General features: G+C 70.4%; 74 protein-coding genes and 3 pseudogenes (2 of these 77 cut by a window edge). 22 read left to right on the top strand and 55 right to left on the bottom strand.

Features of this window, described 5'->3' with window-relative positions:
* The 3 genes from OHB21_RS12045 to OHB21_RS12035 all read right to left on the bottom strand — a co-directional run.
* Window positions 1–142 carry the 5' end (the start) of an MlaE family ABC transporter permease gene (locus OHB21_RS12045; RefSeq protein WP_067513183.1) on the bottom strand. Its footprint begins 728 nt before the window's first position, so only the first 142 of its 870 coding nucleotides appear in the window; it begins with the start codon at window positions 140–142; the stop codon falls past the left edge of the window.
* A gap of 291 nt (window positions 143–433) precedes the next feature.
* Window positions 434–631 carry a hypothetical protein gene (locus OHB21_RS12040; protein ID WP_067513181.1) on the bottom strand — a complete coding sequence of 66 codons (198 nt, stop codon included), beginning with the start codon at window positions 629–631 and terminating at the stop codon, window positions 434–436.
* Window positions 619–843, bottom strand: coding sequence for a hypothetical protein (locus tag OHB21_RS12035; RefSeq protein ID WP_067513179.1), 225 nt, complete (start codon window positions 841–843; stop codon window positions 619–621). Before OHB21_RS12035 ends, OHB21_RS12040 begins: the two co-directional genes overlap by 13 nt.
* A gap of 367 nt (window positions 844–1,210) precedes the next feature.
* Between OHB21_RS12035 and OHB21_RS12030 the strand changes: the two genes are divergently transcribed.
* On the top strand, window positions 1,211–2,116 hold the full coding sequence (locus tag OHB21_RS12030) for an oxygenase MpaB family protein (protein ID WP_067513177.1): 906 nt from the start codon (window positions 1,211–1,213) through the stop codon (window positions 2,114–2,116).
* 40 nt (window positions 2,117–2,156) lie between these two features.
* Here OHB21_RS12030 and OHB21_RS12025 read toward each other — a convergent pair whose 3' ends face one another.
* Window positions 2,157–2,318, bottom strand: a complete 162-nt coding sequence (locus OHB21_RS12025; protein WP_113975146.1) for a serine hydrolase — start codon at window positions 2,316–2,318, stop codon at window positions 2,157–2,159.
* 130 nt (window positions 2,319–2,448) lie between these two features.
* On the bottom strand, window positions 2,449–2,637 hold the full coding sequence (locus OHB21_RS12020) for a hypothetical protein (RefSeq protein WP_067513175.1): 189 nt from the start codon (window positions 2,635–2,637) through the stop codon (window positions 2,449–2,451).
* A gap of 255 nt (window positions 2,638–2,892) precedes the next feature.
* On the opposite strand from OHB21_RS12020, the gene OHB21_RS12015 reads away from it, so the two are divergent.
* A complete protein-coding gene (locus tag OHB21_RS12015) occupies window positions 2,893–4,251 on the top strand; it encodes a helix-turn-helix domain-containing protein (protein ID WP_067513173.1) in 1,359 nt (452 codons plus the stop codon).
* A gap of 47 nt (window positions 4,252–4,298) precedes the next feature.
* Here the strand turns inward: OHB21_RS12015 and OHB21_RS12010 are convergent, their stop codons facing one another.
* The 9 genes and pseudogenes from OHB21_RS12010 to mftA form a co-directional block, all read right to left on the bottom strand.
* Window positions 4,299–4,517, bottom strand: coding sequence for an MbtH family protein (locus OHB21_RS12010; protein WP_067513171.1), 219 nt, complete (start codon window positions 4,515–4,517; stop codon window positions 4,299–4,301).
* Between the two features lie 39 nt (window positions 4,518–4,556).
* Window positions 4,557–29,867, bottom strand: a complete 25,311-nt coding sequence (locus OHB21_RS12005) for a non-ribosomal peptide synthase/polyketide synthase (RefSeq protein WP_328438695.1) — start codon at window positions 29,865–29,867, stop codon at window positions 4,557–4,559.
* Window positions 29,867–47,681 (bottom strand): annotated as a pseudogene (locus OHB21_RS37735) (non-ribosomal peptide synthase/polyketide synthase). The gene OHB21_RS12005 and the pseudogene OHB21_RS37735 overlap by 1 nt, the downstream one beginning before the upstream one ends.
* Window positions 47,682–48,168: 487 nt before the next feature.
* Entirely contained in the window at window positions 48,169–49,539 is a 1,371-nt protein-coding gene (locus tag OHB21_RS11990; RefSeq protein ID WP_067514413.1) for a GAF domain-containing protein, read from the bottom strand.
* 126 nt (window positions 49,540–49,665) lie between these two features.
* Window positions 49,666–51,108 (bottom strand): mycofactocin dehydrogenase MftG, encoded by a 1,443-nt coding sequence (gene mftG / locus OHB21_RS11985; protein ID WP_067514411.1) that lies wholly within the window; start codon window positions 51,106–51,108, stop codon window positions 49,666–49,668.
* Between the two features lie 61 nt (window positions 51,109–51,169).
* Complete coding sequence (gene mftF / locus OHB21_RS11980) at window positions 51,170–52,573, bottom strand: mycofactocin biosynthesis glycosyltransferase MftF (protein ID WP_328438692.1); 1,404 nt, start codon at window positions 52,571–52,573, stop codon at window positions 51,170–51,172.
* 231 nt (window positions 52,574–52,804) lie between these two features.
* Window positions 52,805–54,028: a mycofactocin radical SAM maturase gene (gene mftC, locus OHB21_RS11975; RefSeq protein ID WP_067514417.1), complete on the bottom strand. Its 1,224-nt coding sequence runs from the start codon at window positions 54,026–54,028 to the stop codon at window positions 52,805–52,807.
* Between the two features lie 90 nt (window positions 54,029–54,118).
* A pseudogene (mftB, locus tag OHB21_RS11970) lies at window positions 54,119–54,358 on the bottom strand (mycofactocin biosynthesis chaperone MftB); the annotation flags it as partial.
* Window positions 54,359–54,375: 17 nt separating this feature from the next.
* Window positions 54,376–54,477 (bottom strand): mycofactocin precursor MftA, encoded by a 102-nt coding sequence (gene mftA / locus OHB21_RS11965; protein WP_067506365.1) that lies wholly within the window; start codon window positions 54,475–54,477, stop codon window positions 54,376–54,378.
* A gap of 215 nt (window positions 54,478–54,692) precedes the next feature.
* Here mftA and mftR2 point away from each other — a divergent pair, with 215 nt between their 5' ends.
* From mftR2 to OHB21_RS11945, 4 genes are all read left to right on the top strand, one after another.
* Window positions 54,693–55,316, top strand: a complete 624-nt coding sequence (mftR2, locus tag OHB21_RS11960; RefSeq protein ID WP_084537440.1) for a mycofactocin system transcriptional regulator MftR2 — start codon at window positions 54,693–54,695, stop codon at window positions 55,314–55,316.
* 73 nt (window positions 55,317–55,389) lie between these two features.
* Window positions 55,390–56,475 carry a ferredoxin--NADP reductase gene (locus tag OHB21_RS11955; protein WP_067506362.1) on the top strand — a complete coding sequence of 362 codons (1,086 nt, stop codon included), beginning with the start codon at window positions 55,390–55,392 and terminating at the stop codon, window positions 56,473–56,475.
* A 216-nt stretch (window positions 56,476–56,691) separates the two neighbouring features.
* Window positions 56,692–58,782: an elongation factor G gene (fusA, locus tag OHB21_RS11950; RefSeq protein WP_328438688.1), complete on the top strand. Its 2,091-nt coding sequence runs from the start codon at window positions 56,692–56,694 to the stop codon at window positions 58,780–58,782.
* A 124-nt stretch (window positions 58,783–58,906) separates the two neighbouring features.
* On the top strand, window positions 58,907–59,722 hold the full coding sequence (locus OHB21_RS11945; protein WP_195124664.1) for an alpha/beta fold hydrolase: 816 nt from the start codon (window positions 58,907–58,909) through the stop codon (window positions 59,720–59,722).
* Window position 59,723: 1 nt separating this feature from the next.
* Here the strand turns inward: OHB21_RS11945 and OHB21_RS11940 are convergent, their stop codons facing one another.
* A complete protein-coding gene (locus OHB21_RS11940) occupies window positions 59,724–60,383 on the bottom strand; it encodes a TetR/AcrR family transcriptional regulator (protein WP_067506356.1) in 660 nt (219 codons plus the stop codon).
* A 61-nt stretch (window positions 60,384–60,444) separates the two neighbouring features.
* Window positions 60,445–60,801 carry an SPW repeat domain-containing protein gene (locus OHB21_RS11935; RefSeq protein WP_067506353.1) on the bottom strand — a complete coding sequence of 119 codons (357 nt, stop codon included), beginning with the start codon at window positions 60,799–60,801 and terminating at the stop codon, window positions 60,445–60,447.
* 179 nt (window positions 60,802–60,980) lie between these two features.
* On the opposite strand from OHB21_RS11935, the gene OHB21_RS11930 reads away from it, so the two are divergent.
* Genes OHB21_RS11930 through OHB21_RS11920 form a run of 3 tightly spaced genes read left to right on the top strand, consistent with a single transcriptional unit; the run spans window position 60,981 to window position 63,799 of the window.
* Entirely contained in the window at window positions 60,981–62,177 is a 1,197-nt protein-coding gene (locus OHB21_RS11930) for an NAD(P)/FAD-dependent oxidoreductase (RefSeq protein WP_195124663.1), read from the top strand.
* A gap of 42 nt (window positions 62,178–62,219) precedes the next feature.
* Window positions 62,220–62,981, top strand: a complete 762-nt coding sequence (locus tag OHB21_RS11925) for a glutamate racemase (RefSeq protein WP_067506347.1) — start codon at window positions 62,220–62,222, stop codon at window positions 62,979–62,981.
* A 47-nt stretch (window positions 62,982–63,028) separates the two neighbouring features.
* A complete protein-coding gene (locus OHB21_RS11920; RefSeq protein WP_328438685.1) occupies window positions 63,029–63,799 on the top strand; it encodes a DNA alkylation repair protein in 771 nt (256 codons plus the stop codon).
* 2 nt (window positions 63,800–63,801) lie between these two features.
* Here the strand turns inward: OHB21_RS11920 and OHB21_RS11915 are convergent, their stop codons facing one another.
* From OHB21_RS11915 to OHB21_RS11875, 9 genes are all read right to left on the bottom strand, one after another.
* On the bottom strand, window positions 63,802–64,137 hold the full coding sequence (locus OHB21_RS11915) for a DUF5615 family PIN-like protein (protein WP_067506341.1): 336 nt from the start codon (window positions 64,135–64,137) through the stop codon (window positions 63,802–63,804).
* Window positions 64,134–64,352, bottom strand: a complete 219-nt coding sequence (locus OHB21_RS11910; RefSeq protein WP_067506338.1) for a DUF433 domain-containing protein — start codon at window positions 64,350–64,352, stop codon at window positions 64,134–64,136. Before OHB21_RS11910 ends, OHB21_RS11915 begins: the two co-directional genes overlap by 4 nt.
* 77 nt (window positions 64,353–64,429) lie before the next feature.
* Window positions 64,430–64,687 (bottom strand): hypothetical protein, encoded by a 258-nt coding sequence (locus OHB21_RS11905; RefSeq protein ID WP_067506335.1) that lies wholly within the window; start codon window positions 64,685–64,687, stop codon window positions 64,430–64,432.
* A 127-nt stretch (window positions 64,688–64,814) separates the two neighbouring features.
* The gene (gene tuf / locus OHB21_RS11900; protein ID WP_067506332.1) at window positions 64,815–66,005 is read right to left on the bottom strand and encodes an elongation factor Tu; all 1,191 of its coding nucleotides are present in this window, start codon (window positions 66,003–66,005) and stop codon (window positions 64,815–64,817) included.
* Window positions 66,006–66,138: 133 nt separating this feature from the next.
* Window positions 66,139–68,241: an elongation factor G gene (gene fusA, locus OHB21_RS11895; RefSeq protein WP_067506329.1), complete on the bottom strand. Its 2,103-nt coding sequence runs from the start codon at window positions 68,239–68,241 to the stop codon at window positions 66,139–66,141.
* Between the two features lie 219 nt (window positions 68,242–68,460).
* On the bottom strand, window positions 68,461–68,931 hold the full coding sequence (gene rpsG, locus OHB21_RS11890) for a 30S ribosomal protein S7 (RefSeq protein ID WP_014353063.1): 471 nt from the start codon (window positions 68,929–68,931) through the stop codon (window positions 68,461–68,463).
* Window position 68,932: 1 nt separating this feature from the next.
* A complete protein-coding gene (rpsL, locus tag OHB21_RS11885) occupies window positions 68,933–69,307 on the bottom strand; it encodes a 30S ribosomal protein S12 (protein WP_014353064.1) in 375 nt (124 codons plus the stop codon).
* A 371-nt stretch (window positions 69,308–69,678) separates the two neighbouring features.
* The gene (locus OHB21_RS11880; RefSeq protein WP_195142107.1) at window positions 69,679–70,230 is read right to left on the bottom strand and encodes a DUF3558 domain-containing protein; all 552 of its coding nucleotides are present in this window, start codon (window positions 70,228–70,230) and stop codon (window positions 69,679–69,681) included.
* On the bottom strand, window positions 70,227–70,754 hold the full coding sequence (locus OHB21_RS11875) for a DUF3558 domain-containing protein (RefSeq protein ID WP_067506326.1): 528 nt from the start codon (window positions 70,752–70,754) through the stop codon (window positions 70,227–70,229). The genes OHB21_RS11880 and OHB21_RS11875 overlap by 4 nt, the downstream gene beginning before the upstream one ends.
* A 179-nt stretch (window positions 70,755–70,933) precedes the next feature.
* Between OHB21_RS11875 and OHB21_RS11870 the strand changes: the two genes are divergently transcribed.
* Complete coding sequence (locus OHB21_RS11870; RefSeq protein ID WP_195124660.1) at window positions 70,934–72,508, top strand: cation:proton antiporter family protein; 1,575 nt, start codon at window positions 70,934–70,936, stop codon at window positions 72,506–72,508.
* Between the two features lie 7 nt (window positions 72,509–72,515).
* Here OHB21_RS11870 and hppD read toward each other — a convergent pair whose 3' ends face one another.
* Entirely contained in the window at window positions 72,516–73,685 is a 1,170-nt protein-coding gene (gene hppD / locus OHB21_RS11865; RefSeq protein ID WP_067506320.1) for a 4-hydroxyphenylpyruvate dioxygenase, read from the bottom strand.
* 156 nt (window positions 73,686–73,841) lie between these two features.
* Between hppD and OHB21_RS11860 the strand changes: the two genes are divergently transcribed.
* Entirely contained in the window at window positions 73,842–74,366 is a 525-nt protein-coding gene (locus tag OHB21_RS11860; protein ID WP_067506318.1) for an Lrp/AsnC family transcriptional regulator, read from the top strand.
* A 28-nt stretch (window positions 74,367–74,394) separates the two neighbouring features.
* Here the strand turns inward: OHB21_RS11860 and OHB21_RS11855 are convergent, their stop codons facing one another.
* Window positions 74,395–75,507: a winged helix DNA-binding domain-containing protein gene (locus OHB21_RS11855; RefSeq protein WP_195124659.1), complete on the bottom strand. Its 1,113-nt coding sequence runs from the start codon at window positions 75,505–75,507 to the stop codon at window positions 74,395–74,397.
* Window positions 75,508–75,752: 245 nt separating this feature from the next.
* Complete coding sequence (locus OHB21_RS11850; RefSeq protein ID WP_195142106.1) at window positions 75,753–76,727, bottom strand: NADPH:quinone oxidoreductase family protein; 975 nt, start codon at window positions 76,725–76,727, stop codon at window positions 75,753–75,755.
* A gap of 189 nt (window positions 76,728–76,916) precedes the next feature.
* Here OHB21_RS11850 and OHB21_RS11845 point away from each other — a divergent pair, with 189 nt between their 5' ends.
* Together OHB21_RS11845 and OHB21_RS11840 are read left to right on the top strand one after the other, a co-directional pair.
* Complete coding sequence (locus OHB21_RS11845) at window positions 76,917–77,240, top strand: type VII secretion target (protein WP_067506308.1); 324 nt, start codon at window positions 76,917–76,919, stop codon at window positions 77,238–77,240.
* Complete coding sequence (locus OHB21_RS11840; protein ID WP_195142105.1) at window positions 77,237–78,409, top strand: lytic transglycosylase domain-containing protein; 1,173 nt, start codon at window positions 77,237–77,239, stop codon at window positions 78,407–78,409. The genes OHB21_RS11845 and OHB21_RS11840 overlap by 4 nt, the downstream gene beginning before the upstream one ends.
* 48 nt (window positions 78,410–78,457) lie before the next feature.
* On the opposite strand, the gene OHB21_RS11835 is transcribed toward OHB21_RS11840, so the two are convergent.
* Together OHB21_RS11835 and OHB21_RS11830 are read right to left on the bottom strand one after the other, a co-directional pair.
* Window positions 78,458–79,471, bottom strand: a complete 1,014-nt coding sequence (locus OHB21_RS11835) for an aldo/keto reductase (protein WP_067506303.1) — start codon at window positions 79,469–79,471, stop codon at window positions 78,458–78,460.
* Between the two features lie 122 nt (window positions 79,472–79,593).
* Window positions 79,594–79,998, bottom strand: coding sequence for a MerR family transcriptional regulator (locus OHB21_RS11830; protein ID WP_232331684.1), 405 nt, complete (start codon window positions 79,996–79,998; stop codon window positions 79,594–79,596).
* Between the two features lie 160 nt (window positions 79,999–80,158).
* Here OHB21_RS11830 and OHB21_RS11825 point away from each other — a divergent pair, with 160 nt between their 5' ends.
* Window positions 80,159–80,737: a Uma2 family endonuclease gene (locus OHB21_RS11825; protein WP_067506297.1), complete on the top strand. Its 579-nt coding sequence runs from the start codon at window positions 80,159–80,161 to the stop codon at window positions 80,735–80,737.
* Window positions 80,738–80,778: 41 nt separating this feature from the next.
* Window positions 80,779–80,982 (top strand): hypothetical protein, encoded by a 204-nt coding sequence (locus OHB21_RS11820; protein ID WP_067506294.1) that lies wholly within the window; start codon window positions 80,779–80,781, stop codon window positions 80,980–80,982.
* 188 nt (window positions 80,983–81,170) lie between these two features.
* Here OHB21_RS11820 and OHB21_RS11815 read toward each other — a convergent pair whose 3' ends face one another.
* Window positions 81,171–81,662 carry a SixA phosphatase family protein gene (locus OHB21_RS11815; protein WP_067506291.1) on the bottom strand — a complete coding sequence of 164 codons (492 nt, stop codon included), beginning with the start codon at window positions 81,660–81,662 and terminating at the stop codon, window positions 81,171–81,173.
* Window positions 81,663–81,851: 189 nt separating this feature from the next.
* Here OHB21_RS11815 and OHB21_RS11810 point away from each other — a divergent pair, with 189 nt between their 5' ends.
* Complete coding sequence (locus OHB21_RS11810) at window positions 81,852–83,522, top strand: FAD-dependent oxidoreductase (RefSeq protein WP_067506288.1); 1,671 nt, start codon at window positions 81,852–81,854, stop codon at window positions 83,520–83,522.
* 121 nt (window positions 83,523–83,643) lie between these two features.
* On the opposite strand, the gene OHB21_RS11805 is transcribed toward OHB21_RS11810, so the two are convergent.
* Window positions 83,644–84,417, bottom strand: coding sequence for an acyl-[acyl-carrier-protein] thioesterase (locus OHB21_RS11805; RefSeq protein WP_067506285.1), 774 nt, complete (start codon window positions 84,415–84,417; stop codon window positions 83,644–83,646).
* A 204-nt stretch (window positions 84,418–84,621) separates the two neighbouring features.
* Between OHB21_RS11805 and OHB21_RS11800 the strand changes: the two genes are divergently transcribed.
* Both OHB21_RS11800 and OHB21_RS11795 read left to right on the top strand, forming a co-directional pair.
* Window positions 84,622–85,395, top strand: coding sequence for an N-acetyltransferase (locus OHB21_RS11800; protein ID WP_067506282.1), 774 nt, complete (start codon window positions 84,622–84,624; stop codon window positions 85,393–85,395).
* A gap of 64 nt (window positions 85,396–85,459) precedes the next feature.
* Entirely contained in the window at window positions 85,460–86,449 is a 990-nt protein-coding gene (locus OHB21_RS11795; RefSeq protein WP_067506279.1) for a pirin family protein, read from the top strand.
* An 89-nt stretch (window positions 86,450–86,538) separates the two neighbouring features.
* Here OHB21_RS11795 and OHB21_RS11790 read toward each other — a convergent pair whose 3' ends face one another.
* Window positions 86,539–87,018: an SRPBCC family protein gene (locus OHB21_RS11790; protein WP_328438665.1), complete on the bottom strand. Its 480-nt coding sequence runs from the start codon at window positions 87,016–87,018 to the stop codon at window positions 86,539–86,541.
* Window positions 87,015–87,347 (bottom strand): ArsR/SmtB family transcription factor, encoded by a 333-nt coding sequence (locus OHB21_RS11785; RefSeq protein WP_067506273.1) that lies wholly within the window; start codon window positions 87,345–87,347, stop codon window positions 87,015–87,017. The genes OHB21_RS11790 and OHB21_RS11785 overlap by 4 nt, the downstream gene beginning before the upstream one ends.
* Before the next feature lie 122 nt (window positions 87,348–87,469).
* Here OHB21_RS11785 and OHB21_RS37445 point away from each other — a divergent pair.
* From OHB21_RS37445 to OHB21_RS11775, 3 genes and pseudogenes are all read left to right on the top strand, one after another.
* A pseudogene (locus tag OHB21_RS37445) lies at window positions 87,470–87,631 on the top strand (FAD-dependent monooxygenase); the annotation flags it as partial.
* A 61-nt stretch (window positions 87,632–87,692) separates the two neighbouring features.
* Complete coding sequence (locus OHB21_RS11780) at window positions 87,693–88,484, top strand: hypothetical protein (protein ID WP_369689990.1); 792 nt, start codon at window positions 87,693–87,695, stop codon at window positions 88,482–88,484.
* 119 nt (window positions 88,485–88,603) lie between these two features.
* Window positions 88,604–89,227, top strand: a complete 624-nt coding sequence (locus tag OHB21_RS11775; protein WP_067506270.1) for a hypothetical protein — start codon at window positions 88,604–88,606, stop codon at window positions 89,225–89,227.
* A 48-nt stretch (window positions 89,228–89,275) separates the two neighbouring features.
* Here the strand turns inward: OHB21_RS11775 and OHB21_RS11770 are convergent, their stop codons facing one another.
* The 17 genes from OHB21_RS11770 to rplJ form a co-directional block, all read right to left on the bottom strand.
* Complete coding sequence (locus OHB21_RS11770; protein WP_067506267.1) at window positions 89,276–89,746, bottom strand: PaaI family thioesterase; 471 nt, start codon at window positions 89,744–89,746, stop codon at window positions 89,276–89,278.
* Between the two features lie 76 nt (window positions 89,747–89,822).
* Window positions 89,823–90,500: a hypothetical protein gene (locus OHB21_RS11765; protein WP_067506264.1), complete on the bottom strand. Its 678-nt coding sequence runs from the start codon at window positions 90,498–90,500 to the stop codon at window positions 89,823–89,825.
* Between the two features lie 189 nt (window positions 90,501–90,689).
* Window positions 90,690–94,643, bottom strand: coding sequence for a DNA-directed RNA polymerase subunit beta' (locus OHB21_RS11760; RefSeq protein WP_067506261.1), 3,954 nt, complete (start codon window positions 94,641–94,643; stop codon window positions 90,690–90,692).
* A gap of 106 nt (window positions 94,644–94,749) precedes the next feature.
* On the bottom strand, window positions 94,750–98,241 hold the full coding sequence (rpoB, locus tag OHB21_RS11755) for a DNA-directed RNA polymerase subunit beta (RefSeq protein WP_067506258.1): 3,492 nt from the start codon (window positions 98,239–98,241) through the stop codon (window positions 94,750–94,752).
* 467 nt (window positions 98,242–98,708) lie between these two features.
* Entirely contained in the window at window positions 98,709–99,389 is a 681-nt protein-coding gene (locus OHB21_RS11750; RefSeq protein WP_067506256.1) for a hypothetical protein, read from the bottom strand.
* The gene (locus OHB21_RS11745; RefSeq protein WP_328438659.1) at window positions 99,386–100,273 is read right to left on the bottom strand and encodes a hypothetical protein; all 888 of its coding nucleotides are present in this window, start codon (window positions 100,271–100,273) and stop codon (window positions 99,386–99,388) included. Before OHB21_RS11745 ends, OHB21_RS11750 begins: the two co-directional genes overlap by 4 nt.
* 222 nt (window positions 100,274–100,495) lie before the next feature.
* Window positions 100,496–101,737 carry an MlaD family protein gene (locus OHB21_RS11740; protein WP_328438657.1) on the bottom strand — a complete coding sequence of 414 codons (1,242 nt, stop codon included), beginning with the start codon at window positions 101,735–101,737 and terminating at the stop codon, window positions 100,496–100,498.
* The gene (locus tag OHB21_RS11735; RefSeq protein WP_195124653.1) at window positions 101,734–102,969 is read right to left on the bottom strand and encodes an MCE family protein; all 1,236 of its coding nucleotides are present in this window, start codon (window positions 102,967–102,969) and stop codon (window positions 101,734–101,736) included. The genes OHB21_RS11740 and OHB21_RS11735 overlap by 4 nt, the downstream gene beginning before the upstream one ends.
* Window positions 102,966–104,201, bottom strand: a complete 1,236-nt coding sequence (locus tag OHB21_RS11730) for an MCE family protein (RefSeq protein ID WP_324192010.1) — start codon at window positions 104,199–104,201, stop codon at window positions 102,966–102,968. Before OHB21_RS11730 ends, OHB21_RS11735 begins: the two co-directional genes overlap by 4 nt.
* Before the next feature lie 7 nt (window positions 104,202–104,208).
* A complete protein-coding gene (locus tag OHB21_RS11725) occupies window positions 104,209–105,219 on the bottom strand; it encodes an MCE family protein (RefSeq protein ID WP_067506244.1) in 1,011 nt (336 codons plus the stop codon).
* Window positions 105,219–106,295 (bottom strand): MCE family protein, encoded by a 1,077-nt coding sequence (locus tag OHB21_RS11720; RefSeq protein WP_328438652.1) that lies wholly within the window; start codon window positions 106,293–106,295, stop codon window positions 105,219–105,221. Before OHB21_RS11720 ends, OHB21_RS11725 begins: the two co-directional genes overlap by 1 nt.
* Entirely contained in the window at window positions 106,292–107,638 is a 1,347-nt protein-coding gene (locus tag OHB21_RS11715; protein WP_067506241.1) for an MCE family protein, read from the bottom strand. The genes OHB21_RS11720 and OHB21_RS11715 overlap by 4 nt, the downstream gene beginning before the upstream one ends.
* Complete coding sequence (locus tag OHB21_RS11710) at window positions 107,635–108,399, bottom strand: MlaE family ABC transporter permease (protein WP_228789240.1); 765 nt, start codon at window positions 108,397–108,399, stop codon at window positions 107,635–107,637. The genes OHB21_RS11715 and OHB21_RS11710 overlap by 4 nt, the downstream gene beginning before the upstream one ends.
* 103 nt (window positions 108,400–108,502) lie before the next feature.
* The gene (locus OHB21_RS11705) at window positions 108,503–109,201 is read right to left on the bottom strand and encodes an MlaE family ABC transporter permease (RefSeq protein ID WP_228789237.1); all 699 of its coding nucleotides are present in this window, start codon (window positions 109,199–109,201) and stop codon (window positions 108,503–108,505) included.
* A 106-nt stretch (window positions 109,202–109,307) separates the two neighbouring features.
* Window positions 109,308–110,381, bottom strand: a complete 1,074-nt coding sequence (locus OHB21_RS11700; protein WP_067506232.1) for an ABC transporter ATP-binding protein — start codon at window positions 110,379–110,381, stop codon at window positions 109,308–109,310.
* 243 nt (window positions 110,382–110,624) lie between these two features.
* The gene (gene rplL / locus OHB21_RS11695; protein WP_067506229.1) at window positions 110,625–111,005 is read right to left on the bottom strand and encodes a 50S ribosomal protein L7/L12; all 381 of its coding nucleotides are present in this window, start codon (window positions 111,003–111,005) and stop codon (window positions 110,625–110,627) included.
* Window positions 111,006–111,050: 45 nt separating this feature from the next.
* Window positions 111,051–111,581: a 50S ribosomal protein L10 gene (gene rplJ, locus OHB21_RS11690; RefSeq protein ID WP_067506226.1), complete on the bottom strand. Its 531-nt coding sequence runs from the start codon at window positions 111,579–111,581 to the stop codon at window positions 111,051–111,053.
* A gap of 444 nt (window positions 111,582–112,025) precedes the next feature.
* Here rplJ and OHB21_RS11685 point away from each other — a divergent pair, with 444 nt between their 5' ends.
* Window positions 112,026–113,633: an MFS transporter gene (locus tag OHB21_RS11685; protein ID WP_067506223.1), complete on the top strand. Its 1,608-nt coding sequence runs from the start codon at window positions 112,026–112,028 to the stop codon at window positions 113,631–113,633.
* 39 nt (window positions 113,634–113,672) lie between these two features.
* Here the strand turns inward: OHB21_RS11685 and OHB21_RS11680 are convergent, their stop codons facing one another.
* From OHB21_RS11680 to rplK, 4 genes are all read right to left on the bottom strand, one after another.
* On the bottom strand, window positions 113,673–114,089 hold the full coding sequence (locus OHB21_RS11680) for a PIN domain-containing protein (protein ID WP_067506220.1): 417 nt from the start codon (window positions 114,087–114,089) through the stop codon (window positions 113,673–113,675).
* The gene (locus OHB21_RS11675) at window positions 114,086–114,337 is read right to left on the bottom strand and encodes an AbrB/MazE/SpoVT family DNA-binding domain-containing protein (protein WP_067506217.1); all 252 of its coding nucleotides are present in this window, start codon (window positions 114,335–114,337) and stop codon (window positions 114,086–114,088) included. The genes OHB21_RS11680 and OHB21_RS11675 overlap by 4 nt, the downstream gene beginning before the upstream one ends.
* Before the next feature lie 130 nt (window positions 114,338–114,467).
* A complete protein-coding gene (gene rplA, locus OHB21_RS11670; RefSeq protein WP_067506213.1) occupies window positions 114,468–115,181 on the bottom strand; it encodes a 50S ribosomal protein L1 in 714 nt (237 codons plus the stop codon).
* A gap of 149 nt (window positions 115,182–115,330) precedes the next feature.
* Window positions 115,331–115,343, bottom strand: partial view of a 50S ribosomal protein L11 gene (gene rplK, locus OHB21_RS11665; RefSeq protein ID WP_067506210.1) — the 3' portion only. Its footprint extends 422 nt past the window's final position; 13 of the gene's 435 nt are visible here — the last part of the coding sequence; the start codon falls outside the window, past its right edge; the stop codon is at window positions 115,331–115,333.

The raw sequence follows: 115,343 nt of genomic DNA, 5'->3' as shown, positions 1-115,343 counted from the left end.
GGCCGAGGGTCACCTGGCGGCCGAGCGTCTCCAGGGACCGCTGCGGATGCCGCCGCCACAGTCCCAGCAGATCGTCGACGGCCCGGTCCAGATCGCCGCGCCGTGGCGCCTCGCGATCGGCAGGTCGTTCGGTGGATGTCACGCTGCCCGAGTCCTTTCCCCGGTGTCCGTCCCCGCCGGCCGGTGTGCGGCCCTCTCCCTGGCGCGGAGCGTGTGAAGTGTCGCACAGCCGAGGGCCGCGACACAAGACACATGTTAACTGGAATTCTTACAAATTCGAGGACGGATCGCTCGGCGTCCATCCAGTCGCACCGAAGCGACTACAGCAGCTCTGAACTGGCCATATCGTCGACGAAGAGATCGAGATGCCATGACCGGACCGGCCGTCCTACGCCGAGCGATGTTGTCTGGTGTTAGCCGCTGAATTCGCCACTCATCCCAGCGCCGACAGCACCCGCTCCAGCCCGACGAGCCCGTACCCGAGCACCGCGACGCCGGCGGCGAGCGCGCACAGCACCGACACCCACAGCCCGAAACGCAGCACCGGATTGACCTTCATCCGCCCACCGAGAATCTTGACGACGATCACCAGAACGTCGATGAGCCACACCAGCGCCATCACGTCATGCACACATTCGAGAAGGTGAGCACCGGCCAGCACACGATCGATCCGAGGAACGAGATCACCACGTCGATGCCGTGCATCTCGCGCAGGTGGTCGGTGTGCGTGAGCGTCCAGACGACGCCGATCAGTCCGTAGGGGATGCCGAGGATGACGAGGGTGCCGAGGAATTCCGACACCTTCATCTCGTAACTCAGCACTCGGTCCAGCCGTCGCAGCATGCGGTCGTGTCCTTTCTGACCCGGCGTGCACCCGGCGGGTCGGGCCGAGTCCACGGTGTCGCGCCGCGACTGCGCGACCCGCCCCGCCCGTGCGCCGACACACCGGTTCGGATCCGTATGTTACGCACGCTTCACACTGTTTCGGAAGCTTTTCAGCAAGATCGAAACCGCAGTCGGAACACGAGATCGCGCTAGTAAGGGCGAATCGCCGCCCAGGTCGGGGGGACGGAATAAGTTACCGACTGTTCTCACTCTGAGGATCCGCCGCAATCTGGCGGGAAGACGAGACATCAGCCCGGAGTTCGTGCAGAATCATCAGTAACTTAACCCCGGACGGCCACCGGCCAGAGCCAGCAGGAGATGTTCGATGACGAGCAACGCCGTCGCCCACCGGTCCCACGACGAACCCCTCACCACCGAACGCACGCGCATCCACATCGACGCGGCGCACCGCCCGTTCACCAAACGGCCGCTGCGCCTCTCCGACGCGCTGGACTTCTGGTCCTTCGCCGGCGCGGCCGCGAACGTGGCCATGCAGATGGCGCGGCCCGGCGTCGGGCACGGCGTCGCCGAGAGCAAGGTCGAATCCGGCGCGCTCATGAGCCACCCGTGGAAGCGCGCCCGCACCACCACCCAGTACCTCGCGGTGGCGATCCTCGGTACCGAGGAGGAGCGGCTGGCCTATCGCGAGGCGGTCAACGCCGTGCACCGGCACGTCCGCTCCGAACCGGGTGCGCCCGTGCGATACAACGCCTTCGACCGCAACCTGCAACTGTGGGTCGCCGCCTGCCTCTACATCGGCTTCGAGGACACCTACCAGCTGCTGCACGGCAAGATGAATCCCGAGCAGGCCGAGGCGTTCTACGCGACCTCCTCGACGCTGGGCACCACCTTGCAGGTCACCGAGGACATGTGGCCCGCCACCCGCGCGGAGTTCGACGTCTACTGGAACGCGGCGTGCGCGCAGGCCGTCCTCGACGACAAGGTGCGCGCCTACCTCGACGACCTGCTGAACCTGCGGATGATCCACTGGTACCTGCGCCTGCCGTTCCGGAACCTGTTGAAGTTCCTCACCACCGGGTTCCTCGCGCCGCATTTCCGCGAGCAGATGGGCCTGGCGTGGTCGGACGCCGATCAGCGCCGCTTCCAGCACCTGTTCGTCTTCGTCGGCTTCGTCAACCGGTTCATCCCCCGCTTCCTGCGCCACGGCGGCAGCCACGCCCTGATGACCGACCTGCGCAGGCGGCTGCGCAAGACCAAGCCGCTGGTCTGAGCTTGCCGCCCAGCGAGTTTCGGTCTACCCGCGTGCTGATTCACTCGCCGCGCAGCAGTCCGGGCAGGTAGGTGTCGGTCGGCTCGTCCAGCGCCACCTTGCCCTCAGAAACCAGTTGCAGTACAAGGGCACTCGTGAACGATGTGGTGATGCCGCCGACCCGGCTGGGCGAGACGCCGGACGCGGTTCTCCACCGCGTCACTCGAGCAACCGGCCGGCAAGGCGACCGGGGACGAGGTCACGACGATCGGTGCCGGACGCGTGCCTGAACGGTAGGAACCGCAGGGCCGCAACGGCATCGGGACGGCTCATCCTGATCGCCCGGAGCGCCGTCAGCGTTCGGTGGTGCGGCGGAAACAGAAAGCCGAGGCGGCCAGGTACTGGCGACAGCCGGCGCCGTGGCCCGCGTGCACCGACAGGATGAACCGGGCGCGATCGTCGTCGAGGACCTGCGGTTCCTGCGCGCAATCGCGGCTCTGGATGCGCCACAGCTCCCTGGTATCGGAATCCGGCACGTTCATGGTGGTACCTCCGCAAGGTCGGTGCACCCGGCGCCGGAGGCACCGTCGGAATCGCGCTCGAGGCGGCTGGATCGAGGCCGCGTCGGGACCGTGCGCCGAGTTCCGGAGAGCGGGTGCCCCCATAGGGCCTGGGCACAACCCCGGCGCCGGGTGCCGTTCCAGACTGCGCGTTGCGATTGGGCGCATAACAGTCCCGAATGCGGTAAATGCGAGTAATTTTCGAGTGAATCGACCTGGTACGAGAAAGCGGAACCTATGGTTGAGGTCGACTGGACCGGCGAAGACGTGCGCGCGCTTCGCTCGGCGATGAAACGGAGTCGATACGAGTTCGCGCGCACGGTGGGGGTCACCCCGCGCACCGTCGTCTTGTGGGAGAACGGCCGGACCACCCGGATGCACGCCGCGAGCCGACGGTTGCTCGACGCCGCGCTGTCCGGCGCGGCACCGGACGTCCGCGCCCGCTTCGAACGGGCGCTCACGCACCGCGAGGCGCCGGGCGAACCGGGCGGCGCGCCCGGTTCCGAACGGCTCGGTAGTGGAAAGGCGCCGGGCGGCAGCGGGATTCGTCCCGCGCCGACCGGGCTCGACGAGGAAGTCGAGGACGACGAGGTGAGACGGCGAGAACTGCTGGCCTTCGCAGGCGCGGGCCTGCTGGGCCAGGCCGCCGAGCTGGTGGCGCGCGAACCGGCCAAGATGCTGGCCACCCTGGACGCCGGGTCGATCAGCGAACGCAGGCTCGGCCTGTTCGAGGAATCGACGGCGGCGCTGGGCAGGCAGGTGGTGCGGGTGCCGCCGCACGAACTGTTGCAGACCACGCTCGAGCAGTTCCGCGCGGTGCGGGGCTGTCTGGCCGAGCGCCAGTCCACCAACCAGCAGATCCGGTTGGTGCACACGGCGGGGCGGCTCGCCAACGTGGTGGGCGAGATCCTGTTCAACGAGGGGCATTTCGGCCAGGCGCGGCTGTGGTACGGCACCGCCATCCACGCCGCGCAGGACATCGGCGACCGGTACTCCGAGGACATCGCGCTGGCCGGCCTGGCGTACCTGCCGACCTACAGCGACCGGCCCGACGAGGTGCTGCGGTTGCTCGACGGCAGGCTCGCCCAGGACCCGCGCACCGGCGCGGCGGCGGCGTGGTTGTGGGGCATGGCCGCCCGCGCGCACGCCGCGCTCGGCGACGAGCGCCGCTTCACGCAGTGCATCGACAGCTCCCAGCGGGCGCTGGACAGCGTCGCGAACACCGAACTGCCCGTGGGCATCTTCTCGTTCCGCCCGGAGAAGCTGGCGTTCTACCGCGCCGTCGGTTACGCCCGCCTCGGCAAACCGGCGGAGACGGCGGCCGCGGCGGCCCAGGCGATTTCGCTCTACGACCCGAGCGAGACCACCGAACCCGCCCTGGCCCGTTTCGAACACGCCACCGCGCTGCTCGCCACCGGCGAAACCGACGAGGCCTGCGCGGTCGCCACCCGCGCCCTCACCGACGGCCACACCTACGTCGGCCTCACGGTCACCAAGCGCGCCAAACAATTCGACGCCGGCCTCCCCTACGCCCGCCCGGTCACCGAATGGCGCCAACACGCCCGCGCCGTCATCGAATCCCGCGCGCAGGTGTGAGGGACGGGGCGCGCCGGTTGGCAGGGGGACCGGCGCGCCCCGGCTATTCAGGTGGTTTCGGGGGTCATGGCGGCGACGAGGGAGTTGGGACGCATGTCGAGCCAGTGGGTTTCGACGTATTCGAGGCAGGCGGAGCGGGGGGCCGCGCCGTAGGCGATGGTCCAGCCGGTGGGGACGGCGGCGAAGATCGGCCAGAGGGAGTGCTCGCCTTCGGCGTTGGTGAGGACGTAGAACTGGGCGTCGTCATCGTCGAAGGGGTTCGTCATCGGAGTGCCTTCCAGTGGGGGGACTGAGGATGTGCGCGGTCAGGGGCGGTCGGTGTCGGACCAGACCGCGGTGAGGACGTGGCCGATGCGGGCCAGCGCCGCCTCGGAGGTCATGCGCCAGTGGGTGGCGGCGACGGCGTGGTTGTGCACGGTGCCGTCGACAGCCTCGGCCCAGCTCGCGGCGCCCGTCGCGCCGGTCGGATCGTCCAGGGCGGCGGTGAAATACACCAGGTTGCCCTTGTAGCGGCGGGGCCGGTAGCGCGTGATCACCGACAGCGAGTGGGCGCCCGAGTCGAGGACCCGGCCCAGCCGTTCCGCGCCGAACGAGGCGAACGGTTCGGGCAGGTCCGCGAGGCGGCGGGCCAGCGCGGGCAGGTCGAGTTCGGCGTCGGCGTCGGCCGCCCGCGCCCCCAGCAGGCCGCCCAGCAGATCGGCCAGCGGCACGGTCGTGCCGGTCGCCGTCACGCCGCGCGGGCTGTCCATCATGGCCAGCGTCGCGACGTGCTGCCCCTCGTCCTGCAACTGCACCGCCACCGCGTGCGCGAGCACGCCGCCGAGCGACCAGCCGAGCAGGTGGTACGGCCCCTCCGGCTGCACGGCGCGGATCTCGCGCACGTAGCGGCGGGCCCACTCGTCGATCGAATCCGGCAGCGGCTCCGCCGAATTCAGCACCGGCGACTGGAGGCCATAGATCGGGCGCTCCGCATCGACGTGCGCGGCCAGACCCGCGAACGACCACGCCACACCGCCGATCGGGTGCAGGCAGAACAGCGGTGCCTTCGCACCACCGGTCCGCAGCGGCAGCAGCACGTCGAACGCGGCGGCGGTGTCGACCCGCCCGCGCCCCGACCTGGCGAGTTCCAGCTGCGTCACCAGCTCGGCCGGCGTCGGGGCCGAGAACAACCAGACCACCGGAACCCGTTCGGCCAGCGCCTCACTCAGCCGGGAAGCCAGCCGGGTCGCCAGCAGCGAGTTGCCGCCGCGGTCGAAGAAGTTGTCATCCAGCCCGATCCGCTCGGCGTCGAGGACCTCGGCGAAGACCGCGCACACGGCGGTCTCGAGGTCGGTCTCCGGCGCGCGGAACGCCCGCGCGGTGAGTTCGGGGCGCGGCAGCGCGGCGCGGTCCACCTTGCCGTTGGCGTTGAGCGGCAACGCGTCCAGCCGCATCAGCACGGTGGGCACCATGTAGCTGGGCAGCGCCTCGCTCAGCGCCGCCCGCACCTCGGCGGGCTCCGGTGCGGTGGCGGGCGTGTAATAGCCGACCAGCGCGATATTCTCGCCCGTGCCGTGCGCGAGCACGACCGCGTCGGTGACACCGGTCCGCGCGCGCAGCGCGTACTCGATGTCGGCGAGCTCGATCCGGTAGCCGCGCACCTTCACCTGGAAGTCGCGCCGCTCCACGTAGATCAGCTCACCGCCGGCGGACCAGCGCACCATGTCGCCGGTGCGGTAGAGGCGGTCGCCGGGCGCGCCGAACGGATCGGCGACGAACCGCTCGGCGGTCAGATCGGCGCGGCCGTAGTAGCCGCGCGCCAGCTGCGCACCGCCCAGGTACAGCTCGCCGGTGACGCCTACCGGCACCGGGTGCAAGCGGTCGTCGAGCACGTAGACGCGGTTGCCCGGTTCGGGTGTGCCGATCGGAGTCACCGCCCCGCCCTCGGCGGGCGAGGTGCGGTAGCGGGTCACCGAGACAGCCGCCTCGGTCGGCCCGTACAGGTTGTCCACGCGGGCGTCGGTGAGCGCGCCGACCTTGGCGACGGTGGCGGCGGGCAACGCCTCGCCGATCACCAGCAGCCTGCGCAGCGAACGCGGCAGCCGCCGCGCCCCGCATACCTCGGCGAGCATGGCCAGCAGCGAGGGCACCAGCGTCACCGTGGTGACCGAGGCGTTCCGGATCAGCTCCAGCACGCCGTCCGGATCCCGTTGCGCCCCTTGCGGAGCAAGGACGATCCTGGCCCCGGTGCGCGGGGCCCACCAGAATTCCCATACCGAGAGGTCGAACGCGGCGGAGGTCATCAGCAGCGTGGCGTCGTCGGCGCCGAGCGCGTACTCCGACTGCACCCAGTCCAGCTGGTGGGCGATCGCGGCGTGCGGGACCGCCACGCCCTTGGGCGTGCCGGTGGAACCGGAGGTGAACAGAACGTAGGCGGTGTCGGCGGGCCGCAGCGGACGCCGTCGCTCGCCGTCGGTGACGGGCGCGTCGTCGACGCCCTCCGGCACGGCCGAGATGTCCAGCAGCACTTCGCGATCCGCCACGTCGCCGGGCAGCATCGACCACCGCGACGAGGTGAGCACCAGTTCGGGCGCGGCCGCCGCCAGCACGGCGGCGGTGCGGTCCAATGGGTGCGCCGGCTCCAGCGGCACGTACGCGCCGCCTGCCGTCACCACCGCGTACATCGCGACCACCAAGTCCACACTGCGCGGAATGGCCAGGGCCACCAGCGATTCCGGCCCGACGCCGCGCCCGATGAGCACGCGGGCCAGGCGGCGCACCCGGGCGGCGAACTCGCCGTAGGTGACGGTGTCGGCGTCGGCGACCAGCGCGATCGCGTCCGGCGTGCGGGCCACTTGCGCGTCGAACGCGGTGATCAGGGTGGCGGCCGGGAACGCCCGGTCCGAGCCGTGCCAGGCGGTGAGAATCCGCTCGGCCTCCGCGCCGTCGAGCAGCGGCAGGTCACCGACCGGCGCATCGGGGCTCTCGCACACCCGGGCCAGCAAACGCTGCAACCGGCTCGCGAAGCCCGCGACGGTGGACTCGTCGAACAGCGCCGTGGCGTAGGTGAGCGTGGCCGCCACGCCGGCGGGCTCGCCGTCGGCGTCGTAGCGGTCGGTGACCACCAAGTGCAGATCGAACTGGGACACCTCGGAGTCGAAATCGACCGCCGTGGCGGTGATCCCGTCCAGGGTGAAGTCGGCCTCGGCCTGGTTGTGGAAGGAGAAGCCCACCTGGAACAGCGGGTGGCGGGCGGTGGAGCGCTCCGGGTTGAGCACTTCCACCAGCCGCTCGAAGGGCACGTCGGCGTGGGCGAAGGCCGCCAGATCCGCCGCGCGCACCCGCTCGAGCAGGGTGGTGAAATCGTCGCCGCCGCGCACCGGCGTGCGCAGTACGAGGGTGTTCACGAACATGCCCACCATGTCGTCGAGGGCGGCCTCGCCGCGGCCCGCCACCGGCGTGCCGACGGCGATATCGTCGGTGCCGGAGAGCCGGGCCAGCAGCACCGCGAACGCGGCGTGCATGACCATGAACGGGGTCGCGCCGCTCGCGCGCCCCAATGCCACGAGCGCGGCGTGCCTTTCGGCGTCGACGGCGAAGTCGACGTGCCTGCCCCTGGTGGAGGCGACCGCCGGGCGCGGCCGGTCGTTGGGCAGCGGCAGCTGGGCGGGCAGGCCGGCCAGCGCATCGGTCCAGAAGGCGAGCTGCCTGCTGACGAGTGCGTCCGGGTCGTCCTCCGAGCCGAGCAGTTCCCGCTGCCACAGCGCGTAGTCGGCGTACTGCACCGGCAGCGGCGGCCACGCCGGCGCCGCGCCCCTGGTGCGCGCCGCGTAGGCGAGCATGACGTCCCTGGCCAGCGGCACCAGCGAGGACCCGTCGGCCGCGATATGGTGCACGACCACGACCAGGACGTGTTCGGGGGCATCCGGTTCCACGCCGTCCTCGGCGACGGGGCGGAAGAGCCTGGCGCGCAACGGCACCGCCTCGGTCACGTCGAAGCCCGCGCCCACGAAATCGGCGACGGCGACCGGCAGGTCGTCGGCGACGACGGCGATCGGCGCGAGCACCGGCGGCCGCGCCGCCTCGACCGGGAGCACGACCTGCACCGGCCCGTCCTCGCGCTGCGGGTAAACGGTGCGCAGCACCTCGTGGCGGGCGACCACGTCGGCGACGGCGGCGGTGAGCGCGGCCGCGTCCAGCGCGCCGGTCAGCCGCACGGCGAGGGGGATGTTGTAGGCGGTGGACTGCCGGTCGAGCCGGTTGAGGAACCACATGCGCTGCTGCGCCAGCGAGAGCGGGACGGGCCCGTCGCCCGTGCGCGGCGCGAGCACCGGACGCGCGGATTCCCGCTCGCCCGTGTCGAGTTCGGCCGCGAGACCGGCGACGGTGGCGTGTTCGAAGACCCGCCGCACGCCCACGGTCACCCCGAGTGCCGCGCCGAGGCGCGCCGCCAGCTGGGTGGCGGTGAGCGAGTTGCCGCCGAGGGCGAAGAAGTCGTCGTCCAGGCCGACGGGCGTGGTCAGGCCCAGCACGTCCGCGACGGTGGCGGCGACGGCGCGCGCCACCTCGGTGCGCGGGGCGCGGAACTCCGCCGTGCGGAACCGCGGTTCCGGCAACGCCTTTCGATCCAGTTTGCCGACCGGGGTCAGCGGCAGCGCGTCCAGCGAGACGATGGCGGCGGGCACCATGTAGGCGGCCAGCGAGCGGCCGGCGAATTCCGTGAGCCCGTCGGGATCGACGGTGTGACCGGGCGCGGGCACCACGTACGACACCAGCGAGACCGCGCCGCTCACGCGATCGGTGTGGCCGACGGTCACCGCGTACTCCACGGACTCGTGCGCGGTGAGCACCGCGTCGATCTCGCCGAGTTCGATGCGCAGACCGCGCACCTTCACCTGGAAGTCGGTGCGGCCCAGGTGTTGCAGCGCACCCGCCGGCGTCCAGCGCACCAGGTCTCCGGTGCGGTACAGCCGCCCGCCCGGCTCACCGTAGGGATCGGCGACGAACCGTTCGGCTGAAAGTCCCGGCCGCGCATGGTATCCGCGCGCCAGCCCCGGCCCCCGCAGGTACAGCTCGCCCGCGACGCCCACCGGCACCGGGCGCAGCCGCGCGTCCAGCACGACCGCGGACATGCCGTGGATCGGCGTGCCCATATCGAACGGGTCGCCGGGGCGCATCCGCTCGCTGATCGTCGTGATGACGGTGGTCTCGGTCGGGCCGTAGGTGTTGTACAGGCTGCGCCCGATCCCCCAGCGCCGCACCACCTCCGGGCCGAACGCCTCACCTCCGACGGTCAAGTGCGCGAGTTCGGGCACCTGGTCGGGGTCCAAGGTCTGGAGCACGGCGGGGGTGAGGAACGCGTGCGTCACCCGGCGGTCGCGGATCAGCGCGGTCAGCTCGGCCCCGCCGAACACGCCCGCCGGTGCGACGACCAGCGTCGCCCCGGCCGCCAGCGCGAGCAGCAGTTCCAGCATCGAGGCGTCGAAGCTGGGCGAGGAGACATGCAGGACGCGGGCGGTCTCGGTCACGCGGTACCGATCCCGTTGCGCGCGGGCCACTCCCGCGACGCCGCCGTGCGTCACCAGCACGCCCTTCGGCACACCGGTGGAGCCGGACGTGTAGATCATCCAGGCCGGGTTCTCCACCCGCACCGGGCGCACCAGTTCGTCGGCCACCAGCGGCGCGGCGCTCATGTGCCGCATGCGGGCCGCCATGGCCGGGGTGTCGAGCACCAGCCATTCGGTGGCGTCGGGCAGCGCGGCGTGCGCCTCGGTGACCGTGAGGCCCAGCGCCGCACCGGAATCGGTGAGCATGTGCGCGATGCGCTCCGGCGGGTACGTCGGATCGACGGGCACGAAGGCAGCGCCCGTCCGCGCCACGGCCCACACCGCGACCAGCGATTCCAGTGAACGCGGAATAGCCAGGGCGACAATGTCTTCCGCACCGATCCCCAGCCCGATCAAGGTCCGGGCCAGCCGCGCGGACCGTTTCTCGATCTCGCGGTAGGTCAGTTCCCGGTCGCCGTCCACGACGGCGACGCCGTCCGGCGCGAGGGCGACGGCCGCCGCCATCATGTCGGCCAGGGTGCACGGCGGCACCGTGGGCGCGCCGCGCCTGTCCAGCAGACCCGCGCGTTCGCCGGGGGTGAGCAGGTCGACGTCGCCCACCGGGTGGTCCGGGTCGGCGGTGAGCGCGCCGAGGGCGCGGCCGAAGCGGCGCAGCAGCGCCTCGGCGGTCGCGCGGTCGAACAGATCGGTGGCGTAGTTCAGTTCGACGGACAGGTGCCCGGCGGCGTCGGGTTCGGCGGCGACGGTGAACTGGAGATCGAAACGCGCCACCGGCTCGTCGAACTCGACCGGCGCGAGCTCCAGACCCGGCACCGAGAAACTGTCCGCCCCCGCGTTCAGGTAGCTGAGCATGACGGTGAACAGCGGGTGCGCGGCCTGCGAGGCGGGGACGCCGAGGGCGTCCACCACCCGCTCGAACGGCACCGTGGCGTGCGCGAAGGCGGCCAGGTCGGCGGCCTTCGTCTCGGCGATCAGCTCGGCGAAGGTGTGCTCCGGGCGCGGGGAGGTGCGCAGTACCAGGGTGTTGATGAACATGCCCACCAGGTCGTCCAGCGCGGCCACGCCACGCCCGGCGACCGGGGTGCCGACGGCGATGTCCTCAGAGCCGGACAGTCGCGCCAGCAACACCGACAGCGCCGCGTGCACCACCATGAACGGCGTCGCGTCGTGGCGGCGGGCCAGCTCGACCACCCGCCGCGCGACGTCGCCGCCGACCCGGGCGCGCACGCTCGCACCGCGTTTCGACGCCACCGCCGGGCGCGGACGGTCGGTGGGCAGGGCGAGTTCGTCGGGCAGATCGCGCAACGCGTCCCGCCAGTACGAGAGTTCCTCCGCCGCAACGGCCTCCACCTCCGCGGCCTGCCACAGCGCGTAGTCGGCATACTGCGCGGGCAGTTCCGGCCACAGCGGCGCGGCGCCCAGCACGCGGGACAGATAGGCCGCCAGCAGGTCTCGCAGCAGCGGGCGCATCGAATAGCCGTCGGCGGCGATGTGATGCAGCACCGCGACCAGCACCCGGTCGCCCACGCTCTCGCGCAGGAGCACCGCGCGCACCGGCACCTCGGTGGCGATATCGAAACCGGCCGAGAGGAATTCGGCGATCCGCGCGTCGCGCCCACCGGCGGGCACGGCTTCGACCGCGAGCCGGACCGGGGCCGGTTCGGCGGGCAGCACCACCTGGTGGGCGGTGCCGTCGGCGGCCGCCGGATACACCGTGCGCAGCACCTCGTGCCGGGCGACCACGTCGGTGAACGCCGCGGCCAGCGCGACTTCGTCCACCTCACCCGAGATGCGCAGCGCCACCGGGATGTTGTGCGCGGGCGAGGACGGATCGAGACGGTTCAGGAACCACATGCCGCGCTGCACCGGAGCCAGCGGCACGACCTCCGGGCGCGGGCCCGCGATCAGCGGCACCGGCAGCGCGCCCGCCACCGCCTCGGTGGTCACACGCTGCGCCAGCGCGCGCACCGTGGGCGCCTCGAACAGCAGCCGCACCGGCACCCGCCGGCCCAGGCGCTCCCCCAGCCTGGCCAGCACCCGGGTGGCGCTGAGCGAGTTGCCGCCCAGGTCGAAGAAGCCGTCGGTCACGCTCACCGCGTCCAGGCCGAGGACGGTCGCGAACGCGTCGGCGACGAGACGTTCGGCCGGGCTGACCGGCGCGACGTACGCGCCACGGTCGAACACCGGTTCCGGCAACGCCTTCCGGTCCAGCTTGCCGGAGGAGTTCAGCGGGAACTCGTCGAGCACCACGTAGGCCGACGGAATCATGTACGACGGCAACGTCTCTCGCGCCGCCGCACGCAGCGCGTCCTCGAACCGCTCGCTCCGCTCGCCGGGCAACGGCGTCACGTAGCCGACCAGGTGGTCGCCGCCACCCGTCGTCACCACCGCAGCGGCGGCCTGCGCGACGCCCGGCACGGCCGCGAGCGCGGCCTCGATCTCGCCGAGTTCGATGCGCTGGCCCCGGAACTTCACCTGGAAGTCGGTGCGCCCCAGGTAGACCAGCTCGGCGGACTCGCCGGAGGTCTCCCAGCGCACCAGGTCGCCGGTGCGATACATCCGCTCACCGGGCGCGCCGAACGGGTTGGCCACGAAGCGATCCGCGGTGAGGTCGGGCCTGCCGTGGTAGCCGCGCGCCAACTGCACGCCGGCCAGGTACAGCTCGCCCGCCACGCCGGGCAGCGTGGGCCGCAGGCGCGAATCCAGCACGTACAGGCGGCTGTTCCACTCCGGGTTGCCGATCGGCAGGGCGGCGCGCTCGGTCTCGCCGGTGACATCGCGGTGCGTGATGGACACCGCGGCCTCGGTCGGGCCGTACAGGTTGTGCAGGCGCGCCGCACTCACCTCGGCGAACGCGCGCACGGTCTCGGCGGGCAGCGCCTCGCCGATCACGAACACGGTGCGCAGCGAGGCGAGCGCGTCCCGCAGGCCGGCGGCCGCCACGTGCCCGGCGAACACGCTGAGCATCGACGGCACGAAATCGGTGACGGTGACGCCGTACGCGCCGACGACCTCGGCCAGGTAGCCGGGATCGCGATGCCCGTCGGGGGTGGCCAGCACCAGGGTCGCGCCGACCCGCAGCGGCAGGAAGTAGCCCCACAGCGACACGTCGAAGGTGGTCGCGGTCTTCTGGAGATACACGTCCTCGGGTTCGAGCCGGTACTCGGCCTGCATCCAGTTCACCTGGTTGACGATCGCCGCGTGGGACACGCTGACGCCCTTGGGTCTTCCGGTGGAGCCGGAGGTGAAGATCACGTACGCCGGATTGCCGGGATGGATGGGCGCGCCGCGCTCCTCCGCGGCGACCGGATCGTCGGCGTAGCCGTGCAGCGCGACGGTGTCCACGGCCACGACCGGGCCCGCGTAGCCGTGGTCGACGCGGTCGCGCTCGGTGGTGAGCAGCGCCGCCGGGCGCGCGGTGTCGAGGATGTGGGCGATGCGCTGGGCCGGGTGGTCCGGGTCGATCGGCACGTACGCACCGCCCGCCTTGAGCACCGCGTACATGGCCAGCACCAGATCGGTGGAACGCCGAATAGCCAGTGCCACCCGCGATTCCGGGCCGACTCCGGCCGCTGTCAGGTGTCGGGCCAGCTGGTTGGAGCGCCGGTCGAGCTCGCCGTAGGTGACCACGGTGGCCGCCGCGCCGCCGTCGGGGACGTACACCAGCGCCGGATCGTCCGGCGTGGCGGCGGCCTGCGCCTCGAACTCGTCGAGCAGCATCTCCGCGACGAACGCGGTGTGCGCCGAATCGTTCCACTCGGTGACCACGCGGTGCAGCTCACCGGGCGCGAACAGGTCGATATCGCCGACCGGGCGGTCCGGGTCGGCGGTGACCGCGCTCAGCAGGCGCAGCAACCGCGCGCCGACCGTGCGCACGGTGGTCTCGTCGAACAGGTCGGTGGCGTAGGTGAGGCGCACCGCGTCGTCGGAGACCGTGAACTGGAGGTCGAATCGGGTGGTCTCGTAATCGACTTCGTGTTCGGCGACGGTGGCGCCGGGCAGCTCCACGGTGACGGTGGACAGGTTCTGGAAGAACAGCGCCACCTGGAACAGTGGGTGCCTGGCCTCCGAACGCGGTGGGTCGAGCACCTCCACCAGCCGCTCGAACGGCACGTCGGCGTGGGCGAAGGCGTTCAGATCGGTCTCGCGCACCCGGCGCAGGACTTCGGTGAAGGAGTCCGCGCCGGACACCTCGACGCGCAGCACCAGCGTGTTCACGAACATGCCGACCAGATCATCCAGCGCCCGTTCGCCGCGACCCGCGACGGGGGCGCCGATGGCGATATCGCCGGTACCCGAGAGCCGAGCAAGCAGCACCGACAGCGCCGCGTGCACCACCATGAACAGCGTCGCGTCGCACCGCGCCGCCAGCGCCGCGATCTTCGCGCGCAGCGCCGCGTCCAGCGTGACGGTGGTGCTCGCCGCCGCGTGCGAGGCGACGGCGGGCCGGGCGCGGTCGGTGGGCAGGTCGAGCTGCGCGGGCAGGCCGCGCAGCGCGTCGCGCCAGTAGGCGAGCTGGCGGGCCAGCGGCGAGGCCGGATCGTCCTCGGTGCCCAGCACCTCGCGCTGCCACAGCGCGTAGTCGGCGTACTGGACCGGCAGCGGCCGCCACACCGGTTCGGCGCCGGCGACGCGGGCCGCGTAGGCGGTGGCCAGATCGCGGGCGAGCGGACCCAGGGAGAACCCGTCGGCCGCGATGTGGTGCACCACCAGCGCGAGCAGGTGTTCGCGCGGCGCGAGCCGGACCAGGCCGATGCGCAGCGGGATCTCGGTGGTCACGTCGAACGGCGTCGCGGCGAAATCGACCAGCGCGCCGGCGGATTCGAGGTCGGCGAGCTCCGGCTCCCGCGGCGGGAGAATCCGCTGGTAGCCGATGCCCTCGTGGTCGGGGTAGACGGTGCGCAGGGTCTCGTGCCTGCTGATCAGGTCGGTGATCGCGGCGCGCAGCGCGCCGAGGTCGAGGTCACCGGTGAACCGCAGCGCGACCGGGATGTTATTGACGGTCTCGGCGGGATCGAAGCGGTTGAGGAACCACATGCGCCGCTGGGCCGGGGACAGCGGCACCGGCTCCGGGCGCGGGCCGGCGGTGAGGCGCGGGCGGTGCGCCGAACCGATGCGGTCGGCGGCACGGGCCGCCAGCGCCGCGACGGTCGGCGCGTCGAAGAGCAGGCGCACGGGGATGTCGGCATCGAGTGCTTCGCCGAGGCGGGCCGCGAGCCGGGTGGCCAGCAGCGAGTTGCCGCCGAGGGCGAAGAAGTCGTCGTCCAGGCCCGCCCGGTCGACGCCGAGCAGTTCGGCGAACAATCGCGCGACCGTCCGCTCGGCCTCGGTCTCGGGGGCGCGGTACTCGGCCGCCTCGAACACGGGCGCGGGCAACGCTTTCCGGTCCAGCTTGCCGGAGGAGTTCAGCGGGAACTCCGCGAGCACCACGAACGCGGCCGGGACCATGTAGGCGGGCAGGTCGGCGGCCAGCCGCTCCCGAACCGCCCGCACATCGACGGCTCCGGTCACGTACGCCACCAGCTGGTCACCGGTGCGCTCGTCGGCGCGCACGACGACCACGGCCTGCTCGATCCCGTCCAGGGCGGACAGGGCGGCCTCGACCTCCCCGAGTTCGATGCGCAGGCCACGCAGCTTCACCTGGAAGTCGGTGCGGCCCAGGTACTCCAGCTCACCGTGCGGCGTCCACGTGACGAGATCGCCCGTGCGGTACATGCGTTCGCCCGGCGCGCCGAACGGGTTGGCCAGGAAGCGATCCGCCGTCAGATCGGGACGCCCGACGTAGCCGCGCGCCAACTGCTCACCGGCCAGGTACAGCTCACCCGGGACTCCCGCCGGGACCGGCCGCAATCGCGAATCCAGCACGAGCAGGCGGGTGTTGAAGACGGGTCGCCCGATCGGGACCGTGGCGGTGTCGGCGTCGGTGACCTCGTGGAAGGTCACGTCCACGGCCGCCTCGGTGGGCCCGTACAGGTTGTGCACGCGGGCGGGGAGCAGCGCCCGCGCGCGCTGCGCCGTGGACGCGGGCAGCGCCTCGCCGGACGCGAAAATCCGCCGCAGCGAACGGCATTCGACAGCCGCGGGTTCGGCCAGGAACACCGTGAGCAGCGAGGGCACGAAATGCACGGTGGTGACGCCCTCGGCGGTGATCAGCCGCGCCAGGTAGGCCGGATCGCGGTGCCCGTCGGGCGCGGCGACCACCAGGCGCGCGCCGATCTGCAAGGGCCAGAAGAACTCCCACACCGACACGTCGAATGTGGCGGGGGTCTTCTGCAACACCACGTCGTCGGCGCGCAGGCCGTAGCGGTCCTGCATCCACACCAGCCGGTTGACGATCGCGCCGTGGGTGACGGCCACGCCCTTGGGGCGGCCGGTCGACCCGGAGGTGAAGATCACGTAGGCCGGGTGGGCGGGCGAGACCGCGCCGAGCCGGTCGGCGTCGGTGAGCGGCGCCGAGTCGTAGCCCGACAGGTCGAGCCGGTCGACGCGAACTTCGCGCGCCACACCGGTTTCCAAATCCAGCCCGGACGTGAGCACGCAGACGGGCCGCGCGGTGGACAGCACGTACTCGACGCGGTCGGCCGGGTGATCGGGATCGACCGGCACGTACGCGCCGCCCGCCACCGTCACCGCGTACATGGCGGTGACCAGGTCCAGCGAACGCCGCATGCCCAGGGCCACCAGGGAATCGGGGCCCACGCCCTGATCCACCAGCCAGCGGGCGAGGCGGTGCACCCGGTCGGCGAAGGTGCCGTACTCGAGCGTGGTGCCGTCGACGGTGACGGCGGGCGCGTGCGGGGTGCGCGCGACCTGCCGCTCGAACAGCGAGACGAGCGTGTCCGTGGTGGCGGCGACCGGGTGGGCGGTGTCGTTCCAGCCCTCCAGCACCAGGCGGCGTTCGGCGTCGTCGAGGAGTTCGATATCGCCCACCCGCACGCCCGGATCGGCGATCACGGCGGTGAGCACCCGGGTGAACCGCTCGGCGAAGGAGCGCGCGGTGGCGCGGTCGAACAGGTCGGTCGCGTAGCGCAGCAGGGCGCGCAGCGCGGTGCCCTCGCCCTCGGCGTGCTCGGCCAGCTCCAGCGCGAGGTCGAACTGGGCGACCCGGTTGTCCAGCGGATACGCCGACACCTCGAGTCCGGGCAGGCGCAACACGGTGTCGTCGCGGTGCTCGAAGGTGAGCAACGCCTGCACGATCGGCGAATGCGCCTGGGAACGGACCGGATTCAGTTCCTCGACCAGCCGCTCGAACGGCAGGTCGGCGTTGGCGAAGGCGCGCACATCGGTGTCGCGGACCTGGCGCAGCAGTTCGGTGAACGGGGCGCCCGCCGGGACGGCGGTACGCAGCACCAGGGTGTTGACGAACATGCCGACCAGATCGTCGAGCGCTTCCTCGGCGCGGCCCGCGACCGGGGTGCCCAGGGCGACGTCGTCGGTGCGGGCCAACCGGGCCAGCAGCGCGGCGAACGCGGCGTGCACGACCATGAACGTCGAAACACCCTGTTGGCGAGCCAGTTCGGCGATCCCGGCGGTGAGTTCGGCCGGGACGGCGAACTCGACCGCCGCGCCGCGCCCGCTCGCCACGGGTGGGCGGGGACGGTCGGTGGGCAGTTCCAGCACGGGGGCGAGCCCGTCGAGTTCGGTGCGCCACCGCGCGATCTGTTGCGCCAGCACGGATTCGGGGTCCTCCGCCGCACCGAGCACCCGGTGCTGCCAGAGCGTGAAGTCGGCGTACTGCACCGGCAGCGCCACCCAGCGTGGGGCGGTTCCCGCGCAGCGGGCGGTGTAGGCGGTCATCAGATCGCGGGCCAGCGGCGCGGTGGACACGCCGTCGGCCGCGATGTGGTGCACGACGACGACCAGCACGTGCTCGTCGGCGCGCACCTGGAACAGTTTGGCGCGCACAGGGATACGCGTACGCAGCTCGAATCCGAGACCCGCGTACCCGGCGACGGCTTCGGCCAGATCGCCTTCCGCTACGAGCACGGGACCGAGTTCGAGCGCCGCCGCGTCGGCACCGGACAGTTCGGCCGCACGCACGGACTGGAACGGCCCGTCGGCGTCGGCGGGGAAGACGGTCCGCAGCGATTCGTGCCGCGCGATCACGTCGCCGAGCGCGGCGCGCAGCGCGGCCACGTCGAGCGCGCCGGCCAGCCGGATGGTGATCGGGATGTTGTAGACCGGCGAATCCGGGTCGAGCCGGTGCAGCAGCCACATGCGGGTCTGCGCCAGCGACAACGGGATTCGCTCGGGCCGCTCCCCCGCCACCAGCGCGGGCCGCGGTGCGGCACCGCTGGTCACCCGCGCGGCCAGCGCCGCGACCGTCGGGGCCTCGAACACTTCCCGCACGGTGAGCGCCGCCCCGAGCGCGGCATTGGCGCGCGCGACCAGGCGCATCGCCAGCAGCGAATTGCCGCCGCGCGCGAAGAAATCGTCGTCGGCGCCCAGCCGCTCGCCGCCGAGCAGATCACCCGCCAGCGCGGCGAGCACCGCCTCGGCGCCCTCGCGCGGCGCGCGGTAGGCGGTGCCGCCCGCGAACTCGACGGCGGGCAGCGCCTTGCGGTCCAGTTTGCCGACAGCGGTGAGCGGCATCTCGTCCAGCACCACCAGGTGCGCGGGCACCATGTAGCCGGGCAGGCGGTCGCGCACCCGGTCCCGCACGGTGTCGGCGGACAGGTCCGCACCGCTCACGTAGCCGACCAGACTGTCCGCACCCGAGGTGTCCTCGGCGACCACCACGGCGGCGTTGGTGACGCCGTCCACGGCGGCCAGCGCCGACTCGATCTCGCCCAGCTCGATCCGCTGGCCGCGCAACTTCACCTGGAAGTCGTTGCGGCCCAGGTAGATCAGATCCCCCTCGCGGTTCCATCGCACCAGGTCGCCGGTGCGGTACATGACCGCGCCCGGCGCACCGAACGGATCGGCGACGAACCGGTCGGCGGTGATGCCCGGCCGCCGGTGGTAGCCGCGCGCCAGCTGATCGCCCGCCAGGTACAGCTCGCCGGTCACCCCGACCGGCACCGGCCGCAGGCGCGCGTCCAGCACGTATACGTGGGTGTTCCAGCACGGCCGCCCGATCGCGACGTCCCGGCCCGACGCCACGTCGGCGTCGGTGAACTCGTGGAAGACCGCCGAGATGGCGGCCTCGGTGGGCCCGTAGGAGTTGTGGATCGCGCCGTCGAAGCTCGCGCGGATCGCGGCGAGCAGATCGGGGGTCAGCGCCTCGCCGCCGCAGTGCAGGTGGCGGAACGAGCGCAGCGCGTCGCCCATCCCCTCGCCGAGGAGGGCGGCCAGCACCGACGGCACGTACTCGGCGATGGTGATGCCGTGCTCGCGCAGCAGACCCGCGAAGTATTCGAGGTCCAGGTGCCCGCCCGGTCGCGCGATCACCAGCGGCGCGCCGACCGCGATCGGCAGGAAGCACTCCCACACCGACACGTCGAAGGTCAGCGGGGCACGCTGGAGGATGCGGTCGGCGGCGGTCACCTCGTAGCGATGCTCGAGCCAGCGCAGCTGGTTCATGATGGCGCGGTGGCTCACCGCGACGCCCTTGGGCCGGCCGGTGGAGCCGGAGGTGAACAGCACGTACGCGGTGTTGCCGGGCCGCAGCGCGACGATGCGCTCGGCGTCGGTGACCGGTGTATCCGCGAAGCCGGTGAGGTCGAGGTCGTCCAGGCGCAGGGTCGCGGTCCCGGCGGGCAGTTCCGGTTCGGCGCCGCCCACCACCAGCACCAGGGCCGGGTCGGCGCTGTCGAGCAGCTGGGCCAGGCGATCGGCCGGGTGCGCCGGGTCCAGCGGCAGGTACGCGCCGCCCGCGCGGACGATCGCGTACATCGCGACGAGCATGTCGAGCGAGCGCAGCGCCGCCAGCGCGACGATCGACTCGGGGCCCACACCCGCCGCGATCAGCAAGCGCGCCAGGCGATTCGCGCGCGACGCCAGCTCACCGTAGGTGAGGGATGCGCCCTCGAAGGTGACCGCGTGACCGTTCGGCTCGGCGGCGGCGCGGACGGTGAGCAGATCGTCGAGGGTCTCCTCGGCCAGCGGGTGCGCGGTGGCGTTGCGCTCCGACAGCAGCAGGCCGCGTTCGGCCTGCGACAGCAATTCCACGTCGCCGACGGCCGTGCCGAGATCGCGGGCCATGGCGCGCAGCACGCGCTCGAATCCGGCGAGGAAGCCCGCGGCCGTGCTCTCGTCGAACAGGTCGGTCGCGTAGTGCAGGTGCACATCGATGCCCTCGGGCGCGCCCTCGGCGCCGTGGCGTTCCGAGCAGGTCCAGTCCAGGTCGAACTGGATGGGCGCCGGGCCGACCTCGAGCGCGCCGATGGCCAGGCGCTGGAGCCGGAAGTCGGGCGCGGCCTGGTTCTGGAGCGTCAGCGCGACCTGGTAGATCGGGGCGTGGGCCTGGGAGCGGACCGGGTTGAGCGCGTCGACCAGATCCTCGAACGGCACTTCGGCGTGATCGAAGGCGGCCAGGTCGGCCGCGCGGGCCGTGCCGAGCAGGGCGGCTAGGGTGGCGTCGCCGCGCACGGGGGTGCGCAGCACCACGGTGTTGACGAACATGCCGACCAGCTCGTCCAGCGCCTCGTCCCCGCGCCCGGCGACCGGCGCGCCGACCACGATGTCGCCGGTGCCCGACAACCTGCTCAGCAGCGCCGCGAGCGCGGTGTGCAGGACCATGAACGGGGTCGCGCGGTGCTCGGCGGCGATCCGCAGGATGTCGCGGTGCAGCGCGGCGTCGAGGCGCCCGGTGACCGCGCCGCCCCGGTTCGACGCGACGGCGGGACGCGGGCGATCCGAGGGCAGCTCCAGCACGTCGGGAATACCGGCGAGCCGCTCGGTCCAGAAGCGCAATTGCCTTGCCAGCAGGGAGTTCTCGTCGTCGGCGGCCCCCAGGGCGGTTCGCTGCCAGAGCGCGAAATCGGCGTACTGCACGGGCAGCGGCGGCCACGCGGGGGCGGTGTTCGCGCAGCGCGACACGTAGGCGGCGGCCAGGTCGCGGGTGAGCGGCGCGAAGGACCAACCGTCGGCGGCGATGTGGTGCACGACGAACAGCAGCACGTGGGTCGGCTCGCCCGCGTCCGCGACATGCAGCAGCCGGATCCGCAGCGGCACTTCGGAAGTCACGTCGAACGGGGCGTCGGCGGCCTCGGCGACGAGGGCGGGGAGTTCGGCGGTGCGCACCGGCACCGGTTGCGCGTCGACCAGGTGGGTGCCCGGCGGCAGCACGACCTGCGTGGCGACGCCGTCGTGTTCGGGATACAGGGTGCGCAGCGTCTCGTGCCGGTCGATCACGTCGGCGATGGCGAGGCCGAGCGCCTCGGTGTTCAACGCGCCGGTGAGCCGCAGCGCGAACGGGATGTTGTATCCCCCACCGGCACTGTCGAATCGGTTGAGGAACCACATGCGCCGCTGCGCGACCGAGAGCGGGATCGGCGTCTCGCGCGGACCGGCGACCAGCGGCGGCAAGGCCACGGGTGTCTCGGAGACACGGCCGTCCAGGGCCGGGTGCGCCGCCAGGTCGCGCACGGTGGACGCGTCGAACACCGCGCGCACCGGCACCGTCGCGCCCGCCGCCTTGGACAGGCGCGCCGCGAGCTGGGTCGCGATGAGCGAGTTGCCGCCGAGGGCGAAGAAGTCGTCGTCGGCGCCGACCCGCTCGGCGCCCAGCAGTGCGCGGAAGGTCTCGGCGACAAGTGTTTCCGCCGGGCCCGACGGCGCACGGAACTCGACCGACGGAGCCTCCGGCGCGGGCAGCGCCTTGCGGTCCAGCTTGCCCGACGCGGTGACGGGGAAGGCGTCGAGCACCACGAAGGCGGTCGGCACCATGTAGCCCGGCAACCGCCCGGCCACCGACTCCCGCACAACCGCCACGTCCAGCGGGCCGTCCGCCACCAGGTAGGCCACCAGCTGGTCACCGGTGCCGTGATCGTCACGCACCAGCACGGCAGCCTGCGCGACGCCGGGCACGGCCAGCAGCGCCACCTCGACCTCGCCCAGCTCGATGCGCAGGCCGCGCACCTTCACCTGGAAGTCGGTGCGCCCCAGGAACTCCAGCTCTCCCGCGCGCGTCCAGCGCACCAGATCGCCGGTGCGGTACATGCGTTCGCCGGGCACGCCGAACGGGTCGGCGACGAAGCGATCCGAGGTCAGATCCGGGCGGCCCAGGTAGCCGCGCGCCACTTGCGCACCGGCGATGAACAATTCGCCGGGCACGCCGACGGGCACCGGGCGCAACCGCGCGTCCAGCACGTACATCCGGGTGTTCCAGTTGGGGCCGCCCATCGGCAGCACTTCCGGATCGGCGTCGGTCACCCGGTGCGCCGACACCTCCACGGCGGTCTCGGTGGGGCCATACATGTTGTGCACCTGGGCCGACGTCAGGGCGCGGGCGCGCCGCGCGGTGGCGGCGGGCAGCGTCTCACCCGAGCAGAAGATGTGGCGCAGGCTGGGGACGTACGGTTCCTCGGCCACGAAGGCGGCCAGCATGGACGGCACGAAGTGCGCGGCCGTGACGCCTTCGCGGCGGATCAGGTCGGCCAGGTACGCGGGGTCGCGGTGCCCGTCGGGCGCGGCGAGCACCAGGCGCGCGCCGATCTGCAAGGGCCAGAAGAACTCCGGAATCGACACGTCGAACGTCACCGGCGTCTTCTGCACCACGACGTCGGCCGCGCCGAGCGTGACGTGCGCGGACTGCATCCACAGCAGCCGGTTCACGATGCCGCCGTGGGTCATCGCGACGCCCTTGGGCCGGCCGGTGGAGCCGGAGGTGAACAGCACGTAGGCGGTGTTGCCGGGCCGCAGCGCGGCGGTGCGCTCGGCGTCGGTGATCGGCGCGGCCGAGTAGCCCGACAGGTCGAGCCGGTCGATGCGGACCTGCGCGACATCCAGAGCCAGGTCCTCGCCCGAGGTGAGCACCGCGACGGGCGCGGCGGTGTCGAGGACGTGCGCGGTGCGCTCGGCGGGGTGGTCGGGGTCGATCGGCACGTAGCCGCCGCCCGCGGCGACGATCGCGTACATACCGGTGACCAGGTCGATGCCGCGCCGCATCCCCAGGGCGACAAGCGATTCCGGACCGACGCCTTGGCCGATGAGCCACCGGGCCAGCCGGTTCACGCGGGCCGCGAGGTCGCCGTAGGTGACGGTCTCACCCTCGAAGGTGAGCGCGGGACGCGCCGGGGTGCGCGACGCCTGCGCGTCGAACAGCGAAGCGAGCGTGGCGAATTCGTCGATCGGGTGCGCGGTCGCGTTGAAACCCTCGAGGGCGAGCGCGCGTTCGGCGGCGTCGAACAGGTCGATCTCGCCCAGCGGGAGCTCCGGGTCGGCGGCCACGGCCGCGAGCAGCCGGCGCAACCGGGCCGCCACGGCGGTGACGGTCTCGGCGTCGAAGAGGTCGGTGGCGTAGCGCAGCGCGCCGGTGAGGCCGGACGCGGATTCGTTCAGCACCAGGTGCAGATCGAACTTCGCGCCCTCGTCGGGGATCTCGACGGGTTCGACCGTCAAGCCCGGCAGCTCGATCGCGGCAGGGCCCGCCAGGCGCGCGTTCCCCACGCTGAGCAGCACCTGGAACAGCGGGTGCGCGCCGGTGTCGCGGTCGACGTCCATGGCGTCGACCAACTGCTCGAACGGCAGGTCGGCGTGGGCGAAGGCGGCCAGATCGGCGTCGCGCACCTCGGCCACGAAGTCGGCGAACGACCGCTGCGGCACGGGCCGGGTGCGCAGCGCGAGGGTGTTGACGAACATGCCGATCAGCGGGTCGAGCGCCCGCTCGCCGCGGCCGCCGACCGGCGTGCCGACGACGATGTCGTCGCCCCCGCCCAGACGGGCCAGGGTCGCGGCGAAGGCGGCGTGCAGCACCATGAACAGCGTCGCCCCTGAGCGGGCCGCCAGCGCGCGCAACGCGGCGGTGACCTCGGGGCCGACCGCCAGGTCCACGGCCGCGCCGCGCTGGGTGGGGCGCGCGGGGCGCGGGCGGTCGGTGGGCAGCGGCAGCTCGGCGGGCAGGCCCGCGAGGGTGTCGCGCCAGAACCTCAGCTGCCGGTGCGCGAGGTCGCCGGGCCGCTCGGCCGAACCCAGCAGTTCCCGCTGCCACAGGCTGTAGTCGGCGTACTGCACGGCCAGGTCGTCCCAGCCGGGCGCCGCGCCCGCGAGCCGGGAACGGTACGCGCGCACCAGATCCGCGACCAGCGGCGCCAGCGACAGCGCGTCCGCCGCGATGTGGTGCACCACGAAAACCAGCACGTGCTCGTCGGCGGGAGCCCCGCGATCATCGGCGACCGACAGCAGCGCCACCCGCGCGGGCGGTTCCGAGGCGACGTCGAAGCCGCCGCCCGCGATGGCCGCGACCACCCGGGGCAGTTCGGCGGGTGCCACCGCGACCGGGTTCAGGGTCAGGCCGATCTCCCCGGCGTCCAGGATCGACTGGTAGGGGCCGTCCTCGCCTTCCGGATAGAGGGTGCGCAGAGATTCGTGGCGGGTCAGCACGTCCAGCACGGCGCGTTCCAGCGCCCGCGCGTCCAACCGGCCGGTCAGGCGCAGCACCACCGGCAGGTTGTAGACGGCCGCACCGCCCTCCTGGCTCTCGATCCGGTTGAGGAACCAGAGTCGACTCTGCGCCGGGGACAACGGAATCCGCGCGGGCCGCTCGCGGCGCGCCAGCGGCGGGCGGGTTTCCCCCTCGATGGTCAGCGCGGTCACGGCGGCCGCGAAGCCCTCGACCGTCGACGCCTCGAACAGCGCGCGCACCGGCACCCGCACGCCCAGCGCCTCGCCGACGCGGGCCGTGACCTGCGTGGCGTCCAGTGAACTGCCGCCGAGCGCGAAGAAGTCATCGTCCAGACCGGCCCGCTCGGCACGCAGCACCCCGGCGAACACGGCCGCCACCAAGCGCTGCGCCGCGTCGACCGGCGCGCGGAAAGCCTTGGCGCGCAACTCGGGTACCGGCAGGGCCTTGCGGTCCAGCTTGCCGCTGGTGTTGAGCGGGAACTCGGTCAGTTCCACGAGCGCCGTCGGCACCATGTACGCGGGCAGCAGGCGTGACAGACCCGCCTTCACCGCGTCCAGGTCCAATTCCGCTCCTGGCGTGCGGATCACGTAGCCGGTCAGGTAGTCGCCGGTCTCGCCGGTCACCAAGCGCACCGCCGCCTGACCCACCTCGGGCGCGGTCAGCAGGGCCGTCTCGATCTCGGCCAGTTCGATGCGCTGGCCGCGGAACTTGATCTGGAAGTCGGCGCGGCCCAGGTAGATCAGTTCACCGTCGGGGCTCCAGCGCACCAGATCGCCGGTGCGGTACATGCGCTCGCCGGGCAGCCCGAAAGGGTTGGCCACGAACCTGTCCGAGGTCAGGTCGACCCGGCGGTGATACCCACGGGCGAGCTGGGCACCCGCCAGGTACAGTTCGCCGGGCACGCCGATCGGCACCGGGTGCAGACGCGAATCCAGCACGTACACCTGCGAATTCCACTCCGGCTCTCCGATGGGCACCAGCGGCCCGTCGGCGGCGGTGACCTCGCGATAAGTGATGGAGACGGCCGCCTCGGTGGGTCCGTAGAGGTTGTGCAGGCCGGCGTCGCACACATCGTGGAAGGCGGCGATCGTCTCGGGCGGCAGCGCCTCACCGATGACGAAGACGTCACGCAACGAGGACAATTCGCCCGCCTCGGTGTGCGCCGCGAACACCGCCAGCATCGACGGCACGAAGTCGGTGAGCGTGACCCCGTACCGCGCAACGGTTTCGGCGATGTAGCGCGGGTCGCGGTGCCCGTCGGGCGTCGCCAGCACCAGTTGGGCTCCGGCGCGCAACGGCAGGAAGTAGCCCCACAGCGCGACGTCGAAGGTGGTCGCGGTCTTCTGGAGGTACACGTCCCCCGTGCGCGGCCGGTACTCGTCGTGCATCCACGCGAGCTGGTTGGCGATGGCGCGGTGGCTGGTCGCCACGCCCTTCGGACGGCCGGTGGAGCCGGACGTGAAGATCACGTAGGCCGGATGCTCGGGATGCAGCGGCGCGACGCGCTCGCGGTCCCCGATCTTGCCGGTGCCGAACCCGGTGAGGTCCAGCTCGTCCAGATGGTGCACCGGCACACGCACGGGCACCGTGAAGCCCGCCGCACGGGTGGTGAGAATGCTGTGCGGGGCCGCGGTGTCGAGAATGTGGCCGATGCGTTCGGCCGGATGCGACGGGTCCACCGGCACGTACGCCCCACCCGCGCGCAGCACCGCGTACATGGCGACCACCAGCTCGACAGACCTCGGCATCGCCAGCACCACAAGGGATTCCGGGCCGACTCCGGTGTCGATGAGCAGCCGGGCCAGCTGATTGGCGCGCTCGGACAGCTCGGTGTAGGTCAGTCCGGGCCGCGCGTCACCATCGGCGACCAGGGCGAGCGCGCCGGGTGTGCGGCGCACCTGGTTGTCGAAGCCCTCGTGCAGGAAGCGGTCGGCCACCTTGTGCCCGCTGGCATTCCAGCTGGCGGTGACGTAGTCGAGTTCGCCCGCGTCGAGCAGGGCGATATCGCCCACGGGCATCGCCGGATCGGTGACGGCGGCGCGCAGCAGCCGCACGAACTTGGTGGCGAACTCCGCCACCGTCGCGTCCTCGAAAAGGTCGGTGGCGTAGGTGAATTCCGCGCGGTAGCCGCCGCGCGGCGAGTCGGAGAGGGTGAGTTGCAGATCGAACTTCGCGAAGCCGGAGTCGAAATCGACCAGCTCCGTGGCCAGTCCGGGCATGGTCAGCGCGACCGGGCCCATGTTCTGCATGAACAGCGCCACCTGGAACAGCGGGTGCCTGGCCTGCGAACGCGCCGGGTTGAGCACCTCCACCAGCTGCTCGAACGGCACGTCGCTGTGCGCGAAGGCGCGCAGGTCCCGCTCGCGGGCGTGGGCCACCAACTCGTCGAAGCTCACCCCCGGCCGCACCTGGGTGCGCAGCACCAGCGTGTTGACGAACATCCCCACCAGATCGTCCAGCGCGGGTTCGCCCCGGCCCGCGACCGGCGTGCCGATCGCGATGTCGGCGGTGCCGGACAGCCGCGCGAGCAGCGCGGCGAGCGCGGCGTGCACCACCATGAACGGCGTCGCGCCGCAGCGGGCCGCCACCCGGTCGACGGCGGCGCGCAGCTCGGCGTCGACCGCGAACTCGTGCACCGCGCCGCGCGCGGACGCGACGGCGGGGCGGGCGTGATCGGCGGGCAGGTCCACTTGCGCCGGGAGCTCGGCCAATTCGGTGCGCCAGAAAGCCAGCTGCCGGGCGGCGGCCGACTCCGGATCGTCCTCGGAGCCCAGCACCTCGCGCTGCCACAGCGCGTAGTCGGCGTACTGCACCGGCAGCGGCGCCCAGCCGGGGGCCGTGCCCGCGCGGCGCGCGGTGTAGGCGGTGACCAGGTCGCGCATGAGCGGGCCCAGCGACACGCCGTCGGCCGCGATGTGGTGCACGACCAGGACCAGGGTGTGGTCCTGCGGTCCGCTGGTCAGCAGGCGCACCCGCACCGGGATCTCGTCGGTCACGTCGAAGCCCTGTGCCGCCACCGCGCGCACCGCGTCGGCCAGCCGCTCGGCGGGGATCTGCGAGGGCGCGAGATCGAACACCGCGTGCACCGGCCGCACCACCTGCGCGGGGCCGTGCGCGGTCTGCGGGTAGACGGTGCGCAGGATCTCGTGGCGGGCGACCAGATCGGTGATCGCGGCCGAGAGCGCCGCGATGTCGAGAGCGCCGCGCAGGCGCAGCGCGACCGGGATGTTGTCGACGGCCGAGGACGCGTCACCGAACCGGTTGAGGAACCACATGCGCCGCTGCGCGGGCGAGAGCGGAAGGTGCTCGGGGCGCGGGCCCGCCACCAGCGCCGGACGCGGCGCGGCGGTGCCGGCGAGCGCCGCCAGCGCGGCCACCGAGGGCCGGTCGAAGAAGTCGCGCACGTCGACGGCCGCACCCAGCGCCGCCGCCACCCGGGCGATGGCGCGGGTGGCCAGCAGCGAATTGCCGCCGAGGGTGAAGAAGTCGTCGTCGGCGCCCACGCGCTCCACGCCGAGCAGGTCGGCGAAGATCTCCGCCACCCGGCGCTCGGACTCCGTGCTGGGCTCGCGGTATTCGACTGCGGCCGAGGCGAAGTCGGGCTCGGGCAGGGCCCGGCGGTCCAGCTTGCCGTTGGCGTTGACCGGCATCGCGTCCAGCACCTGCACCAGCGACGGCACCATGTACTCGGGCAGATGCGCCCGCGCGGTGTCCAGTACGGCGGCCACGTCGACGGTCACGCCCACCGCCGGGACCACGTAGCCGACGAGGTGGTCGCCGCCCCCGTGCCGATGCAGCACGACGGCGGCCTGGGCCACCTGCTCGTCGCGCAGCAGGCCCGCCTCGACCTCGCCGAGTTCGATGCGCAGGCCGCGCAGCTTCACCTGGAAGTCGGTGCGGCCCAGGTATTCCAGCTCGGCCGGGCCGCCGTCGACGCCCGCCACCCAGCGCACCAGGTCGCCGGTGCGATACATCCGCTCGCCCGGCGCGCCTTCGGGATTGGCGACGAAACGGTCGGCCGTGAGGCCGGGCCGCGCGATGTAGCCGCGCGCCAATTGCACACCGGAGAGGTACAGCTCGCCCACCACACCGTCCGGGACGGGACGCAGCGCGTCGTCGAGGACGAGCAGGTCGGTGTCGTCGGCGGGTACGCCGATCGGCACCGAGGTGAGGTCGGCGCCGGTCACCTCGTGCGCGGTCACGTCGACCGCGGCCTCGGTGGGGCCGTACAAATTGTGCAGGGTCGCGCCGCTCACGTCGCGGAACGCGGCCGCTGTCGCGGCGGGCAGCGCCTCGCCGGAGGCGAACACCAGGCGCAGCGAATCACACTGCGCGGCAGTGGGTTCCGCACCGGCGCGAGCGACGGGCCCGGAGGAGGCAGCTTGCGTCACCACGGAGGGCACCGGGAGCGCCGAAATCGAACTGACGAACACCGCCAGCATGGACGGCACGAAATGCGTGACGGTGACGCCGGATTCGGCGATGACGCGCGCGAGGTAGGCCGGGTCGCGGTGCCCGTCGGGCTCGGCGATCACCAGGCGCGCGCCGATCTGCAAGGGCCAGAAGAACTCCCACACCGACACGTCGAAGGTGAACGGCGTCTTCTGCAACACCACATCGCGCTCGGTGAGCCCGTAGCTGCGCTGGCGCCAGCGCAGGTTGGCCAGAATCGCGCGGTGCGAGACGACCACGCCCTTGGGGCGGCCGGTGGAACCGGAGGTGAACAGGACGTAGGCGGTGGCGTCGGCCGAGGGCAGCGGCAGGATCTCGGTGTCGCCGGCCGTGCCCGCCGCGCCGGCCGCCGCCTCGAACTCGTCGATGCGCAGGACCCGGCTGTCGGCCAGGGCGTCCGGCTGATCGGCGGTGGTGGTGAGCACCAGCGTCGGCGCGGCGGTGCGCAGCACGTAGGCGACGCGCTCGGCCGGGTGGTCCGGGTCGATCGGCACGTACGCGCCGCCCGCCTTCAGGATCGCGTACATGCCGACCAGCAGTTCGATCGAACGCCGCACCGAGAGCCCGACCAGCGCGTCGGGGCCCACGCCCAGCGCCAGCAGCCGGCGCGCCAAAGCCGTGGCGCGCGCGTCGAACTCGGCGTAAGTGAGGGATTCGCCGCGGAATTCGAGGGCGACGGCGTCCGGGGTGCGGCGCACCTGCTCCTCGAACTCGCTCACCAGGGTCTCCACCGGCGCGAACGAGGTGGGCAGCACGTCGGCGGCGGCCAGCAGGGCGTCGTCCAGCAGGCCTTCCAGCACCTCCCCGAGCGCGCCCTCCCCGGCCTCCAGCAGCGCGGGCAGGCGGCCGGAGAGCACCACCGACACCAGCGCGTCGGGCCCGAGCCCGCCGCCCATCGCCTCGCCCAGCGCGGTCACCTCGGACGCCAGTTCGGCGTAGGTGACGGTGACGCCGTCGTGGCGCAGGGCGGCCCGCCGGGGTGCCAGCTCGGCCACGGTGTCGAGCAGCAAGGGCAGGTCCGCGACGCCGTAGGCGCGGCGCAGGATCGCGTGCCGCGGCGAAGGGGCGCGCGTGCCGATCTCGCTCGAGGTGACCGAATCTGCTTGGGACATCAGCTATTCCTTTCGGAGACCACTGCCTGTGCCTCGATGAGGAGGGTGCGCAGCGCGGCGGCGAGCCCGTCGCCGCCGAGTGCCGCGAGGACGCCGGGCACCAGCCCGGCGAGGGAGACGTTGATGAGCACGTCCGGCGTCGCCGCCGCGCCCATGGCCTTGGCCACGGTGGCGAGTTTGGCCGCCAGCGCGGCGTAGGTGACGCGATGCGCGCCGTGTGCCAAGGCGACGGCGTCGGGCGCGAGCTCCGCCGCGGCCGCGATCAGCGCGGGCAGGTCGGCCGGTGTCGCGGGCGGCCCGGCCGGGCGCTGTTCGCGCTCGGTGCGGATGTCGATGGCGCGCACCGCGATCGACGGATCGGCGGCCACGGCCTCGAACACCAGCAGCAGGCGGTCGGCGAAACCGCGCACCGTCGGCTCGTCGAACATGTCGCGGGCGTAGCCGAAGCGCAGGGCCAGGCCGTCGCGGGCACCGTCGGCGTCGAAGCGTTCGAGGACGGTGAGGTGCAGGTCGAACTTGGCCTCGTCCGGCGAGGGGTCCAGCACCTCCACGTCCAGGCCCGGCAGTGCGACGCGGGTGGCCGGCATGTTCTGGAAGGTGAGCATCACTTGGAACAGCGGCGTGCAGGCGGTCGAGCGGGTGCGTCCCAGGGCCTCGACCACCTGCTCGAACGGCACGTCGGCGTGCGAGAGCGCGGCCAGGTCGCGGTCGCGCGCCTGCCGCAGCAGGTCCGCGAAGGACGCGCGCGGATCGACCTCGGTGCGCAGCACGACGGTGTTGACGAACATGCCCACCAGGTCGTCGAGTTCGGCCGCGCCGCGCCCCGCCACCGGCGCGCCGACGGTGATGTCGGCCGAGCCGGAGAGCTTGGCCAGCAGCACCGCGAGCGCGGCGTGCACGGTGGTGAACAGCGTCGTGCCGTGCTCGCGCGCCATGGCGTCGAGCGCGCGGACCAGCTCGGCGTTCGCCTCGAAATCGAGGGTGCCGCCGCTCATTTCGCGCTGCGTGGGTCGCGGTCGATCGGACGGGAGCGCGAGCACTTCCGGCGAGCCCGCCAATTCGGTGGCCCAGTAGGCCAATTGGCGGCTGCCGAGGGCATCCGGGTCGTCGGCGGCGCCGAGCAAGGTGCGCTGCCATTCGCTGTAGTCGGCGTACTGGATGGCGAGCGGAGACCAGTCCGGCGCGCCGTCCGCCGCGCGAGCGACGTAGGCCCGCACCAGATCCCGGGTGAGCGGGGCGACGGAGTAGCCGTCGGCGCCGATGTGGTGCAGCACGACCAGCAGGACGTGCTCGCGCGCGCCGAGTTCGAACAGCGCGAGGCGGGCCGGAGGCGCGGCGGTGATGTCGAAGCCGGTGGCGACGAATTCGGCGATGCGCGAGTCGATCTCGTGCGCCTCGACCTGGATGGGCGTGAGGTCGGGGGCGACCGTCGCCAGCACCTCCTGCACCGGACCGCCGGCCGTGTCGGGGTAGCGGGTGCGCAGGGACTCGTGCCGGTCGAGCAGATCTGCCACCGCCGCCGCGAGCGCCGCGCGATCCAGCGCGCCGGTGAGGCGCAGCGCGGCCGGGATGTTGTAGGCGGCCGACTCCGGCGACAACCGGTTCAGCACCCACATGCGCTGCTGCGCCGGCGACAACCGCGCGGGCCCGGGCCCGGTGCGGCGCACCAGCGGTGGCCGGGCGGCCGCGCCGGGCTCGGCCAACCGGCGGGCCAGCCCGGCCACAGTCGGCGCCTCGAACACGGCCGCCACCGGGACCTGCGTCCCGAGCGCCGCACCGAGCCGCGCCGCGAGCTTGGTGGCCAGCAGCGAATTGCCGCCGACGGCGAAGAAGTCGGTGTCCGCGCCGACGCGCTCGAGGCCGTCGATCAGCTCGGCGAACGTGTCGGCGACCAGTCGTTCGACCTCGCCGCTGGGCGCGCGGAACCCGGCATCGGTGAACACCGGCTCGGGGAGCCGGGCGCGGTCGACCTTCCCATTCGCGTTGAGCGGCAACGCGTCCAGCACGATCACCGCGGCGGGCACCATGTAGGCGGGCAGATGTTCGGCCAGCTCGGCGCGCAGCTCGGCGGCGAGTCCGGGCGCATCGTGGTCACCCACCGCCGCGTACGCGAGCAGCCGGCCACCGGCCGCCACGGCCACCGCCGCACGCACCCGGGGTAGTCGCCGCAGCGCGGATTCCACGTCACCGAGTTCGATGCGGAATCCGCCGATCTTGACCTGGAAGTCGGCGCGCTCCAGGTACTCCAGGCTGCCGTCGGCGCGCCAGCGCACCACGTCGCCGGTGCGGTACATGCGGTCGGCGCCGGCGAACGGATCGGCCACGAAGCGGTCCGCCGTGAGCGCGGGCCTGCCGTGATACCCGCGCGCCAGCTGCGCGCCGGCCAGGTACAGCTCGCCCGCCACGCCGACCGGCACCGGCCGCAGCCTGCCGTCCAGCACGTAGACCCGGCTGTTCCACGCGGGCCGGCCGATCGGCACCGAGTACGGCGGCACCTCGGCCACCTCGTGCGCGGTGATCGACACCGCCGCCTCCGTGGGGCCGTACAGGTTGTACAGCCGCGCGCGTCCGTCCGCGCGTGCCACGAACTCCGACGCGGTCGCGACCGGCAGCGCCTCACCGATCGCCAGCACCCGGCGCAAGGTGGCGGGCAGCGGGCGGGCCGATTCGCCCGGCGCGGTCGCCAGCAACATCGCGAGCAGTGACGGCACCGCGTACAGCGTCGAAACGCCGTACCGGGCCAGGTGTGCGTGCAGCCGGTCGGGATCGCGCTCGTCACCGGGGGCGGTGACGATCAGCGCGCCGCCCGTGGTGAGCGGCGACCAGAACTCCCACACGGACAGGTCGAAGGTGGCCGGCGTCTTCAACAGCGTGCGGTCGGTCGCGTCCAGCGCGAAATGCGTGCGCAGCCAGATCAATTGGTTGACGATCGCCGAGTGCGGGACGGTGACGCCCTTGGGCAGGCCCGTCGAGCCGGAGGTGAAGATGACGTAGGCCGGGTGCTCCGGTCGCAGCGGACGCACGCGGTCGCGATCGGTGACGGGCGTCGCCGAGAGAGAGTCGAGATCCACCCGGTCCACGGCGATCACGGGGAGTTCGGTGTCGACCGGCATGCCGTCGGCGGCGGTGGTGAGCACGCAGGCGGGCGCGGCGGTCCGCAGGATGTGGGTGATGCGCCCGGCCGGGTGATCCGGGTCGATCGGCACGTACGCGCCGCCCGCCCGCACCACCGCGTACATCGCGACCACCAGGCCCACCGAGCGGCGCATGGCCAGCACCACGGTGCGCTCCGGCCCGACGCCGCGCGCGATGAGCTCGCGCGCCAACCGGTTCACCCACGCGTCGAAATCCTCGTAGGTGAGCGCGATTCCGGTGGCCGCGTCGATGAGCGCGACCGAGTCGGGGGTGAGTGCCGCCTGCCGGCCCGCGAGATCGGAGAGCGTCGCGCGGGCCACCGGACGGGCGGTCTCGTTCCACACGGACAGCACGGTGTCACGATCCGCGCCCAGCACATCCAGATCGCCGACGACCGTATCCGGCGCGGCCGCAATATGTTCCAGCACGCAATAGAACTGCGCGAGCACGCGGTCGGCCGTCTCGGGCTCGAACAGGTCCGTCGCGTACCCGAGGCTCAGGTCGATACCTTCAGCCGAGCCGTCGGCGGCGTACCGGTCCACGGCGAACAGGTGCAGATCGAATTGCGCGACGCCGTTGTCGAATTCGAGTTCGCGCACGGTGAGCCCCGGCAGCCGCAGGGTGCCACGCTCGTGGTTCTGGAACGAGTAGCCGACCTGGAACAGCGGGTGCCGCGCGGTGGAGCGCTCGGGGTTGAGCACCTCCACCAACCGCTCGAACGGCACGTCGGCGTGTGAGAAGGCGGCGATGTCGGTGCCCCGCACCCGGTTCAGCAGCGCCGCGAAGGGCTCGCCGCCGTCGACGGCGCTGCGCAGCACCAGCGTGTTGACGAACATGCCGATCACGTCGTCCAATTCGGCCTCGCCGCGCCCGGCGACCGGGGTGCCTACCGCGATGTCGCCGGTGCCGGAGAGCCGCGCCAGCAGGGCCGCGAACGCCGCGTGCACCACCATGAACAACGTGGCCCCGTGCGTACGGCCCAGGGACGTCAACGCCTCGTGCAGGCGCGCGTCCACGGTCAGCGCGGTCTTGCCGCCGCGCAGGCTCTGCCGCGCCGGGCGCGGGTGATCGGTGGGCAGCGTCAGCTGATCGGGCAGCCCGGCCAAAGTGTCGGTCCAGTGGGCGATCTGCTCGGCGGCGCGCGAGGCCGGGTCGGACTCGTCACCGAGCAGGTCCCGCTGCCACAGCGCGTAGTCCGCGTACTGGACGGCCAGCGGCGACCAGGACGGCGCCCGATCATCGAGGCGGGCGGTGTAGGCGGTCATGAGGTCGCGCACGAACGGCGCGACCGAGGAGCCGTCGGCGGCGATGTGGTGCAGCACGGCGGCCAGCACCACGTCGTCCGCGGCGCCGTCGACGCGGAACAGCCGCATCCGCACCGGGATCTCGGCGGTCACGTCGAATCCCGTGGCGGCCAGCTCGCGGATGCGCTCCGGCAGTGCGGATTCCGGTACGTCCACCGGGTACAGCGACGGAATCGCCTGCGCGGCGGGCAGAATCCGCTGCGTCGGCGCGCCGTCCACCTCGGGGTAGGTGGTGCGCAGGGATTCGTGCCTGCCGATCACGTCGGCCAGCGCCGCCTGGAGCGCGGGCACGTCCACCGCGCCGGTGAGCCGCAGCGCCAGCGGGATGTTGTAGGCGGCCGAGGCGCCGTCGAAGCGGTTCAGGAACCACATCCGCCGCTGGGCGGGCGAGAGCGGCAACCGGTCCGGCCGCGCGCCCGCGACCAGCGGCGGACGCGCCGCACCCGGTTCGGCCGCCTGCACCGCCGCCGCGAGTTCGGCGACCCGCGGCGACTCGAACAGCGTGCGCACCGCTACCGTGCGGCCCAGCGCCGCGCCGATCCGCGCGGCGGCCTTGGCAGCCAGCAGGGAGCTGCCGCCCAGGGCGAAGAAGTCGTCGTCCGCGCCGACCGGGCGCGCGTCGGCGGCGAAGCCGAGCACCTCCGCGTACACACCGGCGACGATCTCCTCGGCCGGCGTCGCAGGCTTGCGGTAGGCGGTGGCGGTGAAGACCGGTGCGGGCAGCGCCGCGCGGTCGAGTTTCCCGTTGACGGTCAACGGAATCCGCTCCAGCGTGACGATCGCGGCGGGCACCATGTGCTCCGGCAGCGTGTGCGCCAGCTCGCGGCGCAGCGCGGCGGTGTCCAGGTCGCCCGCCTGCACCACGTAGGCGACGATCCGCTGCTCGTCGGCCAGGTCGGCGCGCACCACCACGGCCGCCTCGCGCACCTCGGGCGCGGCCAGCACGGCGGCCTCGATCTCGCCGAGTTCGATGCGGAAGCCGCGCAGGTTCACCTGCTGGTCGGCCCGGCCCAGGTACTCCAGATCACCGTCGGCGGTCCAGCGGGCCAGATCCCCCGAGCGGTAGGCCAGGGACCCGTCGGCGGCGTACGGATCGGCCACGAACCGGCTCGCCGTGAGCGCGGCTCGCCCGAGATAGCCGCGCGCCAATTGCCCACCGGAGACATAGATTTCGCCGGGCACGCCCACCGGCACCGGGCGCAGCCTGGCGTCGAGCACGCGGACGGTGAGCCCCGGAATGGCCCCGCCGATCACGCTGGCCGCGCCCCCGCCGGGCGTGAGCAGGCGGTGCGATACGTGCACGGTGGTCTCGGTGATGCCGTACATATTCACCAGGCGCGGCGAGTCGGGGTAGCGCTCGAACCAACCCGCCAGGCGCTGCGGTTCCAGCGCCTCACCGCCGAAGATCACGTGGCGCAGAGCGAAGTCGGCGGGCTCGGCCGCCGCGTCGGCGGCGATGAGCTGGTAGAACGCCGACGGCGTCTGGTTGAGCACGGTCACCCGCTCGTCCACCAGCAGCGCGCGGAACTGGTCGGGCGAGCGCGAGGTGAAGTAGTCGACCACCACGAGCGTGCCGCCGTAGAGCAGCGCGCCCCACAGCTCCCACACCGAGAAGTCGAAGGCGTAGGAGTGGAACATCGTCCATACGTCGTCGGCGCCGAACCCGAAGCGCTCCTCGGTGTTGTCGAACAGCCGCACCACGTTGCGATGCGGCACCACAACACCTTTGGGTCGCCCGGTGGAGCCGGAGGTGTAGATGACGTAGGCGGTGTGCGCCGGGCGCAGCGGGGCGCGGCGGTCGGCGTCGGTGAGCGGCGCGGCACTCGCGGCGGTCTCGGCGCGCACGTCCAGGACCGGTCCGCCGAACCAGCCGCGCGGCAGCCCCGCGTCGGCGTGCGTCAGGGCGCAGACCGGGCGGGCGTCGTCGAGCATGTACTCGATGCGGTCGGCCGGGTAGCCGGGGTCGATCGGCAGGTATCCACCGCCCGCCTTCACCACGGCGAGCAGGGCCACGATCAGGTCGGCCGAGCGCGGCAGAGCCACCGCCACCAGCGACTCCGGGCCCACGCCCGCCGCCATCAGCCGCCGTGCCAGCCGGTTGGACCTGGCGTCGAGTTCGCCGTAGCTGAGCGTGGTGTCACCGGCGCGCACCGCGACGGCGGTGGGGTCGAGCGCGGCCACCCGGGCGAACCGCTGCGCCAGGGTCTCGTCCCGCGCCCGGCCGGGCCCGGTGCTCGCCCATTCGTAGAGCGCCCGCTGCTGTTCCTCGCCGGAGAGCAGTTGGATATCGCCGACCACCACGGTGGCGTCGGCGGCCACCGCGGCCAGCACCTGGGTGAAGCGGCGGCCCAGCACCGCGACCGTTCCGGCGTCGAAAAGATCGGTGGCGTAGGTGATCTCGATGTCGAGGCCGTCGGCCCGGGACTCGGCGTCGCCGGTCTCGACCACGGTGAACTGGAGATCGAATTCGGCGGCGACGGCGTCGATGTCGAGCGGGCGCACCGCCAGCCCGGCCGCCCGCAGCGACGGCAGGGTGAAGTTCTGCATGGTCAGCGCCACCTGGAACAGCGGGTGCCGGTTGCGGGCCCGGCTCGGCGCCAGCGCCTCCACCAGCCGCTCGAACGGAAGGTCGGCGTGCGAGAGCGCCTCCAGATCGCCGGTGCGGACGTCGTCGAGTACGCTCTCGAACCTGGCGCGCGGATCGACCGCGGTGCGCAGCACGAGGGTGTTGACGAACATGCCGACCAGGGCGTCGAGTTCGGCCACGCCGCGCCCGGCGACCGGTGTGCCGACGGCGATATCGGTACCGCCGGACAGGCGCGCCAGCAGCACGGCCAGCGCCGCGTGCACGGTGCTGAACAGCGTGGTCTCGCGCTTGCGGGCCAGTTCGCGCAGTTCGCTGTGCAGATCGGAATCGATGCGCAGCCGGTGCGTGGCGCCGCGGCCGCTGGAGACGGCGGGGCGGGGGCGGTCGGTGGGCAGGTCGAGCTGTTCGGGCAGGCCGTCCAGGGTGCGCCGCCAGAAGGCGAGCTGGCGGTGCGCGCGGGACGCGGGATCGTCGTCGGCGCCGAGGATTTCGTGCTGCCACAGCGTGTAGTCGGCGTACTGCACCGGCAGCGGCGCCCAGTCCGGCGCGGCGCCCTCGCGGCGGGCGGCGTAGGCGGACAGCAGATCCCCGGCGAGCGGGCCGAGTGAGAACCCGTCGGCGGCGATGTGGTGCAGCACCAGGACCAGCACGTGGGCCGGTTCGCCTGGCAGCGCGAACAGGTGCGCGCGCCACGGCGTCTCCTCGGTGAGGTCGAAACCCCCTTGCAGCACAGCCGAAGATGCGCCGGGAGAGATCAGGCTCCGCGACGGTCTCCGCGGACAGCTCGACCGTGGCGGGCGCGGGCAGGATCACCTGCTCGGCCCCTTCCGGCCCGGCGGGGAACACCGTGCGCAGGGTCTCGTGGCGGGCCACCACGTCGGCCAGCGCCCTGCCGAGTGCCGCCACGTCCAGCGGGCCGTCCAGCCGCAGTGCGACGGGGATGTTGCCGGTCGCGTCGCCGGGGCCGTCCGCGTCGGTGAGGAAACGGTTGAGGAACCAGATGCGCCGCTGCGCCGGCGAGAGCGGCAGGCGTTCGGGACGCGGACGCGCGGTCAGCGCCGGACGCGCACCGGAGCCGCGCAGCGCCTCGCCGCGTTCGGCCAGCGCCGCCACCGTCGGCGCCTCGAACAGCACCCGGACCGGCAGGTGCGCGTCCAGGGCCGCGCCGAGCCGGGCGGTGACGCGGGTCGCGGTGAGGGAGTTGCCGCCGAGGGCGAAGAAGTCGGTGTCCAGGCCCACCCGATCCACGCCCAGCACATCGGCGACGGCTTCGGCCACCATGCGCTGCACCGGAGTCTCGGGCGCGCGGTACTCGACGGACGCGAGGTCGGGGGCGGGCAGCGCCTTGCGGTCCAGCTTCCCGGAGGCGTTGAGCGGGAACTCGTCGAGCACCACGAGCGCGGCGGGCACCATGTAGGACGGCAGTCGTCGCCCCAGAGCCGCTTTCACGTCCACGGGCGCGGGCACCGCACCGGGCGCCGGGATGACGTAGGCGACCAGCGTCTCCCCGTCCCGGACGACGGCGACGGCTTGGTCCACCTCGTCCAGCGCGGTGAGCGCGGTCTCGATCTCACCCAGCTCGATGCGCAGCCCGCGCAGCTTCACCTGGAAGTCGGTGCGGCCCAGGTACTCCAGCTCCCCGTCGGCGCGCCACGCCACCAGATCGCCGGTGCGGTACATCCGCTCTCCGGCCGCGAACGGGTTCGCGACGAACCGGTCCGCCGTGAGATCCGCCCGCCGCACGTACCCGCGCGCCAACTGCGCGCCCGCGAGGTACAGCTCACCCGGCACACCCACCGGCACCGGGCGCAGCCACGAATCCAGCACGTACACGCGGGTGTTGAACACCGGCGTGCCGATCGGCACGGTGTGGACATCTGCGTCGGTGACCTCGTGGTAGGTCACGTCGACCGCAGCTTCGGTCGGCCCGTAGAGGTTGTGCAGGCGCGCACCGGTCAGTTCGCGGAACGCGGCCGCCGTCGCGGCGGGCAGCGCCTCGCCGGAGGCGAACACCATCCGCAGCGAATCACACTGTGCCGCCGCTTGTTCGGATCCGGAAGCGTCCGTCGCCCCGGCGGGCACCGGCAGCGCCGAGAGCGAACTGACGAAGGCGGCCAGCATGGACGGCACGAAGTGCGTGACGGTGACGCCCTCCCGTTGAGTCAAGTCCGCCAGGTAAGCGGGGTCGCGATGACCTTCGGGTTCGGCGATCACCAGGCGCGCGCCGATCTGCAAGGGCCAGAAGAACTCCCACACCGACACGTCGAACGTCGCGGGGGTCTTCTGCAACACCACATCATCCGTGGTCAGCCCGTACTTCGTCTGCATCCACACCAGACGGTTCACGATCGCCGCGTGCGATACCGCCACACCCTTCGGGCGACCGGTCGACCCAGACGTGAAGAGCACGTACGCGGTGTCGTCCGGGCGCGGCGTGCCGAGGCGATCGTCGTCGGTGAGCGGCGCGTCGGAGTAGTCCGAGGTATCGAGCAGATCCACATCGAGCACCGCCCACGGCCGCGTCCCGTCGGACGGCAGGTCGAGCCCGTCCTCGGTGCGGGTGAGCACACATACCGGGCGCGCGCCGTCGAGCACGTGGGCGATGCGCTCGGCCGGGTGATCGGGATCGACCGGCACGTACGCGCCGCCCGCCGTGAGCGTCGCGTACAGGGCGACCACCTGATCGATCGAGCGCCGCGTCGCGACGGCCACCGTGCGGTCGGGGCCCACACCGATCGACACCAGCAACCGGGCCAATCGGTTCACCCGGGCGGCGAAGTCGCGGTAGGTGAGCGTCGCGGGGTGGAGATCGGGCACCGCATGGTTCAGCGCACCGCTGTCGAACCGCACCGCGACCGCGCCGGGGGTGCGCGACACCTGCGCCTCGAACAGCGAGACCAGCGTGGCCTCCCGATCGACGGCGTGGTCGGTGGCGTTCCACTCGCCGAGTACGCGGGCGCGCTCGGCGCCGGTGAGCAGGTCGAGTTCGCCGACGCGCACGCCCGGGTCGGCGCACACCGCGTCCAGCACCAGCCGCAGCCGGTCGGCGACGCGGGCGACGGTGTCGGCGTCGAACAGGTCGGTGGCGTACTCGAAGACCGCGGCGAGGCCGTCGCCGGTCTCGGTGAGGCTGAGCTGGAGGTCGAATTTGGCTGAGCGCGTATCGATGTCGAGTTCTTCGACGCGCAGCCCGTCGAGTTCGAGGTCGGCGCGGGCGGTGTTGCGCAGGTCCATCATGACCTGGAACAGCGGGTGCCGCGCCGCCGAGCGCTCGGGCTCGAGGGTGTCGACCAGCCGCTCGAACGGCACGTCGGCGTGGTCGAAGGCGCGCAGATCGGCGGCGCGCACCTCGGCGACGAGGTCGGCGAAGGAGAGGTCGGGCCGCACGTCGGCGCGCAGCACGAGCGTGTTGACGAACATGCCGACCACCTCGTCGAGGGCTTGGTCGCCGCGGCCCGCGACCGGGGTGCCCAGCGCGATGTCGCGCTGTCCGGAGAGCTTCGCCAGCACGGTGGCGAACGCGGCGTGCAGGGCCATGAACAGCGTGGCGTGGTTGTCCTCGGCGATCCGGCGCAGTCCGCGCACGGTCTCGGCGGAAATGGTGAACGCGTGCCGGGCGCCTCGGCCGGAGACCGTCGCGGGACGGGGGCGGTCGGTGGGCAGCGCGAGCAGATCGGGCAGTCCGGCTAGTTCGCCTGCCCAGAAACGCAATTGGCGGGCCAGCGGCGACTCCGGATCGCTTTCGTCACCGAGCACCCGCCGCTGCCAGAGGGTGTAATCCGCGTACTGGACGGGCAGCGGCGCGACTTGCGACTCTTCGCCGTGGCGGCGAGCGAGATAGGCGCGCACCAGGTCGCGGGCGAACGGCGCGATCGACCAGCCGTCGGCCGCGATGTGGTGCAGCGCCACTACCAGCACATGTTCGGTGTCGCCGACTCGCAACAGCGTCAGCCGCACCGGAGGCCGCTCGGTCAGCGCGAACGGCCGCGCGCCCAGCTCGCGGACATACTCCGGAACATCCTCCGCACGAACGGATTCCACGGCCAGCGCGTCGGCCACGGCCTCGACCGGCAGCACCTCCTGACGCGGGACCCCGTCCACCGCCGGGTATCTCGTGCGCAGCGCTTCGTGCCGGGCGAACACGTCGGCCACGGCGGCCGCGAACGCGTCGCGGTCCAGGTCACCGGTGAGACGCAGTGCGGCCGTGAGGTTCTCCGCCGCGGACTCGGTGTCGAACTGGTGGAGGAACCACATACGCCGCTGCGCGTAGGACAGCGGGATCACGCCGGGCCGCTCGGCGACCACCAGCGGTTCGCGCTCGCTGACCTCCGCCCCCGCCAGCGCCGCGGCCAGGCCGGCGACGGTGGGGTGCTCGAACAGCAACCGGACCGGCACCTCGCGACCGGCGCGGGCGGTAAGGCGCGACGCGATCCGCGTGGCGACCAGCGAGTTGCCACCGAGGGCGAAGAAGTCGTCGTCCAGGCCCGCACGCTCGACACCGAGTACCGCCGCGAAGACCTCCGCCACGGCGCGCTCAGCCTCGGATACCGGTGCTCGGAAAGTCTTGGCCGCCAACACCGGATCGGGCAACGCCTTGCGATCCAGCTTGCCCGAGGGGGTGAGCGGCATCGCGGGCAGCGTGACGTAGGCGGACGGCACCATGTACGAGGGCAGCACGCCCCGCAGGCGCGGCGCCAGCACCGCTGCCGCGTCCTCGGCGAGATCGCCCGTGACGTAGGCGACGAGCAGTTCGCCGGTCGCGTGCGCGAACACCCGCACGGCGGCCGCCCGCACCGGCTCGCACGCCAGCAGCGCCGCCTCGATCTCCCCCAGTTCGATGCGCTGGCCGCGCAGCTTCACCTGGAAGTCGCTGCGCCCCAGGTACTCCAGAGCCCCATCGCGCCCGCGCCGCACCAGGTCGCCGGTGCGGTACATGCGCGCGCCCGCCGGGCCGTGGAGGTTGGCGACGAACCGTTCGGCGCTGAGGTCGGCGCGGCCGTGGTAACCGCGCGCCACCTGGATGCCGGAGAGGTACAGCTCGCCGACGACGCCGTCGGGCACCGGATGCAACCGGGCATCGAGCACCAGCGCCTGACTCGCCCGCACCGCCCGGCCGATCGGCACGGCACCCGAGTCGACCGCCACCGGAGCGTGCGTGGCGTGCACGGTGAATTCCGTTGGTCCGTAAAGGTTGTGCAGTTCGGCAGGGCTGATGGCCGCGAAGGCCGCGGCGGCCTCGCCGGTCATGGCCTCGCCCGCGACGAACACGGTGCGCAGGCTCGCCACCGACGACGCGGGCGCCTCGGCGGCGAACACCGTCAGCATGGACGGGACGAACGACGTCATGGTGACGCCGTGCCGCGCGATGGTCGCGGCGAGGTAGGCGGTGTCGCGGTGCCCGTCGTGGGTGGCGACCACCAGCCGCGCACCGGTGCTCAGCGGCGCGAACAACTCCCAGACCGACACGTCGAAGGTCGCGGGCGTCTTGAACAGCACGACATCGGCGGGCCCGATGCCGTACTCCTCGGCAATCCAGCGCACCTGGTTTGCCACCGAAGAGTGCTGGACGGCAACACCTTTCGGGCGACCGGTCGACCCGGAAGTGAACAGGACGTACGCCGTGTTCGCGGGCCGCAGGGGGCGGAGGCGATCCGCGTCGGCCAGCGGTTCCGATGAGTAGGCCGACAGGTCGAGGGTGTCGATGGTCAGCACCGCAGGCTGCGGCTCGCTCGAGCGAGGGCCTTCGTGCGCGGAAACGTCCAACGCCGCGGCCGCACCTCGGCCGCCGACCACGCCCGACGCATCGCGGGGCAAGTCCCACCCGTCCGCAACCGTGGTCAACACGCACACCGGCCGCGCCGACTCGACCACATGACCGATCCGCGCCACCGGCTGATCCGGATCGACCGGCACATACGCACCACCCGCCGCCAGCACGGCGTAGGCGGCGGTGACGAACTCCGTCCCCCGCCGCATCCCCAGCACCACAAGCGATTCCGGCCCGACGCCATTCGCCGCGAGGTGGCGCGCGAGCCGGTTCACCCGCCCGGCGAACTCCGCGTAGGTGAGCGCCCGATTGCCTTCGACGACCGCCGCGGCGTCGGGCGTCCGGCGCACCTGCGCCTCGAAGGCCGAGAGCACGGTCTCCGCGACGGCGGGCGTAGGTTCGGGGGCGATCGCGGCGCGCAGTTCCTCGGCGTCCAGCAGCGGCAGCTCACCGACGATCGCCTCCCGGTCTCCGGTGAGCGCGGTGAGCACGCGGACGAAACGGCGGGCCAGCCCGGCAACGGTCGAGGCGTCGAACAGGTCTGTGGCATAGGAGAGTTCGGCCGGTATCCCCGCCGGTGCCGTGCCTTCCCCGAGCCCGGCACCGGCGGAGCCCGCGGTGACCGTCAGTTGGAGATCGAACTTGGTCACCCCGGCGTCCAGGGTACCGACGGACACCGACATACCGGGGAGTTCCACGCCGATATCGCCCGTGTCGTCCACCGAGAGCAGTACCTGGAACAGCGGGTGCCTGGCCTGCGAGCGCGGCGGGCCCACGGCCTCGACCACCTGCTCGAACGGCACCGCCCCGTGCTCGAACGCGGCCAGGTCGGCCTCGCGCACGGCGGCCAGCAGCTCGGCCACCGTGGCGGCCGGATCGACGGCCGTGCGCAGCGCGAGGGTGTTGACGAACATGCCGATCAGGTCGTCGAGTTCGCGCGCGCCCCGGCCCGCGACCGGGGTCCCGATCACCACGTCACCGGAGCCGGACAGGCGCGCGAGCAGCACGGCCATGGCCGCGTGCAGCACCATGAACTCGGAGACGCCGGAGGCCCGCGCGGTCGCGGCCAGCGCGCGCGCCAGCTCGGCGGGCAGCTCGAAGCGGTGCACGCCGCCGCGCCCCGAGGCCACGGCCGGACGCGGCCGATCGGTGGGCAGTTCGATCAGATCCGGCGCGCCCGCGAGGGCATCGGTCCAGAAGGCCAGTCCGCGGGCCAGCGGCGAGGCCGGGTCGGCGGGTGCCCCGAGCAGATCGCGCTGCCACAGGCTGTAGTCGGCGTACTGCACCGGCAGCACCGGCCACCCCGGCGCCCGGCCCTCCACGCGCGCGGCGTAGGCCGTCATCATGTCGGTGGCCAGCACCCGCAGCGACAGGCCGTCGGCCGCGATGTGATGCAGCACGATCACCAGGTCGTAACCACCGTCGGCCTCGAAAAGATGTGCCCGCAACGGGATCTCGCGCTCCAGGTCGAACACGTGAGTGATCGCGGTGTGCGGATCGGGCGCGTCGGTGATCAGTTCCTCGGCCGCGAACGGCGGCAGCACCACCTGGCAGGCGGGCTCGGCGTCGGCCCGCTCGGCGAGCAGCGCCGGGAAGACGGTGCGCAGCACCTCGTGCCGGGCGACCACGTCGGCCAGGGCGCTGCGCAGCGCGGGCAGGTCCACCGCGCCGCGCATGCGCACCGCGAACGGCATGTTGTAGTCGGCGCCGCGCTCGAACCGGCTCAGGAACCAGATGCGCCGCTGCGCGGGTGACAGGGGAACCGGCGACGGCCGCGGCACCGCCCGCAGCCGGCGGGTCGCGTGCGCGTCGCCGGTTCCCGCCATCCGCTCGATCAGCTCGGCGAGTTCGGACACCGTGGTGGCGGTGAACAATTCGCGGATGCCGAGCGAGCAGTCCAGATCGGCGGCCAACCGCGCGGCCACCCGGGTGGCCACCAGGCTGTTGCCGCCGAGGGCGAAGAAGTCGTCGGTGCGGCCGACCCGGTCGTGGCCGAGCACCTCGCCGAACACCCGCGCGACCGCCGCCTCGGCCGCCGTGGCGGGCGGGGCGTAGGAGTCGGCCACCCGGCGCGGGGCGGGCAGCGCGGCGCGGTCCAGCTTGCCGGAGGCGTTCACCGGCAGTGCCTCCAGCACCACGTACGCGGCGGGCACCATGTAGGCGGGCAGGCTGGCCGCCGCGGCGGCGCGCAACTGCTCGGGCCGCACCGTGCCCGGCTCGGCCTCCACCACGTAGGCGACGAGCTGTTCGCCCGCGCCCGCGTCGTCGCGCACCACGACCACCGCGCGCACCACCGAGTCGACGGTGCCGAGCACGGACTCGATCTCCCCGAGTTCGATGCGCAGGCCGCGTAGCTTCACCTGGAAGTCGGTGCGCCCCAGGTATTCCAGTTCGCCGCCGGTGGTCCAGCGGACCAGGTCGCCGGTGCGGTACATGCGGTCGCCCGCGGCGGCGGGCCCGCCGGGACCGGCGAACGGGTCGGCGAGGAACCGCTCGGCGGTGAGGCCGGGCCGCGCCACGTAGCCCCGGGCGAGCTGTACCCCCGACAGATACAGCTCACCCGGAGCCCCGACCGGCACCGGCCGCAGCCGGGAGTCGAGAACGTAGAGCCGGGTGTTGTACACCGGCGCGCCGATCGGCACCGAGAGCACGTCGGCGTCGGTCACCTCGTGATAGGTGACGTCGACCGCGGCCTCGGTGGGACCGTACAGATTGTGCAGCCGGGCGCCGGTCAGCACCCGGAGCCGCTGGGCCAACGCGGCGGGCAGCGCCTCGCCCGAGGCGAACACCCGCCGCAGCGAACTGTCCCGTGCGATGTCCTGGTGCGCCAGAAACACTTCCAGCATCGACGGCACGAAATGGGCGGTGGTGACGCCGTATTCGGCGATCACGCCGCGCAGGTAATCCGGGTCGCGGTGCCCGTCCGGTCCGGCCAGCACCAGCTGCGCGCCGATCTGCAAGGGCCAGAAGAACTCCCACACGGAAACGTCGAACGTCGCCGGTGTCTTCTGCAACACCACGTCGGCCGGTGTGAGCCGGTAGGTCTCCTGCATCCACACCAGGCGGTTCACGATCGCCTCGTGCGCCACCGCGACGCCTTTGGGCCTACCGGTGGATCCGGAGGTGAAGATCACGTACGCCGGGTGCGCCTTGCGCAGCGCCGCGACCCGCTCGCGCTCCCACACCGGCCCGTCGGGGTGGGCGGACAGGTCCAGCTCGTCCACCCGCACCACCTCGGCACCCGGGACGGCACCCTCTTCCGGGCCGGTCAGCACGCACGCCGGGCGCGCGGTGGCGAGGATGTGCGCGGTCCGGTCGGCGGGATGATCTGGGTCCAGCGGGACGTACGCCGCTCCGGCGGTGAGCACCGCGTACATCGCTACCACCAGCTCCGGTGAGCGCCGGAAGTGCAGCGCGACAAGGTCTTCCGGGCCGATCCTGCGCGCGATCAGGTACCGGGCCAGCCGGTTCGCCCGCGCCGACAGCTCCCGATAGGTGAGCGAGCCGCCCGCGGGCGACCACCGCAGCGCCACGGCGTCGGGCGTGCGCGCCACCTGCGCCTCGAACATCGAGACCAGGGTCGGCGCCTGCCCGCGGGTGGCGAGCAAGGTCGGCACATCCACGCCGGTCGCGTTCCAGATCCGGGTGCTGACCTCGGCTTCCAGCTCGGTCGCCGCGTCCACCCTGGCCATCGGCGTGTCCAGGTCGGCGGCCACCAGACGCTCCAGGTAGCGCAGGAACCTGGCGTGGTGACGGGCCAGATCGTCGGCCGCGTACAGATTCGGATTGGCCTCGAAATCCACGTGCACGCGGTCGCGTTCGCCGTAGTAGACGTTGAGGCTCAGGTCCTCCACCGGTCCGGTGGACAGCACGCGGTAGCGGCCGGTGGTGGCGCCGAGGGTCAGGTCGCTGCGGAACAGCATGATATTGGCCAGCGGGCCGAACAGTGCGCGTCGCGCCGGGCGGCCGTCGTGCTCGGCGTCGCGGCGGATGTCCTCGTGGCGGTAGCGCTGATGGCGCAGCGCGCCGGCCACCTCCACCCGGGTCGCGCGCAGCAGCTCGCCCCAGGTGGCCGAGCCGAGCCGCAGGCGCAGCGGCACGATATTGGACAGCATGCCCGCCGAGCGGCGCATCACGGCCGTGGTGCGCGCGGTGACCGGCAGGCTCAGCACCACGTCGTCGCGGTCGGTGAGCCGGGCCAGGTAGCCCGCGAACGCGGCCAGCAGCACCACCGAGATGGTCGAATCCTGGCTTTCGGCAAGGGTGTTCATACGCTCGGTGAGCAGGTCGGACAGTCCGCGCCCGACCACCAGGTTGCTCGCCGAGCGCGGCGCGGTGCGGGTGTCGAGGCTGGTGACGCCGTCGAGTCCGGCGATCCGCTCGGCCCAGTGCGCGCGGTCGGCGGCGAAGCGGGAGGTCTCGCGGTAGGCCAGTTCGCCGGCCACCAGATCGGCGAGCGCGCCCGGCGCGATCGGCTCCGGCTCGGTGCCGAGGACGCGCGCGGTGTAGCGCTCGGCGACCCGCATGGTGTTGGTGAGCGCGCCGTAGCCGTCCAGCACGATGTGGTGCGCCCGCAGGTACCAGAACCACCGCCGCTCGCCGACCCGCAGCACCGCGCCCGCGAAGAGCCGGTCGCGCACCAGGTCCACCGGCGTGCCCGCGTCGGCGCGCATCCATTCGATGGCCGCGGCGGCGGGATCGTCGTGATCGCGGAAGTCCACCAAGGGGATATCGATGGATAGCGCCGGGTCGACGCACTGCGCGGGCTCGCCGCCGTCCTGCGTCAGACGCACCAGCGTGGACTGGTAGTCCAGCGCCGCCTCGCGCGAAACCTCTTGCAGCACCGCCACATCGAGTTCGCCGCGGACGTCGACGTACTGCGCGACGTTGATGGGCACGTCCGGCTCCAGCAGCTGCGCGTACCACAGACCCAGCTGCGCGGGTGCGAGCGGGAACGGCGCGGGCCCGTGGACCTCCTCGTCCGGCGGCACGCTGAACCCACCCAACTCCGTACCGTGCACCAGAGCCTCCTTCGGCGAAACAACAACCGTCCGAACGGCTTTCGGGCAGCAACGATCGGGCCGCAGCAGATGGGTCGGTCGACCCGGATGCCCGGCTTCGGCGCCCTCGGCGATTCGGCATGAGCGCGGACGGTGACGACGTCACCCGCGCGAGATCCAACAGATTCGGTGAGACGGATCGGTGGCCGTGGGCCACCGCCGCGGCGGACACCACTGGCGCCCCGGTACTGCCTAACTCTTGATCGTGCCTCCAACGTCACTGCCGGGACCTCGGTCCTCGATCCCGGCGATGTTTCCTAGATCACACGGATGTCACCCGCGCATTGCGAACACTAGGCGGTTCGATAATAAAAAGGAACGATTTCAGCTAAAAAGTTCTGGACGTTCGACCTGGTCGCTCTCGGGCCACAGCAAACTCCGAGCAGATTCGTGCGCGCGACCGCCCAGGGGTCACGAATGTGAGCTATCGCACTTTCGGATGTGCAGACTATGAGCCGAAACGTTGCATCCGCGTTGCATCGGCGCCCAGGCGCCGGTCGAGCACCCGGATCTTGGCCTCGATCTGCGCATACAGCGGGGAGTCCCGGTCCACCGTCGCCCGGTAGGCGGCCCACGCGGCGGCGTCGTCGCGCCCCTCCGCGCCCGCCGTCCACCGGCGCAACACGGCCGCCTCGCCCGAGCCGAGCACCGCGGTGCGCAACCGCACGCGCAGTTCGTCGCGAATATCTATGACGCCCGGCGCGGCCGAACGCGGTAATACCGGTCCGGCATAAAGCCGTAATGCGGAATCGACATCACCGGAATCCAAAGCGGCCCGCAACGCCTCCACATCGGTTGCGACATGGACGCGCAACTTGTATGGGCGCGAACCGAATACGGTCGGGCCCACCACCGACCGCAAGCGCGACATGGCCGCGCGGATGGTGCCGTTGTCCAGATCGGTGTCGTCGAGCAGCAGCGCCAGATGATCGGCGCCGAGACCCTCGGGATGTTCGGCGAGCAACAGCAGGATCTCGGCGTGCCGCTGCGACAGCGGCACCCGGTCGCCCGCGATGGTCAACTGCGGCTGGCCGAGCCCGAGCACGTCCAGACCGAGCCCGCGCGATTCGGCGCTCACCGCCGGCTCCGGCCGGGCCCGCCCCGCGCCGCCGTGCTGGGCCGACCGCATCGCGCTCAGCACCAGATCCATCTCGGCCGCGGTGGCGGTGGCCTTCACCAGCGCCAGGATCTCGGGCCTGGCCACCCGCACGCCGCCCGCGATCATCAGCACGCCGACCAACCGGCCGTCCGGATCGTGCACGGGCGCGGCGGCGCCGGTGATCTGGTGCATGCGGTGCAGGAAATGTTCGGGACCGTGAATCCAGGTGGCGCGCCCGGTGCGCACCACCAGCCCGACGGCATTGGTACCGACGCGGCGTTCGCTCAGATCGTCACCGGCGCGCAAACCGATCTCGGCGGCCGCGGTGACCTGTTCCGGTTTGCCGTGCACCGAGAGCACGCGGCCGAACTGGTCGGCGACCACCACGATGAGACCGGTCGCCGCCGCGTCCTGGACGAGCAGTTTGTCGATGAGCGGCATGAGCGCCGCGATGGGATGGGCGTCGCGGTAGCGCTGCAGATCGGTGCCGCGCAGACCGCGTTCGCTGAGCACGTCCATGGGGTCCACGCCGCCGCGCAGGCTGCGCATCCACGACTCCAGCACCAGCGGGCGCAGCAAACCGGCCAGCTGCGACAGTTGTTCGCCACCGGCGCTAAGATATCCGTGTGCTTGCGCGGCATAGGCTTCCAGGGCGCCGAGTTGCGTGCCCGGCTCGATGCTCTGCCGTGACGGCCGCCCACCTGCGAGATTGCTGACCATTTGCCTTTCTTTCCCGCCCCAAACTGTACCGGCGCGTATCCCCAGGCAATGACGGATGCTCTTCTTTGTCCGCCAGCTCACACCCGGTGCGTTCCTAGCCGTTTTGTGACCCACGCGTCTTTCACTTCATGGTGTGAGGTACCTCGCGGCACGTTCGGCAATCATCACCACGCTCGCCTGCGGCCCGCGCCCCAGCGGCACCGGCACCACCGACAGATCGGCGACGGACAGCCCGGTCAGGCCGCGCACGCCGAGACGGGCATCCACCACGGCGCGCGGATCGTCCGCCGTGCCCATCCGGCAGCTACCCGAGAGATGTTGCGAGATGGAAAGATTCGCACGCAGCCACGGGGTGTCCGGGTCGGCGCGTAGGGGCAGCGTACCCGGCATGCGGGCGAGCACGTCGAGCGCCACCGAGACGCCCGCGCGCAGCGTTTCGCGATCGTCGCGTTCGGCCAGCCAGTGCTGAGTTATCGCGGGCGGGCGGTCCGGATCGGCCACGCGCAACCGGAGCGCGCCGCTGCCGCGCGGGCGCATGAGGGCAACCCCCATCCGGTACTCGGGAGGGGCGAACGACACCGTGTAGGGGCGGATCTCCACCCCGCCGACGGTGAGCGCGAACTCCAGCGGAACGGTTGCCCGGGGCGGTAGCTGTGGGCCGGGGCGGTAGGCCACGCCGATCTCCGGGTGATCGGTACACCACTGCCCCACCGGCGCGTCGCGCACGACCGGGATGCCGAGCGCGGCCAGGTCGGCGGCGGGCCCGACCCCCGAACGCAACAGCAACGCCGCCGATTCGATCGCGCCCGCGCACAGCACGATCCGGTCCGCCCACGCCGACGACGCCGCGGTTCCGCGGCGGTATTCGACGCCGATCGCGCGGTCACCGCGGAAGAGGATGCGCGTCACCAGGATTCCGCCGTCCACGGTGAGGTTCGGCCGCGACAGCACCGGCGCCAGGTACGCCGTCGCCGTGCCGACCCGTTCGCCGTCGGCCACATTGCAGGGCACCGGCCCCACGCCGTCGGCGGGACCCGAGCCCGGCAACGCGTTGAGGTCGGGCAGTTCGGCGAACCCGGCGTCGCGGGCGGCCGCCGCGAACGCGCGGCTCACCGGTGCCGGATCGGCGGTGCGGCACACCGGGATCGGGCCGTCCGCGCCGTGACCGGGCGCCGCGCCGTAGTCCGCATCGCGCTCCAGCGCGCGATAGGCGGGCAGGACCGCGTCGAACGACCACGACTCGTCGCCGCCGAGTTCCTTCGTCCACGCCGCGAAATCGGCGGCGGGCGCGCGCACGAAGTAACTGCCGTTGACCGAGCTGGAACCGCCGATCACCCTGCCGCGCACCAGTTCCGCCGTCACCTCGGGGCCGTCGGCCAGCGTCGCGGGGTAGCGCCACAACCACGGCGAGTCCGGGCCGATCGGCATCCGGCTCGCGTCGCGCAGCTCCGGCGGGACGACGCCCGGCCCGGCTTCGAGCACCCGGACGGTGTGCGCGGGGTCCGCGCTGAGCCGGGCCGCCAGGACGCACCCCGCGGTGCCACCACCCACGATCAAGGTGTGGACCATCCGAACTCGCTCCTGACTGCGCCGCCACGCGCGGCGGCGGGAAGAGATCAGCGCGCGGCGATCATTGCGGCGGCGCCGTGGGTTTGAGCGACTCGAGGCTGCGCGCGCGGAACGCGCCGACCCACAGCCCGGTGCCGTAGGCGATGTCGTCGAGCCGCTTGTAGGCGATGTAGCGGAACGGGTCGAGCCCGCCCGCGTCGCGATGGGTGAACCAGTCGGCCAGACCGTCGGCCACCGCCATCGTCACCGCGATATGACGGATGCGCCGCGACGCGACCATGGCCAGCACCGTGATCGGCCAATAGTGCCTGCACATCGCCGAAGCCAGCCGCCACAGTCCCGCGAAGAAGCCGCGCGCCAGATAGATCGCGGCCACCCGGGTGGGGTTGTCCAGTTCCGCGAACACCCGCCGCAGCCGCGTCAGCGCCGTCGCGAGCGTGACGAGCGCGCCGAGGAATCCCCACCGGGTGAGCGTGGCGAACAGGACCGCGGCCAGCACCGTCCACGACGGCACCGACAGCGGCGACACCTTCTCCTTGCCGTGGCGATCGCCCAGCGGGGCCGCGCCGGTGCCGTAGAACACCTTTCGGCCGAACCAGGAGGTGAACGAAACGCGGTGGTCGTGCGCGACGTGCGCGGCCGGCTCGTAGCGCAGCCGCCAGCCCGAGCGCTCCAGCCGCCAGCACAGGTCGACGTCCTCGGCCACGCGCATGGTCTCGTCGAAGCCGCCCTCGGCGAGCATCGCCTGCCGCCGCACCAGCAGCGCCGCGCTGGGCACGTAGGACACCATGCCGCGCGAGGTGACGGCCGCCTCGCGCCTGCCCAGATCCAGCGACGAGCGGGTGTGCTCGTAGCGCGCCAGCGCGTTGGACTCCGGGTCCAGCGCCACGATGCGCGGCGCCACCAGCGCCACCTCCGGATCGCTGAAGTGACCGAGCATGACCTCGAGCCAGCCGCTGCGCGGCACCACGTCGGAGTCCAGGAAGGCCACGAATTCGGTTGTCGCCGCCCGCAACCCGGCGTTGCGCGCCGCCGACGGCCCCTGCGGGCGGTCGTGGCGCAGCACGGTGACCCGGCAGCGGCTGCCGTGGCCCTCCGGCACGCGGATCGGTTGATCGGATCCGTCGTCGACGACGATCACGTGGTGGCCGCGCAGCGCCGCGAGCAACCGGGCCAGCCCCTCGGCGTTGTTGTACAGCGGCACGATGACGGTGACGTCGTCGGGCGAGGGCAGCAACCGCGGCCGCGGATTGGCGACACCGGAGTCGAGCAGCCGTCTGGCAACGACCGCCGACTTGGGACCGTCGACCTCGAGGTACCCGTCGCCGATCATCTCGGCGGCCTCCGGGGCAAGTCGCAGCAACCGGGCGGGCGAACCGCCGACCAGGATGCGTCCCCCGGAGTATGCGCGTACCCGTGGATCGATCCGTACCCCGAAGCCGTCGGGCAATCGATCATGGCGCATTCCTGGCATGCTAGGCGGAGATTCGCGCGCGAGCATCATCGGTCCGTAAAAAAGGACGGAATTCCGCACGAATCGGACCGTGACCGCGCGCGGCACCCGCGAGCGCGTGTTGCCCCCGGGTTGCGATCACCCCGACCACAACCCTTGGCAACGCGATGGTTACCGCCGCGGCCCGCGCCGCCGACGGGCCGGGATCCGGTCGGCAGCGCACCGCCGGCAACCGGACCTCGGTCATCCCAGCGGGCTCTCGTCGCACGCGCGCGAGGGCCGCCCCACCGACAGCGTCAACGGCACCGGACCCGACTTGCGCGGACCAGAGCGCCGCGGCGCCGCCCGCCGCGAGTGATCCACCGGGGAGCGCGGAATCGTGCGCCCCGTGTCGGCCAGCGCCGCCTCGCCGTACCCCTGCACGCACTCCGGGTCGGGGCCGTCGGCGGGCAGTCCGGTGAAGAATTTCGCCGCCATGCAGCCGCCCCGGCAGGAGTCGTAGTGCGCGCAGCCCGAGCACGCGCCGCCGCCGCTGGGCGCGCGCAGCTCGGAGAACAACGCGGACTCGCGCCACACCCGCTCGAAACCGCTGTCGGACACCACGTTTCCGGCCAGGAAGCGGTCGTGGATGGCGAACGGGCAGGCGTACACGTCGCCCACCGGGTCCACCAGGCACACCACCCGGCCCGCGCCGCACATGTTGAGGCCGGGCAGGGCCTGGCCGAAGGCGGAGAGGTGGAAGAACGAGTCGCCGGTCAGCACGCCCTCCCCGTTGCGCAGCAGCCAGTCGTAGAGCACGCGCTGCTGCTCGGGGGTGGGGTGCAGCTCGTCCCACACGTCGGCGCCGCGTCCCGAGGGCCGCAGCCGCGTCAACCGCAGTGTGGCGCCGTACCTTTCGGCGATGGCGCGGAACTCGTCGAGCTGGGCGATATTGTGCCTGGTCGCTACGACGGAGAGTTTCGCGTCGCGAAAGCCGGCCGCGGCCAGGTTCTCCAGCGCGCGGATCGCCATGTCGTAGGAGCCCGGCCCGCGCACCGCGTCGTTCACCTCGGCGGTCGCGCCGTCCAGCGAGATCTGCACGTCCACGTAGTCGCTCGCGGCCAGGCGGGCGGCCACCTCCGGCGTGATGCGAACGCCGTTGGTGGAGAACTTGACTCCCACGTGGTGGGCGGTGGCGTAGTCGACCAGTTCCCAGAAGTCCGGGCGCACAGTCGGTTCGCCGCCGCCGATGTTGACGTAGAAGATCTGCATCCGCTCGAACTCGTCGATCAGCGCCTTGCACTGTTCGGTGCTCAGCTCGCGCGGGTCGCGGCGACCCGACGACGAAAGACAGTGCACGCAGGACAGATTGCAGGCGTAGGTGAGTTCCCAGGTGAGGCAGATCGGCGCGGCCAGACCGGTTTCGAACCGGTCGATCAGCCGCACCGCGCGGTCGGTGGGCGCGGCGCCGTCCGGCCGCGGGACCACCCCCGCATCCGGCCGGACGGCCCGCGCCTTCGCGGGCTCGGCTCCCGCGGCGTCCGGCACGGGGCCGGGCGCGCCGATGATCATCTCACCTTCGGCCAGTTGCGCCAGCGCGCGGACGTACGGGTCGGCCGACGCGTCGGCGATCCCCGCCGCGCGCAGCGCGCCCCGCGCCGAAGCGTGCTCCGGGAGCGACCGGACGAGCTCGACGATCCTGGGGCTCTTCAGGAACGAGAGTTTGCGGGTGCCGAAGTGGTAGAGCAGCGCGCCGAACGGCTCGGGGCGCAGCGCCACCCTCGGGTGCAGTTGCCAGCGGGTATCGAGATCGAGCACGGTGCGCTCCCCCGGCGTCAGTAGACGCCGCACATGCCGTCGATGGACACCTCTTCGATGAGGGTCTCCTCGACGAGCTCTTCGTCGGTGTCGGTGGGCGCGAGGAACCGGTGCGACATGACAAACCTCCGAGTGATGCGGGCTGGGCGCGCCCATGTAGCGCGCGTCACACACTTTAGCGTCATAGAGTGACAAAAAGGAACACCCGATCCCGGTGACCGGGTTGACCGCACCGCCGACGACGCCGGGCGCGGCACTCTAGACTCCGAGGGAGCAGCTGAACAGGACGTGACGGGCGGCAGATGCCCGCGGCAGTAGAGGTGGCATGGGGCGAATGCAGACGAGCGGGGGCGGCAACACCCTGTCGGAGTCCGAGATCGTCGAGGCCGCGCTGCGCGTGGTGCGCGAGGACGGCGTGGAGAAGCTGTCGATGCGGCGCCTGTCCCGTGAGCTCGGCGTCTCCCCGATGGCGCCGTACTACTACGTCGCCGACAAGCGGGAACTGCTCGATCTGGTGGCCTCGGCCGCGCTCACCGGCGTGCGCACCCCGCCGCCGGAATCGGGTCCATGGCAGGAGCGGTTGCGCGATCTGGTCGACCAGATCGACGAGAAGCTGCGCAAGCATCCCGGATTGGGCGATGTGCTCATCGAGCAGATGCTCGGCAAACAGCTCGACCTCATCGCCGCGATCATGGAGATCCTGGCCGAGGCCGGCTTCTCCGATCGCAATGTGCTCTCCGGCTACGCGACCGTCCACACCTACCTGTTCGGCCGCCGCCGGGTGAATCCGCGCGAGCATTCGCCGCTGACCGACGTCGCCCTGCCCGAGGTGGTGCGCCGGGCCACCGAGTACATGCCCGACCTGCGCGGGAAATACACCTACGACTTCGGCATGGAGGTGCTCGTCGCCGGCTTGGAAGCCCAGCTTGTCCGGCAGCGGGGTGGCGACGTACGATGAAACTGAAACACGTTCTAGTTTTGCCGCCGGCGCCCGCACGCCCCGGCGGCGCCGCCGGGTTCGAGAGGACGACATGACCGAGCGCAGCCAGCCGACCACGGGCGCGGCCACCGTCGAGGTACCCCACGGGTCCCGGTCGGTCGTGCTGCGCGTCGCCGAGGTCGTCACCGAGACCGCCGACGCCTGCTCCCTGGTGTTCGAGGTACCCGACGACCTGCGCGAGAAGTTCGACTACAAACCGGGCCAATTCCTCACCCTGCGCATTCCCAGCGAACTCACCGGATCGGTGGCCCGCTGCTACTCGCTGGCCAGCTCGCCGCACACCGACGACCTGCCCAAGGTCACGGTCAAGCGCACCGAGGGCGGCTACGGCTCGAACTGGTTGTGCGACAACGTCAAAGCAGGTGACGAGCTCGAACTCCTGCCGCCCTCCGGCGTTTTCACGCCCAAGAACCTCGACGAGAACCTGCTGCTGTTCGGCGCGGGCAGCGGCATCACGCCGGTCATGTCGATCCTGAAGTCGGCGCTGGCGCGCGGCACCGGGCGCATCGTGCTGGTGTACGCCAACCGCGACGCCGACGGCGTCATCTTCGCCGCCGAACTGCGCGAGCTCGTCGACAAGAATCCCCAGCGGCTCAGCGTGATCCACTGGCTCGAACCCCTCCAGGGCCTGCCCACCGCCGACTCGCTGGCCGCGCTCGTCGCGCCCTACACCGAGTACGAGGCGTTCATGTGCGGCCCGAAGCCCTTCATGGACCGCGTGCACGACGCGCTGGCCCAACTCGACGTCCCGCGCACCCGCACCCACGCCGAAGTCTTCAATTCGCTTGCCGGAGACCCCTTCGCCGACCAGGCCCCGGTCGAGGTGAGCGAGGAGGAGGCCGCCGACGCCGCCACCGTCGAGGTCGAACTCGACGGCGAGATCCACGAATTGTCCTGGCCCCGTAAACAAACCCTGGTCGACATCATGCTCGCCAAGGGCATCGACGTCCCCTACTCCTGCCAGGAAGGCGAGTGCGGCTCCTGCGCCTGCACCGTCCTCGAGGGCAAGGTCGAGATGGAGAACGCCGAAATCCTCGACCCCGAGGACATCGAGAACGGCTACATTCTGGGTTGCCAGGCCCGGCCGGTGACCGACAAACTCCGCATCCAGTTCTGAGGTCCGCGAAATTCGGTCGACAAACGTCCGCCCCGGCGGGTAGACAATTCCCCATGATTACGGCATTTCCGCGAGCGCGGAGGTAGATCGGCAGCGTGTCCCCCGCGGGCGCCTGCAGGCTCCGCGCGACACGATGCTCGTGCCGTCCCCGGAACGCAACAACCAGGCGAGCGTCGCGACAGACGACGAATCCAGTTGACGGACCGGGGAATTCCCATGACTCGCGAGACACGCATCGACCGCACCCGCTTGCGCAATATCGGCATCACCGCGCATATCGACGCGGGCAAGACCACGCTCACCGAGCGCATCCTGTTCTACACCGGCGTGACCCACAAGCTCGGCGAGGTGCACGACGGCACCACGGTCATGGACCGCACCGAGCAGGAGCGCGAGCACGGCATCACCATCGCGGCGGCGGCCACCAGCTGCGCGTGGCGCGGATATCGCGTGAACATCCTCGATACGCCCGGCCACGTGGATTTCACGGCCGAGGTGGAACGTTCGCTGCGCGTATTGGACGGCGCGGTGGCGGTTTTCGACGCCAAAGAGGGTGTCGAGCCGCAGTCGGAACAGGTCTGGCGCCAAGCCGACCGGTACGGCGTGCCGCGCTTGTGCTTCGTGAACAAGATGGACAAGCTCGGCGCGGACTTCTTCACCGCTGTCCGGTCCATCGAGGAGCGACTCCGGGTGCGGCCGTTGGTGATTCAGCTGCCGATCGGCGCGGAGGACACCTTCGAGGGCGTCGTCGACCTGATCGCGATGAACGCGAAGGTGTGGCGCGGCGACACCGCCTCGGGCACCCGCTACGAAACCGTCGCGATCCCGGAAGCCTTGCGCGACTTGTCCGCTCGGTACCGCACGCTGTTGGTGGAGGCCGTCGCCGACACCGACGACGAGCTGATGGAACGCTACCTCGACGGCGTCGAGCCGACGATCGACCGGCTCACCGCGGCCATTCGCCGCGCGACGCTGGACGCACGCCTGCACCCCGTGCTGTGCGGTTCGGCGTTCCGCAACGTGGGCGTGCAGCCGCTGCTCGACGCGGTGGTCGAGTACCTGCCCGCTCCGGTGGACGTGGGCCCGGCGGTCGGGCACCGGCCCGGCGCGGAGTTCACGCTCGAGCGCCGGGACCCGAGCGTCGACGCGCCGTTCGCCGCGCTGGCGTTCAAGGTCGCGGCCCACCCGTACTTCGGGCGCCTCACCTACCTGCGCGTCTACTCCGGGCGACTGGAACCCGGTGCGGCCGTGCTGAATTCGACAACCGGACGAAAGGAGCGGATCGGCAAGCTGTTCCGCATGCACTCCGACCGTGAGCTGCCGGTCACCGAGGCGCTCGCCGGCGACATCTGCGCTGTGATCGGGCTGAAGGACACCACCACCGGCCACACCCTGTGCGATCCGCACCACCAGATCGTGCTGGAGCCGGTGACCTTCCCCGACCCGGTGCTGGAGGTGTCGGTCGAACCGCGCACCGCGGCCGACCGGGACAAGCTGGCGCTGGCCATCGCGCGGATCGCCGAGGAGGACCCGACGTTCGCGGTGCGCGTCGACCCGGAGACCGGGCAGACGGTCCTCGGCGGCATGGGCGAGCTGCAACTCGACCTGTACGTCGACCGGATGCGCCGCGAGTTCGGGGTGTCGGCGAACGCGGGCGCGCCGCGCGTGGCGTACCGGGAGACGATCACCGCCGCCGTGGAACGGGTCGAGTTCACCCACCGCAAGCAGGTGGGCGGGCACGGCCAGTTCGCGAAGGTGGTGCTCGCGGTGCGGCCGTTCGCGGCCGAGGACGGCGCGACCTACGAGTTCGCCAGCCGGGTGGTCGGCGGCCGGGTGCCGAAGGAATTCGTGCCCGCCGTCGACGCGGGCGCGCAGGACGCGCTGTCCGACGGTGTGCTGGCCGGGCACCAGGTGGTCGGCGTGCGCGTCGAACTGCTGGACGGCGCCGCGCACGTGCGGGATTCGAGCGAGCTCACGTTCCGCACGGCCGCCGCCGGGGCGGTGCGCCGCGCGCTCGAGCTGGGGCGGCCCGCGCTGCTGGAGCCGGTGATGTCGGTCGAGATCGTCACGCCCGAGGAGCACCTCGGCGACGTGATCGCCGACCTCAACGGCAGGCGCGGCCGGGTCCGCGCGATCACCGAGCGGGCGGGCGCCCGCGTGGTCGACGCGTCGGTCCCGCTGGCCGAGATGTTCGGCTACATCGGCGATCTGCGCTCGCGGACGAAGGGCCGGGCCACCTACACGATGGCGTTCGACACCTACGCCGAGGTCCCGGGCCGGGGTGGTGCCGGCGACGCCCGTCGCTGACCGGCCGGTGCCCGCGCCACCCTCCCGGTGGCGCGGGCACTCGCCATGACCTCCGCAGTTATCGCGCGCAGCCCGTCGGTGGGTTACGTTCTCGGCGACGGTGATGGTGAATCGGGAGGTTGTGATGGCGAGGTCGGCCGGTGTGCGGGATCTGGTGGTGACCGAAGGGACGCTGGAGCACGGGATGCCGTACTACGCGTTCGGCGAAGGGCGGCCGCTGGTGTTCCTGCGGTGGTTCACCCCCGATCACGCGAATCCGAAAGGGTGGATGCGGAATTCGGAAGTCAAGGCGCTGGCGGGGTTGGCGCGGGTGTTCCGGATCTACGCGGTGACCCGCGCGCCCGGGATGCCCGAGGGCACCACGATGGCGGATATCGCGACCCAGCACGCCGAGGCGTTGCACGCGGAATTCGGCGAGCCCGTGGACGTGCTCGGGATCTCCTCCGGCGGGTCCGTCGCGTTGCAGCTCGCGGCGGATCATCCCGAGGTGGTGCGCAAGCTGGTGGTGGCCGCCTCGGCGTATCGCTTGGAGGAGCCGGCCAAATCGTCGCAGGTGAAGTACGCGACGGCCGCCGCGGAAGGCAAGCGGGCGCTGCACCACATGGCTTCGGCCGGGTTCAAGTCGCCGGTGGTGGCGAAGCTGGCGGCCGCCGGGTTCTGGCTGGTGGATCCCTTTGTGCGCCCGGCGAATCCGGCCGACACGCTCGCGTTCGTGCGCGCCGAGGACGGATTCGATCTGTCCGGCCGCCTCGGCGACATCACGGTTCCCACCCTGATCGTCGGCGGCGAGAACGACGGCTTCTACACCACCGAGATCTTCCGCCGCACCGCCGACGGCATCCCCGACTCGCGCCTGGTCATCTATCCGGGCGCCTCGCACACGGGCGCGGTCAACCATCCGTACTTCACGCCGGACGTGACGGCCTTCCTGCTCTCCTGACTCAACCCAGCTGCGTCATTCCGGCCGCCACCACCCGGGCGACGCCGAGCACTTCCTCGGCGGTGGGCAGCGGCACGCCGTCGAGGGCGTGCAGGCGGTCGGTGCTGGCGATGGCGAACATCGCCGACACCCAGGCCGCCGCGCACGCGCGCACGGTGCCGGGGCGCACGGGCGCGGGCGCGCTGGCCTGCAACACGCGGGCGGTGACGTCGAGCAGCTGATCGCGCAGGTGGCGCAGCTGGCGGCGCACGTCGGGGTGGGTGTCGGCCTCGCGCCACATGATCACCCGCAGCACCGAGGAGTGGTGGTCGCGCAGATTCAGCGCGGCGTCCAGGTTGACCAGGCTGGTGGCCGGGTCGCCCGGGGCGATGACGGTGCCGATGTCGTCGATCGGCGTGGCGGGCACGCGCTCGGCCATGAGCGCGGAGAGGATCGAATCCTTGGTGGGGAAGTAGTAGAAGACCAAGCCCTTGGGCACGCCGGCCGCCGCGGCGATGGCGGCGGTCGCGGTGGCGTCGAATCCCTGTGCCGCGAACAGGCTTTCGGCGGCGTCGAGAATCAGCTGCCGGGCGTCGCCGTCGACCTTCGCGCTGCGGCGGCGCCCGGTGCTCTCCCGCTGGTCCGGCCGCCGCTGGCGACGGCCGGGCTCGGCCCTGTGCATCAGTGGTGCGTCCTCACTGCCGTCCGTGGTGGAACCGGGTCAGGATGCGCACGTGCGGCGATCAGTGATGCGGTGCCGCGCGGTGCATGCGTCCCGATACGGCGGGCAGTGCCGCGACGGCGACGACCACGGTGACCACACCGACGACCCATGCGGTCCAGGATGCACCCCGGTACGCGGTGAAGTCCATCGCCCACGGCGAAATGAACAGCAGCGCACCGAACAGGCCCATGGCGTAGTCGGCCATGGCCATGGTGGGACGGGCCATCTGCGCCAGGCCGGTGAGGGCGATGGCCACGCCGAGGACGATGAGCGTCCACATGGCGCGATCGCTGGTGTCCACCCAGAGGGGGGACAGAGCGGTGAAGACGCCGAGGATGACGGCGAGCAGATCTTGCGCGCGGCTCTCGGTGAACATGGTGTGCCTCCTAGGGCTCGGATGGTGTCTCCTGACCTCGTTGTAGTCCTGATTGACCGCCCGATCAATATCGGTACGGATACGATTGCGCTGCAGTACTGAAGTGACGCCGGACACACCCTTGGTCAACCAAGCAGACGCTAGGGTGAGGGGCGAGTTCACCGAGGAAGGGAGCGCCCATGGCCGCGCCGATCGTCATCGTGGGTGCCGGACTGGCCGGCCTGCGCACCGCCGAGGAGCTGCGCCGCGGCGGTTACGACGGCGGACTCGTGCTGCTCGGCGACGAGTCCCGCCTCCCCTACGACCGCCCGCCGCTGTCCAAGCAGTTCGTGCGCGGCGAGACCGACGACACCACCCTGCGGCCCGCGGAATTCTTCGAGGAGAAGAACATCGACCTGCGCCTCGGCGCGCAGGCGGTCGCCGTCGACACCGGCGCGCGGCGGCTCGCCCTCGGCGACGGCAGCACGCTCGACTACAGCCACCTCGTCATCGCGACCGGCCTGCGCCCGCGCCGCCTGCCGGGTCTACCCGATCTGCGCGGCGTGCACGTGCTGCGCGGCCACGCCGACGCCACCGCGCTGCGGGACGAATTGGCTGGTGCGCGAAAGGCTCTCGTCGTCGGTGCGGGATTCATCGGATGCGAGCTGGCCGCCAGCTTCCGCGCGACCGGCGTGGACGTGGTGCTGATCGAACCGCAGCCCACCCCGTTGGCCTCGGTGCTCGGCGAACAGGTCGGCGAACTCGTCGCGCGGATGCACCGCGCCGAAGGCGTGGACCTGCGCTGCGGGACGGGGCTGGACAGCTTCCTCGCCGACGACGCGGGGCGCGTGCGCGGGGCAGTGCTCTCCGACGGCACGGAGGAGCCGGCCGATCTCGTGGTGATCGGTGTCGGGTCTCGCCCCGCCACCGAATGGCTGGCCGACTCCGGTATCGCGCTGGCCGAGCCCGCCGACGGCGGCGGCGTGCTGGCCGACGAGGTGGGCCGCACCTCCGCCGACCGGGTGTGGGCCGTGGGCGACGTGGCCGCCTGGCGGCACGACACCGGCGAACGCAAACGCGTCGAGCACTGGACCAACGCGGGTGAGCAGGCGAAACTGCTGGCCTGCGCGCTGCTGGGCGCGGAACCGCCCACCGCGGCGCGGGTGCCCTACTTCTGGAGCGACCAGTACGACGTGAAGATCCAGGCGCTCGGCACTCCCACCGCCACCGACGAGGTGCGCGTCGTCGCCGGCGACGGCCGCAAGTTCCTCGCCTACTATGCCCACGACGGCGTGCTCACCGGCGTGGTCGGCGCGGGCATGACCGCCCAGGTGATGAAGGCCCGCGCCAAGATCGCCGCGGGCGTGCCGGTGGCGGAGCTGCTCGCGCCCACCTGAGCGGGGCCGAAGCGCCGGACGGGCGTGTAATACGGTGGTCGGGTGATCGTCGCGCTCATCGATTCGGGGCTGGGGCTGCTGCCAACGGCCGCCTGGCTGCGCAAGCTGCGGCCGGATGTGGATCTGCTGCTGCAACTCGATCCCGAGGGCGCGCCGTGGGGGCCCAAACCCGAGCGGTGGACGATCGAGCGGGTGGTCGGCGCGGCGCGCACGTCCATCGCGTCGGGCGCCGAGGTCATCGTGCTCCCCTGCAACACGGCCAGCGTGACCGCGCTCGAACAGGTCCGCGCCGAAGTGGGGCCCGACGTGCCGGTGATCGGCACCGTGCCCGCCATCAAACCCGCTGCGGCGGTGTGTGATTCGATCGCGGTGTGGGCGACGGCGGCGACGACGTCCAGCCGCTACCAGGCCGATCTGATCGCGAAGTTCGCCGGCGACGCGAAGGTCACCGGCGTCGCGTGCCACGGGCTGGCCGACGCCATCGACCGCGGCGATCTGCCCGCCGCCTCCGACGCGATCGCGCGGGCGGCCGAGCAGACCCCCGGCGACGTGACCGGCGTGGTGCTGGGCTGCACCCACTATCCGCTGGTCACCGATGCCATCGTGGCGGCGCTGCCGGTCGGTGTGCGGCTGTTCGACAGCGCCCAGGCCGTCGCCGCCCAGACGCTGCGGCGGATGGACGCGCTCGGGCGGCCGACCACCGGGAACGGTGTGGTCCGCGTCCTCGCCAGCGGGCGGCCGGGCGCGCTGCCCGCGAGCGCCGCCGCGTATGAATCCGGGCGGCTGCTCGGCGCGGAGCTCTGAGGGTTCCAGGCTCGTCGCCCCGGGTTCTGTCGGGTGGCGGGTGTTGAATGGGCGGAGTTCGTCGAGAGCGGAGGTGCGTGGTGGGCGAGCCGACGGCGGCGCAGGTGCGGGCAGCTGTTCAGGAGGCGGGTGATCCGGCCGACGCGGTGCACCTCCAGCGGTTCTTCAAGACCGGGCCGGGCGAGTACGGCGAGGGGGACGTGTTCGCGGGTGTGCGCGTACCCGTCACGCGGGCGATCGCGAAACGCTTTGCGGCCCTTCCGCTTTCCGAGATCGACACATTGCTCGACAGTCCGGTGCACGAGGAGCGACTGGCGGCGCTGCTGATTCTCAACGCCCGGTTCGCCAAGGCGTCGAAACCGCGCACGCTCGACGTGGCCGCACAGGAGGACATGGTCCAGCTCTACCTGGCCGCCGTGCGCCGGGGCCGCGTGAACAACTGGGACCTGGTCGACACCTCCGCCGAGCACATCCTCGGCCCCTGGCTGCTGGACCGCCCCCGCGACCTGCTCTTCGAACTCGCCGCCTCCGACGACCTGTGGGAGCGCCGCGTCGCCGTCCTCACCACCTTCGCCTTCCTCAAGGCCGGCGACCCCTCCACCACCCTCGCCCTCGCCGAACAACTGCTCCCCGACCGCCACGACCTCATCCAGAAGGCCGTCGGCTGGATGCTCCGCGAGGTCGGCAAACGCGTCTCCCGCCCCACCCTCACCACCTTCCTCGACACCCACGCCCCCACCATGGGCCGCACCGCACTCAGCTACGCCACCGAACACCTCACCCCGGAAGAACGAGCGACCTACCGCACCGCCCGCTGAGTTCAGCGCACTTCGACAACCTTCTCGCCCGCGACGAGCATGTCCACGATCAGCGGCAGAACCGAGCGGACCGCGTCGAGCAACGCTTTGCGCGAGCAGTTTCCGATCCTGATCCAGACCACGGCGGGCGCCGGCAGGTCGCTTCGCGCTTGTCCGATCAACACGAAATCCTCGTCCTTGGAGACGATCGCAGCGTTGCGCTGCAACGCCACTTCCCAGACATCCAGGTCGGGGGCCGAAGTCATCCCGATATCGCACACATGAACCGCCTCGTACCCCGATTCCACGAGCATTCGTGCCAAGGCGGGTGGTAGCTGAGCGTCGACCAGGAAATTCACGACGCGGTCCGCAAGATCGGATGATCCGATTCTGCGGCTGCGAACGCCAATGCGGCTCGGATGTCTTCGCGTTCGAGGTACGGGTAGTCAGCGAGGATGTCGTCCTCGGTGTCCCCCGCCGCCAACAACTCGAGCACATCTTTCACCCTGATCCGCATCCCGCGGATGCACGGCCGACCGCCGCACTGGTTGGGATCGAAGGTAATCCTGGACACGAAACAAGCATACTTCGGCGATTGGAACTTCTGCTCGCATCTTCGCGGCGCCCTTCGTCTGGCCCAAGAGATGCTTGTCAGCGATCAGGGTAAGGAACCGGGCCGAGATCGCCTTCGGGTTCGCGTGTCAGGGCAGCCAATAGTGCGGGATCAGCGTAGATCTCGGCCGTGTGCCGCCACTGGGTCAACAGAGTCGACTGGGCCTCCGGTGCGACGCCGCCGCGCACGACCGCGATCAGCTCCGCCAGAAATTCGTTCAGGTCCTCGGGCGGCAGGAGCGACACCCAATGCGCCGCACCCGGCGGGACCTCACGCACAGCATCGGCGGCGCTCATCGCTCCAACCTACATCTCGGATGCCGTGATCAGCGTTCGCTTTTCGCAGCCCTCCCCCCCAAAAAACGCCGAACGGCGCCGCTCCTCGGAAGGAGCGGCGCCGCAAGGAGATCGGTGATTCAGGGAATCACTTGATGATCTTGGTGACGCGGCCGGCGCCGACGGTGCGGCCACCCTCGCGGATCGCGAAGCGCAGGCCCTCGTCCATGGCGACCGGCTGGATGAGCTTGACGCTCATCTCGGTGTTGTCGCCCGGCATGACCATCTCGGTGCCCTCGGGGAGGGTCACGACGCCGGTCACGTCGGTGGTACGGAAGTAGAACTGCGGGCGGTAGTTGTTGAAGAACGGGGTGTGGCGGCCGCCCTCGTCCTTCGACAGGATGTACGCCTGGCCCTCGAACTCGGTGTGCGGGGTGGTGGTGCCCGGCTTGATGACGACCTGGCCGCGCTCCACGTCCTCGCGCTTGATGCCACGGATCAGCAGGCCGACGTTGTCGCCCGCCTGGCCGTTGTCGAGCAGCTTGCGGAACATCTCGATGCCGGTGACCGTGGTCTTGGTGGTCTCCGGGCGGATGCCGGTGATCTCCACTTCCTCGTTCACGTTGATGATGCCGCGCTCGATACGACCGGTGACGACGGTGCCACGACCGGTGATGGTGAACACGTCCTCGATCGGCATGAGGAACGGCTTGTCGGTCTCACGCACCGGGTCCGGGATGGACTCGTCGACGGCGTCCATCAGTTCCTCGACGGACTTGACCCACTTCTCGTCGCCCTCGAGCGCCTTCAGGCCGGACACGCGCACGACGGGGGCTTCCTCGTCGAACTCCTGCGCGGCCAGCAGCTCGCGGACCTCCATCTCGACGAGCTCGAGGATCTCCTCGTCGTCGACCATGTCGGCCTTGTTCAGCGCGACCAGGATGTAGGGCACGCCGACCTGGCGGGCGAGCAGCACGTGCTCACGGGTCTGCGGCATCGGGCCGTCGGTGGCGGCGACCACGAGGATGGCGCCGTCCATCTGCGCCGCGCCGGTGATCATGTTCTTGATGTAGTCAGCGTGGCCCGGGGCGTCGACGTGAGCGTAGTGGCGCTTCTCGGTCTGGTACTCGACGTGCGAGATGTTGATCGTGATGCCACGCGCCTTCTCTTCCGGCGCCTTGTCGATCTGGTCGAACGCGAAGGCCGCGTTCAGATCCGGGTACTTGTCAGCCAGCACCTTGGTGATCGCCGCGGTCAGCGTGGTCTTGCCGTGGTCGACGTGACCGATGGTGCCGATGTTGACGTGGGGCTTCGTCCGCTCGAACTTCGCCTTCGCCACTTTGGGTCCTCCTGGACTGTGTTGGTTCCTGCAGTTGCAGCAGTGCGGGGGTCATCCCCGCGAGTGCGGGAATTCGGGGTCTTGCAGACTCCCGGTGAGTTCCGGGGCAAGTGTGCCACTCGCCCCGGAGGGACTACTCGCCGGTCGCCTTGGCGATGATCTCCTTCGACACGTTGGCCGGAACCTCCGCGTACGAATCGAACACCATGGAGTAGTTCGCCCGGCCCTGGGTCTTCGACCGCAGGTCACCGATGTAGCCGAACATCTCCGAGAGCGGAACCAGCGCCTTGACGACACGGGCACCACTGCGTTCCTCCATGGCCTGGATCTGGCCACGGCGGGAGTTGAGGTCGCCGATCACATCGCCCATGTAGTCCTCGGGCGTGATGACCTCGACCGCCATCAGCGGCTCGAGGATCACCGGACCGGCCTTACGGGCCGCTTCCTTCAGGGCCTGCGCACCCGCGATCTTGAACGCCATTTCCGACGAGTCCACGTCGTGGTAGGCGCCGTCGAGCAGCGTGACCTTCAGGTTGACCAGCGGGTAACCGGCGAGCACACCGTACTGCATGGCGTCCTGCGCGCCCGCGTCGACCGAAGGGATGTACTCCTTCGGCACACGGCCACCGGTGACCTTGTTCTCGAACTCGTAGTGCGCGCCGTCCTCGCCGACGAAGGGCTCGAGGCCGATGATCACCTTCGCGAACTGGCCGGAGCCACCCGTCTGCTTCTTGTGGGTGTACTCGAGCTTCTCGACCGGCCGCGTGATGGTCTCACGGTAGGCGACCTGCGGCTTACCGACGTTGGCCTCGACCTTGAACTCGCGCTTCATGCGGTCCACGAGGATGTCCAGGTGCAGCTCGCCCATGCCGCCGATGACGGTCTGGCCGGTCTCGGCGTCCAGCTTCACGGAGAAGGTGGGGTCCTCCTCGGCGAGCTTCTGGATGGCGGTGCCCAGCTTCTCCTGGTCGGACTTGGTCTTGGGCTCGATGGAGACCTCGATGACCGGGTCCGGGAAGGTCATGGACTCGAGCACGATCTGGTTCTGCGGATCGCACAGGGTGTCGCCGGTGGTGGTGTCCTTGAGGCCGATCACCGCGTAGATGTGGCCCGCGGTCACCTCGGGAACCGGGTTCTCCTTGTTGGCGTGCATCTGGAACAGCTTGCCCAGACGCTCTTTCTTGCCCTTGGTCGCGTTGATGACCTGGGCGCCGGAGTCGACCTTGCCCGAGTACACGCGCACGTAGGTCAGCTTGCCGAAGAAGGGGTGCACCGCGATCTTGAACGCCAGCGCCGCGAACGGCTCGGTCGCGCTCGGCTTGCGGGTGATGACCTCGTCCTCCTTGCCGGGGACGTGGCCCTGCACGCTCTCCACGTCCAGCGGGGAGGGCAGGTAGTCGACGACGGCGTCCAGCATGGGCTGCACGCCCTTGTTCTTGAACGCCGAGCCGCACAGCACCGGGTAGAGCTCGGAGGTGACGGTCAGCTTGCGGATGGCGCCCTTGATCTCGTCGATCGTGAGCTCCTCGCCGCCGAAGAACTTCTCCAGCAGCGCCTCGTCGGACTCCGCGACGGTCTCGAGCAGCTCCTGGCGGTACTGCTCGGCCTTCTCCGCGAGGTCGGCCGGGATCTCCTTGACTTCGTACTTCTCACCGAGCTTGGTCTCGCCCGTCCACACCTTGGCGTTCATCTCGACCAGGTCGACGATGCCCTCGAAGGTGTCCTCCGCGCCTATCGGCAGCTGGATGACCAGCGGCTTGGCGCCGAGGCGGTCCTTGATGGTCTGCACGGTGAAGTAGAAGTCCGCGCCCAGCTTGTCCATCTTGTTGACGAAACAGATGCGCGGGACGTCGTACTTGTCGGCCTGGCGCCACACCTGCTCGGACTGCGGCTCGACGCCTTCCTTGCCGTCGAACACGGCGACGGCGCCGTCGAGCACGCGCAGCGAACGCTCCACCTCGACGGTGAAGTCCACGTGGCCGGGGGTGTCGATGATGTTGATCTGGTTCTGGTTCCAGAAGCAGGTCACCGCGGCGGAGGTGATGGTGATGCCGCGCTCCTGCTCCTGCTCCATCCAGTCGGTGGTCGACGCGCCGTCGTGCGTCTCACCGATCTTGTAGTTGACACCCGTGTAGAAGAGGATGCGTTCGGTGGTGGTGGTCTTACCGGCATCGATGTGGGCCATGATGCCGATGTTGCGGACCTTGTTGAGGTCGGTGAGCACGTCCTGTGCCACGGAAATCTTCCCCGCTCGTAGCTAGTTGGGATCTTCGGGTCGGACCCTGTCGGGTCATCACTATGTCAACGCCGGAAAGGGCACCGAAGTGCCCTCCGACACTGCTGCGACTTGGCGTGATCGGAGCCCTCCGTGGTGACGACCGGCTGCCGCCTCCGGGCTTGACCTCTCACGCCGTGAGCCTTCCGGCGCCGACACCAGCGACGGGCCGGGCGGCGATCACCAGCGGTAGTGCGCGAACGCCCGGTTCGACTCGGCCATCTTGTGGGTGTCCTCGCGACGCTTCACCGAAGCGCCCAGACCGTTGCTCGCGTCCAGCAGCTCGTTGGCGAGCCGCTCGACCATGGTCTTCTCACGACGCGCGCGGGAGAAGTTCACCAGCCAGCGCAGCGCGAGGGTGTTGGCGCGGCCCGGACGGACCTCGACCGGCACCTGGTAGGTGGCGCCACCGACGCGGCGGGGCTTCACCTCGAGCGACGGCTTGACGTTGTCGAGGGCGCGCTTGAGGGTGACGACCGGGTCGGTGCCGGTCTTCTCGCGCGCCTGCTCGAGGGCACCGTAGACGATGCGCTCGGCGGTCGACTTCTTGCCGTCCAGCAGGATCTTGTTGACCAGCTGGGTGACCAGCGGCGACCCGTAGACCGGGTCGTTGATCAACGGACGCTTGGGAGCGGGGCCCTTGCGCGGCATATCAGCTCTTCTCCTTCTTGGCGCCGTAGCGGCTGCGGGCCTGCTTGCGGTTCTTGACACCCTGGGTGTCGAGCGAGCCGCGGATGATCTTGTAGCGAACGCCGGGGAGGTCCTTCACACGACCGCCGCGGACGAGCACCATCGAGTGCTCCTGCAGGTTGTGGCCTTCACCGGGGATGTACGCCGTGACCTCGACCGCACTGGTCAGGCGAACACGCGCGACCTTGCGCAGCGCGGAGTTCGGCTTCTTCGGGGTCGTGGTGTACACGCGGGTGCACACGCCACGACGCTGCGGGCTCCCCTTGAGGGCCGCGGTCTTGGTCTTGGCGACCTTGTCGCGGCGACCCTTGCGGACCAGCTGGTTGATGGTTGGCATAGACCGGCTTTCCTTGTTGATACGCGGTGTCTGGACTTCGTGTCTGTGTTCAATTGGCGGGCGTACGCGCGGATCCGGGCACGGTCTCGCAGGCTCGCGCCTGTCGGTTCCGGCGCTCGCACCGCCGTTCATCGAGCATTCACTCGCACGTCCAACCACGTTTCTCGCGTCCCGAGGTCGGGCGTGTCGCGCGCCGGACGGAACCCTGGTTCCGGGCATGCCGGAGGTGTCGGCCGCTCTCGCTGGCCTACGTCCCGCACACGAACTTGCCCGCAAGCTTCCGGGCACAGCGATCCACGATACTCGCGACGCTCAGGCAGGGTCAAAGCGGGGTCCTCCGACCCGGGTGCGCCCCGGTGCGGAAGGGCCGCTCACCTGGCCAGATTCAAGGTCAACTCGACCAGTTGTTTGGCGCCGACGCAGGGGTCGGGATGTGACGAGCCCGCGCGGTAGTTGATCCACCAGCCGATGACGCCGGTGTCGGCCGCGCTGGCACTCACACCGCACGAGTCGGGGTCGTTGGGACGGCGCGTCTGCAGCGCGCGCCTGCCCTGCACCTGGATGCTCTCCGAGGTGTAGCCGAGCTTGTCGTTGGTGATCTTCTCGTTGCTCAGCGAGCCGATCTCGTACCAGTTGAGCGTGACCATCGCCAGCCCGCCCGGCGCATCCGACACGTCCCACATGCAGATCGCGCCGTTGAACGAGCCCTGCACGTCGCGCGCGTCGCCGACGGCCTTGCCGATCTGGGCCGGCTCCACCACCTCGCATTCGCGCAGCAGCTTGTCGAAATTGGTGTTCACCGGCTGGCTGCCGCCGACCGGGTAGGCCGAGCCCTCGATCGTCTGCCCGCAGCCCGCCGCCGTGGCGGCCAGCGCCAGCATCGCCGCGGCCAGCGCCGCGCGTCGCGCGCGCAGCCCGCTCATCCGAGTCGCTCCACCGTGAGTTCGGCCAGCCTGCGCATCTTGTCGCAGGCGTTGCCGGTGGGCTCGTAGATCCCGTACGACATCGACCATTCGAAGAAGTCGTCCTCCAACTGCACGGCCAGATCGCACACCTGCCCGCCCGGGGACAGTGCCATGAATCCGGAGTGGCCGCTGACCTCGATCTTGTCCGGTTCGCGACCCACGCTGGCCACCCAGGCGCGCTCGCGCTCGATGGGGCTGCCGCGATAGGAGGCGAAGGTCACGCTCGGCGACACCAGCCCGCCGGACTGGTAGTTGCAGCCGACCGAGTTCTTGAACACCGTCGTAAGTTGTTGCAGGCCCGCGATTTCGCGCACTTCGTCATCGGTCACGTTGCCGCACTCCCCCACGAACGGGCCCAGCGTCGCGACCTTGGGCGGCGGGCGCAGCGGGACGTCACCCGAACTACCGTCACCGCTGGAACCGCACGCCGTCACTACACCCACGACCGCCACTCCGATGACGAGCGCCGCTGGGATCCGCATGCCATGAACTCTACCCAGACCGCCACGAGTGCGGTCGGCCCGAGCTCGGCGGAGGCCCGTCACCGGCGTGATCGCGGCCGGCCGGTCAGGCCCGTCACCCGTCCCGCACGGACGGCGAAATTCGGCGACGCCGGTTAGTGTCGGGCGTTCCCTTCCACCGCGCGCACCCTCGAGGGGTCATGGAAATCGCGTTCATCATCGCCGCGTTCGTCGGCGGTCTCTGCGCCATGGCGGTTCGCCTGCCACCGCTCGTCGGATTTCTCATCGCGGGATTCGTACTCAACGGGATGGGCTACGAACTCACCGACGGACTGGGAACGATCGCCGACCTCGGCGTGACGCTCCTGTTGTTCACCATCGGGCTCAAACTGGACGTACGTTCGCTGGCTCGCCGCGAGATCTGGGGCACCGCCACGGCGCATATGGCGGTTTCGACACTGGCGATCGCCTTGTTCGTCGGCGCGTTGAAATACACGGGGCTGTCGCTGCTGTCCGGCAGCGGGTGGACCGACCTGCTGCTGATCGGATTCGCGTTGTCGTTCTCGAGCACGGTCTTCGCGGTGAAGGTGCTGGAAGAACGCGGCGAGGCCTCCTCGCTCTACGGCCGGGCCGCCATCGGCGTCCTGGTCATGCAGGACATCTTCGCGGTCGTCTACATCACGGCGTCGACCGGGAACTACCCCAGCTTGTGGGCGCTGTCACTGCTGCTGCTGATCCCGATGGCGCCCCTGTTGCACCGGCTGCTCGACCGGATCGGACACGGTGAGATGCAGGTACTCTTCGGCGTGGTCGCGGCGTTGGTCCTCGGCTACGGTTTGTTCGATCTAGTGGGCATCAAAGGCGATCTGGGCGCTCTGCTGCTGGGCGTACTCATCGCGCCCGCGGCGAATTCGGCGCCGCTGGCGAAGTCGTTGTTCGCACTGAAAGAGCTGTTCCTGGTCGGTTTCTTCCTGAGCATCGGACTCGCCGGGATGCCCACCGCGCAGACATTCGCGGTGTCGGCCGGGTTGCTGCTGCTGGCGCTGTTCAAGGGCGCCCTGTTCGTCGCGCTGTTCCTCCGCGCCAGGCTGCGCGCGCGCACCGCGCTCCTGTCCGGCGCCGCGCTGACCAATTACTCGGAGTTCGGGCTGATCGTCGGCGCGCTGGCGACCGCGAGCGGCCTGCTGTCACCGGACTGGCTGGTGGTGATCGCGCTGACCGTGGCGATGAGTTTCACCGCCTCCGCCGTGCTCAACTCGAATGCTCCCCGGTTGTACCAGGCCTACGCCGACCGGTGGAGGCGCTTCGAACGCGACCCACTGCTGCCGATCGACCGGCCCATGATGGTGGACGACGCGCGCGCGGTGATCCTCGGCATGGGCCGGGTCGGGCGGGGCGCCTACGATCAACTTCGCGACGAGCACGGCATGACCGTGATCGGGGTCGAACAGGACCCGACCGTAGCCGACGAGTTGCGGGCGCGTGGCTACCGGATCGTCCAAGGGGATGCCGCCGATTCCGACTTCTGGGAACGCCTGAACCTGTCCGACGAGGTCGAGCTCATCGTGCTGGCGATGCCACATCAGCGCGGCAATCTGGCAGCGCTCGACCAGCTGCGCAAGGGGCACTGCCGTGCCGTGATCGCCGGCGTCGTAACGCACACCGAGGATATCGAGGAGCTGCGCGAGCGCGGTGCGGACGAAGTGTTCCACCTCTACGGCGAGGCGGGCAAGGCGCTGGCCGATGACGCGTGCAGCCGGTTGACTCAAACCTAGACCGCTGTCACAGATTCCCGCGGGCCTGTTGTTCGCGTTCGATGGCCTGGAAGAGGGCCTTGAAGTTGCCTTTGCCGAAGCCGAGGGAACCGTGGCGCTCGATGAGTTCGAAGAAGACGGTGGGGCGGTCGGTGAGCGGTTTGGTGAAGATCTGCAGCAGGTAGCCGTCCTCGTCGCGGTCGACCAGGATGCCGCGGTGCTGCAACTCCTCCACCGGCACCCGGACGTGGCCGATGCGGGCGCGCAGTTCCGGGTCCTCGTAATAGGTGGCGGGGGTCGGCAGGAACTCGACGCCCGCGGCGCGCAGCGCGTCGACGCAGGCCAGGATGTCGGAGGTGGCCAGGGCGATGTGCTGCACGCCGGGGCCGCGATAGAACTCCAGGTACTCGTCGATCTGGGAGCGCTTCTTGCCCACCGCCGGCTCGTTGAGCGGGAACTTCACCCGGTGGTTGCCGTTGGCCACGACCTTGCTCATCAGCGCCGAGTACTCGGTGGCGATGTCGTCGCCGACGAATTCGGCCATGTTCGTGAAACCCATGACGCGGCGGTAGAACTCGACCCAGCGGTCCATCATGCCCAGTTCGACGTTGCCGACGACGTGATCGATGGCCTGGAACAGCCTGGTCCCCTCACTAGGTTCGGGTGCGCGGCGCGCGACATAGCCGGGGCGGTAGGGGCCGAAGTAGGCGGAACGGTCCACCAGGGTGTGCCTGGTGTCGCCATACGTCGCCAGGGCCGCGGTGCGTATGGTGCCGAGATCGTCGGTCTCGTCGTGGGGTTCGTCCAAGATGGTCGCGCCGTGCTCGCGGGCCCATGTCACGCAGCGGTCCACGTCGGGGACTTCCAGCGCGATGTCGACGACGCCGTCGCCGTGTTTGGCGTGATGCTCGATGAGGGGACTGTCGGGGGACACCGCGCCGGTCACCACGAAACGCGCCGCGCCGCTGCGCATCACGTACGCCTTGTGGTCGCGGTTGCCGGTCTCCGGACCGGAGTACGCCTCCAGCCGCATCCCGAACGCCGAGCGGAGGAAATGCGCGGTCTGCGTCGCGTTGCCCACCACCCAGACCAGGGCGTCCCAGCCGATCACGGGGAACGGATCGACGCTGTCGTCGTGGTCGACCAGTCCGACGAGGCCGCGCAGCTCGCCGTCGGAGGGCAGGTGCTCGATGGTCATACCCAAGGAAATCGCCACGGCTTACGGTAGGCAACTTCCCCGAAATTCTGTGGACACAGTGGCGGATTCGGCTAGCTGAGCGCGCTGGATGCTGGACAATTTGAATAGTAGAGAGCGGACACCGCCGTCCGCCCGCGCCCGATACCGGAGGCCGCCATGTCCCGCACCCCGGCGAAACTGGATGAGCTCGACCTCGCCATCCTCACCGCGATGCACGAATACCAGAAGGCCGGGATCCTGGAGCTGTCCCGCCGCACCAAGGTCGCGCGGGCCACCGTGCAATCCCGCATCGGACGGATGGAGGAGGCCGGGGTGATCGCCTCCTACGACCCGCAGATCGACGTCACCGCGGCCGGTTTCGACGTGCAGGCGTTCGTCACGCTGGAGATCGCGCAGGGCGCGCTCGACATCGTCAGCGCAGAACTCGACGCCATCCCCGGCGTGCTGGAGGCCTACGCCACCACCGGCTCCGGCGATGTGCTGTGCCGCCTCGGCGCCGACTCGCACGCCGGCCTGCAAGCGGTGCTGCTGAGCATCGACCGGACCAGCGCGGTGGTGCGCTCGCACAGCGTGATCGTGCTGTCCACCGTGGTCGAGCGCCGGGCGCTGCCGCTGCTGCGCACGCTGACGCCGACCGGGAGCAGCAAGGCGCCGGCGTACCGGGAGGCGCGGGAGCGGTGAGGGTGGGCGAGAGGGTCCGCCGCAGCGCTCAGGGGCGTAAATCCGCGCCGACGTCCAGGATCTCCACGCGTGGGGTGAGATCGGGTTCCAGGAAGCCGAGCAGGGCGTGGGCCTCGGCGTCGAATTCGGTGCGTTCGGCGCGCGTCCAGGGGCGGGTCGGGGCGGCGCGCAGCTCGGCGACGCCCGCCTTCGGGAAGATCTTGTAGACGCCCGCGACGAAGCCGTCGATCAGCACCGACGACACGTTGATCCGGCTCCACGCGGGATGCGACGCGCCGCCCTCGGGGATCACACGCGCGCGGTCCTTGTGGGAGAGCAGCAGGTTGTCGTACCAGCCGAGCAGGCGGACCGGGGCGGGGCGATCGGGATCGGCGAGCGCGGCGTCGGCCGCGTCGTAGAGGGTGCGCCCGCGCGCGTCGGTGTAGGTGCGGACCCGCTCGCCGAGCTGATCGACGGCCTGTTTGATGCCGGTGAGCTTCGACCAGGCCTGCATGTCCGAGGTGGTGGCCGGGCCGAACGCGCGCAGGTAGCGCAGCAGGAGTTCGGCGAGCGGGTAGGTGGGGTCGAGCGGTGCGCCGAGCCAGGGTTCCACGCGTGACCACACCGGGCGGCTGTTGTCCTTCCAGCGTCCGCGCGGCGGCGTCTGCAACACCGGCAGCTGGTACAGCCAGGTCTGCAGCACGGCCCCGGCGTCGCGGTCCGGCCAGAGCTCGGCGGCGCGGGCGCGCATCTGGGAGGCGGCCATCGGCTCGTCGCCGAGCACTTCCTCACCCCGCGCACGCACCTCGTCGGGGTCCATGCCGACCATCGCGCCGAAGTTGAAACCCTTGCGGAACGGCACCTTCTCCAGCTCCGGCTGGATGTGCGGCGCGATGCGCAGCGCGTCGGACGGGGTGACCAGGTGCACCGTGCCGCGCATCAACGTGATGCGCACCAGCGAACGGTCGTCCAAACCGTCCGACACCGTCGACGGATCGAAATCCGCGATCCGGCTCCACAATCCGACGAAGGGCGGCGGCACGTCCTGGGCCTGCAACCCGATCAGGTGCTCGCACATCCGCGGCGTGGTGAGGGTGGAGCGTTCCAGCAGGTGCTGGCGCTCGAGCAGCGTGCGGTTGAGCACCCGGTCGGTGAGTGTCATGGTCGATGGTCTCTCGTTCGGCGGCGGTGAGGTCGGTGCCGGACCGGTCCGCTTCGACCGGCCCGGCCTAGGCAAGGTCCGGATCGAGCTGCGGCCACCGACCGGATGGCGGGCGGCCCGGTAGGGCGCCTCGAGGTCGGTGACCGCGCCGATGCCGCGCCGATGCGGGGTCTCCGGCGTCAGCAGGATCCGGCCACCACCCGGATCGGCGTTCTGGTCATCGGCGCGGCGGACGGGCCCGCACCTCAGCGCAGCGTGACGACGACCTTGCCGGTGGCGGTGCGGTTGTCCAGGGAGGCGACGGCGTCGGCGGCGCGCTCCAGCGGGAACAGCACCGGCTCGGGCGGCGCGATCTTGCCCGACGCCAGCAGCGGCTCCACCTCGGCCCACTGTTCGGCCAGGTAACCGGGGTTGCGCATGACCCATTCGCCCCACGCCGCGCCGACCACCTCGACGTTATTGAGCAGCAGGCGGTTCACCTTCACGGTGGGGATCTCCCCCGCCGTGAACCCGACGACCAGCAGCCGCCCGGCCGGGGCCAGCGAGCGGAGGCTGTCGGTGAACCGGTCCCCGCCCACCGGGTCGAGCACGATGTCGACGCCGCGCCCGCCGGTGAGTTCCTTGACCGCGGCGAGCCAGCCCTCGGTGAGCACCACATCGCTCGCGCCGTTGGCCCTGGCCACCTCGGCCTTCTCCGGCGTGCTCACCACGGCGATCACCCGGCCCGCGCCCAGCGCCGCGGCCATGCGCAGCGTGGAGGTGCCGATGCCGCCCGCGGCGCCGTGCACGAGCACGGTCTCGCCCTCGGCCAGCCTGCCGCGGTTGCGCAGGCAGAAGTGCACGGTCAGATCGTTGAACAGGATGCCGGCCCCCGCCTCCAGCGAGATGTTGTCGGGCAGGCGGAACACCATCGGCGCCGGAGCCACCGCCACTTCGGCGATCGCGTTGCCCAGCATCGTCAGCGCCAGCACCCGGTCACCGGCGCGCACCTGCGCGCCCTCGGGCGCCTCGCGGACCACGCCCGCCACCTCGCCGCCCACGACGAACGGCAGCTGCGGCTTCATCTGGTACAGCCCGCGCGTCATCAGCACGTCGGGGAACGCGACGCCCGCGGCGTGCACGTCGATCACCACCCCGCCCTCGTACCCCGCGGGTTCGGGGATCTCGACGACCTCGATGGCCTCGGGACCCTCCAGCTTGCTGACCTGAGCTGCGCGCATGTGCCGACCTCTCTGTCCGATCCGGCGGCCGTCGCTCCCGGCCCACGCGGGCCCGCCGCCGGAGACACCTCGACCAACATAACCGCCGCGACCGACACCGGCTGATCAGAGCGTCGAGACCCTCTCCTCGCGGGCCCGCCTTTGTTATGCTGGCCGCGACTTTCAGGTCGGGGAGATGGGGGATTTCCAATGGTCGAGGGACCGCAGGCCGGACAGCTCCAGGTGAATCCTGAGGCGCTGAAGACCTTCGCGAACACACTGTCCACCGGGGCCGGGACGATTCGCGGACTCAACGCGGGCAACGGGTTCGGCCCCGCCGCGGGCGCGCTACCCGGCACGGAGTTCGGTGCGTCGGTCACCCCGGCGACCGATGCGGTGAACACCGCGCTCACGCGGATCTCGACCCGGCTCGACAAGGTCGCCGACACCACCCGCAATGCCGCGGGCGCCTACGAGGTGGCGGAGGGCGACTTCGCGACCCGGTTGCAGACCATCGCCCTGGAGCTGCCATGACCCTCTCCATCGACGACGTCGCCGGCTGGCAGCCCGACCAGCTGGCCGCGGCGGGCACGGCGGCCTCGACCCTCTCGCAGAACCTCGACACCGCCGTGCGCACGGCGTCCGACACGACCGCCCAGCTCGGGACCGAGAACATCTGGTCCGGCGCGGCGGCCGCCGCGGCGACCTCCCGGATGGACACCGAGAAATCCCGCGCGTCGGCGGTGAGCGCCGCGCTGCTCGAACTCTCCACCGCCTTCGCCGCCGAGGTCGGAAACCTGAACGAGGCCAAATCGGCGGTGCTGCGGCTGCGCGACCAGGCTTCGGCGGCCGGGCCCGTGCCCGCGGCGGGCGCGGGCCTGATCACCGGGTTCACCGTCAAACCCGACGGCACCGTCGACGCCACCGCCCGCACCACCGAACTGCTCGGCGATCTGACCGGCCAGGCGGCCGAGGACCTGCGCATCCGCATCGCGGCCGACGCCGCGAATTGGGAAACCCAGATCACCACGGCCCTGCAGACCGCGCAGAACGTCGCGACCGCCGCGAAGACCAAGGTGGACACGGCCGTCGGCAAGCTGCAGGCCGCGGTCGAGGCGTTGAACGATCCGAGCCTCATCGCCTCCCCGTCCCCCGCCACCGACCCGGCGAGCACCACACCCGCGGCGACGCAGACACCCAGCCAGACGCAGACCCCCAGCCAGTCACCGTCGAACACGCCGAGCTACCTGATGTCGGGCAGTGGCGGCAACTCCGGATCGTCCTCGAGCACACCGTATTCCGGCTCGGGCGGTGGCTCCGGCGCGCCCAGCGGCCCGATGCCGACCGGCGAGGTCGCGGACTGGATCGCCGAGGCCAAGAAGATCCTCATCGAGATGGGCTACAAGCCCGAGGAGATCGACGAGCGCGCCATCGCGATGATCATCGAGCACGAGTCGAGCGGCAACCCGCACGCCGAGAACCGCTGGGACAGCAACTGGCTCAACGGCACGCCGTCCAAGGGCATCATGCAGACCATCGACAGCACGTTCAACGCCTACAAGGCGCCGGGCTACGACGACATCTGGAATCCGGTGCACAACATCGTCGCCGCCACCCGCTACTCGATCGACCGGTACGGATCGCTGTCGAACGTGCCGGGCGTCGCGGCGGTCAATTCCGGTGGGGCGTACCAGGGTTACTGAGCGCCGTCGCCGCGCCCGGCCCGGATCTCGGACCGGGCGCGGCGACGCTCACTCCCGTCCGGCGGAGGTGAAGGACATGTCCGCGTAGCGGTTTCCGGCGACCTGCTCCGCGATGGGCTCGAGGGTGGCCAGTTCGTCGGCGGTCAGGGCCAGGGTCGCGGCGGCGACGTTCTCCGCCAGCCGGGTGCGGCTGCGGGTGCCGGGGATCGGCACCACCGGCAGGCCGTGCGCGTCCGAACGGGCATGCACCCAGGCCAGGGCGACCTGCGCGGGCGTCACGCCGCGCGCCGCGGCGATGGAGTGCACCGGGGCCAGCAGTGCCGCGTTGCGCGCGGCGTTGTCACCGGAGAAGCGCGGCATCGCTTTGCGAAAGTCCCGACCGGCCAGTTCGCCGGCGGTGGCGAACGACCCGGTGAGGAACCCGCGCCCCAGCGGCGAGTACGGCACGAACGCGACGCCTAGCTCGGCGGCCGCGGGCACGGCGGAGCGCTCCACGTCGCGGGAGAACAGCGACCACTCCGACTGCACCGCCGCGATCGGGTGCACGGCGTGCGCCGCGCGCAGTTCCGCGCCCGTCACCTCGGACAACCCCAGCGCGCGCACCTTGCCCGCCGCGACGAGTTCGGCCATCACGGCCACCGTCTCCTCGATCGGCACCCGCACATCGCGCCGGTGCATGTAGTACAGGTCGATGACGTCGATGCCGAGCCTGCGCAGGCTGCCGTCCACGGACTCGCGGATGTAGTCGGGCGAGTTGTCGAAACCCCGGAAGGCGGGATCGTCGGCCTTGCGCACGATGCCGAACTTGGTGGCCAGCACCACCTGCTCGCGGTTGGCCCGCACGAAATCGGAGAGGAATTCCTCGTTGTGGCCGGAGCCGTAGATATCGGCGGTGTCGAACAAGGTGATCCCGAGTTCGAGCGCGCGATCCAGCGTCGCACGCGATTCGTCCAGGTCACTAGGGCCGTAGAACTCACTGATGCCCATGCAGCCGAGCCCCTGAGCGCCCACCTCCAAGCCGTCCATGCCAAGGGCGGTGGTGGGCAGCGTCGTCGTAGTCATACGTCGTTTCCTTTCACAGTCGCAGGAGCACGAAGACTCCCGCACATGAACATCCAGCCGGGCACAGTCCTCACCTGTGGACCTGGCACCAATTGCCGAGCAATACGCCGAAGGCGTTGGCTTCACCCCTCGTAAATGGCGATCTTGTAGTCCAGGACGTCCACGGCCTGTTGCAGTTCGGCGATCTTGGCGAGTACGTCGGCGCGCGTGCGGCGGAACATCTCCAGTCGTTCAGGGAAGGTCTGCTCCCCCTCGCGCACGAGTTCGGCGTAGCGGACCATGTCGGCCACCGTCATCCCGGTGGTGCGCAATTTGCCGATCAGCGCGAGCCATTCCAGATCCCGGTCGCTGAACCGCCGCTTGCCCGCGTGATCGCGGCCGACGTAGTCCATCAGCCCGATCCGCTCGTACCACCGCAAGGTGTCCCTGGTCAGCCCGGTCCGCTCGGCCACTTCGCCGATCGAATACCGCGGCCGTTCCCGCTCCGCATTCCCCTCGGCCCGCACGCTCACACTCACCGCACTCACCCCTCTCCTCGAACCCACTCGACGCTATCCACCTGGAGCGCACTCCAAGCAAGCCCCATTCTCCCGTCCCCCGAGACGCGCCCTCTCGCGCTTGCTCGTCAGCCACGAGGACTGTGGGACACTGGATACGACTTGGGGGAGCGAGCTGAGGAGGGTGAGGGTGACCGCGCTACCCGAACCGTGGCGACTGTTGACGGTCGCCGACTATGAAGCGCTCGAGCAGGACGAACTGAATCGCTGGGAGCTGCAGGAGGGGAAGCTCGCGATGGCACCGTCGCCGACACTGGATCACAACATGGCGGCCGGCGAGCTCCTCTTCCAGATGCGTACACAGTTGCCATCGAGGTTGGCGGCCGCACTCGACATGGACGTCGATCTACAGCTGGTGCCGGGCGACCAGCCCGCGACGGTCAGAAAACCGGACCTCATCGTGATCGAGCGTCATGAGCGCGACCGGCTTCGCGGCAAGCGTGGAATCGTCCGCGCCGAGAGTGTGCGACTGGTAGTCGAGATCGTCTCTCCCGGCTCGCGCCGTATGGACTACGTCATCAAACGGGCCGAGTATGCCGATGCCGGCATACCGCACTACTGGATCATCGACCCGAGCTCACCGATCAGCGTGCTCGCGCTGCGCCTCACCGACGAACTCGGTTACGTCGAGGAATTCGAGGGGAGTGGCGCATTCTCCGTAGCCTCGCCCGCGCCGATGAAGATCGACCTCGACAGGCTGGCCGACTGACCTCTCCTTGTCGATCCCCCGAACCGGCCTACCCTGGTCGTATGGCAGGCAAAGACATAGATCGGATCCGGGCTCGGTCGGCTTGGGCGACGGTCAAGGAGAGTCCGGTGATCGCGGCTATCGCGGTGGCGCCGGTGGTGGTCGTGCTCGGGGTGGTGTGGTGGCTGACGAACGGCTTCGTGGCGTTCCTGCTGCTGGTGCTGCTCGGGGTGGGGGTCGTCGTGGGCGGCAAGCTGCTCAAATGAGCTGAGCCGGGTGGGGAGCCCGGAGTCCGCCCTCGGACGTAGCGTCGACGGCCCGTGATTTGTCGCGCGCGACGCGAGTCGACATGACCCGGCCGGACGCGAGCGAGGGCGACCCGAACACGAGGTCGACGCGGTTGTCGAGACCCCTTGCGCCCGGCGAAGTTCGACCCCGCCGGGCGCGTCCGGGTTCAGCGGGGAATATGGAACGTCGTCAGTTCGCCCGAGCCCGGGTGGATTTCGGCCCAGGGGTGGTGGAACTCCAGGACGGCCAGCGCCGAGGTGGGGAACTTACGGCTCAGTTCCACGGCCGCGTCTGAGTCGCGGTTGGCGGCCAGTTCCCAAGCGGTCCACGGCATTCCGGGGGCGTGGCCGATGAGCATCAAGGTGCGCACGTCGTCGTCGGCGAGCTGCACCAATTCGATCAGCGTGTTGGGCGAGGCCTCGTAGATGCCGCGCTCGTAGACGACCGGCGCGGTGACGCCGGTCGCGGCCAGGGTCTCGCGGGTGCGCACGGCGGTGGAGCAGCGCACCGCGTCGATCGGCGGCTGTGTGGCCCGCAGCCAGTCACCCGCCAGCCCGGCCTCGCGTAGCCCGCGCGGGGCCAGCGGGCGCTCGTGATCGCCGACGCCCTCGGGGTAGCCGGACTTACCGTGCCGCATGAGGATCAGGGTCCGCACCATGGACCTACCGTAGGCCGCCCCGCCGCGCCACCGTGCGACAGGCGGGAAAACGGCCCCGCATGAGGTACGCGCCACACTCGAGGCAAACTGAAAGCGGCGTCACATCTCGCTTCCCGCTCCCTGCGGCGCCGCTGGACCGTCCCCGACACAGGCGGCTCAGCCCACGTACGTCCCGAGGATCTGCACACTATGGCCTACGTAATCACGCAGCGTTGTTGCAACGACGCCAGCTGCGTCTCCGAGTGCCCGGTCGACTGCATCCGTCCCACCCCGGAGCAGCGGGAGTTCGCGACGACCGAAATGCTCTACATAGACCCGGACACCTGCATCGACTGCGGCGCCTGCGTGGACGCCTGTCCCGTGGACGCCATCGTCTCCGAGGACGATCTGACGGCCTCCCTCGCGCGGTTCCGCGAGATCAACGCGGCCTGGTTCGAACGCCACCCGCTCGAATCGAACTTCGACCCGCTCGCCACGCCGGTGCGCCCGCCCAAGAGCCTGGGCACGCTGCGCGTCGCGATCGTGGGGGCCGGTCCGGCCGCCTGCTACGCCGCCGACGAACTGCTGCGCCGCTGCGACGTGGAGGTCGAGATGTTCGACCGCCTGCCCACCCCGTGGGGCCTGGTCCGCGCGGGCGTCGCCCCCGACCATCCGGGCACCAAGACGGTGTCGGGCATGTTCGAATCGGCCTTCCGCCGCGAGACGCTCCAGTACTACTTGAATGTCGAGGTGGGCAAGCACATCTCGCACGAGGAGCTGCTGGCCCACCACCACGCGGTGATCTACGCCGTGGGCGCGGCCACCGACCGCCGCATGGGCGTGCCCGGTGAGGACCTGCCGGGCAGCCATTCGGCCACCGAATTCGTCGCCTGGTACAACGGCCACCCCGACTACGCCGACCGGCAGTTCGACCTGTCGGGCGAGCGTGCGGTGATCGTGGGCAACGGCAACGTCGCCCTGGACGTGGCGCGCGTGCTCACCGTCGACCCCGACGAGCTGGCCAAGACCGATATCGCCGATCACGCGCTGGAGGCCCTGCGGCACAGCAACATCCGCGAGGTCGTCGTGCTCGGCAGGCGCGGCCCGCTGCAGGCCGCCTACACCTCGCCGGAATTCCTGGCGCTGGCCCACCTGAAGGGCGTCGACGTGGTGATCGACGAGTCCGAACTCGACCTCGGCCCCGCCGACCGCGCCGCGCTCGACGACCCGGACGCCGAACCGTCGCTGCGGTTGAAGTACACCCTGGCCCAGGAGTACGCCGCGAAGTCCGCCGACCCGGCGAACAAGCGGATCGTGTTCCGCTACCTGGCCTCCCCCACCGCCGTCACCGGCGAGGACCGCGTGAGCGGGATCGACGTCGTGCGCAACGAACTGGTCGAGGAGGACGGCGCACTGGTCGCCCGCGCGACCGGCGAGACCGACCACCTGGACGCCTCCCTGGTGCTGCGCTCGATCGGCTACCGGGGCGAACCCGTCGCCGATCTGCCGTTCGACGAGCGCCGCGGCGTGGTGCCCAACGACCAGGGCCGGGTGATCGGCGCCGACGGCGCACCGGTGCCCGGGGTGTACGTGAGCGGGTGGATCAAGCGCGGCCCGCGCGGCGTCATCGGGTCGAACCGCGTCGACTCGGAGGAGACCGTCGAGCACGTCCTCGCCGACTTCATCGCCGGTGTGCTGCCCGCGCCCACCGCCGACCGCGCCGCGCTCAAAGAGCTACTGGCGCAGCGGCAGTCCGACCTGGTGGACCGCGACGGGTGGCGCGCCATCGACCACGCGGAGAAGACGGCGGGCAAAGCCGCCGGACGTCCCCGCGTCAAGTTCACCACCCGCGAGGAATTGCTGAAGGCCGCCCGCGGCTGACGGCGTTCGCGCCGGCCGGGACCACCCCGGCCGGCGCGGCGCTCAGGCCAACCGACATGGGCGCCCGTCCGACTGGGCACTCCGACCGACGCGGGCGATCAGGGCGGCCGGCACACCCGACTCAGGACGGCAGCGGCATGATCCGTACGACGGTCGTGGTGGTGTCACCGACCACGAACCACAGCCGCAGCACCGGCTTACCCGTGCGATCGCCGGGTTCGTAGCGGCTGCGCACGCTGATGTGCTGGCGCGCCCATACCGGCGCCAGGTATTCGATCACCGCGCGGTGCGGCGCGGCGACGAGCTTGGGGTATTCGACCAGGAACTGTTCCACCGCCTGCCAGTAACACGCGTTATTCACGTGGTTGTACTGGTCGATATCGGTGGCCCGGACCGGAAAGGGCAGGTCGGTGTCCGATTCGGGGGGCGTGGCGTCGGTCAGGTACGGCCGCCAGCGCAGCCGGTGCTCGCCGGTGGTGCGCGCCAGGTAGGCCAGGCCCTCGTCGCTGATGCGGGTGGGGCGGTTGGTGGCCTCGTTGATATTGATCCAGAAGCCCTCGGTCTCGATCAGCCCGCCGTTGCCGCTGGTGATGCGCACCCGCATGTTCGTCCACCTGGTCGACATGCTCGAGCACCACCGCAGCAACTGGACCTCGTCGGGCCAGGTGATCGGGCGGATGACGTCGATGACCGTGCGGCGCACGATCCAGGCCGGGTCCGAGCGATGCAGGAAGGTCCGATGCAATTCTTCCCAGGCGATATCCTGCAGGTATCTGGCGACGGCGTCGAACCGAAGCCGGTCGTACGCATCCACGTCACCAGCCCGGACGGGCCACGCCGAGGCAAAGCCTGAGCCCTCCTGGCCGAGCGGGGCGAGTGGCTGATCGAGTGACACTGGTGCTCCTCGCGCTGCACATCGTGCCGCGTCTTCTTGCGGTGCTGTTATGAGACGACTTTACGGGGCGTACGTCACACCCTCGCGCCGAGCCGCCCGTACTGACTGGTATACGCCCTACCCACGGGCCGCGCGGCGACTCGTGAGCACGGAGTTCACTCAATTAGGGTGACATGTCAACCATGAGCGACTACCATCCGGTACATGGATCGAGTATGGGTCGACCGGCAAACTCCCGGCGTCTACAAGGCGCTGCTGGCGGTCGCCAAACAGGCGCGCGCGGCCGCCGAGGACGCGGGCCTGGACCGCCGGATCGCCGAGCTGATCAACCTGCGCATCTCCCAGATCAACGGATGCGTGCACTGCCTCGACACCCACCACCGCGCCGCGCTGCGCGCCGGCGTCACCGAACAGGAGATCGCGGTGCTGGCCGGCTGGCGGCGCGGCGGCCCGTTCTCGGCGCGCGACCGGGCCGTGCTCGGACTCGCCGAAGTGACGGCCACGCTTCCGGACGAGGCGGAACTGGAGCGCGCGTACGCCGAGGCCGCCGAACAGCTCTCCCCGGACCAGATCTCGACCACCATCTGGATCGCCACCACGATCGGCGCGTTCAATCGCGTATCGATACTGAGCAAGCACCCCACCCGGGCCCGCAAGGAGGACGCAGTCATGACCGACCCCACGACGACCACGGTCGCACGCAACGCCGAGAAGAACCGCTACGAGATCCACTACGGCGGCGAACTCGCCGGCTTCACCGAGTACATCGAGCGCGGCCAGGACACCGACTTCATCCACACCGAGATCGATAAGGCGTTCGGCGGCAAGGGATTGGGCAACATCCTGGCGAAGCAGGCGCTCGACGACGTGATCGCCCGCGGGCGCACGATCATCGCGCACTGCCCGTTCATCAAGGCCTACCTCGACAAGCACCCGGAGTACGACCCGCACGTCGTCGGCAAAGGCGTGGTCCGGTGAGCGAGCGAACCCTCAGCACAGCGTGCATCGCGCGCGCCGGAACCGAGCGCAGCGAGGTGACGGCGTGAGCGATCTGGATCCGCATCCCGCGGAGTCGGTGTGCGAGCCCGCCGAGGCGCCGGGACCGGTCACCGAGTTGTATCCGGCGCGCGAGGTGCCGCTGGGCGGCGTGCGCGGCGTGTTCGTGGAACGGGTGCTGCCGCAACGGGATCTGCCGACGGTGGGCGCGTGGTGCTTCCTCGACCACTTCGGATCGCCCACCGTCACCAAGACCGGCGCGCCGCCCGATATCGATCCGCACCCGCACATCGGGTTGCAGACAGTGACCTGGCCGTTCGAGGGCCGTATCCGGCACCGCGATTCGGTGGGCTCGGACGTGGAGATCAACCCCGGCCAGCTCAACCTGATGACCTCCGGGCGCGGTATCGCCCACTCCGAATACTACGACCCGGCCCGGCCCGCCGGGCACGGCCTGCAACTGTGGATCGCGCTGCCCGGCGGATCCACCGGGGTGGCACCGCATTTCGAGCAGCACCGCGACCTGCCGGTATACGAGTCGGCGGGGCTGCGCGCGATCGTGCTCATCGGCACACTGGCGGGCATCACCTCACCCGCGCGGGCGTACACGCCGATCGTCGGCGCGGACGTGCGCCTCGAGCCGGGCGCCGACGTGGTGCTCCCCGCCGATCCCGCCTTCGAGTACGCGCTGCTGTCGGTGGACGGCGAGGTGACGGTGGCCGATACCGAACTGAAGCCGGGCCCGCTGCTCTACCTCGGCACCGGACGGCGCGAACTGCGCCTCACCAGCGCCACGGGCGCGCACCTGGCACTGATCGGCGGTGAACCGTTCCGCGAGGAACTGGTGATGTGGTGGAACTTCGTGGGCCGCGATCACGACGAGATCGTCGCGGCCCGTGCCGATTGGGAGGCGCGCAATGCCGAGCGGTTCCCCTACATCGCCGGCCATCCCCACGATCAGCGCATCCCCGCCCCACCGCTGCCGCCGCTGCGCCTGAAGCCGCGCAAGCGCCGGATCGGCACGGAAAGAGGCTGAGCGGCAGGACTTCCCGATAGCGAATACGGAACGGTCGGCGCGAGTCGAGTGAATACCCGTTCGCGCCAACCTGTTCCACACGCCGGCGCTCAGGCCGATTTCGCGAGCAGCGCGTCGAGGGCCTCGTAGCTCTCGGCGAGACCGGATTCCATCCCGGAGGCCAGCATCCCGTCGCGCTCCTGCGGGGTGTGGAACTGGCTGTCGGTGACGACCTTCGTGCGGCCGTCGCCGAGATCGATGAAGGTGACGGCGTCGATGGAGATGTGGGCGGGCATGCCGTCCCACTCGAAGGACTGCACGATGCGCTCCTTCGGGGTGATCTCGCGGAACCGCCCCTCGAAGCCGTGCTCGCCGTCATCGGACCGCTCGACGAAGCGGTAGTGCCCGCCCTTGCGGAACTCCCAGCGCTCCACGTCGATCCGGTTGCCGCGCCCCCACCACTGGACGAGCTGTTCGATGCGGCTGTGGGCCTCCCAGACCCGGTCGATCGGGGCGTCGAAGACGCGCTCGATGTGGATCTCGCGGTCGGACTGCTTGGCGACAGTGACTTCGCGTGTACCGGTGGTCATTGTTCTGGCTCCGTTCGTTCGAGGAATTCTCCGAGACGGTCCATCCGGGCTTCCAGCATCCTCCGATACCCCTGCAGCCAGGCCACTTCACGCTCGAGCACGTTCGCGCCGAGCATGCAGTACCGCACCCGGCCGCGCTTCTCCGTGACGACCATGCCCGCCTCCTCCAGCAGCCCGATGTGCTTCTTGATGCCCGTGAGGGTCATGTCGAAGCGCTCGGCCAGTTCGCTGACGGTGGCGGGCCCGCCGCCGAGACGCTCGAGGATGCCCCGTCTGGTGGGGTCCGCCAGCGCCCCGAACGAGGCATCCAGAAACTCATACTGAACCATCTAGTTCAGTATTACGACCCGCATGCCGCCCCGTCAACCCCTGGCGCGAAGGCGATTCCGGTACCACGTTCGGTCGTACACGGAATTACTACATCTGGTAGTAAACAGAGGGAGGGGCACCGATGGAGTCGACACAGGTGGTCGTGGCGGGCGGCGGACCCGCGGGGATGATGGCCGGACTGCTGCTCGCCCGGGCCGGCATCGAGGTGGTGGTCCTGGAGAAGCACCGCGACTTCCTGCGCGATTTCCGTGGTGACACGGTGCACCCATCCACGCTGCGGCCTGCTGGACGAACTCGGCCTCGGCGCGCGCTTCGCCGCACTGCCGCACCGCAAGCTGGAACAGATGCGGATGCGGATCGGCGACCGCACCCTCGTCATCGCCGATTTCGGCGGCATCCCGGTCGGATACCGGCACATCGCGATGGTGCCGCAGTGGGAATTCCTGAACCTGCTCGCCGAAACCGCCCGCGCCGAGCCCACATTCACCCTCCGCATGGAAACCGCCGCGGTCGATCTGCTGCGCGGCCCGGACAACGCGGCGGGCCGGGAACGCACCGCGCACGACGCGGCGACGGGGCCCATCACCGGTGTGCGGTACCGCAATCCCGACGGCAGCCGGGAGAGCATGATCTCGCGCACTTCGGCGGCGGGCGGGCCGCCGTCACGATGGACCGCGGCGACTACCACCGGCCTCCCCTCAGACGCAGCTGGGGCGAAGCCCCTCCGCACACCGCGCACGGCCGGAGCGAAGGCGGAGGTACGAGCACCTCATCCCGAAGGGCAGCGACGCGGCCCTGCGCACGCGCGACATCCAGTGGCTGCGCGACGAACTCCACGAGCTGTTCGACTGGGACGCCGAGAGTTTGGCGGCCATCCGCTCCTGGGACGACGTGAAACTGCTCGAGGTCACCATGGGCAGGCTCGACCGCTGGCACGTCGACGGCCTGCTCTGCCTGGGCGACGCGGCGAACACGACATGGTGCTGCGCCCCGCGCTGGACGGAACGCTGCGCGAGGCCCCGCTGCCCCTGCGGCTGCCCGACCGCTTCCCGCCGCTGGCGGCGCTCACCGCCTACCTCGGCGGAATGGGCATCCGCCCGGAGCACGCACCGGATTCCGCGCGCCGCGACAGTTAGATCCCACAACGGCGATTGTTAGATCACACCCAATTGTCCCGGCGCCCTTTCCGGCACCGCCGAGGCCGGGTACATTCTGCGCGGACAAATCGGACATGCGGCGGACGGACAAGCATCGGATGAGGATCAGCAGAATCACCGCGACGGCGTTGCTGGCGCTGGCGACCACCGGACTCGCCTCCGGCGTGGCCCCGGCCGACCCGGCGGCGGACCCGGCGCTGGATCTGCGCGGCGCGTTCCACGAGATCGACTACCACGTGAGCGTCGCCGAGGACCGGCGCGCCACCGTCACCACCCTGACGGACGGGCGTTTCGACCTGGTCTCCGACAACCGCGTGGTCACCGTGGCCGACCGGGACGGCGAGGTGGTGGCGGCACTGCCGATGACGCTGCACATCGCCGGTCAGCGCGTCGACCTCGTCCCGGACCTCGACGAGTCGGGCACCCGCCTCACCCTCGCGCCCGCCGAGATGGCGGAAACGCCGGTGCGCGAGATCAATGCGCAGCAGCGCTTCTTCGCCGAGGCGGAGAAGGCGATGCCCCAGATCCTCGCGGGCGCGGCGATCGGCGCGGGCATCGGCTTCCTGGTCGGATTCCCGTTGGGGCTGTTCGTGTTCGACTTCATCACCGTGCCGATCACCACCGTGGTCGGCGGCGTCATCGGCGCGTTCGCCGGGCTCTACCACGGGGGCGGGCAGCCCGCGATCGACGCGGCCGAGGACTACCTGACCGGGCAGCCGTAGGCCCCGCCTCGGGCGGGACTCCGGCGGGCGGGGAGCCGGAGCCTCGCCTCAGGCGCGGCGCGGGCGCAGCACGGCCGTGAAAGCCGCTGCCGCCACCTGCTTTCCGGTGTCGTCGGTGATGCGGACGCCGATCTCGAACTCGCTCTCGGCGCGTTCGGCGATGGCCGCGCGGATGCGGGCGAGCAGCGCCGCGTCGAGGTCGGCGGCCGCGCGGAACGGTCCCGCGTCACCCTTGGCGCGGGCCAGGTACTCGATGCGCCCGTTGCGCGCGACGACGAACGTCTCGCCCATCACGTCGACGATCCCGGAGACCGCGGCGCCCATGGCGGCGGTCTCGGCCAGCCCGAAGAGCACGGCGGCGTGCAGGTCGCCGTTGTGGTTGAAGTGCTCGGGGCGCGGCGACATCGCGACGACATTGTGCCCGGCCGCGAACTCCTCCCCCTCGATGCCGGCGAACCGGATGAACCCGAGCTTGGCGAATCCGGCCATCACCAGCTCGCCCATGGTCGCGCTGTCCACACACCCTCCCGAGCCGCAGAACTGTAACGTGTTCCAGTTGTCTACCGCAGGGTGGGCGGCGCTGTCCAGTGCCGGGTCAGCCGGCCGCGCGCAGCCGGATCTCGTTGACCACGCGCGCCAGGGTGTCGGTGACCGCGACCGGCCCGGTGAGGCGGGCGAAGGCGAGCGTGTCGACGGGGCCGCCGGGGTGGGCGGCGAAACTGTGGATCATCGCGACGCGCAGGCGGGGATCACCGTCGATCTCGATCGGCGTCTCGGTGTACCAGGTGGTGTCGTCGGTGGCGTGCCAGACCGGTCCGGTGCCGATCAACGCCGAACGGAACATGGCCTGTTCGAGCTCGCCGCAGGGCTCGGCGCAGGATTGCACGCCGATCCAGCCGCCCGCCCGGCTGCCTCCGCGTTCATCCACACACGTCCACACAGCGTCCACACGCAGTCGCTCGCTGCCCTCGCGACACCCCCAACCCTCCGGAAGATCGAAATCGAACGGCAGTCCGCGCAACCCCCGCATCGGCGAAAGCGCTTCGCCCGCACCGTATGTCTGGCCGACCACCGGGCCGCGATCACCATTTCGCGCCAACGTCACGTCAGGCCGCCTGGGTAGGTCCGGCGGTGTCGCCGCGGCGGGCTCTCCGATCACCGACGTCGCGGGCCCCTCCGACGGGGTCTCCTCACGACCGGTCACCATCCACAGCCCGGCCACGCCCACGCAAAACGCCAGGGAGAACACCGAACTCGCCACCACCCCCACCATCCATCTATCCCGGACCACTCTCCCCCGACGCGAGAATCGACTCACGGCGCGCCCCCTCGAAGCTTTCGCGCCGACCCGGACGAACCACCGAGCCGGTGCCACATCCTAAACCGCACCACCCCGTTCCGGCCCCCGGAACGCGAAACGGCCCCCGCACCGAAAGATGCGGGGGCCGAATGCTTCACGGGATCAGCGGTAGTCGCTGAAGCCGTAGTCGTCCAGCGGCACGGCGGCACCGGTGGTGGCGCCGAAGCTGTCCGGGCTGTAGTAGGTGTCGTCGTAGGACGGCACCGCGTACGCCGCGGCACGGGCTTCCTCGGTGGGCTGAACCTGGATGTTGCGGTACCGGTTGATGCCGGTGCCTGCCGGGATCAGCTTGCCGATGATCACGTTCTCCTTGAGGCCGATGAGCTTGTCGGAGCGGCAGTTGATGGCCGCGTCCGTCAGCACCCGGGTGGTCTCCTGGAAGGAGGCCGCCGACAGCCACGAATCGGTGGCCAGCGACGCCTTGGTGATACCCATCAGCACCGGGCGACCGGAGGCGGGCTCGCCGCCCTCGGCCACGACCCGGCGGTTGGCCGCCTCGAACTCGGCACGCTCGGTGAGCGAACCGGGCAGGAACTCGGTCGCGCCCGAATCGATGATCGTCACGCGGCGCAGCATCTGGCGCACGATGACCTCGATGTGCTTGTCGTGGATCGACACACCCTGCGAGCGGTAGACCTCCTGGACCTCGTGGACCAGGTGGATCTGCACCTGACGGGGGCCCATCACGCGCAGCACCTCGTGCGGATCCGCCGCGCCCTCCAGCAGCTGCTGGCCGACCTCGACGTGGTCGCCGTCGGCGAGCAGGCGCTCGGTGCCGTCGTCGTGCTTGAACACACGCAGACGCTGACGCTTGGACAGCTTGTCGTAGACGACGTCCTCGCCACCGTCATCGGGGATGATGGTGATCTTGTAGAACCGGTCGTCGTCCTCGAGCCGCACCCGGCCGGAGACCTCGGCGATCGGGGCCTTGCCCTTGGGCACGCGCGCCTCGAACAGCTCCTGCACACGCGGCAGACCGCCGGTGATGTCATCACCCGCGACACCACCCTGGTGGAAGGTACGCATGGTCAGCTGGGTACCGGGCTCACCGATGGACTGGGCGGCGACGATGCCGACGGCCTCGCCGATGTCGACCAGCTTGCCGGTGGCCATCGAACGGCCGTAGCAGACCGCGCACACGCCGGTGCCGGTGGTGCAGGTCAGCACGGAGCGGACCTTCACCTCGGTGATACCCGCGTCGAGCAGCGCCTCGATGGCCGGGTCGCCCAGGTCGGAACCCTTGGTGACCACGACGTTCCCGTTCGCGTCGACCGCGTCGGCGGCCAGCGTGCGGGCGTACGCGGAGGTCTCCACGTGCGCGTCGCGGATGAGCGAACCGTCGAGCTGCTTCTCGGCGATCGGCACCAGGATGCCGCGCTCGGTGCCACAGTCGTGCTCGCGCACGATGACGTCCTGCGACACGTCCACCAGACGACGGGTCAGGTAACCCGAGTCGGCGGTGCGCAGCGCGGTGTCGGCCAGACCCTTACGAGCGCCGTGGGTGTTGATGAAGTACTCCAGCACGGTCAGGCCCTCGCGGAACGAGGACTTGATCGGGCGCGGGATGAACTCACCCTTCGGGTTCGTCACCAGGCCCTTCATACCCGCGAGGGTACGGGTCTGGGTGAAGTTACCCGTGGCGCCCGAGTCGACGATCGTGATGATCGGGTTGTCGGCCGGGTAGTGCGCGCGCAGCGCCTTACCGACCTCCTCGGTCGCCTCCTGCCAGATCTTGACCAGGGCGTTATTGCGCTCCTGGTGATCGAGCGCACCACGCTGGTACTTCTTCTCGATCTGATCCGACTGCGCCTCGTAGCGCTCCATGATCTCGGCCTTCTCCGGCGGCACGAGCACGTCCGACATGGAGACGGTGACACCCGAACGCGTGGCCCAGTAGAAGCCGGCGTCCTTGAGCTTGTCGACGGTCTGCGCCACCACGATCATCGGGTACCGCTCGGCGAGATCGTTGATGATCGTCGCCTGCCGCTTCTTCGGCATCGGCTCGTTGATGAACGCGTAGTCGGCGGGCAGCAGCTCGTTGAACAGCACCCGGCCCAGCGTGGTCTCCGCGGTCCAGGCGTCGCCGCGCTGCCAGCCTTCGGGGAACAGCTCGGCCTCGATCTCCTTCGGCGGACGCTGCGTCGTCAGGCGCACCTTGATCTTGGAGCGCACCGTCAGCTCGCCGCGGTCGACGGCCATCTGCGCCTCGGCGGGCGAGGAGTAGACGCCGAACTCGGGCTCGTCCTTGGTCGCCGGACGGTACTCGCCCTTCGCGCCCTCTTCCAGGCGGGTCAGGTAGTACAGGCCGGTCACCATGTCCAGGCGGGGCATGGCCAGCGGGCGGCCCGACGCGGGCGACAGGATGTTGTTCGAGGACAGCATCAGGATGCGGGCCTCGGCCTGCGCCTCCGCCGACAGCGGCAGGTGCACGGCCATCTGGTCGCCGTCGAAGTCGGCGTTGAACGCCTCACAGACCAGCGGGTGCAGCTGGATGGCCTTGCCTTCCACCAGCTGCGGCTCGAACGCCTGGATGCCGAGGCGGTGCAGGGTGGGCGCGCGGTTGAGCAGCACGGGGTGCTCGGCGATGACCTCTTCGAGGACATCCCACACCTGCGGCCGCTGCCGCTCCACCATCCGCTTGGCGGACTTGATGTTCTGCGCGTGGTTCAGGTCCACCAGGCGCTTCATGACGAACGGCTTGAACAGCTCGAGTGCCATCAGCTTCGGCAGACCGCACTGGTGCAGCTTGAGCTGCGGGCCGACCACGATGACCGAACGGCCGGAGTAGTCGACGCGCTTGCCGAGCAGGTTCTGGCGGAACCGGCCCTGCTTGCCCTTGAGCAGATCCGACAGCGACTTGAGCGGCCGGTTACCGGGACCGGTGACCGGCCGGCCGCGACGACCGTTGTCGAACAGGGCGTCGACCGACTCCTGCAGCATCCGCTTCTCGTTATTGACGATGATCTCGGGCGCGCCGAGGTCGATCAGTCGCTTGAGGCGGTTGTTGCGGTTGATGACGCGGCGGTAGAGGTCGTTCAGGTCGGAGGTGGCGAAGCGGCCACCGTCGAGCTGGACCATCGGGCGCAGCTCCGGCGGGATCACCGGAACGGCGTCGAGCACCATGCCCATCGGCGAGTTGCCGTTGGCCTGGAAGGCCGCGACGACCTTCAGGCGCTTGAGCGCGCGCAGCTTCTTCTGGCCCTTACCGGTGCGAATGGTCTCGCGCAGGTTCTCGGCCTCGGCCTCGATGTCGAAGGACTCCATCAGCTTCTGGATGGACTCCGCGCCCATCGCGCCGGTGAAGTACTCGCCGTAGCGGTCGGTGAGCTCGCGGTAGAGCACCTCGTCGACGATGAGCTGCTTGGGGGCCAGCTTGGTGAAGGTGGTCCAGATCTCGTCGAGCCGGTCCAGCTCGCGCTGGGCCCGGTCGCGGAGCTGGCGCATCTCACGCTCGCCGCCGTCCTTGACCTTGCGTCGGACGTCGGACTTGGCGCCCTCGGCCTCCAGCTCGGCCAGATCGGCCTCGAGCTTCTGCGCGCGGGCCTCGAGATCGGCGTCGCGCTGATCGGCGACGGCCTTCTTCTCGACCTCCATCTCCGCCTCGAGGGTGGAGAGCTCGTTGTGGCGCAGCTCCTCGTCGACGGCGACGATGACGTAGGCGGCGAAGTAGATGATCTTCTCGAGATCCTTCGGCGCCAGGTCCAGCAGGTAGCCCAGGCGCGAGGGGACGCCCTTGAAGTACCAGATGTGGGTGACGGGCGCGGCCAGCTCGATGTGGCCCATCCGCTCGCGGCGCACCTTGGCGCGGGTCACCTCGACGCCGCAGCGCTCACAGATGATGCCCTTGAAGCGGACGCGCTTGTACTTGCCGCAGTAGCACTCCCAGTCCCGGGTGGGACCGAAGATCTTCTCGCAGAACAAGCCGTCCTTCTCCGGCTTGAGCGTGCGGTAGTTGATGGTCTCCGGCTTCTTCACCTCGCCGTAAGACCACTGGCGGATGTCCTCCGCGGTGGCGAGACCGATCCGGAGTTCATCGAAGAAGTTGACGTCTAGCACGTAACTTCCTTTCCCCTGTTCGGGTCGAAATCGAGCAAAAGTTCACTAGTGGTGGAACGCGATGGGCGCGGATGCCGTTGCGGGGCAAGGCATCCGCGCCGACCGCCTAGTTCGCCAAATCGTCGACGGTGGCCGCTTCGTTCCTGGACAGGTTGATGCCCAGGTTCGCCGCGGCGCGCTCCAGGTCCTCGTCCTCGCCCTCGCGCAGCTCGATCGCGGCGCCGTCGGACGACAGCACCTCGACGTTGAGGCACAGCGACTGGAGTTCCTTGAGGAGCACCTTGAACGACTCCGGAATGCCCGGCTCCGGAATGTTCTCGCCCTTGACGATCGCCTCGTAGACCTTCACGCGGCCGACGACGTCGTCGGACTTGATGGTGAGCAGTTCCTGCAGCGTGTACGCGGCGCCGTAGGCCTGCATCGCCCAGCACTCCATCTCACCGAAGCGCTGACCACCGAACTGCGCCTTACCGCCCAGCGGCTGCTGGGTGATCATCGAGTACGGGCCGGTGGAACGGGCGTGGATCTTGTCGTCCACCAGGTGGTGCAGCTTCAGGATGTACATGTAGCCGACCGCCACCGGGTACGGGAACGGCTCGCCGGAGCGGCCGTCGAACAGGGTGGCCTTACCGTTGTCGTCGACCATGCGCTCGCCGTCGCGGTTGGGCAGGGTCGAACCGAGCAGACCGGTCAGCTCCTCCTCGCGCGCGCCGTCGAACACCGGGGTGGCGATATTGGAGTCGGCGGGGGCGCCGATCATCTCCTCCGGCAGGTTCTTCGCCCATTCGGGTTCACCGTCGACCTGCCAGCCCGCCTTGCCGATCCAGCCCAGATGTGTCTCCAGGATCTGGCCGATGTTCATACGACGCGGCACACCGTGGGTGTTCAGGATGATGTCGACCGGGGTGCCGTCGGGGAGGAACGGCATGTCCTCGGTCGGCAGGATCTTGCCGATGACGCCCTTGTTGCCGTGGCGGCCGGCGAGCTTGTCGCCGTCCTGGATCTTGCGCTTCTGCGCCACGTACACGCGGACCAGTTCGTTGACGCCGGGGGGCAGGTCGTCGTCGTCCTCGCGCGAGAACACGCGGATGGAGATGACCTTGCCCGACTCGCCGTGCGGCACCTTCAGCGAGGTGTCGCGCACCTCGCGCGCCTTCTCACCGAAGATCGCGCGCAGCAGCCGCTCCTCGGGGGTCAGCTCGGTCTCGCCCTTCGGGGTGACCTTGCCGACCAGGATGTCGCCGTCGCGGACCTCGGCGCCGATGCGCACGATGCCGCGCTCGTCCAGGTCGGCGAGCACCTCGTCGGAGACGTTCGGGATGTCCCGGGTGATCTCCTCGGCGCCCAGCTTGGTGTCGCGGGCGTCGATCTCGTGCTCTTCGATGTGGATCGAGGTGAGGACGTCCTCCTCCACGAGGCGCTGCGACAGGATGATCGCGTCCTCGTAGTTGTGGCCCTCCCACGGCATGATCGCCACGAGCAGGTTCTTGCCGAGGGCCATCTCACCGTTCTGGGTGCACGGACCGTCGGCCAGCACCTGGCCCGACTCCACCCGCTGGCCCTCGTCCACGATCGGACGCTGGTTGGAGCAGGTGCCCTGGTTGGAGCGGTCGAACTTGCGCATGCGGTAGCTCTTGCGCGTGCCGTCGTCGGCCATCACCGTCACGTAGTCGGCGGAGACCTCCTCGACCACACCCGGCTTCTCGTTGACGACCACGTCACCGGCGTCGACCGCGGCGCGCAGCTCCATGCCGGTGCCCACGATGGGGGCCTCGGAACGGATCAGCGGCACGGCCTGGCGCTGCATGTTCGCGCCCATGAGCGCGCGGTTGGCGTCGTCGTGCTCGAGGAACGGGATCATGGCGGTCGCGACCGATACCATCTGGCGCGGCGAGACGTCCATGTAGGTCACCTCGGCCGGGGCGACGAACTCCATCTCCTCGTTGCCGCGGCGCGCGAGCACCCGGTCCTCGAGGAAGTTGCCGTCGGCGTCGACCGGCGAGTTGGCCTGGGCCCGGACCTCGCGGTCCTCCTCGTCGGCGGTCAGGTACACGACCTCGTCGGTGACCCGGCCGTTCTCGACCTTGCGGTACGGCGTCTCGATGAAGCCGAACGGGTTGACCCGCGCGTACACCGACAGCGAACCGATCAGGCCGATGTTCGGGCCTTCCGGGGTCTCGATCGGGCACATGCGGCCGTAGTGCGAGGGGTGCACGTCGCGGACCTCGAGGCCGGCGCGCTCACGGGACAGACCGCCGGGGCCCAGCGCCGAGAGGCGGCGCTTGTGGGTCAGGCCCGAGAGCGGGTTGTTCTGGTCCATGAACTGCGACAGCTGGGAGGTTCCGAAGAACTCCTTGATCGCGGCGACGACCGGGCGGATGTTGATCAGGGTCTGCGGCGTGATCGCCTCGACGTCCTGGGTGGTCATCCGCTCGCGGACCACGCGCTCCATGCGGGACAGGCCGACCCGGATCTGGTTCTGGATCAGCTCGCCGACGGTGCGCAGGCGGCGGTTGCCGAAGTGGTCGATGTCGTCGACCTCGACGGGCACCTCGACGCCGCCGGGGGCGGTCATGAACTTGTCGCCCGCGTGCAGGCGCACCAGGTACTCGATGGTGGTGACGATGTCTTCCTTCGTCAGCACCGAGCCCACGACCGGCTCACCCGGGTGGATGCCGAGCTTCTTGTTGATCTTGTAGCGGCCGACGCGCGCGAGGTCGTAGCGCTTCTCCTTGAAGAACAGGTTCTCCAGCAGGGTCTGCGCGGACTCCTTGGTGGGCGGTTCGCCCGGGCGCAGCTTGCGGTAGATGTCGAGCAGCGCCTCGTCCTGCCCGGCGGTGTTGTCCTTCTCCAGGGTGGACATCATGATCTCGGAGAAGCCGAAGCGCTCGACGATCTCCTCGGTGGTCCAGCCCAGCGCCTTGAGCAGCACGGTGACCGGCTGACGGCGCTTGCGATCGATGCGCACACCGACGGTGTCGCGCTTGTCGACGTCGAACTCCAGCCACGCGCCGCGCGAGGGGATCACGCGCACGCTGTGCAGGTCCTTCTCGGTGCCCTTGTCGATCGTGTGATCGAAGTACACGCCCGGGGAGCGGACCAGCTGGGAGACCACGACACGCTCGGTGCCGTTGATGATGAACGTGCCCTTGTCGGTCATCATCGGGAAATCGCCCATGAAGACCGTCTGGCTCTTGATCTCACCGGTGTTGTTGTTGATGAACTCCGCGGTGACGAACAGCGGCGCCGCGTAGGTCATGTCCTTTTCTTTGCACTCGTCGATCGAGGCCTTGTGATCCTCGAATCGCGGGTCCGAGAAGGACAGGGACATGGAGCCGGAGAAGTCCTCGATCGGCGAGAGCTCCTCGAGCACCTCCTCGAGTCCACCGACGATGCCTACGTCACCACGTGCCGCGGCCCGTTCGCGCCATTCCGGCGCACCGATCAACCAGTTGAACGACTCCGTCTGTAGATCGAGAAGACCCGGCACTTCCAAGGGTTCACGGATCTTCGCGAAGGAGACCCTCTTCGGGGCTCCGGGGATACCGGCAACTGCCTTGGTCTGGGTGGAGACTGCCAAGATGCGTCCTTCCAGCACCTCACGCGCGTCGCGTGGTGGTCCGCGACCGTCGCTTTGCTTCTGCTACGAATTCCGCTGGTCACAACCCGAACGAAACCCGAACAGGCAACAACGGAAGTAACACCGGAAGGGCGAAACTTACGTGTGCGAATCGAGGTATGGACAGGAGGCAGCCAGCGCAAAGTCCAAACCTACACTCCATGACACGGAGGTGTCAAAGTACCACCCGTGTGATCTCCCTCGCCGCTGGCGCGCCGTGGCGCAGCGGCGTCCGGACCACGAGGGCCGGGGGCTCACCGGCGGGCGCCACACCTCGTCCGCGCGTGCGGGGGGCGACCGTATCGCTGGCTGCGCCGGTGGCCACGGGGCGGGGGAAACCGCTTGTGACAGCTGCCGCTGTTGTGAATAGCGTGACGGGTCGGGCGAAACTCGTCAAGTGGCATGCCCGTCACCGGGTCACCGAGATCGGTTGACCCGGTTCAAGATCACCGGTCCACGACCGAGCTCGCCAGCCAGCGCCCGTCGACCTTCGTCATCTGCAACACGACCGGACCAGCCACGCTCTGCTGGGCCACGCCGTCCTTGGTGGCACTCACCACCAGATTCACCAGCAACTCCGCGTGATCGTCGGTGAGCATTGTCACACCGATCGGATCGACCACCGCGTCGGCGCTGGTCTGGGCCTGTTTGATGGCTTCGATCGTCGTTCCGGCGAACTGGTCGAGCTCCGTGAGCATCGTGCCGGTGACCACCTGGCGAACGGCGTCCTCGTAGCCGTCGACGGCGTCGAGGTCGTAGGCGTAGATGGTGCGCAGCGCGTGCTCGCCCGCGGCGCGCACCTCCTCGGTGGCGGCGCTGTCGAGGTAGGCGCGATTGTCGTCGGAAACTCCCGGGCGAAAGGCCGCGATCACGGCGAAACCGCCCAGCACCATCGCCCCGAGCAGCGCGAGGGTGACCAGTCGCCAGGAACCGCCGCCGGTGCGCTCGGGCCGCGGGGCGCGCGGCGGACGGGCGGGCTGCTTGCGTGGACGACGTTCGGCGGGCGCGGTGGACGTGGTCTGCCGCGCGGAGGCGAGCTTCGGTCCGCGCGAGACCGGGCGCGGGCCGGCCGTCTGCGCGGTACGGCGTTTGGGCGTGACCCGGTTGACCGGGCGGCGCGTGTTCATCGCGGTCCCTCCTGCGGCGTGGGCTCGGTGGGAGGCGGAACTTCCACTGGCGCACCGGGTTCCGCGGGTGTGCCGGCCGGGCCCGGACCGTCCAGCAGGACGGGTTGGGTGAGGGAGGCGACCTGTTCGGCCTTCCACACCTCGCCGTCCTTGGCCATGTCCAGGCTCCACGTGTAGCGGTAGGCCGAGTCCGGCCGGCCCGGCGCGGATTCGGTGACGCGCAGCACGACCAGCGCCGAGGCCCGGTCCCGCTCGCTGTTCAGCGAGGTGATCGAGGCACCGAGCACCGTGGAGGACATGCCGACACCCGCGCGGGCGGCCATCTCCTCCGACTGCGCCTGGTTCTTCGTGGCCGACTCCAGGATCGGGCCCGTCATCGAGGAGCGGGCCAGCGCGAGCGAGCCGGGCACGTCGTCCAGGTTCATGGTGGTCATATTGAGCGCGGCCTGCTGGGCGGCGTCCAGCGCGGAGTCGCGGGCGTCGGCGCGCGGACCGTCGGTGAACAACGCCGCCCGCACCCAGCCGCCGCCGAACCACAGCGCCGCCAGCGCGGCGACGATCACCGCGCCGAGCGCTACGACTGTGAGCGCGGCAGGTGGGCGGGAGCTCGCGGAGGTGGTGGACGCGTCGTCGGAAGTTTTCTCGCGCCGCGCCGCTCGCGACCCACCGCTGGATTCCGCGACCGGCTCGGCAGCGCTGTCCGAAACCGACGCATCGGCAGTCACCTCACTCGAGTCCGCGACCTGCCCCTTGGCATCAGCGGTGACGCCGTCATCCGCTCGGCCCGGCTCCTCGGCAGCAGGCCGTGAGTCGGCGGCCTCGCCGTCGGAATCGGCGGTCGCCCGGCTCGGCTCCGCGATCGGCCCCTGGGCATCGGCAGCCACCCCGTCAGTGTCGGCCGGACGCACCGCATCGTCCTCCGGCACCGCTGCACCGTCCGCCGGACGCGACTCGTCCTCGGAGCTGCCGGGCTTCACGCCGGCACCGCCCGCGAACCTTCGATGCGCTCCCGGCGCTCGCTCACGCTTCCGGCGCGCGCGATGCGCGCTGTGTCGACGGTTCCCTCGCTGCGCTCGCTCACGCCGCCACCCTAACGTCCAGCGTGTTCATCGCTTCGGCGTGACGCCCATGAGGGTGGCCAGCTGGACGGCGACCGGGGTGAGGTTCAGCTTCTCCGGGTCGGTCTTGGGGTTGGCGTCCCAGGGCTGCGTGATCGCCGGGTCGGCGAGCTCGGCGCGCTCGCCGCCGCGCACGGCGGTCGGATTGCCGAACGGCACAAGGCATTTGGCTTCGGTGTTGAAGGGGAATTCGTCGCGCGTGTCGTCGAAATCCGGGTTCTGCGCCTTCATCCGCTCCAGGATCACCTGGGTCCCCTCGTAGCCGACCGTGCAGGCCGGCGGGTTATTGGTCTCGAGCACCAGGCCGAAGTGGCTGGTGCCGTCGCCGGGGGCGGTGGCCGAGGCGCCGATGGACAGGTGCGGCAGCATCTGCAGCAGCGGTCGCAGCGCGTAGAACTTCGGCGAGATCGCGACCAGCAGTTCGCGCAGGTTGGCCAGGTCGGTGGTCAGCGCGGGCCCGCTCTCCTCCAGCAGCGCGCCGAGCTGTTCGCCCGCGTCGGCGCCGGTGCCGATGAGTCGGCGCACATCGGGGTCGCTGGAGCGCAGCTGGGCGGTGAGCGCGTCGAGTCCCTCGCTGAAGCGGCGGATGGCGTCGGCCTGTTCGGCCTGGGTGCCCAGCGCGATGCGGCCGTCGCGGATGAGCTGGACGGTCTGCGGCAGCGTCTCGTGGAACATGGTGGTGAACTCGTTGAGCGAGCGCACGAAGACGTGCAGGTCCTCGCCCTTGCCGTCGAAGGCGCGGCCCAGTTCGGTGACGGTGACATTGAGCGCGGCGAGGTCGACGGTGCTCGCGAACCGGTCCACGCTGGCGACCAGATCCTGCACGGGCACCGGCGTCTGCGCCCCCACGATCACCGAGCCGTCGGTCAGGTACGGGCCGCTGTCGCTGTCGGGTTGCAGGTCGACGTACTGTTCGCCGATCGCGGACCGGTTGGCCACCACGGCCTTCGCCGAGGCCGGGATGTCGGGCGCACTCGAGTCGATCACCAGCGTGATGCTCACCCCGTCGCCGTCGAGGGCGAGTTCACCGACCCGCCCCACCGGCACACCCCGATAGGTCACCTCGGCGCCTTTATAGATGCCGCCCGTCTGCGCGGTCTCCACCCGCACCTCGTACTGGCTGAACCCGAGCATGTGGTCCAGCCGGATGTAGCGCGCGCCCACGAACGCGATGCCGAGCACGGCGATCACCACGAACACCACCAGCTGATTGCGCACGAGCCTGGTCATCGGGGCGCACCTCCCGCGGCGGGCGGGCGCACCCCGAGCTGTTCGAGGAGCTGTCCGAACGGATCCGCGCCGGGCGCGGGCAGCGGCGCCAGGGCGGGCGGCAGCGGCAACAGCGACACCGTCGGCCAGCCGGGGCGGGGACCGTTGCCGTGGTAGTACGGGTTCGTGGGATTCACGTTCGGCGTGGGCCCGTACGGCGGCGGGATGTACACCGGATCCGGTTTGCCCACACCGAGATTGCTCAGCGTCACGCCGATCTGCTGGTCCACCGACAGCCAGGTGTTCACCTGGCCGCCGAAGGTGCCCTCCAGCGACGAATCCGGGAACGGATAGGTGGGGATGAGCGGGAACGCCGTCACCAGATCCGGTGCGGCACGGCCCAATTCCTGCAACGTGGGCCGCAGCGCGTTGAGATCGGTGATGAGATCGTCCTTGGCGGTGTCGATCACGTCGAACCCGGCCTGCCCCACCCGGTCCAGCTGGCCGAGCAGGTCGATCAGCTGCGGCCGCTGCTGCTCCAGGATCGCGATACCGGCGGGCAGTTCGTCGATCACGCGCCCGAGTTCGACGTTGCGGGCGGCCACCCGATTGCCGAGTTCGGCGAGTTCGTCGATGGCCCTGGTGATATCGGCGACCTGCCGCTCCAAGCCGCCGATCAGCGTGTTCGCCTGCTCCAGCAGGGAGCGCACCCGGTCCTCGCGCCCGCCCATGGCGTTGTTCAGCTCGGTGACGATCGGTTTGAGCTGCGCGACGCCACCGCCGTTGAGCAACAACGACATCGCGCCCAGCACCTGCTCCACCTCGGTGGCGTGCCGGGTGTTCCGCACCGGGATCACCGCGCCGTCGGTCAGCGGTTCCGGATCGGGGGCCACCTCGGGCGCGGACAGTTCGATGAACTTCTCGCCCAGCAGATTCGACTGCCGCACCTCGGCGACGGCGTTGGCGGGCAGCCGCACCGAAGAGTTGATCAGCGTGCGCACGCTGGCGGTCCAGCCGTCGCCCGCGAGCGTGATCTCCTCGACCCGCCCGACCGGCACGCCGTCGGCCTTCACCGCCGACTGCGGCACCAGGTCGAGCACGTCGTCGAAGTGGATGTCGACGTGGATCGGGTGCTCGCCCACGTCGGCGCCGCCGGGCAGCGGCACGCTGTAGATACCGTCGGCCGCGCAGGAACCCAGCAGCAGCGTCGCGAATCCCAGTGCGGCGACGGCGAATCCGCGTGCGGCCCTCATCGTCCACCGTCCTGCTGAGAGGGCGGCATCCGGTCCGACGGCGTGCCGGGTACGGTCCCCGGCACCGGTGCGCGCTGCTGGTTCTCGCCGCTGAGAATGCCGAACGGCAGGATCAGCGTGGGCGTCTGGACGCCCGCGGTGATCTGGTCGGTGATCTCCTTGCAGTGATCCAGCAGCGGGCGCATCTGGCGGCCCAGCGCCTCGAACTTCGCATCGCCGGGCACCAGCTCGGAGAGATCCAGCATCTTGCAGATCACGCCGAACGGATCCTGCAGATCGGTGAAGTTGGCGCGCATGTCGAGGGTGCCGGATTCGGCGTTGTGGATATTGATCAGGTTGCTCAGCGCCACCGGCAGCACCGGCAGCGTGGCGGCCAGATCGTCGCGCTGGTCGGCCAGGGTGCGGGTGAGTGTGGTGAGCGACTCCGCGTTCTGCGCCACGAGGTCGCGATTCGCATCGACGAACCGGGCCACATCGCCCAGCGCCACCGAGAGCAGCCGCAGCGCCTCGCCCAGGTTCTGGCGTTCGTCGGCGAGGAATCCGGCCAGGTCGGCCAGCTGCGCGTTGAATTGCCGCACCTGCTGGTCGTTCTCGGCGAGCATGCTGACGAACGACTGCAAATGCTTCACGGTCTCGAAGATGTCGCCGCGCGCCTCGGCGAAGTACCGCGCCGCGCCCGAGAGCTGGGTGATGCTGTTCGCCAGCGCCTCACCGTTGCCCGCGAGGTTGTCGGCGGACACGCGCACCAGATCGTTCACCGCGCCCTCGCGGTTCGCGCCGTCGGGGCCGAGCGCCTCGGAGAGTTCGGCGATGCTGCGATACAGCTCGTCCACCTCGACGGGCGTCACGGTGCGTTCGCGCGGAATGGTCGCGGTGCGCGCCATTTTCGGGCCGCCGGTGTAGGCAGGGGTGAGCTGGATATAGCGATCGGCCACCACCGACGGGGTGATCTGCGCGGCGCGCGCGTCGGCCGGAACGTCGAAGCCGCGATCCACGCGCAAATCGACGCGCACCTGATCGCCCATCGGCTCGACCGCCGCCACCCGGCCCACCGACACCCCGAGGATGCGCACGTCGGAGCCTTCGTAGATGCCCACCGACCGGTCGAAGTACGCGGTGATCCTGGTGGTGGTCAGCCGGTCGAACCCCTGCCACAGCACGAATCCCGCGATCAGCGCCAGCACCACGCCCACCGCGACACCGAGGCGGGCACGACGGCTCGACCAGTTCACGCCCACGTCAGTTGCCTCCCATCTGCCGCACCGGGTCCCGGTAGCCGGGGATCTCCGGCAATTGCGGCGGGATCAGGTTGACGATCACCGCGTCGAACCAGCGGCCCGTGCCGAGCACGTTGGCGTACAGCCCGTAGAACGGAGCGGCCAGTTCCAGCGTCTTGGAGATGTTCTGCTGGTTGGCGTTGAGCATGTCGATGGCGGCGCGCAGATTGGTCAGCGCGGGCCCGATCTGCTGTTCGTTGTCGGCGACCAGCGCGCTCAGCTCGGTCGACACCGTGCGCGCGCCCACCAGGAGCTGGTGGATGGCCTGCTGCCGGAAGTTCAACTCCGCCAGCAACTGTCCCGCCGAGGCGAGTAGCCGCTCGAATTCGGCGTTGCGGTCGGCGAGCAGTTCGGTGGTGCGGTGGGTGGCGCGGAACAGCCGCTTCAGTTCCTCGTCGCGCGAGGCCAGCGTCTCGGAGAGCCGGGCGATACCGTCGATGGACCCGCGGATCTCCGGCGGCGTGGTGGCGAACGCGTCGGACAGCACCCGCATGCTGGTGGCCAGCTGACCGGTGTCGATCTCGTCGATATTGCGCGCCGCGTCGGAGAACGCGTCGATCACGTCGTACGGGGAGACGGTGCGCGACAGCGGAATCGGCGTCCCCGGGTCGGCCGGGCGCGAGCCCTTGGGGTCCAGCGCCAGGAACTTCTGGCCCAGCAGGGTCTTGATCTGGATCGACGCGGTGGTCTCGTCACCGATCCAGGCGTCCTTGGTGCGGAAGTCGACGAGCACGCGGTCGCCGTCGAGCCGCACGTCCGACACCGAGCCGACCTTCACGCCGGCCACGCGCACCTCGTTGCCCTTCTTCAGCCCGGCCGCCTCGGAGAATTCCGCCGTGTACTTGGTGGCCGCGCCCACGATGGGCAGCCGGTCCAGCGCGAACGCCGACATGGTCGCCAGCAGCACCAGCGCCAGCCCCAGCGCGCCGAGGAACGCCGGGCTGCGCTTGCCGAGCAGGGTGCGGTCCTCCATCAGCGGGCCCTCCCCTGGCAGCGCGGCGCGGCGTTGGTGTAAAGCGGCTGGTTGATCGTCGGCAGGCTCGCGGGCAGGTTCAGCTGCGGCGCGTCCACCGCGCCCGGCCCCACCACGATGTCGATGCCGCACAGATAGAACTGGAACCAGGAGCCGTAACTGCCCACCCGCCCGAGCTTCTCCATCTTGATCGGCAGGGTCGCCAGCGCCTCGTTCACCTCGTCGGACCGCTCGTTGAGGGTGCCGGTGAGCTGATTCAACCCGGCGATCGTGCCCTGCAGCGACGGCCGCGTGGGCACCAGCAGCTCGCCGGTGGCCGTGGCCAGCGCGCCCAGCGAACTCACCGCCCGCCCGACCGTGTCGCGTTCGGCGGCCAACCCGGTGACCAGCGCCTCGGTGTTGCGGATGAGTTGATCGAACTGCTCGTCGCGCTCGTTGACCGTCTCCAGCACCTGGGTCAGGCTGCGGGTGAGTTCGCCGATCACCGCGTCCTTGTCGGCGATCTTGTTGGTCAGGCTCGCGGTGCTGGCCACCAGATCCCGGATGGTGCCCTGTTCGCCCTGGAAGACCTGGATGATCTCGAACGACAGCCTGTTCACGTCGTCGGCGGTGAGCACACGGAACAGCGGGCGGAACCCGTCGAACAGCGTGGTCAGGTTCAACGCGGGACGGGTGCGCTCCAGCGGGATGGTGGCGCCCTCGTTGAGTTTGCGGCCCTGCTCCCCCGCGCCCTGCTCCAGCGCGATGTAGCGCTGCCCCACCAGATTCCGGTAGCGGATGCTGGCCGTGGTGGACGCGGGCAGCCAGTCGCGGTCGGTGAGTTCGAACGTCACCTCGGCCAGGCGCCGGTCCACGATCGAGATGCCGGTCACCTTGCCGATCCGCACGCCCGCGATGCGCACCTCGTCACCGGAGTTGAGCGAGGTGACGTCGGTGAATCGCGCCTTGAAGGCCGTGCCGCCGCCGGTGTAGTTCGCGATCGACAGGCCGAGCACCGTGGTGGCGGTGAGCGTGACGAGCACGAACGCGATCAGCTTCGCCAGCGGCGCACCGAGCCCGCGCAGGTTCGCGCTCATCGCACGCTCACCTCGCTGCCGCGGAACGCGGGCGCACCCGCCCTGGTCACCCAGCCCGGCACCTGGTCGGGGGAAACCCCGTGCGCCGCACCGTAGATCGCGCCGAGCGACTGCTGTTCGCCCGGCGAACCGGCCAGCGTGGGCACCTGCGCGGCGGCCGGGAAGACGCCGAACTGCGGGGCGGGGAGCCAGCCCGAGGTCTGATCGCCCGGATTGCGGCTCGGCACCGCGTAGGACCCGTCGTTGCGCGGCCCGGCGGGGTACTGGCCCGCGTCCACGCCCACCGGGAATTCGGGGACGCACCACGGGCCGCTGGTGTCGAGCCAACGGGGTTCGTCCTGGTTGGGCAGGTACTTGCCGCGAGTGTTGGTGAGCTCGATCGTCACCCGCGAACCGGGGCGATCGGTGCCCATGCCGAAAAGTTCGTCGATGCGGGGCTTCATCTTCGCGAAGTTGGCCAGCGCGCAGGCGTAGCTCGGCGAGTAGGTGGCGAGCTGTTCCAGCGCGGGCCGCGAGTCGGCGGCCAGGTCGATGATGTTGTCGCGGTTGGCGAGCAGGAAGTCGGCGGCGCTGGCCGAGGTCGGCGTGAGCACCGCGTACAGAGCGTCGATATCGGCGCGGCGCTGCACGATGGTGGTGTTGGTGGTGCGCAAGTTGTCCAGGGCGTCCACCAGCTGCGGGGCGGCGTCGGAGTAGACGGCGGCGGTCTCGGCGAAGTGGCGCAGGCCCTCCTGCAACTCCGGCAGCACGCCGTTGAGATCGCGGAAGATCGTGTCGAGGCGGTCCACTGTCTCGCCCAGTGCGACACCCTGGCCCGACAGCGCCTGGGAGAGCGCGCCGAGGGTCGCGGCCAGATCCTGTGGCGGAATGGCTTGCAGCAGCGGCAACAGGTTGTCGAGCAACTGGCTGATCTCGATCGCGTTGCCGCTCGCGTCCTGATGAAGGGTCACACCGTCGGTGAGGTGCTGCGGGCTCGGCTCGTCGGGGATCACCAGATCCACGTAGCGCTCGCCGAACAATGTCTTGGGCAGCAGGCGTGCGGTCGCGTTCACCGGGATCTGGCCGGCCTTGTCCGGATCGATGGCCAGGTCCAGGGTCACCCGGTCGCCCTCGGCGCGGCTGGCGCGCACCTCCCCGACCGTCACGCCGCGCACCTTCACATCGGCGTTGCGGCTCAGCGCGTTGCCGACGCTGTCGGTGATCAGGTCCACGTCCACGGTGCGCACGAACTGCTTGTTGTAGATCGCCACCGTCCCCCACAGGAACAGCCCGACCACCAGGAAGAACACGATGCCCAGCAGCCGCACCCGCAGCTTCTCGGTGGCCCGCCACACCCCGGTCATCCGGCCACCCGCACCGTGGTCGTGGTGCCCCAGATGGCCAGGCTGAGGAAGAAGTCGAGCACGTTCACCAGCACGATGGCCGCGCGCACCGCCCGGCCCACCGCCACGCCGACCCCGGCCGGACCGCCCGTCGCGGTGAAGCCGTAGTAGCAGTGCACCAGGATGATCACGAACGCGAACACCAGCACCTTGAGGAACGAATAGAGCACATCCTCCGGTGGCAGGAACAGGCTGAAATAGTGGTCGTAGGAACCGCTGGACTGGCCGTTGAACCAGATGCTCACCGCCCGCGAGGCGAAGTACGCGCCGAGCAAGCCCACGATGTAGAGCGGGATGACGGCCAGGAAGCCCGCGATCACGCGCGTCGTCACCAGGAACGGCACACCCGGCACCGCCATCACCTCGAGCGCGTCGATCTCCTCGGAGATCCGCATCGCGCCCAATTGCGCGGTGAACCCGCAGCCCACGGTGGCCGAGAGCGCGAGCGCCGCCACCAGCGGCGCGATCTCACGGGTGTTGATGTAGGCGGTGAGGAAGCCGGTGAGCACCGAACTGCCCAGCGAATCCAGCGCTTTGAACCCCTGCAGGCCCACCACCACGCCGACCGAACCGGACATGAACACGATGACGCCGATGGTGCCGCCGATCACCGCGAGCGCGCCGCTGCCGAAGGTCACCTCGGCCAGCAGCCGCATGACTTCCTTGCGGTAGTGCACGGCGGTGCGCGGAATCCAGGCGATGGCGCGCGCGTAGAACGACATCTGCTCGCCCGCGCGATCCACCACGTCCAGCGGCGTCCGCGCGAGGGCTCCCGCCCGGCGGGCCGACTTGGCCAGCACCGGGTCCCGCGACGAGGTCACCACGTCACGAGCCCTTGGCCGGAACGACCTGTAGATACACCAACGTCAGAATGACATTCACGAAAAAAAGGACCAGGAATGTGATCACCACGGATTGGTTCACCGCGTCACCGACTCCTTTCGGTCCCCCCTTCGGATGCAGTCCCTTGTATGCCGCGATCACCCCGGCCAACAGCCCGAAAATCGCCGCTTTGATCTCGCCGATCCACAGGTCGGGCAATTGCGCCAACGCCGAGAACGACGAGAGATACGCACCGGGCGTACCGCCCTGCAAGAGCACGTTGAAGAAATAACCACCGGCGATGCCGACCACCGAGACCAGGCCGTTGAGCAGCACCGCCACCAGCGTCATGGCCAATACGCGCGGTACCACGAGCCGGGCGACCGGATCGACGCCGAGCACCTCCATGGCGTCGATCTCCTCGCGGATCACACGCGCGCCGAGGTCGGCGGCCACCGCGGAGCCGGCCGCGCCCGCGATGATCAGCGCCGTCACCACCGGCGCGGCCTGCTGCACGGTGGCGAGCACGCTCGTGGCGCCGGTGAACGACTCCGCGCCGAGTTGCTTGATCAGCGAACCGGTCTGCAGCGCGACCACCGCGCCGAACGGAATCGCCACCAGCGCGCTGGGCAGGATCGAGACGCTGGCGATGAACCAGGATTGCTCGATGAACTCGCGCCACTGGAACGGGCGCCGGAACATCTTGCGCAGTACGTCGACGAACAGCGCAAAGACGTTGCCTACCTGGGCGAATGCGGACTCGACTGGAGTTCGCACGCGCGCCAGGGATGGGGTCACGCGCGGAATGCTACCCGTTGGTTGTGTTGTGGCGCACGGTGGTGTCGTTCGCGCCGCCCGGAATCGGCGCGGTGGGCAGGTTGTACGACATCACCTGGGTGTCGTCGTTCTCGGTCATGGATTCGCGGATGGCGACCTGCGCGGCGTGCGGCAGCGTGTGCATGATCTCGCGCACCCGCGCCTGACGGCGATGCACCGCCTGGCGCACCGGCATACCGGGCGTGGCCTTCATCTGCGGGATGATGCCCTCGACCTCTTCGGCGCCACCGTGGTGGTGACCGGCGTCCACGAGCGCCTGCTCGCGGGCCATCTGCGCCTCGTCCTTCTCCTCCGACATGCCGATCGGACCGATCATCCGGCCGTTGAGGAACTGCTTGACCACCGGCTCCTCCGAGGTCAACAGCACCTCACGCGGGCCGAACATCACCAGCTGGCGGCGGAACAGCATGCCGATATTGTCGGGCACGGTACGGGCCAGGTTGATGTTGTGCGTCACGATCAGGATCGTCGCGTCGATCTGGGCGTTGATGTCGATCAGCAGCTGGCTCAGGTACGAGGTGCGGACCGGGTCCAGACCCGAGTCGGGCTCGTCGACCAGGATGATCTGCGGGTCCAGCACCAGCGCACGCGCCAGCCCGGCGCGCTTGCGCATACCGCCGGAGATCTCGCCGGGCAGCTTGCCCTCGGCGCCGAGCAGACCGGTCAGCTCGAGCTTCTCCATGACGATGTTCTTGATCTCGCTCTCCGACTTCTTCGTGTGCTCACGAAGCGGGAACGCGACATTGTCGAACAGATTCATCGAGCCGAACAGCGCGCCGTCCTGGAACAGCACGCCGAACAGCTTGCGGATCTCGTAGAGCTCCTTGTTGGAGCAGGTGGTGATGTCGGTGCCGTCGATGTAGATCGAGCCGCGCTCGGGACGCAGCAGGCCGATCAGCGACTTCAGGAACACCGACTTACCCGTACCCGACGGGCCCAGCAGCGCGCTCACCTCGCCGGAAGGCAGGGTCAGCGACACGTCCTGCCAAATTCGCTGTGAACCGAAGGATTTGGTAACACCCTCGGTCCTGACCTCGACGCCCACGCCTACCTCCACAGTTTCTCAGCGAGCAGCCCACCGGCGAACCGCGCCTCGGTCCTCGCGGTGCGTCACGTCACAGTGGGTTCGGTCACTCTATCGCATGCCCGAGACGCGGCACACCCCAACCTGACTCCAGAGTAAGCCGGACATCCTCGGACTTTCGGGTACTACGCTCGCATGTCCCCCGCGAACGCGAACGGGCGGCCCCCGAGGTGGGGACCGCCCGCGAGCGAAGTAATTCGGGAATTACTTGACCGACACCTTGGCGCCGGCCTCTTCCAGCTTGGCCTTGGCGGCGTCGGCGGCGTCCTTGGCGACCTTCTCCAGGATCGGCTTGGGCGCACCCTCGACGAGGTCCTTGGCCTCCTTCAGGCCCAGGCCCGAGACGATCTCACGGACCACCTTGATGACCTGGATCTTCTTGTCGCCGGCACCCTCGAGGATGACGTCGAACTCGTCCTGCTCCTCGGCGGCCTCGGCCGGAGCGGCAGCGCCACCGACGGCGGCGACGGCGACCGGAGCCGCGGCGGTGACCTCGAACTTCTCCTCGAACTTCTTGACGAAGTCCGACAGCTCGAGCAGGGTCATGTTGCCGAAGGTCTCGAGCAGTTCGTCAACGTTGGCCATTGTTGTTTTCCTTTCGGTAGTGGATGTCTGTGGGGGCGGGCCGAATTATTCGGCGCCGCCTTCGGCCCGCTTCTTCTCCTCGAGCGCGGCGGCCAGGCGGGCCACCTGCGAGGCAGGAGCGTTGAACAGGCCGGCGGCCTTGGCCAGGTTGCCCTTGAGAGCACCGGCCAGCTTGGCCAGCAGCACCTCGCGGGATTCCAGATCGGCGATCTTCTCGACCTCGGCGACGGACAGCGCGGCGCCGTCCATGTAGCCGCCCTTGATGACGAGCGCCTTGTTCTCCTTGGCGAAGGTCTTCAGGGCCTTCGCCGCATCGACCGGCTCACCGGTGATGAAGGTGATCGCGGTGGGACCGACGAACAGGTCGTCGAGCCCCTCGACGCCCGCCTCGGCGGCCGCGCGCTTCACCAGGGTGTTCTTGGCGACGGAGTACGTCGCTTCCGAGCCGAGCGCACGCCGCAGTTCGGTGAGCTTGCCGACCGACAGGCCACGGTATTCCGTGACCACGGTGGCCGTGGAGTTCTTGAACTGCTCGGCGATCTCCGCAACCGCGGTGACCTTCTCAGCCTTTGCCATACTTCGCCTCCTCTCTGATGGTCGGTTCGTGTATGCGAACTACCGATCAGGGGTCCGGCGACAAAACGAACGCCCCGGACGCAGAGCGTTCCGGGGCGCACAGGAAAAATCGAGCGAGTCCGAGACTCGTATCGACTCCCAGCCTCGGTCCTCCCTGCGTGGGCCGCCGGCAATGTCGCCGGACCTTCGACCGATTCCCTGCGGAATCGGCGACCAACGGTCTTCGGTAGAACGGATTGGGTAGCGATCGAACATGTCGACAACTGACGACCACAGTACCTGTCGTGCCCGCCATCTGCCAAAACGGGTCCAGTCCCGGCCGGATCGACACCCGCGCGCGGCCGAATTGTTGTGATGCACACCACTTTTCCGGGGTGATTGTGGCCGATATCGCCGCATCAAGATGTTACCAACGGTGACATATATCTGCTTGGCTACTGGACTATGGCAACCTCCATAGTCGATCCACCGGTGCTGCTGGAACGACGTTCCCAGCGATTCCTCGCCCTCGCGGTCATCTGCCTGGCGGAACTGCTGGTCGTCCTCGACAACACCATCGTCAACGTGGCCCTGCCCTCCATCGGGGTGCAGTTGTCCACCGGTGTCAGCGGCCTGCAATGGGTCGTCGACGCGTACACCCTGACCTTCGCCGGATTGTTGCTGGCCTTCGGCAACCTGGGCGACCGCTACGGGCGCCGGAAGGTGATGATCCTCGGCCTGATCGGCGTCGCGATCATGTCCGTCGGCGGCGCGCTGTCGGAATCGCTGGGCTCGGTCATCGCCGCCCGCGCGGCCATGGGCGTGTTCGCCGCGGCCGTCTTCCCCGCCACCCTCGCCCTGATCATCAACATCTTCACCGACCGCCGCGAGCGGGCGCTGGCCATCGCGGCGTGGACGGCCATGGCCGGCTTCGCCATCGCCATCGGCCCCATCTCCGGCGGCTGGCTGCTCGAACACTTCAGCTGGCATTCGGTGTTCTGGATCAACGTGCCGGTCGCCGTCGCCGCCGTGATCGCGGTGGTGCTGTGGGTGCCGGAATCGCGTTCGGCCGAGGTGGGCAAGCTCGACCTGCCCGGCATCGGACTGTCCATCGCGGGCATCACGCTGGTGGTGTGGGCGATCATCGAAGGCCCGCACTACGGCTGGCTGTCGGTGACCATCCTCGGCGCGGGCGCACTCGGCGCGGCGCTGGTGGCGTCGTTCATCGTCTGGGAATTGCGCACTCCCGCACCGATTCTCGACATGCGGTTGTTCCGCAACCGGCGCTTCTCGCTGCCCGCCCTGTCGATCGCGGTCGGCTACTTCTCGATGTTCGGATTCCTGTTCCTCATCACCCAGTACTTCCAAGGCGTGCGCGAGTACACACCGCTCGAATTCGGCATCGCCTCACTGCCTTTCGCGTTCTCCGTCGCGATCGGCGCGCCCGTGGCGGTGCTGCTGGCGCAGCGTTTCGGCACCACACCGGTGATCGTGTTCGGCCTGTTGCTCACCGGCGTGGGGCTCTACCTGGGCGGACAGGTCACGGTGGACAGCGGCTACGTCACCGACGTGCTGCCCTCGATGGTGTCGATGGCGTTGGGCCTGGCCATCGTTCAGGGACCGGCCACCGAATCCATCATGGCGTCACTGCCGTTGAACGAGGCGGGCGCGGGGTCGGCGGTGAACGACACCACCCGCGAGGTCGGCGGCACCCTCGGCGTCGCGGTCCTCGGCTCCATCGTCGCCTCCTACTACACGACCCGCGTCGACCCGCTGATCGACCGCATACCCACCACCCTGATCAGCGAGGAACAGAAGAGCCTGGTCCGCGCCAGCCCCCTGAGCGTCCTGGAGATCCGCAAACGCGAACTCCCGTCCTTCCTGGAATCCCAGCGCGAGAGCCTGATCACCGCCATGAAAACCGCCGCCCTCCAAGGCTCCCACGCCGCCTCCCTGGTAGCCGCGGGCGCGGTCGTGGTCTGCGCGGTCATCGTCGCGATCTTCCTGCCGTGGGGCAGGCAGCACGGCGAATCGGTGCTGTTGGCCTGGCGGAAGTCCGACGACGAGGACTGAAGCGACGCGGGTGACGGCGGCACGCGACGAGAGCCGCCGTCACCCAGTCGCGTCGAGTCGCCCCGGCTCGATTCGACGCACGGTGCCGACCTTGTCGAGGCCCTTGTCGAACGAGGCGACAGCCGAGTGCGGTTCCGCCGCTTCAGCTCTGGCGATGAGATATGCGTCGGCAAACGACAGGCGGTCGTGCTCGTAGATGTCGACCGCGCGGATCAACGTCGCCGGATCGTCGGTGACGATACCGCGAGATCCGATGACGGCCCGTGCCAGCGCTGCGACCTGCGGCCGAGGCACTCGGTAGACGCTCCGCAAGACGTATACCGTCTCCGCGAGAATCAGATCCGTCAGGTGCAGGGCGTCAGCTCCGGACAAGAAGGCAGTCGCCCGCCGCCCCATCTCGGGCGGCTCTTGAATCAAGTGTCGCACCAGGACATTGGTGTCGAGAAATACCGTCACGCCTCCCCTTCCAGCCATTGCGCGGCCCATGCGGATTCTCGAATCTCGTCCCAAGTCTTACCCCGAACCGCTGGCGGCACCTGAACGCTGCCCGCCAGTTCCAGCAGATCGGGTGTCTTGGCCAGCACGACGATCTCGCCCTCCACGCGAAAGTGCACGTTGTCCCCGGCGTGCAGGTCGAGAGCGTCCCGCACAGCTTTCGGCACCGTCAACTGACCCTTGGAAGTCATTCGAGCAAGCGCGTCCATGACATCTCCTTACGTTTACACCAAAGTAAGGATAGCGCTTCGGACGGCGGACCGTCGTATCGAAGCCCCGGCAAACGCCGAGGGCGGGAACGCTGGTGCGTTCCCGCCCTCGGCGGTGGTGCGGTGGTGCTTACGCGTCCTCGTCGAGGAGGTTGCGGGTGCGGTTCGGGTCCACCGGGATGCCCGGTCCGGTGTTCGTCGAAACCGTCACCTTCTTGACGTAGCGGCCCTTCGCGGTGGAGGGCTTGACGCGCAGGATCTCGTCCAGCGCGGCGCCGTAGTTCTCCACCAGCTTGGCCTCGTCGAAGGACGCCTTGCCGATGACGAAGTGCAGGTTGGCCTGCTTGTCGACGCGGAAGTTGATCTTGCCGCCCTTGATGTCGTTGACGGCCTTGGTCACGTCGGTGGTGACCGTGCCCGTCTTCGGGTTCGGCATCAGACCGCGCGGGCCCAGGACACGCGCGATGCGGCCGACCTTGGCCATCTGGTCGGGGGTGGCGATCGCGGCGTCGAAGTCCAGCCAGCCGCCCTGGATCCGCTCGATCAGGTCCTCGGCGCCCACGGCGTCGGCACCGGCGGCCTCGGCCTCGGCGGCCTTCTCACCGGCCGCGAACACGATGACGCGGGCGGTCTTACCGGTGCCGTGCGGCAGGTTGACGGTGCCGCGGACCATTTGGTCGGCCTTGCGGGGATCCACACCCAGACGCACGGCGACCTCGACGGTCGCGTCGGTCTTGGTGGTGGCGGTCTCCTTGGCCAGCCGCGCGGCGGCCAGCGGGGAGTAGAGCTTGTCGCGATCGACCTTCTCGGCCGCGGCGAGGTACGCCTTGCTTCGTTTTGCCATGATTCTCTGTCCTTAAGTTCTGGTTCAGCTGTGGTTGCCGGGTCTGGCCGACCCTCCCACCGAGCGGTTTCGCTCAGCCCCAGCGCCTTTCGGAGGGCTTCACTTACGCCTGCGTGGTCACGCTGCGCTACCTCCTCCGGCGCTGACGCTCAGCCCTCGACG

Source organism: Nocardia puris, assembly GCF_036051655.1.
GTDB lineage: Bacteria > Actinomycetota > Actinomycetes > Mycobacteriales > Mycobacteriaceae > Nocardia > Nocardia puris.
The sequence above is the reverse complement of the archived record's forward strand: the minus strand, read 5'-3'. Positions and strand labels throughout refer to the sequence as shown.

What these genes read in the sequence shown, in the direction of transcription:
- OHB21_RS12035 (WP_067513179.1), bottom strand. Translation starts at nt 843, where the DNA reads ATGCTGCGACGGCTGGACCGAGTGCTGAGTTACGAGATGAAGGTGTCG.
- OHB21_RS12030 (WP_067513177.1), top strand. Translation starts at nt 1,211, where the DNA reads ATGACGAGCAACGCCGTCGCCCACCGGTCCCACGACGAACCCCTCACC.
- OHB21_RS12020 (WP_067513175.1), bottom strand. Translation starts at nt 2,637, where the DNA reads ATGAACGTGCCGGATTCCGATACCAGGGAGCTGTGGCGCATCCAGAGC.
- OHB21_RS12015 (WP_067513173.1), top strand. Translation starts at nt 2,893, where the DNA reads ATGGTTGAGGTCGACTGGACCGGCGAAGACGTGCGCGCGCTTCGCTCG.
- OHB21_RS12010 (WP_067513171.1), bottom strand. Translation starts at nt 4,517, where the DNA reads ATGACGAACCCCTTCGACGATGACGACGCCCAGTTCTACGTCCTCACC.
- OHB21_RS12005 (WP_328438695.1), bottom strand. Translation starts at nt 29,867, where the DNA reads ATGTCCCAAGCAGATTCGGTCACCTCGAGCGAGATCGGCACGCGCGCC.
- OHB21_RS11990 (WP_067514413.1), bottom strand. Translation starts at nt 49,539, where the DNA reads ATGGTCAGCAATCTCGCAGGTGGGCGGCCGTCACGGCAGAGCATCGAG.
- mftG (WP_067514411.1), bottom strand. Translation starts at nt 51,108, where the DNA reads ATGGTCCACACCTTGATCGTGGGTGGTGGCACCGCGGGGTGCGTCCTG.
- mftF (WP_328438692.1), bottom strand. Translation starts at nt 52,573, where the DNA reads ATGCGCCATGATCGATTGCCCGACGGCTTCGGGGTACGGATCGATCCA.
- mftA (WP_067506365.1), bottom strand. Translation starts at nt 54,477, where the DNA reads ATGTCGCACCGGTTCCTCGCGCCCACCGACACCGACGAAGAGCTCGTC.
- mftR2 (WP_084537440.1), top strand. Translation starts at nt 54,693, where the DNA reads ATGCAGACGAGCGGGGGCGGCAACACCCTGTCGGAGTCCGAGATCGTC.
- OHB21_RS11955 (WP_067506362.1), top strand. Translation starts at nt 55,390, where the DNA reads ATGACCGAGCGCAGCCAGCCGACCACGGGCGCGGCCACCGTCGAGGTA.
- fusA (WP_328438688.1), top strand. Translation starts at nt 56,692, where the DNA reads ATGACTCGCGAGACACGCATCGACCGCACCCGCTTGCGCAATATCGGC.
- OHB21_RS11945 (WP_195124664.1), top strand. Translation starts at nt 58,907, where the DNA reads ATGGCGAGGTCGGCCGGTGTGCGGGATCTGGTGGTGACCGAAGGGACG.
- OHB21_RS11940 (WP_067506356.1), bottom strand. Translation starts at nt 60,383, where the DNA reads ATGCACAGGGCCGAGCCCGGCCGTCGCCAGCGGCGGCCGGACCAGCGG.
- OHB21_RS11935 (WP_067506353.1), bottom strand. Translation starts at nt 60,801, where the DNA reads ATGTTCACCGAGAGCCGCGCGCAAGATCTGCTCGCCGTCATCCTCGGC.
- OHB21_RS11930 (WP_195124663.1), top strand. Translation starts at nt 60,981, where the DNA reads ATGGCCGCGCCGATCGTCATCGTGGGTGCCGGACTGGCCGGCCTGCGC.
- OHB21_RS11920 (WP_328438685.1), top strand. Translation starts at nt 63,029, where the DNA reads ATGGGCGGAGTTCGTCGAGAGCGGAGGTGCGTGGTGGGCGAGCCGACG.
- OHB21_RS11905 (WP_067506335.1), bottom strand. Translation starts at nt 64,687, where the DNA reads ATGAGCGCCGCCGATGCTGTGCGTGAGGTCCCGCCGGGTGCGGCGCAT.
- rpsG (WP_014353063.1), bottom strand. Translation starts at nt 68,931, where the DNA reads ATGCCGCGCAAGGGCCCCGCTCCCAAGCGTCCGTTGATCAACGACCCG.
- rpsL (WP_014353064.1), bottom strand. Translation starts at nt 69,307, where the DNA reads ATGCCAACCATCAACCAGCTGGTCCGCAAGGGTCGCCGCGACAAGGTC.
- OHB21_RS11880 (WP_195142107.1), bottom strand. Translation starts at nt 70,230, where the DNA reads ATGAGCGGGCTGCGCGCGCGACGCGCGGCGCTGGCCGCGGCGATGCTG.
- OHB21_RS11875 (WP_067506326.1), bottom strand. Translation starts at nt 70,754, where the DNA reads ATGCGGATCCCAGCGGCGCTCGTCATCGGAGTGGCGGTCGTGGGTGTA.
- OHB21_RS11870 (WP_195124660.1), top strand. Translation starts at nt 70,934, where the DNA reads ATGGAAATCGCGTTCATCATCGCCGCGTTCGTCGGCGGTCTCTGCGCC.
- hppD (WP_067506320.1), bottom strand. Translation starts at nt 73,685, where the DNA reads ATGACCATCGAGCACCTGCCCTCCGACGGCGAGCTGCGCGGCCTCGTC.
- OHB21_RS11860 (WP_067506318.1), top strand. Translation starts at nt 73,842, where the DNA reads ATGTCCCGCACCCCGGCGAAACTGGATGAGCTCGACCTCGCCATCCTC.
- OHB21_RS11855 (WP_195124659.1), bottom strand. Translation starts at nt 75,507, where the DNA reads ATGACACTCACCGACCGGGTGCTCAACCGCACGCTGCTCGAGCGCCAG.
- OHB21_RS11850 (WP_195142106.1), bottom strand. Translation starts at nt 76,727, where the DNA reads ATGCGCGCAGCTCAGGTCAGCAAGCTGGAGGGTCCCGAGGCCATCGAG.
- OHB21_RS11845 (WP_067506308.1), top strand. Translation starts at nt 76,917, where the DNA reads ATGGTCGAGGGACCGCAGGCCGGACAGCTCCAGGTGAATCCTGAGGCG.
- OHB21_RS11840 (WP_195142105.1), top strand. Translation starts at nt 77,237, where the DNA reads ATGACCCTCTCCATCGACGACGTCGCCGGCTGGCAGCCCGACCAGCTG.
- OHB21_RS11835 (WP_067506303.1), bottom strand. Translation starts at nt 79,471, where the DNA reads ATGACTACGACGACGCTGCCCACCACCGCCCTTGGCATGGACGGCTTG.
- OHB21_RS11820 (WP_067506294.1), top strand. Translation starts at nt 80,779, where the DNA reads ATGGCAGGCAAAGACATAGATCGGATCCGGGCTCGGTCGGCTTGGGCG.
- OHB21_RS11815 (WP_067506291.1), bottom strand. Translation starts at nt 81,662, where the DNA reads ATGGTGCGGACCCTGATCCTCATGCGGCACGGTAAGTCCGGCTACCCC.
- OHB21_RS11810 (WP_067506288.1), top strand. Translation starts at nt 81,852, where the DNA reads ATGGCCTACGTAATCACGCAGCGTTGTTGCAACGACGCCAGCTGCGTC.
- OHB21_RS11800 (WP_067506282.1), top strand. Translation starts at nt 84,622, where the DNA reads ATGGATCGAGTATGGGTCGACCGGCAAACTCCCGGCGTCTACAAGGCG.
- OHB21_RS11790 (WP_328438665.1), bottom strand. Translation starts at nt 87,018, where the DNA reads ATGACCACCGGTACACGCGAAGTCACTGTCGCCAAGCAGTCCGACCGC.
- OHB21_RS11785 (WP_067506273.1), bottom strand. Translation starts at nt 87,347, where the DNA reads ATGGTTCAGTATGAGTTTCTGGATGCCTCGTTCGGGGCGCTGGCGGAC.
- OHB21_RS11780 (WP_369689990.1), top strand. Translation starts at nt 87,693, where the DNA reads ATGCGGATGCGGATCGGCGACCGCACCCTCGTCATCGCCGATTTCGGC.
- OHB21_RS11775 (WP_067506270.1), top strand. Translation starts at nt 88,604, where the DNA reads ATGAGGATCAGCAGAATCACCGCGACGGCGTTGCTGGCGCTGGCGACC.
- OHB21_RS11765 (WP_067506264.1), bottom strand. Translation starts at nt 90,500, where the DNA reads ATGGTGGGGGTGGTGGCGAGTTCGGTGTTCTCCCTGGCGTTTTGCGTG.
- OHB21_RS11750 (WP_067506256.1), bottom strand. Translation starts at nt 99,389, where the DNA reads ATGAACACGCGCCGCCCGGTCAACCGGGTCACGCCCAAACGCCGTACC.
- OHB21_RS11740 (WP_328438657.1), bottom strand. Translation starts at nt 101,737, where the DNA reads ATGACCAGGCTCGTGCGCAATCAGCTGGTGGTGTTCGTGGTGATCGCC.
- OHB21_RS11735 (WP_195124653.1), bottom strand. Translation starts at nt 102,969, where the DNA reads ATGAGGGCCGCACGCGGATTCGCCGTCGCCGCACTGGGATTCGCGACG.
- OHB21_RS11725 (WP_067506244.1), bottom strand. Translation starts at nt 105,219, where the DNA reads ATGGAGGACCGCACCCTGCTCGGCAAGCGCAGCCCGGCGTTCCTCGGC.
- OHB21_RS11720 (WP_328438652.1), bottom strand. Translation starts at nt 106,295, where the DNA reads ATGAGCGCGAACCTGCGCGGGCTCGGTGCGCCGCTGGCGAAGCTGATC.
- OHB21_RS11715 (WP_067506241.1), bottom strand. Translation starts at nt 107,638, where the DNA reads ATGACCGGGGTGTGGCGGGCCACCGAGAAGCTGCGGGTGCGGCTGCTG.
- OHB21_RS11710 (WP_228789240.1), bottom strand. Translation starts at nt 108,399, where the DNA reads ATGTCGTTCTACGCGCGCGCCATCGCCTGGATTCCGCGCACCGCCGTG.
- OHB21_RS11705 (WP_228789237.1), bottom strand. Translation starts at nt 109,201, where the DNA reads ATGTTCCGGCGCCCGTTCCAGTGGCGCGAGTTCATCGAGCAATCCTGG.
- rplL (WP_067506229.1), bottom strand. Translation starts at nt 111,005, where the DNA reads ATGGCCAACGTTGACGAACTGCTCGAGACCTTCGGCAACATGACCCTG.
- rplJ (WP_067506226.1), bottom strand. Translation starts at nt 111,581, where the DNA reads ATGGCAAAGGCTGAGAAGGTCACCGCGGTTGCGGAGATCGCCGAGCAG.
- OHB21_RS11685 (WP_067506223.1), top strand. Translation starts at nt 112,026, where the DNA reads ATGGCAACCTCCATAGTCGATCCACCGGTGCTGCTGGAACGACGTTCC.
- OHB21_RS11675 (WP_067506217.1), bottom strand. Translation starts at nt 114,337, where the DNA reads ATGGACGCGCTTGCTCGAATGACTTCCAAGGGTCAGTTGACGGTGCCG.
- rplA (WP_067506213.1), bottom strand. Translation starts at nt 115,181, where the DNA reads ATGGCAAAACGAAGCAAGGCGTACCTCGCCGCGGCCGAGAAGGTCGAT.